106 protein-coding genes and 4 pseudogenes are annotated in these 105603 nt (G+C 68.9%); 47 read left to right on the plus strand and 63 right to left on the minus strand.

Features of this window, described 5'->3' with window-relative positions; genetic code table 11:
• The 3 genes and pseudogenes from E1267_RS01840 to E1267_RS44000 all read left to right on the plus strand — a co-directional run.
• The coding region (locus E1267_RS01840) for a SulP family inorganic anion transporter (RefSeq protein ID WP_425465059.1) at window positions 1-1487 on the plus strand (1487 nt) is incomplete at its 5' end.
• Between the two features lie 14 nt (window positions 1488-1501).
• A pseudogene (locus E1267_RS47770) lies at window positions 1502-1780 on the plus strand (FAD-dependent monooxygenase); the annotation flags it as partial.
• Between the two features lie 34 nt (window positions 1781-1814).
• Window positions 1815-1979 carry a hypothetical protein gene (locus tag E1267_RS44000; RefSeq protein ID WP_165959421.1) on the plus strand — a complete coding sequence of 55 codons (165 nt, stop codon included), beginning with the start codon at window positions 1815-1817 and terminating at the stop codon, window positions 1977-1979.
• Window positions 1980-2018: 39 nt separating this feature from the next.
• Here the strand turns inward: E1267_RS44000 and E1267_RS47775 are convergent.
• Window positions 2019-2210 (minus strand): annotated as a pseudogene (locus tag E1267_RS47775) (tautomerase family protein); the annotation flags it as partial.
• Between the two features lie 111 nt (window positions 2211-2321).
• Here E1267_RS47775 and E1267_RS47080 point away from each other — a divergent pair.
• Complete coding sequence (locus E1267_RS47080; protein WP_281283578.1) at window positions 2322-2444, plus strand: hypothetical protein; 123 nt, start codon at window positions 2322-2324, stop codon at window positions 2442-2444.
• 13 nt (window positions 2445-2457) lie between these two features.
• On the opposite strand, the gene sigJ is transcribed toward E1267_RS47080, so the two are convergent.
• Both sigJ and E1267_RS01860 read right to left on the minus strand, forming a co-directional pair.
• The gene (gene sigJ / locus E1267_RS01855) at window positions 2458-3396 is read right to left on the minus strand and encodes an RNA polymerase sigma factor SigJ (RefSeq protein ID WP_132328991.1); all 939 of its coding nucleotides are present in this window, start codon (window positions 3394-3396) and stop codon (window positions 2458-2460) included.
• Window positions 3397-3933: 537 nt separating this feature from the next.
• Window positions 3934-4548 (minus strand): TetR/AcrR family transcriptional regulator, encoded by a 615-nt coding sequence (locus E1267_RS01860; RefSeq protein WP_246063346.1) that lies wholly within the window; start codon window positions 4546-4548, stop codon window positions 3934-3936.
• A 117-nt stretch (window positions 4549-4665) separates the two neighbouring features.
• On the opposite strand from E1267_RS01860, the gene E1267_RS01865 reads away from it, so the two are divergent.
• Window positions 4666-5580: an NmrA/HSCARG family protein gene (locus tag E1267_RS01865; protein ID WP_220449300.1), complete on the plus strand. Its 915-nt coding sequence runs from the start codon at window positions 4666-4668 to the stop codon at window positions 5578-5580.
• Between the two features lie 258 nt (window positions 5581-5838).
• Here the strand turns inward: E1267_RS01865 and E1267_RS01870 are convergent, their stop codons facing one another.
• The 5 genes from E1267_RS01870 to E1267_RS01895 all read right to left on the minus strand — a co-directional run bounded on the left by E1267_RS01870 (window position 5839) and on the right by E1267_RS01895 (window position 10274).
• The gene (locus tag E1267_RS01870) at window positions 5839-6696 is read right to left on the minus strand and encodes a phosphotransferase (RefSeq protein ID WP_132328995.1); all 858 of its coding nucleotides are present in this window, start codon (window positions 6694-6696) and stop codon (window positions 5839-5841) included.
• A 622-nt stretch (window positions 6697-7318) separates the two neighbouring features.
• Complete coding sequence (locus E1267_RS01880) at window positions 7319-7726, minus strand: hypothetical protein (RefSeq protein ID WP_132328997.1); 408 nt, start codon at window positions 7724-7726, stop codon at window positions 7319-7321.
• Between the two features lie 125 nt (window positions 7727-7851).
• Window positions 7852-8517 (minus strand): response regulator transcription factor, encoded by a 666-nt coding sequence (locus E1267_RS01885; RefSeq protein ID WP_132328999.1) that lies wholly within the window; start codon window positions 8515-8517, stop codon window positions 7852-7854.
• A complete protein-coding gene (locus E1267_RS01890; protein ID WP_132329001.1) occupies window positions 8514-9662 on the minus strand; it encodes a sensor histidine kinase in 1149 nt (382 codons plus the stop codon). Before E1267_RS01890 ends, E1267_RS01885 begins: the two co-directional genes overlap by 4 nt.
• Before the next feature lie 186 nt (window positions 9663-9848).
• Window positions 9849-10274 (minus strand): hypothetical protein, encoded by a 426-nt coding sequence (locus tag E1267_RS01895; protein ID WP_132329003.1) that lies wholly within the window; start codon window positions 10272-10274, stop codon window positions 9849-9851.
• A gap of 339 nt (window positions 10275-10613) precedes the next feature.
• On the opposite strand from E1267_RS01895, the gene E1267_RS01900 reads away from it, so the two are divergent.
• From E1267_RS01900 to E1267_RS01910, 3 genes are all read left to right on the plus strand, one after another.
• Window positions 10614-10949, plus strand: a complete 336-nt coding sequence (locus E1267_RS01900; RefSeq protein ID WP_132329005.1) for a YciI family protein — start codon at window positions 10614-10616, stop codon at window positions 10947-10949.
• A complete protein-coding gene (locus tag E1267_RS01905; protein WP_132329007.1) occupies window positions 10946-12163 on the plus strand; it encodes an RNA polymerase sigma factor in 1218 nt (405 codons plus the stop codon). The genes E1267_RS01900 and E1267_RS01905 overlap by 4 nt, the downstream gene beginning before the upstream one ends.
• Window positions 12164-12275: 112 nt before the next feature.
• Window positions 12276-12779 carry an SRPBCC family protein gene (locus E1267_RS01910; RefSeq protein WP_132329009.1) on the plus strand — a complete coding sequence of 168 codons (504 nt, stop codon included), beginning with the start codon at window positions 12276-12278 and terminating at the stop codon, window positions 12777-12779.
• 321 nt (window positions 12780-13100) lie between these two features.
• On the opposite strand, the gene E1267_RS47085 is transcribed toward E1267_RS01910, so the two are convergent.
• Window positions 13101-13718: a TetR/AcrR family transcriptional regulator gene (locus E1267_RS47085; RefSeq protein ID WP_132329011.1), complete on the minus strand. Its 618-nt coding sequence runs from the start codon at window positions 13716-13718 to the stop codon at window positions 13101-13103.
• A gap of 87 nt (window positions 13719-13805) precedes the next feature.
• Between E1267_RS47085 and E1267_RS01920 the strand changes: the two genes are divergently transcribed.
• Together E1267_RS01920 and E1267_RS44005 are read left to right on the plus strand one after the other, a co-directional pair.
• Window positions 13806-15002 carry a cytochrome P450 gene (locus E1267_RS01920; RefSeq protein ID WP_132329013.1) on the plus strand — a complete coding sequence of 399 codons (1197 nt, stop codon included), beginning with the start codon at window positions 13806-13808 and terminating at the stop codon, window positions 15000-15002.
• A gap of 5 nt (window positions 15003-15007) precedes the next feature.
• Window positions 15008-15163, plus strand: coding sequence for a hypothetical protein (locus tag E1267_RS44005; RefSeq protein WP_165959422.1), 156 nt, complete (start codon window positions 15008-15010; stop codon window positions 15161-15163).
• 4 nt (window positions 15164-15167) lie between these two features.
• Here E1267_RS44005 and E1267_RS01925 read toward each other — a convergent pair whose 3' ends face one another.
• From E1267_RS01925 to E1267_RS01945, 3 genes are all read right to left on the minus strand, one after another.
• Window positions 15168-15608 carry a rhodanese-like domain-containing protein gene (locus E1267_RS01925; protein WP_132329015.1) on the minus strand — a complete coding sequence of 147 codons (441 nt, stop codon included), beginning with the start codon at window positions 15606-15608 and terminating at the stop codon, window positions 15168-15170.
• The gene (locus E1267_RS01930) at window positions 15601-15843 is read right to left on the minus strand and encodes a hypothetical protein (RefSeq protein WP_132329017.1); all 243 of its coding nucleotides are present in this window, start codon (window positions 15841-15843) and stop codon (window positions 15601-15603) included. Before E1267_RS01930 ends, E1267_RS01925 begins: the two co-directional genes overlap by 8 nt.
• 975 nt (window positions 15844-16818) lie before the next feature.
• The gene (locus E1267_RS01945) at window positions 16819-17637 is read right to left on the minus strand and encodes an NAD(P)H-binding protein (RefSeq protein ID WP_132329019.1); all 819 of its coding nucleotides are present in this window, start codon (window positions 17635-17637) and stop codon (window positions 16819-16821) included.
• Between the two features lie 253 nt (window positions 17638-17890).
• Between E1267_RS01945 and E1267_RS01950 the strand changes: the two genes are divergently transcribed.
• Together E1267_RS01950 and E1267_RS01955 are read left to right on the plus strand one after the other, a co-directional pair.
• Window positions 17891-18856, plus strand: coding sequence for a helix-turn-helix transcriptional regulator (locus E1267_RS01950; RefSeq protein WP_132329021.1), 966 nt, complete (start codon window positions 17891-17893; stop codon window positions 18854-18856).
• Between the two features lie 116 nt (window positions 18857-18972).
• Window positions 18973-19320: a YciI family protein gene (locus tag E1267_RS01955; protein WP_132329023.1), complete on the plus strand. Its 348-nt coding sequence runs from the start codon at window positions 18973-18975 to the stop codon at window positions 19318-19320.
• Between the two features lie 70 nt (window positions 19321-19390).
• Here the strand turns inward: E1267_RS01955 and E1267_RS01960 are convergent, their stop codons facing one another.
• From E1267_RS01960 to E1267_RS01975, 4 genes are read right to left on the minus strand one after another with little or no spacing between them, the layout of a single operon-like run.
• On the minus strand, window positions 19391-20011 hold the full coding sequence (locus tag E1267_RS01960; protein ID WP_132329025.1) for a response regulator: 621 nt from the start codon (window positions 20009-20011) through the stop codon (window positions 19391-19393).
• On the minus strand, window positions 20008-21216 hold the full coding sequence (locus E1267_RS01965) for a sensor histidine kinase (protein ID WP_132329027.1): 1209 nt from the start codon (window positions 21214-21216) through the stop codon (window positions 20008-20010). Before E1267_RS01965 ends, E1267_RS01960 begins: the two co-directional genes overlap by 4 nt.
• Before the next feature lie 36 nt (window positions 21217-21252).
• The gene (locus E1267_RS01970; protein ID WP_132329029.1) at window positions 21253-23070 is read right to left on the minus strand and encodes a hypothetical protein; all 1818 of its coding nucleotides are present in this window, start codon (window positions 23068-23070) and stop codon (window positions 21253-21255) included.
• Entirely contained in the window at window positions 23055-23822 is a 768-nt protein-coding gene (locus E1267_RS01975) for an ABC transporter ATP-binding protein (protein ID WP_132329031.1), read from the minus strand. The genes E1267_RS01970 and E1267_RS01975 overlap by 16 nt, the downstream gene beginning before the upstream one ends.
• Before the next feature lie 713 nt (window positions 23823-24535).
• On the opposite strand from E1267_RS01975, the gene E1267_RS01985 reads away from it, so the two are divergent.
• The 3 genes from E1267_RS01985 to E1267_RS01995 all read left to right on the plus strand — a co-directional run bounded on the left by E1267_RS01985 (window position 24536) and on the right by E1267_RS01995 (window position 26928).
• On the plus strand, window positions 24536-25198 hold the full coding sequence (locus E1267_RS01985) for a hypothetical protein (protein WP_132329033.1): 663 nt from the start codon (window positions 24536-24538) through the stop codon (window positions 25196-25198).
• Between the two features lie 516 nt (window positions 25199-25714).
• On the plus strand, window positions 25715-25951 hold the full coding sequence (locus E1267_RS01990) for a hypothetical protein (RefSeq protein WP_132329035.1): 237 nt from the start codon (window positions 25715-25717) through the stop codon (window positions 25949-25951).
• A complete protein-coding gene (locus tag E1267_RS01995; protein ID WP_220449301.1) occupies window positions 25948-26928 on the plus strand; it encodes a serine hydrolase domain-containing protein in 981 nt (326 codons plus the stop codon). Before E1267_RS01990 ends, E1267_RS01995 begins: the two co-directional genes overlap by 4 nt.
• A gap of 266 nt (window positions 26929-27194) precedes the next feature.
• On the opposite strand, the gene E1267_RS02000 is transcribed toward E1267_RS01995, so the two are convergent.
• On the minus strand, window positions 27195-27635 hold the full coding sequence (locus E1267_RS02000) for a hypothetical protein (protein WP_132329039.1): 441 nt from the start codon (window positions 27633-27635) through the stop codon (window positions 27195-27197).
• Window positions 27636-27987: 352 nt separating this feature from the next.
• Here E1267_RS02000 and E1267_RS02005 point away from each other — a divergent pair, with 352 nt between their 5' ends.
• The 5 genes from E1267_RS02005 to E1267_RS02025 all read left to right on the plus strand — a co-directional run bounded on the left by E1267_RS02005 (window position 27988) and on the right by E1267_RS02025 (window position 31749).
• Window positions 27988-28431, plus strand: a complete 444-nt coding sequence (locus tag E1267_RS02005; RefSeq protein WP_132329041.1) for a hypothetical protein — start codon at window positions 27988-27990, stop codon at window positions 28429-28431.
• 78 nt (window positions 28432-28509) lie between these two features.
• Window positions 28510-28989, plus strand: a complete 480-nt coding sequence (locus E1267_RS02010) for a hypothetical protein (RefSeq protein WP_132329043.1) — start codon at window positions 28510-28512, stop codon at window positions 28987-28989.
• A gap of 107 nt (window positions 28990-29096) precedes the next feature.
• Window positions 29097-29870 (plus strand): permuted SH3 domain-containing protein, encoded by a 774-nt coding sequence (locus E1267_RS02015; protein ID WP_132329045.1) that lies wholly within the window; start codon window positions 29097-29099, stop codon window positions 29868-29870.
• Window positions 29871-29875: 5 nt separating this feature from the next.
• The gene (locus E1267_RS02020; protein ID WP_132329047.1) at window positions 29876-30562 is read left to right on the plus strand and encodes an ABC transporter ATP-binding protein; all 687 of its coding nucleotides are present in this window, start codon (window positions 29876-29878) and stop codon (window positions 30560-30562) included.
• Window positions 30553-31749, plus strand: a complete 1197-nt coding sequence (locus E1267_RS02025; RefSeq protein ID WP_132329049.1) for an ABC transporter permease — start codon at window positions 30553-30555, stop codon at window positions 31747-31749. The genes E1267_RS02020 and E1267_RS02025 overlap by 10 nt, the downstream gene beginning before the upstream one ends.
• 24 nt (window positions 31750-31773) lie before the next feature.
• On the opposite strand, the gene E1267_RS02030 is transcribed toward E1267_RS02025, so the two are convergent.
• From E1267_RS02030 to E1267_RS02070, 8 genes are all read right to left on the minus strand, one after another.
• A complete protein-coding gene (locus tag E1267_RS02030) occupies window positions 31774-34758 on the minus strand; it encodes an AfsR/SARP family transcriptional regulator (RefSeq protein ID WP_132329051.1) in 2985 nt (994 codons plus the stop codon).
• Window positions 34759-34955: 197 nt separating this feature from the next.
• Window positions 34956-35465, minus strand: coding sequence for a helix-turn-helix domain-containing protein (locus E1267_RS02035; RefSeq protein WP_220448970.1), 510 nt, complete (start codon window positions 35463-35465; stop codon window positions 34956-34958).
• Window positions 35466-36031: 566 nt separating this feature from the next.
• Window positions 36032-36229, minus strand: a complete 198-nt coding sequence (locus tag E1267_RS02045; RefSeq protein ID WP_132329055.1) for a ferredoxin — start codon at window positions 36227-36229, stop codon at window positions 36032-36034.
• Between the two features lie 19 nt (window positions 36230-36248).
• A complete protein-coding gene (locus tag E1267_RS02050) occupies window positions 36249-37466 on the minus strand; it encodes a cytochrome P450 (RefSeq protein ID WP_132329057.1) in 1218 nt (405 codons plus the stop codon).
• A 116-nt stretch (window positions 37467-37582) separates the two neighbouring features.
• Entirely contained in the window at window positions 37583-39067 is a 1485-nt protein-coding gene (locus tag E1267_RS02055) for an MFS transporter (protein ID WP_425465060.1), read from the minus strand.
• Between the two features lie 313 nt (window positions 39068-39380).
• Complete coding sequence (locus E1267_RS02060; RefSeq protein ID WP_342774762.1) at window positions 39381-40040, minus strand: response regulator; 660 nt, start codon at window positions 40038-40040, stop codon at window positions 39381-39383.
• Window positions 40041-40131: 91 nt separating this feature from the next.
• A complete protein-coding gene (locus tag E1267_RS45475) occupies window positions 40132-41253 on the minus strand; it encodes a sensor histidine kinase (RefSeq protein WP_132329061.1) in 1122 nt (373 codons plus the stop codon).
• A gap of 10 nt (window positions 41254-41263) precedes the next feature.
• Window positions 41264-42649, minus strand: coding sequence for an alpha/beta fold hydrolase (locus E1267_RS02070; protein WP_132329063.1), 1386 nt, complete (start codon window positions 42647-42649; stop codon window positions 41264-41266).
• Window positions 42650-43006: 357 nt separating this feature from the next.
• Here E1267_RS02070 and E1267_RS02075 point away from each other — a divergent pair, with 357 nt between their 5' ends.
• Window positions 43007-44059: a methyltransferase gene (locus tag E1267_RS02075; RefSeq protein WP_220449302.1), complete on the plus strand. Its 1053-nt coding sequence runs from the start codon at window positions 43007-43009 to the stop codon at window positions 44057-44059.
• Window positions 44060-44389: 330 nt separating this feature from the next.
• Here E1267_RS02075 and E1267_RS02080 read toward each other — a convergent pair whose 3' ends face one another.
• The 5 genes from E1267_RS02080 to E1267_RS02100 form a co-directional block, all read right to left on the minus strand.
• A complete protein-coding gene (locus tag E1267_RS02080) occupies window positions 44390-45352 on the minus strand; it encodes an ABC transporter permease (RefSeq protein WP_132329065.1) in 963 nt (320 codons plus the stop codon).
• The gene (locus E1267_RS02085) at window positions 45349-46194 is read right to left on the minus strand and encodes an ABC transporter ATP-binding protein (RefSeq protein WP_132329067.1); all 846 of its coding nucleotides are present in this window, start codon (window positions 46192-46194) and stop codon (window positions 45349-45351) included. The genes E1267_RS02080 and E1267_RS02085 overlap by 4 nt, the downstream gene beginning before the upstream one ends.
• Window positions 46191-46583, minus strand: coding sequence for a GntR family transcriptional regulator (locus E1267_RS02090; protein WP_132329069.1), 393 nt, complete (start codon window positions 46581-46583; stop codon window positions 46191-46193). Before E1267_RS02090 ends, E1267_RS02085 begins: the two co-directional genes overlap by 4 nt.
• A 350-nt stretch (window positions 46584-46933) precedes the next feature.
• Window positions 46934-47077: a hypothetical protein gene (locus E1267_RS44010; protein ID WP_165959423.1), complete on the minus strand. Its 144-nt coding sequence runs from the start codon at window positions 47075-47077 to the stop codon at window positions 46934-46936.
• Window positions 47078-47179: 102 nt separating this feature from the next.
• Window positions 47180-48262 (minus strand): alpha/beta hydrolase, encoded by a 1083-nt coding sequence (locus E1267_RS02100; protein ID WP_132329071.1) that lies wholly within the window; start codon window positions 48260-48262, stop codon window positions 47180-47182.
• Window positions 48263-48371: 109 nt separating this feature from the next.
• Here E1267_RS02100 and E1267_RS02105 point away from each other — a divergent pair, with 109 nt between their 5' ends.
• Window positions 48372-49118 carry a TetR/AcrR family transcriptional regulator gene (locus E1267_RS02105; protein WP_132329073.1) on the plus strand — a complete coding sequence of 249 codons (747 nt, stop codon included), beginning with the start codon at window positions 48372-48374 and terminating at the stop codon, window positions 49116-49118.
• Between the two features lie 282 nt (window positions 49119-49400).
• On the opposite strand, the gene E1267_RS02110 is transcribed toward E1267_RS02105, so the two are convergent.
• Entirely contained in the window at window positions 49401-49832 is a 432-nt protein-coding gene (locus E1267_RS02110; protein ID WP_132329075.1) for a site-specific integrase, read from the minus strand.
• Window positions 49833-49861: 29 nt separating this feature from the next.
• On the opposite strand from E1267_RS02110, the gene E1267_RS02115 reads away from it, so the two are divergent.
• From E1267_RS02115 to E1267_RS02125, 3 genes and pseudogenes are all read left to right on the plus strand, one after another.
• Window positions 49862-50506, plus strand: a complete 645-nt coding sequence (locus E1267_RS02115; RefSeq protein ID WP_132329077.1) for a TetR/AcrR family transcriptional regulator — start codon at window positions 49862-49864, stop codon at window positions 50504-50506.
• A 4-nt stretch (window positions 50507-50510) separates the two neighbouring features.
• Window positions 50511-51332 (plus strand): class I SAM-dependent methyltransferase, encoded by an 822-nt coding sequence (locus E1267_RS02120; RefSeq protein ID WP_165959424.1) that lies wholly within the window; start codon window positions 50511-50513, stop codon window positions 51330-51332.
• 260 nt (window positions 51333-51592) lie between these two features.
• Window positions 51593-51760 (plus strand): annotated as a pseudogene (locus E1267_RS02125) (cytochrome P450); the annotation flags it as partial.
• A gap of 252 nt (window positions 51761-52012) precedes the next feature.
• Here the strand turns inward: E1267_RS02125 and E1267_RS02130 are convergent.
• The 9 genes from E1267_RS02130 to E1267_RS02170 form a co-directional block, all read right to left on the minus strand.
• Window positions 52013-53422, minus strand: a complete 1410-nt coding sequence (locus tag E1267_RS02130) for an OmpA family protein (protein WP_246063350.1) — start codon at window positions 53420-53422, stop codon at window positions 52013-52015.
• A gap of 295 nt (window positions 53423-53717) precedes the next feature.
• Complete coding sequence (locus tag E1267_RS45480; RefSeq protein WP_220449303.1) at window positions 53718-54017, minus strand: ATP-binding cassette domain-containing protein; 300 nt, start codon at window positions 54015-54017, stop codon at window positions 53718-53720.
• Window positions 54018-54112: 95 nt separating this feature from the next.
• Entirely contained in the window at window positions 54113-55315 is a 1203-nt protein-coding gene (locus E1267_RS02140) for a metal-dependent hydrolase family protein (protein ID WP_165959425.1), read from the minus strand.
• Window positions 55315-56904, minus strand: coding sequence for a dipeptide ABC transporter ATP-binding protein (locus E1267_RS02145; RefSeq protein ID WP_132329083.1), 1590 nt, complete (start codon window positions 56902-56904; stop codon window positions 55315-55317). The genes E1267_RS02140 and E1267_RS02145 overlap by 1 nt, the downstream gene beginning before the upstream one ends.
• On the minus strand, window positions 56901-57920 hold the full coding sequence (locus tag E1267_RS02150; protein ID WP_132329085.1) for an ABC transporter permease: 1020 nt from the start codon (window positions 57918-57920) through the stop codon (window positions 56901-56903). Before E1267_RS02150 ends, E1267_RS02145 begins: the two co-directional genes overlap by 4 nt.
• A gap of 21 nt (window positions 57921-57941) precedes the next feature.
• Window positions 57942-58781 (minus strand): ABC transporter permease, encoded by an 840-nt coding sequence (locus E1267_RS02155; RefSeq protein WP_132329087.1) that lies wholly within the window; start codon window positions 58779-58781, stop codon window positions 57942-57944.
• Window positions 58782-58783: 2 nt separating this feature from the next.
• On the minus strand, window positions 58784-60403 hold the full coding sequence (locus tag E1267_RS02160; RefSeq protein WP_132329089.1) for an ABC transporter substrate-binding protein: 1620 nt from the start codon (window positions 60401-60403) through the stop codon (window positions 58784-58786).
• Window positions 60400-62160, minus strand: coding sequence for a hydantoinase B/oxoprolinase family protein (locus tag E1267_RS02165; RefSeq protein ID WP_132329091.1), 1761 nt, complete (start codon window positions 62158-62160; stop codon window positions 60400-60402). Before E1267_RS02165 ends, E1267_RS02160 begins: the two co-directional genes overlap by 4 nt.
• On the minus strand, window positions 62157-64229 hold the full coding sequence (locus E1267_RS02170; RefSeq protein WP_165959426.1) for a hydantoinase/oxoprolinase family protein: 2073 nt from the start codon (window positions 64227-64229) through the stop codon (window positions 62157-62159). Before E1267_RS02170 ends, E1267_RS02165 begins: the two co-directional genes overlap by 4 nt.
• 335 nt (window positions 64230-64564) lie before the next feature.
• On the opposite strand from E1267_RS02170, the gene E1267_RS02175 reads away from it, so the two are divergent.
• The gene (locus tag E1267_RS02175) at window positions 64565-65194 is read left to right on the plus strand and encodes a GntR family transcriptional regulator (RefSeq protein ID WP_246063352.1); all 630 of its coding nucleotides are present in this window, start codon (window positions 64565-64567) and stop codon (window positions 65192-65194) included.
• A gap of 342 nt (window positions 65195-65536) precedes the next feature.
• Here the strand turns inward: E1267_RS02175 and E1267_RS02180 are convergent, their stop codons facing one another.
• A complete protein-coding gene (locus E1267_RS02180; RefSeq protein WP_132329096.1) occupies window positions 65537-65842 on the minus strand; it encodes a DUF1330 domain-containing protein in 306 nt (101 codons plus the stop codon).
• 286 nt (window positions 65843-66128) lie between these two features.
• Window positions 66129-67598: an MFS transporter gene (locus E1267_RS02185; protein ID WP_220449304.1), complete on the minus strand. Its 1470-nt coding sequence runs from the start codon at window positions 67596-67598 to the stop codon at window positions 66129-66131.
• A gap of 90 nt (window positions 67599-67688) precedes the next feature.
• On the opposite strand from E1267_RS02185, the gene E1267_RS02190 reads away from it, so the two are divergent.
• Complete coding sequence (locus tag E1267_RS02190) at window positions 67689-68258, plus strand: TetR/AcrR family transcriptional regulator (RefSeq protein WP_132329100.1); 570 nt, start codon at window positions 67689-67691, stop codon at window positions 68256-68258.
• Between the two features lie 393 nt (window positions 68259-68651).
• Here the strand turns inward: E1267_RS02190 and dgoD are convergent, their stop codons facing one another.
• The 8 genes and pseudogenes from dgoD to E1267_RS02220 all read right to left on the minus strand — a co-directional run bounded on the left by dgoD (window position 68652) and on the right by E1267_RS02220 (window position 74923).
• Window positions 68652-69797, minus strand: a complete 1146-nt coding sequence (gene dgoD, locus E1267_RS02195; protein WP_132329102.1) for a galactonate dehydratase — start codon at window positions 69795-69797, stop codon at window positions 68652-68654.
• An 11-nt stretch (window positions 69798-69808) separates the two neighbouring features.
• Window positions 69809-70057 carry an SDR family oxidoreductase gene (locus E1267_RS47090; RefSeq protein ID WP_220449305.1) on the minus strand — a complete coding sequence of 83 codons (249 nt, stop codon included), beginning with the start codon at window positions 70055-70057 and terminating at the stop codon, window positions 69809-69811.
• A complete protein-coding gene (locus tag E1267_RS47095) occupies window positions 69999-70256 on the minus strand; it encodes an SDR family oxidoreductase (protein WP_281283579.1) in 258 nt (85 codons plus the stop codon). The genes E1267_RS47090 and E1267_RS47095 overlap by 59 nt, the downstream gene beginning before the upstream one ends.
• Before the next feature lie 56 nt (window positions 70257-70312).
• Window positions 70313-70564: pseudogene (locus E1267_RS47100) on the minus strand (SDR family NAD(P)-dependent oxidoreductase); the annotation flags it as partial.
• On the minus strand, window positions 70561-71799 hold the full coding sequence (locus E1267_RS02205; RefSeq protein ID WP_132329104.1) for a cellulase-like family protein: 1239 nt from the start codon (window positions 71797-71799) through the stop codon (window positions 70561-70563). The pseudogene E1267_RS47100 and the gene E1267_RS02205, both read right to left, overlap by 4 nt.
• A 13-nt stretch (window positions 71800-71812) precedes the next feature.
• Window positions 71813-72709 carry a carbohydrate ABC transporter permease gene (locus tag E1267_RS02210; protein ID WP_220449307.1) on the minus strand — a complete coding sequence of 299 codons (897 nt, stop codon included), beginning with the start codon at window positions 72707-72709 and terminating at the stop codon, window positions 71813-71815.
• On the minus strand, window positions 72706-73587 hold the full coding sequence (locus E1267_RS02215; protein ID WP_132329106.1) for a carbohydrate ABC transporter permease: 882 nt from the start codon (window positions 73585-73587) through the stop codon (window positions 72706-72708). The genes E1267_RS02210 and E1267_RS02215 overlap by 4 nt, the downstream gene beginning before the upstream one ends.
• Before the next feature lies 1 nt (window position 73588).
• Complete coding sequence (locus tag E1267_RS02220) at window positions 73589-74923, minus strand: ABC transporter substrate-binding protein (protein ID WP_220449308.1); 1335 nt, start codon at window positions 74921-74923, stop codon at window positions 73589-73591.
• 180 nt (window positions 74924-75103) lie between these two features.
• On the opposite strand from E1267_RS02220, the gene E1267_RS02225 reads away from it, so the two are divergent.
• On the plus strand, window positions 75104-75823 hold the full coding sequence (locus E1267_RS02225; protein WP_132329108.1) for a FadR/GntR family transcriptional regulator: 720 nt from the start codon (window positions 75104-75106) through the stop codon (window positions 75821-75823).
• A gap of 246 nt (window positions 75824-76069) precedes the next feature.
• Here E1267_RS02225 and E1267_RS02235 read toward each other — a convergent pair whose 3' ends face one another.
• The 3 genes from E1267_RS02235 to E1267_RS47780 form a co-directional block, all read right to left on the minus strand.
• Window positions 76070-76261, minus strand: a complete 192-nt coding sequence (locus E1267_RS02235; RefSeq protein WP_132329110.1) for a beta/alpha barrel domain-containing protein — start codon at window positions 76259-76261, stop codon at window positions 76070-76072.
• Window positions 76258-78609: a beta-galactosidase gene (locus tag E1267_RS02240; protein WP_246063353.1), complete on the minus strand. Its 2352-nt coding sequence runs from the start codon at window positions 78607-78609 to the stop codon at window positions 76258-76260. Before E1267_RS02240 ends, E1267_RS02235 begins: the two co-directional genes overlap by 4 nt.
• A gap of 190 nt (window positions 78610-78799) precedes the next feature.
• Window positions 78800-79036 (minus strand): phosphotransferase, encoded by a 237-nt coding sequence (locus tag E1267_RS47780; RefSeq protein ID WP_425465061.1) that lies wholly within the window; start codon window positions 79034-79036, stop codon window positions 78800-78802.
• A 7-nt stretch (window positions 79037-79043) separates the two neighbouring features.
• Here E1267_RS47780 and E1267_RS02250 point away from each other — a divergent pair, with 7 nt between their 5' ends.
• The 5 genes from E1267_RS02250 to E1267_RS02275 all read left to right on the plus strand — a co-directional run bounded on the left by E1267_RS02250 (window position 79044) and on the right by E1267_RS02275 (window position 84224).
• Window positions 79044-79229 (plus strand): hypothetical protein, encoded by a 186-nt coding sequence (locus E1267_RS02250; RefSeq protein WP_132329112.1) that lies wholly within the window; start codon window positions 79044-79046, stop codon window positions 79227-79229.
• A 392-nt stretch (window positions 79230-79621) separates the two neighbouring features.
• Window positions 79622-80962 carry an MFS transporter gene (locus E1267_RS02260; RefSeq protein ID WP_246063357.1) on the plus strand — a complete coding sequence of 447 codons (1341 nt, stop codon included), beginning with the start codon at window positions 79622-79624 and terminating at the stop codon, window positions 80960-80962.
• A gap of 100 nt (window positions 80963-81062) precedes the next feature.
• Complete coding sequence (locus E1267_RS02265; protein ID WP_132329116.1) at window positions 81063-81899, plus strand: SDR family oxidoreductase; 837 nt, start codon at window positions 81063-81065, stop codon at window positions 81897-81899.
• A 757-nt stretch (window positions 81900-82656) separates the two neighbouring features.
• On the plus strand, window positions 82657-83286 hold the full coding sequence (locus E1267_RS02270) for a PepSY domain-containing protein (protein ID WP_132329118.1): 630 nt from the start codon (window positions 82657-82659) through the stop codon (window positions 83284-83286).
• Between the two features lie 644 nt (window positions 83287-83930).
• Window positions 83931-84224, plus strand: coding sequence for a hypothetical protein (locus tag E1267_RS02275; protein ID WP_132329120.1), 294 nt, complete (start codon window positions 83931-83933; stop codon window positions 84222-84224).
• 268 nt (window positions 84225-84492) lie between these two features.
• Here the strand turns inward: E1267_RS02275 and E1267_RS02280 are convergent, their stop codons facing one another.
• Window positions 84493-84978 carry a winged helix-turn-helix transcriptional regulator gene (locus tag E1267_RS02280; protein ID WP_220449309.1) on the minus strand — a complete coding sequence of 162 codons (486 nt, stop codon included), beginning with the start codon at window positions 84976-84978 and terminating at the stop codon, window positions 84493-84495.
• A 76-nt stretch (window positions 84979-85054) separates the two neighbouring features.
• On the opposite strand from E1267_RS02280, the gene E1267_RS02285 reads away from it, so the two are divergent.
• The gene (locus tag E1267_RS02285) at window positions 85055-85561 is read left to right on the plus strand and encodes a nuclear transport factor 2 family protein (protein ID WP_165959428.1); all 507 of its coding nucleotides are present in this window, start codon (window positions 85055-85057) and stop codon (window positions 85559-85561) included.
• 619 nt (window positions 85562-86180) lie between these two features.
• On the opposite strand, the gene E1267_RS44020 is transcribed toward E1267_RS02285, so the two are convergent.
• From E1267_RS44020 to E1267_RS02310, 6 genes are all read right to left on the minus strand, one after another.
• Window positions 86181-86333 (minus strand): hypothetical protein, encoded by a 153-nt coding sequence (locus E1267_RS44020; protein WP_165959429.1) that lies wholly within the window; start codon window positions 86331-86333, stop codon window positions 86181-86183.
• 198 nt (window positions 86334-86531) lie between these two features.
• On the minus strand, window positions 86532-87470 hold the full coding sequence (locus E1267_RS02290) for a TIGR03619 family F420-dependent LLM class oxidoreductase (RefSeq protein ID WP_220449310.1): 939 nt from the start codon (window positions 87468-87470) through the stop codon (window positions 86532-86534).
• 54 nt (window positions 87471-87524) lie between these two features.
• Window positions 87525-89039: an APC family permease gene (locus E1267_RS02295; protein WP_132329124.1), complete on the minus strand. Its 1515-nt coding sequence runs from the start codon at window positions 89037-89039 to the stop codon at window positions 87525-87527.
• A 27-nt stretch (window positions 89040-89066) separates the two neighbouring features.
• Complete coding sequence (locus tag E1267_RS02300; RefSeq protein ID WP_165959430.1) at window positions 89067-90785, minus strand: amidohydrolase; 1719 nt, start codon at window positions 90783-90785, stop codon at window positions 89067-89069.
• Between the two features lie 333 nt (window positions 90786-91118).
• Window positions 91119-92381: a cytochrome P450 gene (locus E1267_RS02305; protein ID WP_132329128.1), complete on the minus strand. Its 1263-nt coding sequence runs from the start codon at window positions 92379-92381 to the stop codon at window positions 91119-91121.
• Window positions 92382-92398: 17 nt separating this feature from the next.
• A complete protein-coding gene (locus E1267_RS02310; RefSeq protein WP_132329130.1) occupies window positions 92399-93751 on the minus strand; it encodes a glutamine synthetase family protein in 1353 nt (450 codons plus the stop codon).
• Between the two features lie 190 nt (window positions 93752-93941).
• On the opposite strand from E1267_RS02310, the gene E1267_RS02315 reads away from it, so the two are divergent.
• From E1267_RS02315 to E1267_RS02350, 8 genes are read left to right on the plus strand one after another with little or no spacing between them, the layout of a single operon-like run.
• Window positions 93942-94130, plus strand: coding sequence for a ferredoxin (locus E1267_RS02315; protein WP_132329132.1), 189 nt, complete (start codon window positions 93942-93944; stop codon window positions 94128-94130).
• 1 nt (window position 94131) lies between these two features.
• Complete coding sequence (locus tag E1267_RS02320; RefSeq protein ID WP_132329134.1) at window positions 94132-95328, plus strand: NAD(P)/FAD-dependent oxidoreductase; 1197 nt, start codon at window positions 94132-94134, stop codon at window positions 95326-95328.
• A gap of 14 nt (window positions 95329-95342) precedes the next feature.
• Window positions 95343-96152, plus strand: coding sequence for an acetoacetate decarboxylase family protein (locus tag E1267_RS02325; RefSeq protein ID WP_132329136.1), 810 nt, complete (start codon window positions 95343-95345; stop codon window positions 96150-96152).
• Window positions 96149-97615: an aldehyde dehydrogenase gene (locus E1267_RS02330; RefSeq protein WP_132329138.1), complete on the plus strand. Its 1467-nt coding sequence runs from the start codon at window positions 96149-96151 to the stop codon at window positions 97613-97615. Before E1267_RS02325 ends, E1267_RS02330 begins: the two co-directional genes overlap by 4 nt.
• On the plus strand, window positions 97608-98519 hold the full coding sequence (locus tag E1267_RS02335) for a 3,4-dihydroxyphenylacetate 2,3-dioxygenase (protein WP_132329140.1): 912 nt from the start codon (window positions 97608-97610) through the stop codon (window positions 98517-98519). The genes E1267_RS02330 and E1267_RS02335 overlap by 8 nt, the downstream gene beginning before the upstream one ends.
• Window positions 98512-99360, plus strand: coding sequence for a fumarylacetoacetate hydrolase family protein (locus E1267_RS02340; protein WP_132329142.1), 849 nt, complete (start codon window positions 98512-98514; stop codon window positions 99358-99360). The genes E1267_RS02335 and E1267_RS02340 overlap by 8 nt, the downstream gene beginning before the upstream one ends.
• A 36-nt stretch (window positions 99361-99396) precedes the next feature.
• Window positions 99397-100869 carry an aldehyde dehydrogenase gene (locus E1267_RS02345; protein ID WP_132329144.1) on the plus strand — a complete coding sequence of 491 codons (1473 nt, stop codon included), beginning with the start codon at window positions 99397-99399 and terminating at the stop codon, window positions 100867-100869.
• Window positions 100866-101579, plus strand: a complete 714-nt coding sequence (locus E1267_RS02350; protein WP_246063355.1) for a gamma-glutamyl-gamma-aminobutyrate hydrolase family protein — start codon at window positions 100866-100868, stop codon at window positions 101577-101579. Before E1267_RS02345 ends, E1267_RS02350 begins: the two co-directional genes overlap by 4 nt.
• Here the strand turns inward: E1267_RS02350 and E1267_RS02355 are convergent, their stop codons facing one another.
• The 3 genes from E1267_RS02355 to E1267_RS02365 form a co-directional block, all read right to left on the minus strand.
• Window positions 101580-102164, minus strand: coding sequence for a MarR family winged helix-turn-helix transcriptional regulator (locus E1267_RS02355; protein ID WP_132329146.1), 585 nt, complete (start codon window positions 102162-102164; stop codon window positions 101580-101582). It abuts the gene before it with no gap.
• 610 nt (window positions 102165-102774) lie between these two features.
• Window positions 102775-103002: a 30S ribosomal protein S18 gene (rpsR, locus tag E1267_RS02360; protein WP_132329148.1), complete on the minus strand. Its 228-nt coding sequence runs from the start codon at window positions 103000-103002 to the stop codon at window positions 102775-102777.
• A complete protein-coding gene (locus E1267_RS02365) occupies window positions 102999-104120 on the minus strand; it encodes a CobW family GTP-binding protein (RefSeq protein WP_132329150.1) in 1122 nt (373 codons plus the stop codon). The genes rpsR and E1267_RS02365 overlap by 4 nt, the downstream gene beginning before the upstream one ends.
• A 75-nt stretch (window positions 104121-104195) precedes the next feature.
• On the opposite strand from E1267_RS02365, the gene rpmG reads away from it, so the two are divergent.
• From rpmG to rpmF, 5 genes are read left to right on the plus strand one after another with little or no spacing between them, the layout of a single operon-like run.
• Window positions 104196-104360: a 50S ribosomal protein L33 gene (gene rpmG / locus E1267_RS02370; protein ID WP_132329152.1), complete on the plus strand. Its 165-nt coding sequence runs from the start codon at window positions 104196-104198 to the stop codon at window positions 104358-104360.
• Window positions 104357-104602 (plus strand): type B 50S ribosomal protein L31, encoded by a 246-nt coding sequence (locus E1267_RS02375; protein ID WP_132329154.1) that lies wholly within the window; start codon window positions 104357-104359, stop codon window positions 104600-104602. The genes rpmG and E1267_RS02375 overlap by 4 nt, the downstream gene beginning before the upstream one ends.
• Window positions 104602-104838 (plus strand): 50S ribosomal protein L28, encoded by a 237-nt coding sequence (rpmB, locus tag E1267_RS02380; RefSeq protein WP_132329156.1) that lies wholly within the window; start codon window positions 104602-104604, stop codon window positions 104836-104838. The genes E1267_RS02375 and rpmB overlap by 1 nt, the downstream gene beginning before the upstream one ends.
• On the plus strand, window positions 104838-105137 hold the full coding sequence (rpsN, locus tag E1267_RS02385; RefSeq protein ID WP_132329158.1) for a 30S ribosomal protein S14: 300 nt from the start codon (window positions 104838-104840) through the stop codon (window positions 105135-105137). Before rpmB ends, rpsN begins: the two co-directional genes overlap by 1 nt.
• Before the next feature lie 2 nt (window positions 105138-105139).
• The gene (rpmF, locus tag E1267_RS02390) at window positions 105140-105307 is read left to right on the plus strand and encodes a 50S ribosomal protein L32 (RefSeq protein ID WP_132329160.1); all 168 of its coding nucleotides are present in this window, start codon (window positions 105140-105142) and stop codon (window positions 105305-105307) included.
• Window positions 105308-105603 lie beyond the last annotated feature (296 nt).

Consider the following 105603-nt stretch of genomic DNA (forward strand, 5'->3'; position numbering starts at 1 on the left):
CCACGCCCCCGGCCGTCCGCCGGGGGCCTGGCCGCCCGGAGTGGCGCAATCCCTCGGTGGCCCGTACCGAAATTCTCTCCGGGTTGGTCGTCGCCCTGGCGCTGATCCCCGAGGCCATCTCGTTCTCCATCATCGCCGGGGTCGATCCCAGCGTCGGCTTGTTCGCCTCCTTCACCATGGCCGTGGTCATCGCCGTTGCCGGCGGCCGCCCCGCCATGATCTCCGCGGCCACCGGCGCCATCGCCCTGGTCGTCGCCCCGCTGGCACGGGAACACGGCCTCGGCTACCTGATCGCCACCGTCATTCTCGGCGGCCTCATCCAGGTCGCGCTAGGCGCCGCCGGCGTGGCCAGGCTCATGCGCTTCGTGCCGCGCAGCGTCATGGTCGGCTTCGTCAACGCCCTGGCCATCCTGATCTTCATGGCTCAGGTGCCCGAGCTCATCGACGTGCCGTGGATCGTCTACCCGCTGGTCGGCGGCGCACTGGCGCTCATGGTGTTCCTGCCCCGCCTGACCAAGGTGGTCCCGGCCCCGCTGATCTCCATCGCCGCGCTGACCGCGCTCACCCTCGGCGCCCACCTGGCCGTGCCCACCGTCGGCGACCGCGGCGCGCTGCCGTCCTCGCTGCCCGTCCCCGGCCTGCCGGACGTGCCTTTCACGCTGGACACGCTCACCCTCATCGCCCCGTACGCGATCGGCTTCGCGCTGGTCGGGCTGATGGAGTCGCTGATGACCGCCAAGCTGGTCGACGACCTCACCGACACCCGTTCCTCCAAGACCCGCGAGTCGATCGGCCAGGGCATCGCCAACATCGTCACCGGCTTCTTCGGCGGCATGGGCGGCTGCGCCATGATCGGCCAGACCATGATCAACGTGAAGAACGGCGCGCGCACCCGGCTGTCCACCTTCACCGCCGGCGTGCTGCTCATGGTGCTGTGCATCGTCTTCGGGCCGCTGGTCTCCCAGATCCCCATGGCCGCCCTGGTCGCCGTCATGATCCTGGTCTCCTTCGGCACCTTCGACTGGCACTCCGTCGCCCCGGCCACGCTCAGGCGCATGCCCGCAGGCGAGATCGGCGTTATGGTCATCACGGTCGCCGTCGTGGTCGTCACCCACAACCTGGCCATCGGCGTGGTCGTCGGCTCGCTGACCGGTCTCGTCATCTTCGCCCGCCGGGTGGCGCACCTGGCCGAGGTCTCCGCCGTCGTCGACCCCGACGGCGGCCAGGTCGTCTACGCCGTCACCGGCGAGTTGTTCTTCGCCTCCAGCAACGACCTGGTCTCCCGGTTCGACTACGCCGGCGACCCGGACAACGTGGTCATCGACCTGACCGACGCCCACATCTGGGACGCCTCCTCCGTCGCCGCCCTGGACGCCGTCGAGGCCAAGTACGCCGCGTACGGCAGGACCGTGCAGATCATCGGCCTGAACCAGCCCAGCGCCCGCATGCACGGGGCGTTGTCCGGCGAACTGTCAGGCGGCCACTGATCCCGACCTCGCGGCTGTCGTCCCGCCCGGCCGGGACGGGCGGGACGACAGCCAGGCGAACGTGGGCCGACCACACCGGCAAGACCGCCAACGCTACGCGCCGGGCCCGCGAAGCCGGGGTCACCTTCGTCCACGACACCAAGGTCGTCGCCGTCGATCAGGACGCGAACGGCGTCGCGGCCCGCGCGGTCGCCGGCAAGGACGCGGATCCGGGCGGTCCGTCGACCACGTTCCGCGCTTCCTACCTGGTCGGGACCGACGGGGTGCACAGCACCATCCGCTCAGCGCTCGGACTGCGCTGCCCCCGGCAAGTCCATTCTCCAGTCGTTGATCCTTGCCGACCTCAAGCTCGGCAGGAAACCGAATCGGCCTTTCACGGTCAACGCCGTGCCGGACGGATTCGCGCTGCTCACCGAGATGGGCGAGGACACGTACCGATTGACCGGCTGGAACCGGCACCATCAGCCGGACGACAAGGCACGGCTGAGGTAACTGCACGCGCGTACCACCCTCTGCGGGCCGGTTCTCGCGTGCCCACACCTTCTCCGCGTCGCGGTCGGTGGGCGGCGGGCGCAGTCCGTCGACCATCCACAGGTCCCGTGGCGCCTCGTCGATGTGGTACTCGCAGTGCAGCCCGCGGTCCAGGGTGTGCCGGGCGAGCAGCCGACCCAGCGCTTCGCCCATGCGCCCGCGCAGGCCGGGGTCCTCGGCGTGGCGAGCGATGTGCGGGACAGGCGGAGCCGGACGACCCGCTGGGCCGGTCGTCCGCCGGTGGCCTGAGCGACCTCATCGACGCGTTGCGGCGGCTCGACGGGGGCGGACGAGGAAGACGTGATGGTCGAGCTGTCGACCATCGTCGGCGCGATGATGTTGTCGCGGGCCTGCGCCGGCGACGACCTGTCGGACCGGATTCTCACCGCGGTCCGTGACCACCTGTTGGACGGCCCGCGGCAGTGATCTCAAGCTTCTCCTAAGGCTGCGCTGCCCATTGGCGGAGCTTGTCGGGGTTGCGTATCGCCCAGATGTGCTTGATCCGGTCGCCCACCACCTCGAACGCCAGCACCGACACGACCCGGCCGTCCTGCTGGGCGATCAGCCCGGGCTGGCCGTTGACCGTACGTTCCAGGAAGGTCATGGTGCGGAACCTGTCCTCGAGGAGGGTCAGGGAGCGCACGACCTGATCGGCGCCCCTGATCGGGTGCAGCGCGGTGCTGACCAGGCCGCCGCCGTCGCCGGTCGCGGTGACGCCGGGGTCGAGGAGGGCGATGAGGGCGTCGATGTCGCGCGCCTCCCACGCCAGTTTGAAGGTTCTGACGACCCGGGCCTGCCGGGACGGCGGTGTCGCGGGTGTGTGCGCGGTGCGGATGCGCCGGCGGGCCGAGGAGGCCAGCTGGCGGCAGGCCGCGGGGCTGCGGCCGACGATTTCGGCCACTTCGGCGAAGGAGTAGCGGAAGACGTCGTGCAGGACGAACGCGACGCGCTCGGCCGGCGTCATGGACTCGAGCACGACCAGGAAGGCCATGTTGACCGACTCGTCGAGGGTGACGCGGTCGGCCGGGTCGACGGCGATGCCGTCCGACTGCCCGCCGGACCATTCGGTGGGATCGGGGAGCGGCTCGGGAATCCATTCGCCCACGTAGGTCTCGCGGCGGGCCCGTGCCGAGGTGAGCAGGTTGAGGCAGATGCGGCCGGCGACCTTGGTCAGCCAGGCACCGGGGGAGTCGATGGCGTCCTGTTGCTGCCGGGACATGGTGTACCAGCGGGCGTAGGTCTCTTGCACGACGTCTTCGGCGTCGGACAGGGAGCCGAGGAGCCGGTAGGCGAGGTTCATGAGTTGCCGTCGTTCGCTCATGATGACGTCCAGACCCGGGTCGGGTCTGGCGCCTGCCGGTTCGGGTTGGCTGCGCATGGTGGTGTCGGCTCCCTTGGTTCGCCTGCTGTTCTTGTTCTTTTCTTATCGGTTCGACAGGACAGCGCGGTGAACTGTGAGGTCGTCACGGTCAAGGGCTGTGCGTTGTCGCACACCTGTGCCGAGCACGTCACGATGGCTCAGGGCCGGCGGTCGTGAAAGGTGACCTGTGGCGACACGGTCGTTCCCGGAGCCCGCTCAAGCGGAGGGCACAACCGGGGACCGCAGGCCGAGCCATTGCTCGGCACCCCTCGCGACAGGCGGCCAGGCGACGGGTCCGAGCTCGGTCATGGTGGGCAATCTATCGCGGGTTCGAGAGCGTGATCAGAAAGAGAGCGCCTGGGACCGAGAGGCTTCGGCGGCCTCACTGCGGCCGGACGACGATCGATTCGGCGGAGAGCGTGACCTCGATGGTGATGTGTGGATTGTCCGGCTGTGGGACCTGCAGCCCACGCTTGAACTCCGCGGTGCGGCGGAGGCCGAGCTGGGGGACAGGATCCGGCGACCGCCTGTGTCGCAGATAACTCACCTTCTGTGTCACATCTTTCGGCCCGCCGTTCCTCCTGCGGGGTGCACTCCGGTGAGCGCAAGGGTGAGCAGTCGGTCGGCCTGGGCCGCGCCGTCGGGTTCCCGCTCAACGGCCAGGCAGATGGCGTTGACAAGTTTGAGCAGGTCCGCGATCGAGACATCGGGCCGTGCGGCGTTCGCCCGGCATGCGCGGGCCAGCAAGTCCGCTCCGGCATTGGTGATCATCGTGTGGCAGGTGGCACCCAGGGTCGGATCGCCGTCGTGGGCTCCCCGCATCAGCGAGGCGGCCAGGCCCCGGTTGGACACGGCGTGCCTGGCGACGGCTCCCAGCCAGGTCGCCAACGCCTGTCCGGGGTCGGGGTCGGCGGCCAGGTCGGCGGCAGTGGCGCACAGGGCCTCGACCTTGTCCCGGAAGACGGCCTCCAGCAGTCGCTGCCGGGAGGGGAAGTGGCGGTGCAGCGTGGCCGAGCCGACGTCGGCGCGCCGGGCGATCTCCTCCAGGGACGCCTCGGCTCCGTGCTCGGCGATGGCCTCGGCGGCCACGGCCAGGATGCGGTCGTAGTTGCGGCGTGCGTCCGCGCGCATCGGGCGCGTGGGCGAGGTCGTACGACTGTCGGGCGGCATGTGTTCTCCGGCTGGCTTGCAAAACGGGGCGGCCCTCCATATCGTACTCACCCAGAACCGGAGTGCCACCCCAGTTAGGTGGGTGGCCGCCGCATGCCAACCTTCTGGAGGCACATCGTGAAGACCATCGTGGTGGTGGGGGCGACCGGCCTGCAGGGCCGGGCCGTGACAGCGCAACTGCTCGCCGACGGCTGGCAGGTACGGGCGGTGACGCGCGATCCGGACGCTGCGTCGGCCCGGGCGCTGGCGCAGGCGGGCGCCGATGTTGTCCGTGCCGAGATGGACGACCTCGCCTCGCTCGTCGCAGCGGCCGAGGGCGCCTACGGTCTGTTCAGCGTGCAGCCCACCGTCGGTTCTCCGGGCACCCCGGCGGGCTTCTCGGCCGAGGACGAGGTCCGCTGGGGCCGCAACGTCGCCGACGCGGCGCACGCCGCCGGCGTGCGCCACCTGGTCTACGCCTCGCTCGCCGGCGTCGGCCGCCACAACACCGAGAAACTGCCGCGGAACTCGATCAGCAAGTGGAGGATCGAACAGCACATCAGCCGGCTGGGCCTGCCCGCGACCTTCTTGCGCCCGGTCTCCTTCATGGAGAACTACACCGGCGCCTACCACCTGCACGACGGCACCGTGGCCACCGCGTTCGCCGCCGACACGCCGCAGCAGGTCATGGCCGTCGACGACGTCGGCGCCTTCGCCGCGCTGGCCTTTGCCCAGCCGGGCGAGTGGATCGGGCGCGCGGTCGACCTGGCCGGGGACGAACTGACCCCGCGCCAGATCGCCGCGGCCATCTCCGAAGCCGTCGGCCGGCCGCTGCCGTACGTCCAGATCCCGATCGACGCGATCGCGCAGATCGGCGAGGAGTTCGCCTTCGCCTATACCTGGCTCAACGAACGCGGCTACCGCGCCGACGTCGCCTTCACCCGCGCCCTCCACCCCGGCCTGATGAACCTGCGCACCTGGCTGCAGCGCACCGGAGCGGCCCAGATCGCCGGTTTCCTGGCCTCCCAGGAGACCACCGAGCAGAACCGATGAACGTACCAATGTAGACCGTTGCCGTGATCTTGGTTGGCCACTCGGCGCTGCACCTTGCATCCTGTCCAGGACTCGCGCCGATCGACAGGCAACGCCACGGACGGCTGATTCACTGCCGCACGGGGGGCCTCCCCACGGGCCGCGTCCCAGCGCACCCAGGGGCCTGCTGAGCCCGGCCCTGGCCTCGGCCCTGGCCTGCCCCCTAGTAGGTACACAGGGTGACGGCGAAGCCGGCCCGGGCGGCGGTGAGGGCGCCGGTCAGCGGCCGCCACCTCCGGCGTGCTCCCGGCGGTCGAGAGCGGCCTGCAGTTGGGCGAGCCACTCCCGGCCCCTTTCGCGCCCGTCGGGGAGTTGGTCGTCGCGGTCCCACCGCCAGGAGACCACGAGGGCGAGGCTGAGGATCCGGCAGTCGGCGAGCAGTTCGGAGTCGGCCCCCGGGTAATGCGCGGCGACGTCCTCCGGAGCATGCGCGAGATCGAACTCGACGGGTCCGTGGCAGGCGGTCTCCAGGTCGATGAAGAGCGGTCCGTCCGCGGTGGCGAGCAGGTTGCCGGGGTGCGGTTCTCCGTGCAGGAGCTGTTGCCGCGTGCCGCGGTCCAGAATCGCGCGGCTGATTCCGTGGAGGGTGTCGGTCAGCAGGGCGCGTTCGGCGGCGCCGAGGTCCGGGCTGACGGCGGGGTCCTCGACCACCCGGAGGGCGTCGGCGACGCGGTCGGTGAAGTGCGGTGCGGTGAGGTTGATGCGGCGCAGGCCGGCGTGCAGCCGGGCCAGGGCGTCGGCGTAGGCGGCGGACGGGTGGTTCTCGGGTGCGGTGGTGGGCTCGTAGTAGGTCCACAAGGTGACGGCGAAGCCGTCACGGACATGGACGCGGGGCTCGGCTCTCGGATCGGGACCCGCCACCGGGCTGCCGGTCCCGGCGAGGCGCCGGGCGATCTCGACCTCGTAGTCCAGGCGGTGCGTGAGGGGCGCGACCCGGGCGAGCACGCCGCTGGGCCGCAGCCGGACGGCGATCCGGTTCGAGTTGTGCAGCACAGTGGCGTCGTCGGCGCCCAGACCGTACTCGGCGGCCGTGGCGACGGCCGCGGCCACCGCCCGCGGGATCTCGGTGTCCTTCATGTGTTCGGCGCCTCTCCCTGCCTGAGCCGATGTGTACGGTGCAGGCCCTTGCGCCTGCCGAGTCTCTGATGCGAAGGCACGCGAACATCGCGATCCGGGTATCGATCGACCGAGACTGCGCTCTCGCCCCCGATCACGCGGGCTCGCAGATGCAGAGTTGAAGCGGCGTGTCCACGGCGAATGGCCGGCCGGACCAGTCGCCGAAGCGCTCGACGAGACGAAGGCCGCCGAGAGAGACGAGCAGCGGCAGCTCCTGCGGGAAAATGCTCCTGATGTCGAGCGGCGCGACGACGAAGTCGGGCTCGGAGTCGGTCGAGAGGTACCACGTCCCGCGTGTGACTTGCGCGGCCGCTCCAGCACGCTCCCGCCTTGCCGATCGGCGTCGGCCCGGTAGAAGTCGACCGCGGGCCCGCCACCCGGAAACATCAGGTCGTACAGCCTCGCGTTCGAGTAGAACGCTTCACTCATCAAGCGCCTCCTCCTTCCGGCTCATCCGCAGCCGGCCATGGTGGCCTGCTGATTCAAGCGTGTGTGCGACAGCCGCGACAACAGGTTTACCGTCATCACCGAGATCAAAAGCTTCGGGCGTCACCCGGCCCGATGGCCGGGTGACGCCGCCAGGTCACTCGACGACGATCTGGTGGATGGCCTTGGCCGGCCCGGCGGTGGTCGTCCCCGACCACAACGCGAGGTAGCTGTATCTGCCGGCGGTGGCGGGCGTGTCGGTGAACGTGTACGTGCCGTCGGCGTTCACGCTCACCGGCGGGAGCTTGACGCTTCCGCCGCTGACGTTGTCGACGTACACGCTGCGCTGCACGGTCAGCAGGCCGGTCAGCTCCATGGCCGTGCCGACGACGCCGGACTGCGGCCCGTCCAGGGTGAGGGTGGATCTCTGCCTGACCAGCACGGTGACGGAGGCACTGCTCCGGCGGTAACGGTCATCGCCGCCCCAGAACACCCGGTAGGTCACCTCACCGCTGCCCGGCGGCGTGTCCTGGAAAGTGAACGTGCCGTTCTTCTGCGTCGTCACGCCGGCGATCGGCCTTTTCGTCCCGTCGTCGCATCCGGTCGTCGATGTTCTCACCGGCATTCGCAGCGGCCTCGCCGTGTTGGGGGTCGAGTAGGAGCCGCGCAGAGGTTCGCGGACCTTCGATCTCACGCGCCGGGCCGTATCAAACCGCTCTCGTAGGCCAAAATGACGAGTTGGACCCTGTCACGCACGTCCAGTTTGGCGATGGCCCTGGTGATGTGGGTCTTGGCAGTGAGCGGACTGATGACGAGGCGCTCGGCGATCTCGCTGTTGGACAGGCCGAGCGCCACGAGCTTGACCGTCTCCAGTTCCCGGGCGGTGAGGGTGGCCAGCCGCTGCCCCGCGCTGGGCGTGGTGTCCTGCCGGTGGGCGAACTGCTCGATGACGCGGCGGGTCACCCCCGGAGACAGGAGCGCGTCTCCACCGGCGACGGCGGCGACCGCCCGGCGCAGTTCCGCGGGTTCGACCTCTTTGGTGAGGAAGCCGCTGGCTCCGGCGCGCAGGGCGGCGAAGACGTGTTCGTCGGTGTCGAACGTGGTAAGGATGATGACGCGACAGCCCAGAGCGGTCCGGTTGGTGACGATGCGACGCGTGGCGGTGATCCCATCGGTGCCCGGCATACGGATGTCCATGAGGATCACGTCGGGGCGGGTGCTCGCTGCCAGCCGTACCGCTTCGTCGCCGTCCTCGGCTTCGCCGACGACCGTGATGTCCCGGGAACGGGCCAGCAGGCTGCGGAAGCCGGCCCGTACGAGTGCCTGGTCGTCGGCGAGGAGCACCTTCATCGTCATGCCGTCGAGCCTGCCACGGGGATGTCGGCCCGCACGGCGAAGCCGCCGTCGGGGACGGGTCCTGCGGTGAGCGCGCCCCCGAGTGCGCTCACCCGCTCGCGCATGCCGGCCAGGCCATGGCCTTCAGTGACTTCGGCGCCGCCCGGGACGCCGCGGCCGTTGTCTGTGATCTCGACGGTGATCGAGCGAGGCTGGTAGCCGATCGTCACCTCGGCCTTGCTCGCTCCCGCGTGCTTGAGCGTGTTGGCGAGGGACTCCTGTACGACGCGGTAGATGGCGATGGCGGTAATGGCGGGGACGGCCGCGCGGTCGCCGTGCTCGTCGAGGGTCACTTCAAGTCCGGCGGTGCGGGCGTCGGCGATGAGAGTGTCCAAGGAGGCCAGATCCGCCTGGGGCGCGGTGTCGCTGGAATCGTCACGCAAGGTCGTGATGAGGGTACGGAGGTCGGTCATCGCCCGGTTCCTGACGTCCTTCGCCAGGCGCAGGGCGGCGGCGGCCGCTGGCGGGTCCTCCTCCAGAGCGTCGGCGGCGACATTGAGCTGCACGCCGACGACGGCCAGCGTGTGGGCGATGACGTCGTGAACCTCGTGCGAGACGCGCAGCCGTTCCTCGGCGGCGTGCGCACGGTGGTCGGTTTCGCGCAGCTGCTTGCGCCAGCGCATCGCGGCGGCGTAGGTGAGCCCCGCTGCGATGAGAATCGCCAGGAGCAGTCCTTCCCCCGCGACGTGGACCAGGTAGCGGGTCGGGTTCTTGTCCAGGATCCAGCGGGCGTCGACCGCGGAGTAGACCAGTTGGGCCAGACCGATGGCGGGCACCCAGCGCACGCGTGGTGTGGTGGCGGCGGTGAAGTAGGCGACCGCGGCCGGCCAGATCCAACCGGAGGGAGACCAATGTCCGGTGAGGTGATAGACGAAGATCCCACCGACCGACAGCAGCAGCACGGTCATCGGCCAGCGGCGTCTGACCAGCAGGAGCGCTCCGAGAAGCAACCCGAGCTGGATCGTGTCCTGCCAGGGGCCACGCACCCCGGTGGCGAGGGCTACGGCGACGAAGAAGACCAGCGTGAGGACAGCGAGCGTGATATCGGTGATCCGGGCGAGGTGCCGGACCGGCGCGGGTTCGCGTCGTGGGGAGGGCTCGGCCATGCGGAGGCCCTTTCTCCAGGGGGTGACGGGTGTAAGGCCGGGCCGGGGCGTACCGAACCGCGTCGCCCAGGTGGTCACCTGGGCGACGCCGTCGGCATGCGCGGCTTCCGCGACCGCGTGGACCGGCGGACTCGAGGACCGCGGAAGCTCTGGATCTGTTCACCAGCCCGGGGTGGGAGGTTCGGATCAGACGTGGGTGACCAGGAGGGTCACGCCCGCCTCACCGCCACAGTCGACGAAAACGGGACCGACGCCGTTACCGATCTTGGGGGCGAGGGTTGCCTTCGCCACGAATCCCTTCGGGTCGTCCTCGACGATGCGGATGTTCCGTAGCACCGGGTGCTTGCTGTCGAGCCCGGCGAGCACGGCCTTGAGCCCTTCGCCGCCGCCGCAGTGGCCGGTGATCGTCACCTCCTGGCCTCGCTTGGTGGTGGGATTGGGGCTGACCCGGACCACCGCCCTGGCACCTTTCGGCGGCTTCGGCGCGGTCATCGCAGCGCTGGCAGCTTCGCCGGCCCTGTCGGCCTGAGCACCAGCCGGCGCGCCGGCCCATCCCAGCAAACCCGCCGTCAGGCTCAGCCCGGCGACCGCAGTCATCACTTTCTTGCTCATGGCGATTCCTCCCGTACTCATCCGGCTATCTCCAGGAGAAACGCTAGGCCGGGCCGCAGCGGAGCGCGTCGTCCGTTGATCGTCACTTGACCTTGCACCGTTCGCTGTACGCACTACACCGAAGGGAGCAGGCATCCGGCATCGAGCGACCGCCCAGGGCCGAGAGCTGTCGCCGGTCTCCAGCCGCCGCCGGACCGTGACGTGCTTGCACCGCGAGTGCTCGGATCGGCCCGGCGTCGGTCTGTACGACCACCCCTGATCTCGGTGAGGGCGGCGGCCGATCATCCGCAGAGGCGCGGTGTTCGAGCTGGTCGGGGCGGGTTCGGGCATAGTGGCTTTATGAAGTACGTGTTGCTGATCTGTGACGATGAGAAGGTGTCACCCTCCATGGAGGAGATCGCGGCGGACCCGGCGTATCAGGCGTACGAGGCGGAGGTGAATCGGCGAGGAGCCATTCTCGGTGGTGCGCGGTTGCGTCCGGTGGCGGCTGCGACGACGGTCCGCGTCCGTGACGGGGAGACGCTGGTGTCCGATGGCCCGTTCGCGGAGACGAAGGACTTCATCGGCGGTATCGACATCATCGAATGCGACGATCTGGACGAGGCGATCGCGATCGCGGCACGGCACCCCTACGCGAACCGGGGTTGTGTCGAGGTCCGCCCCGTATGGGAATGAACGCGCCGGAGGCGGTTCGTGCAGCGGTCGATGCGGCCTTCCGGGAAGAGTGGGGCCAAGTGGTCGCCACGCTGATCGGGCTGACCGGGAACTGGGACCTGGCGGAGGACTGCGCACAGGACGCGTTCGCCGCTGCGCTGGCGACGTGGGGGCGTGATGGCGTTCCGGCTCGTCCGGGTGCGTGGCTGACGACGACGGCACGTCACCGGGCGACCGATCGGCTGCGGCGGGATGCAACGGGGGCGGCGAAGTTGCGGCAGCTCGCCGTGCTGGAGCGGGCTCCGACTGAGTCGTTGGCTGAGGAGATTCCTGACGAGCGGTTGCGGCTGATTTTCACGTGCTGCCATCCCGCGCTGCCGTTCCCTGCTCGGGTTGCCCTGACGCTGCGGACGCTGACGGGACTGAGTACGGGTGAGATCGCCAAGGCGTTCCTGACTGCCGAGCCGACGATGGCGCAACGCCTGGTGCGCGCCAAGCGCAAGATCGTCGAGGCCGGAATACCCTATCGGGTGCCACCGGCGGAGCTCCTGCCGCAGCGGCTGACAGCCGTCCTCGCGGTGCTGTACCTGATCTTCAACCAGGGCTACGACGAGGAAGACGGGCGCAGGGCGCTGGCCGCTGAGGGGATCCACCTCGCCCGGACGCTGGTCCGTCTGACCCCGACCGAGCCTGAGGCGCGGGGCCTGTTGGCGTTGATGTTGCTGCTCGAGGCCCGCCGTGCGAACCGCATCGACGACGGCGTACTGATCCCGCTGGAGGACCAGGACCGATCCCGGTGGGATCGCGCGCTGATCGCCGAAGGCCTTACAACGCTTGACGAAGCGTTGGCCGTGCGGCGCTGCGGGCCGTATCAGGTGCAGGCCGCGATTGCCGCCTGTCACGCGACAGCGCCCGACGCCGCGGCTACCGACTGGCCGCAGATCGCCGCCCTCTATGCGGCGCTCACGCGGATGGCGCCATCTCCCGTGGTGGAGCTCAACCGCGCCGTGGCGGTCGCGATGGCCGACGGCATCCCCGCCGGACTTGCCCTCGTCGACGAGCTCGCCGAGTCCGGCGAGCTCGATGGCTACTACCTGCTGCCGGCGACGAGGGCCGATCTTCTCCGCCGGGACGGCCGCCTCGCCGAGGCCGCGACGTTCTACGAGGAGGCGTTGAGACTGGCTCCGACCGACGCAGAACGTCGTTATCTGACGGGTCGTCTTTCCAAGCTCTGACCAGCACAAAGGCCATCGCGGCCGAATTTCTCGAAGGGTCTTCCTCGGTGATGTCGATCCCGGGCTGCCTCCTTCGTCGGTGAGGCGAAACCACCCAAGAGAGGCAAAGACAATGTCGAACACCGAGTACCTGACCGCCACCATGACCGTCGACCGGACGCCGGAGCAGGTCTTCGAGGCCATCACCAACGTCCGCGGCTGGTGGAGCGAGAACCTCATCGGCCACTCTGCCGCCCTGCACGACGAGTTCGTCTTCACCGACGACAGCGAATACGCCGGTGAAACCATCCGGGCCAAGGAGGGCCTCCGGTTCGCCCGGTTCCAGATCACCGAGTTCGAGCCCGGCCGACGGGTGGTCTGGCACGTGGTGGACTCCGACTTCATCAACGAGCCTAACGAGTGGACCGACACCAACGTCATCTTCGACATCACCACCAACGCGCAGGGCACGACGGTGCATTTCACGCACGAAGGCCTCACCGCGGCCGAATCCGCCTGCTTCGAAGCGTGCTCGCGCGCCTGGACCTTCTTCATCACCGAGAGCCTGCCGCAGCTGATCACCACCGGCGCAGGCCGGCCCATTGCGGGCTACCGCCGGTGGACCGCCGCGAGCTGAAAGACACCGAACGCATGTCTGAGCCGCTCCTGAAACGGGTGTCGAAGTGCGGCGGAACCGGACCGTACGCTCAGCCCGTTCGCGCAGGCCGGCCTCCGAGGTGGGCCGGTTGCCCACCGCTGGGCACCCGCTGCGCGTAGCCGAGTTCGACGCCTTGTTCGCCGACGCCGTGCAGGGCCTGGCGCGACCGGTGCCCAGCCGGCTGCGCCCGGATCTCGTCCTCAGCTCGCAAGCTGGTCATCCCAACGGGCAAGAACTAGGGCAGGCGTCCTTGGGTGTCCGGCGTCTGCCGGGTGCTGGCCGACGCCGACACGTCGGAGCTCAAGTAGCGGCCTCGGTGAAGGAGGGCTGGGCGGCGGCCATGACGCCGTGGACGGCTGCCGCGATGCGGTCGGCGGCCTGGTCGGGGTCGGGCTGGCCGGCGTCGAGCCAGGCGATGACTGCCTCCAGGGTGAAGGCGGGGATCAGGTTGGCGGCCCACTCCAGCCACGGCCCCGCGGGGATGCGGCGGGCGAGGTTGCGGTGGGCGACGTCGCGGGAGGCGGCGGTGATGGAGTCGATCAGCTCGCGGAAGTCGCTCTCGCGGGCGGCGTAGCGAAACAGCAGCCGGAACCCGTCGGGATCGGCGGCCGCGGCACGCACCAGCGCGGGGATGGCGTCTTCGTCGAAGTCGTCGCTTCCCGTGGCCTCGGCCAGCCGCACGCACGCCCGGTCCAGCACGGCACGGTAGAGGTCGGCCTTGGAGTCGAAGTGCCGATACAGCATCGCCCTGGTCAGGGCCGCCTCGGCGGCGATGTCGTCGAGGCCGGTGGCGACGTACCCGGCGCGGGCGAAGGCACGGGTGGCCGCGTCCAGGATCTGCTCACGCCGCTCCGCACGGCGCAGCCGCCGCACCGGCCGCGCGGCAACGGCCTGGTTGCCTTCTTCGGGATTGCTCATCAGCCCTCCACTTGTAGAAAGCAAAGTGTACATGTAACGTTATGGACGTCGAAGTGTACAAGTCTTCGTCTACTTTATGGAGAGGCCATGCCGTCCATCCCCGTTCAGCTGCCGTACGAGCAGCCAGACCGGATGCGGCCTTCGCCGCTGCTGCGGGAGCTGCAGGCCCGCAGTCCCATTCACGCCATCCGCACCGCTGTCGGCGATCCCGGCTGGCATGTGACCGGATACGAACATGTGCGCCGGCTGCTGGACGACGACCGGCTCGGCCGCGCCCACCGCGAACCCGAGAAGGCGTCACGCACCGGGGAGTCGGCACTGTTCGGCGGCCCGATGGGCGACATCGACACCGAGCAGGCCGACCACCGCAGGATGCGTTCGCTGCTGCAGCCGCACTTCTCGCCCAAGCGGATGCGTGCCCTGGCCGGCCGGGTCGAGACGCTCGCCACGCAGTTGCTGAACGAGCTGGCCGCGGCCGGTCCGCCGGCCGACCTGCACGCGGCGCTGGCACTGCCGCTGCCGATCGCGGTCATCTGCGAGCTGCTCGGCGTGCCGTATGAGGACCGGGCGCAGTTTCGCGCCTGGACACAGGCCGCCGCTGACATCACGGACCGGGCCCGCTCCGAGCAGGGGCTGGCCGAACTGTTCAGCTACGGCCGGCGGTTGGTGGCCCGCAAACGCGCCGACGGCCGGCTCGGTGACGCCCCGGACGCCGATGTGATCTCCCGGCTGGCCGCCACCGAGGGGGTCAGCGACGACGAGGCCGCGGCGATGGGCATGCTCCTGCTGTTCGCCGGACACGAGACGACGGTGACCGCGATCAGCCTGGGCGCGCTGTGGCTGCTGGCCACCCCCGGCCAGTGGCCGGCGCTGGTGGCCGACCCGTCCCGGACCGACGCCGCGGTGGAGGAGATCCTGCGCGCTCCCGGCCTGGGTGGCGGCGGCATCCCCCGCTACGCCCGAGAAGACCTGGAGGTCGCCGGTGTACACGTGCGGGAAGGTGACCTGGTGCTCCTGGACACCGGGGCGGCCAACCACGACGCGTCGGTGTTCGCCGACCCGGACCGGTTCGACCTCGACCGGCCGGCCGCGCCGCATCTGACCTTCGGCCACGGCGCCCGCTACTGCATCGGCGCGCCGCTGGCCCGGATCGAGCTGAAAGCGGTCTTCTCCCAGCTCGCCGCCCGCTTCCCCGCCCTGAAGCTGGGCTGCGCGGTCGAGGAGCTGATCTTCAACCCACACGTGCTGACCGGCGGCTTGACCGCGTTGCCGGTCACCTGGTGACCGCCATGCCCGAGACGGCACTGCGGCGGCCGATCTTCGGACGGACATATCCGGAGATCCTGTTCCCGCAGACGCGCACCCCGTTCTCCTTCCGCATCCGCGGCACCGCCCTGAACCCTCTGATCGCAACAGGCGTGCATTTCTCCAGCGTCGACGGCTGACCGCTCAGCCGGTCGGCAGGCGCGGCGTGGCCGGCGTGGCCGGGTGAGTCAGCGGCAGGCCCTCCTGCTTCCACGCCCGGAAGCCGCCGATCACGTCGGTGGCCTTGGCCAGGCCGATCGTGCGCAGCGAAGCAGCTGCCAGGGACGAGGAGTAGCCCTCGTCGCAGATCACGATCCAGGCGATGTCGTGGCCGGTTGCTTCGGGGATTCTGGCCGGGCTGGTGGGATCGAGACGCCATTCCAGATGGTTGCGTTCGATGACGATCGCGCCGGGGATCTCGCCGTCGGCCGCTCGCTGGAACTGTGGGCGGGTATCCACCAGACGGGCTCCCTCCGCGATCGCTGCGGCGGCTTCGGCGGGAGACATGCGGCGCAGCCCCGCCCGCGCCACGGCGAGCAGGCCATCGACGGTCAGCGGCCGGAGGACCTCCGCATGCTCACCCATCGAGGAACCTGGTCACTACGGGTACCAGCACCTCCGGCGGCACCAGGTGGTGCTGGCCGGGCAGCACGTGATGGCGTCCGGCGGGCAGGTGGCGGGCGATGAGCCGACGGGGATCCTGGCCCATCTGCCCGAAGGCCCGGTCGCACAGAGCCGGGGCGACCACGATGATCGGCGGGCCGTCCCCAAGCCGGTCGAACGCGATGGGAGTCCCATCCGCTGATGTCACCTTGTCCACGTGTCTCCACTGCCCAGCTCCATGGGGGAGTCGAAGCCGGAGCCCAAATTTCGACACCCTTTGGTGGAAAACTGTCGAAACCCGGTCCGCGGTTCCGGCTCCTCCAGGACAGGCAGATCATGAGCGCGGGAGGCCGTGTGCCTTCCCGACCGACGTCGGCCATCGGCCCTATCTCGAAACCGTCATCGGATGATCCGGGAAGGTACACCCTTCCCGGCGGATCCACAGGTTTCGATCACTGCTCAAGTAGAAAACGTTCAGTTCCTCGCCGGCGGCCATGGCCTGTTCAGGGTCGGGTTCGTCCATGACGAGCGTGCGGGACACTCGGTGGAAGAGGCCGCGGGCGGTATGGGGCGAGCAGTTCGCAGTCACCAGGAGGGGAACCGGTAGCGCGAACGGATCGATCCAGGTCGGAGGCCCCGGCGGACACGCCCTCGGCGATCTGGTCAGAAGGCGGGTTCTGCCTCGCGGGCGTTTCTAGGGAGAAGGAAGCCGGCCAGGAAGGTCAGTGCGATCATCCCGGCAACGATCCAGAACGTGTGGGCGACTGCGGTAGGACCAGCGCTCAGCCCGCTGAAGAACACACTCCCGAGTACGGCTGTCCCCAGTGCGCCGCCGACCTGCTGGAGGGTGGTGAGCGTGCCGGACGCCGAGCCGGTCTCGTGCGGATCGCGGGAGCGAGCTGCCAGAATCCGGCTTCCGAGCCGAGCATCGGCACCAGAGCCAAGACGCCGGCCGTCATCGTCACGGTCCCGACGTGCAGGACCTTTCGGCCGTGACGCATTGCCGGTACCGCCTAGTCAGATCACGTCCCTCGGGTAGTTCCGCTGCGCCTGCGGAGCTTTGGACGCCGTCCTCGTCCACGACCGCCGAGGACGCCGCTCCGAGCGGCCGCAGGCCCTGGTCCGGGTCCGAGGAAGCGATCACTTCTCCACCAGCGCGGCCGTGCGGCGCCCCGGGTCCGCCCCGTGCGGGTCAGCGCGCGGCGCGGAACCGTTCAGCGTGTTCCCGCGCCCACTGGGCGAAGGTTCGCGCGGGCGTGCCGGTGACGTCCTCGACGGTGGGCAGCACCACACCGCCGGCCCCGGGCGGGCTCGTGGCCAGTTGGATTCCGAACTCCACGTAGTCCTCGTCGTATCCGTAGCCGCGCAGCCGGGCCCGCTCCGCGTCCTCGCTCAGGTGCACGAAGGCGATGTCCTGCCCGGTGGCCTCGGCGATGATCCGGACGCGTTCCGCCGGGGTAAGGGCTTCGGGCCCGGTGATCGGGTAGCTCCGACCCTCGTGGCCCGCGTGGGTGAGCGCCGTGGCGGCCACGGCGGCGATGTCGGCCTCATGCACCATCGCGCTGGGGTAGGTGGCGAGCATGGACGCGGTGCTACGGGAGCGGATCTCATCGGCCCATTCGAGAGCGTTGCACATGAACTCCACCGGCTGCAGCAGTGTCCAGCCGATCACACTGGTCTCCAGTGCGCTTTCGATACTGGTGGGCGACCAGCCGCCGAGGACCGTGGCCCGCGTGATGCCGTGGTGTGCAGCGATGTCGATGATCTCAGGGCCGTTGGTCAGGTCGTGGTCGCCACCGAAGGTGATCAGGTGGATCGCGTTGATCCCTTCGAAGGCGGCTCCGAGCGTGGCGGCATCGGTGAGGTCGCCCGCCACCACCTCGACACCGGCCGGGAGGTCGGCTTTGGCAGGGGTGCGGGAAAGCGCGCGGACGTGGTGCCCGGCTTCGTGGAGTTGCGCGACGAGGTGCCGCCCGACCTGGCCGGTCGCTCCGGTGACGAGGATGCGCATGTTCGTGGTCCTTCCGTGTGGGTGTTGTCGGCCTCGACGACGTGGGCGAGGGGGTTGAAGTGCGCGAGGACCGTTGGGTCTGCCCGGCGCCGTCGTCCCGTGCGCCATGGAGAGGTCGATGCCCGGGAGCCCTCCGGGACAGGTCGGCAGTGCTGATCATGTGTCGCCGTACGCGCCGTTCCGCCTCGGTGGCCCTCATCCTCACCGATCTTGTGGCCGGTATATGTCCACAAGTGAGGCCTAGGGTGGGCTCATGTCGACCGGCACCCGCGTCCTCGAACTCCTCGGACTGCTGCAGAACCGGCGCCATTGGCCCAGCCACGAGCTCGCGCGCCGCCTCGGCGTCAGCCAGCGCACGCTCCGCCGCGACATCGGCAGCCTCCAGGAGCTCGGGTATCCGATCACCGCCACACGGGGCACCGGAGGCGGCTACCAACTCAGTCCCGGCGCCTCGCTCCCACCTCTGGTGATCAGCGAGGACGAGGCCGCCGCCATCGTCATAGGGCTCCAAGAGATCACCTCCGGCTCCTCCCCGGCGTCGGCAGACGCCGCGCTGAGCGCCATGGCCAAGATCGTCCAAGTGCTTCCCGTACGGATCCGACGCCGCATCGACAGCCTGCGCGTCGTCGCCCTCCCGGCGCGAAACCCCGAGGCAAGCGTGGTCGTCGCCGACGTCGCCTCGTTGACGACCCTCGCCCTGGCCTGCCGCGACACCGAGACGGTGGAGTTCGCTTACCGCGCCCGCACCGGTCATACCGCGGCCAGGACAGTCCACCCGCACCACATCGTCCGGGTCGAGAAACGTCTGTACCTCATCGCCTGGGACCTCGACCGGGCCGACTGGCGCACCTTCCGCGTCGACCGCATCGGTGATGTGAGCCGCACCGGCACCACGTTCGCCCTCCGCCCCCTGCCTGCCGACGATCCCGTCGGGTACGTGCGCGCCCGGATCAGGGCGATGCCCGCCAGGTATTCCGTCCGGGCTACCGTCGGGGCCCCCGCCGAGAAGGTGCGGGAGGAGATCGCGCACTACGGGACGGTGGAATCCATCGACGACACCTGGTGCCGGGTGGAGATCGCCACCGACTCCCTGGACTGGGCCACCTTCTGCATCGGAGCGCTCGAGGCCCCCGTCGTCGTCCACGGTCCACCGGAAGCCATCGCCTACATGCGCGCCTGGGGACGACGCCTCACCGCCGGCACGCAGGAGCCACCGTGAACGGGGCGGTGGGCGGCGCCGCGAAACCTCATTCATTGCCGACGTTCAGGTGTCTCTATGCCGCTCGGGCAGATATTCGAACTTGTCATCGATAATCGATCTCTCACACTGGTTCGATGCAATTCGCTCTGCTGTTGTTCGACCCCGAGGGCTGCTGGGAGTCGGTCTCGCGTGAGGAAATGGAGGCAGCGCTGGCCGAACACGCAGCCTTCGCCCAATACCTGCGCGACCAGAGCATCCCGTTCTATGCGCAGGCCGTGAACCCGGCCAAAGAGGCCAAGACGCTGCGCCCTTCCCCTCATGGGCCGGTCTCCACCGCTGGGCCGTTCGTGGCGCTGGATGAGGGCTTGGCGGGGTTTTACGTCGTCGAATGCGCCGACCTGGACGAAGCCGAGAGAATCGCCCGCCACTGTCCCATGGGCGCGGGCATCGAGATCCGGCCGGTGTGGGACGCGCCGTCCTGACCGCCACGCCATGGCAGAAGTGTCGCTCTGGCGGCAAATGTGGGCTCCGGTACGGCGGGTGGTTGGTCGACTAACTCAGCAAACCGCGCCGATACCCCTCGCCGACGGCGGCGGCGCGGTCGCGGACGCCGAGTTTGTCGTAGATGTGCAGCAGGTGGGTCTTGATGCTGGCCTCGCTGATGAAGAGTTTGGCGGCCGCCTGACGATTGGAGGCGCCATCAGCGACGAGAGCGAGGACCTGCAGTTCGCGGTCGGTAAGGGCAGCCTTCACTGGTTTGCGTACCTGGCCCATCAGGCGGCCGGCGACCGAGGGGGACAGGACCGGCTCGCCCGCGGCTGCGGCGCGGACGGCGCGCAGGAGTTCGTCGGTGGGGGCGTCTTTGAGGAGGTAGCCGGTGGCGCCGGCTTCGATGGCGGGCAGGACGTCGGAGTCGCCGTCGAAGGTGGTCAGGACGAGGGTCTTGATGTGGGGGTGGGAGTGGCGCAGGGCGGTGATGGCGGTGACGCCGTCCATTTCGGGCATGCGCAGGTCCATGAGGACGATGTCGACCTTGAGCGCTGCGGCGCGGTCGATGCCTTCGAGGCCGTTGGCGGCTTCGCCTGCGACGTGGATGTTGGGTTCGGCTTCGAAGGCGGCGCGCAGGCCGTCACGGACGATGGGGTGGTCGTCGACGATGAGGAGGCGGATCACCGTGGGTTTCCTTGGAGAGCGGGGACGGTGGCGCTGACGGCGGTGCCCTCGCCGGGCCTGCTCTCGATTTCGAGGGAGCCGCCGACGCCGCGCAGGCGTTGTCTCATACTGCTCAGGCCGAATCCTTTGCCGTTGGGGTTGTGGATGCCGGTGCCGTCGTCGCGGATGTCGAGCAGGACGACGGCGCCGGTGTAGGAGAGGGTGAGGCCGGCGCGGGTGGCGCCCGCGTGCTTGGCGATGTTGGCGAGGGCTTCCTGGGCGACGCGGAAGAGGGTGACCTCGATGGCTGGGCTGAGGGGGACGCGGTCGCCGGTCACTTCGACGTGGAGGTCGACGCCGGTGCTCTTGCTCCAGTTGCGGGCCAGGGTGGTCATGGCTTCGGGGAGGTGGGCGTCTTCGAGCTCGTGGGGCTGCAGGGCGGCGACGGAGCGGCGGGCTTCTGTGAGGCTGTTCTGGGCGAGGGTGAGCGCGAGTGCGAGGTGGGCGTCGGAGTTCTCGACGCGTTGGGCGGCGCGTAGCTGGGTGATGATGCCGGTGAGGCCTTGGGCGAGGGTGTCGTGGATTTCGCGCGCCATGCGCTGGCGTTCGTCGAGGATGCCGGCCTGGCGGGCTTGGGTGAGGAGCTGCGCGTGGAGGTCGGCGTTCTCCTCCATGGCGGTCTGAAGATCGCTGACCGCTTTCCGGTATTTGCGCTGCCGGTCCTCGATCTTGATGCCCGCGATGGAGCCGCCGCCGATGGCGACGGTCTGCACGGCGATGATCGCCAGGTAGAAGGCGATGAGCTGGATGGTGGCCTGGGTCCAGTCGAACGTCGAACCGTACAGGACGAAGGAGGTGGCCGCGACGGCGGCGAAGGTCCACTTGGAGGGAGCGAAGTTGGCGGCGAGGAAGAATCCGGAGATGCAGTAGATGAGGAAGATGGGGTCGTGGAAGGCGAGCAGCGCGGCGGTGGCCAGGACGCCGGCGAAGTGAACGGTGACGACGACCCGACGTCCGCGCAGGGCCGTGGGCAGGAGGGTATGGGCGCCGAGAATCCAGGCGAGGGCCAGGGCGGTGAGCACGAGAGTACGGGGGATCCCGCCTTCGGGCTGGTCGGGTGAGGCCAGGCTGATGACCAGGGAAGCGGCGAGAGTGAGGTAGGGCACGATCTCGACGGCGCGCTCGAAGCGTTGCTCCCAGGCCGAAGGCGGAAAGGGGTCGTGCATCCGGAGCGTGCTCCTCCTCGCGGGTATGGACAGCTTTCACCTGGTGGCGGCCGGTGAGGGCGAGCTTAGTCGCATGGGGATCAGGATGGCGTAGCCGTACATGAGCAACCCAAGGGCGATCATGAAGATGATGGTGGGCCATTGCCAGACCGGCGGCAGATGAAGGGCGAGGAACCATCCGCGGTCCTCAATGCCGAGGATCTTCATGACCATGGGCACGAGTCCTTGGGGAAACAGAGGAAGCCAGGCAATGGCGTAGCTCATCGTGACGCCGATGCGGTGCTGGATCGGCAGGTCCGCGGTGGTGGGCTTGTCAGCCTGGGGTGCCGGGCCGTGCTTCATGAGATTGAGCAGATCGATCCCGTGGCTCTCGAGCCTGCGGTAGGCGATCCTGCCGAGTCCCCAGGCGCTGAGGGCGCCGGTCAGCACACCGGTGATGATGCCGGCCCAGGGGTTGAGGAGAATGACACCGGCCGCGGGCAGGGCGGTGGCTGGGACCGCGACAAGCACGAGCCAGGCGAGGCTGGTTTCGGCGGTTTCGTCAGCGCCGGTGCTGAGCGGGTTGCCCCCGCGCTTGTGGGGGTCGGTGCCGGGGACCAGCGAGGTGACGGCGAGCAGGACGATGAGTCCGGCGCCGCCGCCGAGGAGGGCGGGGAGCAGGCCGAGTACCCATGGCCAGGCCCACGCCTGGCCGCTGACCCGAGTGCCGGCCAGGGACAGGAGCGCTGCGGCCGGGCCGACGACGAGGAGCCACGCCAACTGGCGGCCACGTACGTCGGCGCGCTCCGCGCCGGGGGTCATGAGGGTGAGCCAGAGAGCGGTCCCGTCGGCGCCGTAGAGGTTGGCCGAGGACGCGGCGGCCATCACGATCGCGATGAGTCCCGTGAAGGGGACCATGATCCAGGCGTCGAGGGCGAGGAGCAGGAGGGGGGTGACGATGGCGTAGGAGAAGGCGGTGGCGAGGAGCTGGATGCGGACGAGGTCACGCCACCAGGCGCGCAGTTCCTTGGCGGCGGCGATGCGGGCGCCGCCGGTGGTGGGGAAGGGGCGGGGCGTGCCACGGCGGGACGGCACACCCCCGCGTGCGGCCGAGACGACGCGCCGCGCCAGCAGGCCGGCCCAGGCGGCCAGGAGGAGGGCGATCACGCCGGCGTTGGCGGCGAGGACGGCGAGGGCGAGGGGCCAGGGGGCTTCGATGGCGGCCACGCCCCATCCGGAGGGCAGGACGCGAACGAGGATCTGGGACCAGGCGGCGGTGTCGGTGCCGCCCAGAGCCGCGACGGGTGCCCAGCCGTTGCTGCACAGGGCGATGGCGGTGCCGGTGACGATGCCGACGGCGGCCGCGGTGACGCGGGATCTGACGAACAGCCCGATGAGCGCCACGATGACGCGGGAGACCATCACCATGGTGATGAGCGTGGTGAGGGCTGCTGCCAGGCCGATGAGCACTCCGGCTGGGCCGAAGCGCCAGCCGTACACGGGCAGGGACAGCAGGGCGATGAGATTGACCGCGGGTGCGGGGCCCGCGGAAGCTCCGGCGAGCAGCGCCGTCGTGATCCGGCCTGGCGTGGCCGGGAGCATGGAGAAGTATTCGGGGCGCAGGGCCTCGCTGCCGCCCCCGATGAAGATGGGGCCGAAGATCCAGCCGGAGAGCCACACGGCCAGGGTGAGGGGCAGGTAGGCGGGCCACAGGACGGCGACGGCGATCGTTCCGAAGGCCAGGAGCAGCCCGCCCGAGACGCCGGCGTAGAGGTTGGCGGCATTATCGCCGCGCAGGGAGTTGCGCATGATCGCCAGCCGCATGCGGATCATGTGCTGGGCGGCGACCGGGCCGGAGGTCAGGAGGTGAGCCATGCCAGTCCCTCCGTTCCACCGGTACGGGCGCCGACGAGGTCGACGAAGGCGTCCTCCAGGCTTCCGGCGCCGCGTACATCGGCCAGCGGCCCGGCGGCCACGACGCGGCCGTCGGAGATGACGCCCACGTGGTCGCAGAGCTGCTCGACGAGGGCCATGACGTGGCTGGAGATGATCACCGAACCGCCGTTGGCGGCGAACCTGCGCAGGATGGTCCTGATCGTGGCCGCGGAGACAGGATCGACGGCCTCGAAGGGCTCGTCCAGAACAAGCAGGCGGGGCGCGTGCAGGAGGGCGACGGCCAGGCCGATCTTCTTGCGCATGCCGGTGGAGTATTCGATGACCAGGGTCCGCTCGGCGGAGCCGAGTTCGAGGATCTGGAGGAGTTCGTCGGCGCGCTCGGCGACGACGGCGGGCTGCAGGCCACGCAGCAGTCCGAGGTAGGTGAGAACCTCGCGCCCGGTAAGCCGTTCCGGCATGGCGTTGCCGTCGGGCAGCACGCCGATCAGTCCCTTGGCCTGAACGGTGTCACGCCAGACGTCGACGCCGAAGATCTCGGCGCTGCCGGCGTCGGGGCGGAGCAGGCCGACGGCCATGGCCAGGGTGGTGGTCTTGCCGGCGCCGTTGGGACCGACCAGACCGTAGAAGGATCCGGCGGGGACGGTGAGGTGGATGTCGTCGACGGCCAGGTGGTCGCCGAAGGCTTTGCGGAGTCCGATGGTGCGCAGAGCGGGCTCCCGGTGTGTTGGCATGCCTTGAGAATCGCGCGGGGACGGGGGTGGCGGATCGTCCGGCAGGAGAGCGGGATGGTGGATTCCGGCATCGACCGATCGGTTGATGCCCGAAGGGCCGCCCGCCCACCGGAACCGAAGTGCCGACTTGCCAATCGATATCGGCACTTCGCGGTTCTTGGACACCGCACACCATTGTCTACTCCAAGATCGCGCTTGGACCCGACCCCCTCACTCCTGTCTACCTGCGGGAACGGCGCAGATGGCGGCTGGTGGGGCCATCCTTGCCGACAGGCTCTTACGCGCTGACGCACCGGTCGGCCAGCAGAGCACCTTGGGCTCGGCGACAGGACGGGCACGCTCACGCGCGGCAAGAAGGCCGACATCGTCCTGCTCGACGCGCATGCGGAAGGACCTGTTCGCGTAGCGCTCAGGAGAGCTTGTCCGCCATCCTACGAATTCCGTGCCGTCCCGCCGCCGTCCTTGGCCGCAGCCTGTTTCGGCGCACGCCCCGACCTGGGGGAAGGCGCTTACCGTACAAACGGTTGCGTTGCAGGTCCACCCCCGCAGCATGGCAACGCGTGCACTGGTGGGCGACCTCACTCGCTGCGACCAGGATCCTTCTCGGCGGCCAACGGTTGCCCGCCGGTTCCTCACCCCGATCTCTCATTCTCCACGATTGCACCACGTCTTTACATGACTTATATTCAATATATGCATTATAAAATCAACTGGTGGTCACCATGACCCTCATCGGTCTGGCGGGTGTCGCAGGCATCGCATTCGTCCTGCTCGCGATCGTCCTCAACGTCCTCTACGTCCGCGCCGGACTCCCGCAGCCCACCTCCGGCCAGTCCCTTGACGCGATCACCGAGGCGCTGGCCGGCGTCGGCAAGCGGATCAACGCGCCCTCGGTCCTCGCCCCGGTCGCCTGGCTGTTCACCACGCTGTTCGCCGCCGGGCTGCTCGCGGCGCTCTGGCGAGGCGATCAGCCCGGCAGCAACGCCTGGGCTCTGGCCGGCCTCGCCGGCGTCCTCATGCAGAACGCCACCTTCATGGTGGTCGAATCGCTGCGGTTCGGGATGGTGGCGGCAGCTCGGCACCACCGCGGCTCGGTGGCCGGGCTCTGGGCCTTCTGCACCGTCCTGTTCGGGTTCAACCAGGTGTTCCTTGCCATCGCGGTGCTCGGCTTCACCGCCGCCGGAGTGAGCCTCGCGTTCATCCCCGCCTGGCACGCGTGGCTGGGCTGGGTCAGCGCGGCCCTGCTGTTCGTCTCCTCCATGGCCGCCCCGTACAACGCTGACGGCGCCAACCGGATCGCCGTGACCGGCCTGCTCGGCTGGCTCGGCTGGGCCTCCTGGATCGTCGCGTACAGCATCGCCCTGCTGAGCGGCTGAGGAAGGAACGCGAACGTGATACTCGTGACCGGGGCCACGGGCCGGACAGACAGCCGGTTCGTGCACGAACGGGCCGCGGCGGGCGCGGCGGTGCGGGCGCCCACCAGATGTCCCGACGATGTTCGGCTGCCAGGCGGAGTGACCTGTCGAGTTCCCGATGGCGGGCCGTCGACGTCGACGCGGCGGAAGCTCATCTGATCTCGCCGCGCAACTCGGCCTTGAAAAATCTTCGGCCAGCCGAGCGGCGACCTCCGCAACACGGACTTACGCACGTCCTTGCCGGTGTCGGCGGGAAGGTCCAGGGCGCGGAGCCCGGCTCGACGCCGAGCCGGCGCAGCAGTTTCCCGGTTGTGGAACGCGCCGCGGTCTCCTCCTGGCTCACCGGGTGCGCCGGGCGCACGTGGCGATCTTCTGCGGCTTGAAATGTCGGTGAGCGGTAAGAGCACCAGGTTGTCTGTTCAGCATGGCGGGTCAACCTGGGTTGACACGACATGGCGGTCAACATAGGTTGACCGCATGGACGTTGAAGAGCTGACCGGCCTGGTGGTCGCGACGGCGGACAGCAAGGACCCACTGGTGGAGGGCGCCGTGGCCCAGATCCGTGCAGAGATGGAGCGGACCGAGGCGGTGTTGGTCCGCCGCGCGCGCAACAACGATGCGACCTGGGTGGAGATCGCTGCCGCCCTGGGGATGTCCAAGCAGACGGTGCACCGCAAGTGCCGGGGCCGCCGGGTGTGCGGGGACCGGTCGTGACGGCGGTACACGGCGACGCGGGGCTCACCGCCAGGATCGAGGAGCTGCTGGGCCCCCGGCACCCTGTGGCGGCCGCCGCCCTGATCAGCCCTGCCGGGGTGACGGTGGCCAGCCGGGGCGCCGATCTGAACGCCGACTTCGAGATCGGGTCGATCTCCAAAGCGGTCACCGGGCTGCTGTACGCCGATGCGCTGGACCGCGGCGAAATCAGGCCCGAGACGACTTTGGGCGAACTGCTGCCGCTCGGCGATGTCCCGGCCGCGCAACTGACGCTGGTCTCGCTCAGCCGGCACCGGTCGGGACTGCCCGGACTGCCCAAGTCCGCCCAGCCGATGCGGCGGACCCTGGCCCTGTGGCGGCACGGCACCAACCCCTACGGCGAGGACCTGCAGCAACTGCTCGACCAGGCCCGCACCGTGCGGGTGGGCCGGCCACGGGCCCGCTATTCCAACTTCGGCTTCGAACTGCTCGGCCACGCGATCGCCGTCGCGGCCCGAACCACTTACGCCGATCTGGTGCAGCAGCGCATCGCCGGCCCGCTGCAACTGAACCGCCTCCACCTGCCCGTAACAGCCGACCAGCTCGGCCCGGACGCGCTCACCGGCACCAGCCGACGAGGCAGGCCGCGGCAACCGTGGACCGGGGAAGCGATGGGGCCGGCCGGTGGCATCCGAGCCACCATCGGTGCCATGGCCCGCCTGATCGCCGGGCTGCTGGACGGCTCCGCACCCGGGACCCACGCCCTGGACCCGATCGCCCCGTTCGGCAAGGGCGCACACATCGGCGCCGGCTGGATCACCATCACGGTCAAAGGGCGCCCGGTCACCTGGCACAACGGCGGCACCGGCGGCTTTCGCTCCTGGGCCGGACTCGACCGCGACACCGCAACGGGTGCCGTCGTCTTGTCCGCCACCTCCGCATCAGTCGATCGCCACGGACTCCTGCTGCTGACCGGGGCGACCCGCACCCCAAGCTGAGGTGCCCCGCCTCCTCCGGACAGCTTCCTGACAATCACTTCACGATGCGAGCTGCCGGCTCAGGTACTCGTTGTGGACCCAAGTGCAGTCCGGTACCCATTTGCGGAATGAAGCCTGCGCCGACCGTGGCGAGATAATCGAATCCTTCCCAGGTGCGGCCACCGCCGATCATGTGGATTCCACACACCCACGTGATCGGCGGTGGCCGTCTCATGTCCCAGCCTCAATCAGATCGAGATCCGAGATCTCGAGATGTGACTGGAGTACTAATACCGCATTTTTCCCACAAAGGTGTGGCTGCAGAGAATTCCCGTACAGATGACTCGCCTCTTGAACGAGGTGAAGAATTTCTTTCCGTTCGATGTGTTCACCGTAAGACGCTTCTTCTGGTCTTCCCTGGGGAATTCTCGCGGGGAGGCGCCCATCCACTTCCGGGTCTTCTTGGACTTGACGCCGAACCAGAGCCCTGGGGGATCGCTGCTCAGGGAGCCGGGGATCTTCGAGAACTTTGCGTCGATGGGCCCCTTGCCCTCCTTCTTTCGGATGGTTTTCGAGTTGAACCATTTGATCTTGGCATAGACCGCCCCTTTGATGTTCCTCCAGTGGGCGGCCTGTGCGGGCTGCGTGCCGAGAGTTGTCGCCAGTAGCGTCGCGAGGGCTACGGCGAGAATCGTCCTCAGGGTCGCCGCCAGAGGTCTCGTGTTCATGTTCTCCCTGCTGCCGATTTGGGTCACAGACACCGGATCGCCTCCCGACGCTAGAAGGGCGCGCTGTGCGGAGGCTGTGCTGTGACTGATGCGGCGGTGATGCCGAGGGTCACGTGCCACCTGAGGTGTGGCGCAGCGACCGCCGCACACCGCCGCGTTAGCCAGAGCACAGGCGCAGCACAGCGAGCGGTGGTTGGCTATGTGGCCTTCACTCCTGAACCGGGCGTCCGGCTCGGGAGCGGCTCTGTTTCGCGAGGCCGGGGAGGACCCGCGTGAGCGGCCAGAACCGCCGTGATCATGCAGAGGAACAAGATCCGAATCTGGTGATCCCGTAGTAACCGTGAGGAGCAGCATGATCTGTGGAAAGAAGTTGGTCGTCCTGAAGGCCATACTCGTCGTCGCCGTCGCGCAAGCACTGGCCGTCACCGTCGTCGCGCAGCCGGCGCAAGCCGCTCGCTGGAGAAATATCGACGGCAAGGTCTGGTCTTCGGCCGGCAAGTGGTACAACTCGAAAACGATCCGCAAGAAGGCGGGCAAGGGAAATATCGCTGCCAAGTTCTCCAAGCTGCCCAGCAGGGGAGCCTTCAAGAAAGGCATGTTCTTTGGAGTGAAATCAGCCAAGGGCAGGTATTGGATGAGCGGCTCGATACCAGCTTTCTACAAAGAAGGCGAGAAGCGGGTCCTCGCGACCGGGGTCAAGAACGGCAAGAAGTTCTTCACGTCCTTCAAGAGGCGAAGCCACTGCAAGGCGTCAGTATTGTGCAGGCACTCTTTCGAGGGTCAGATGCGATACTGACAAGCACGCCCGGGTGTGGTGCGAGCCGAGCACCCAGGCATTCTCGGGAAGACGAATCCGGCCGGAACGAGGGTCGTGATGAGAATCGCAGCAATGGGGCTGGCGGCGGTGCTGGTGTGGGGATCCGCTGCGTGCGCCACCGGAAGGGACAACTCCGAGTCGAATTTCCTGACGGCGACACAAGCCGATCAGGAATATCTGGCTGAAGCGAGAAGGTGGCAGTTGCCGGACGGCCTGGACTGGCCCCGGCCGCCGATACACGAAGAAAAATCGAACGTCGACGGTGCTCCCATGGTGTACGAGGCCGGATATGGCGCGGTCATGGCCACGGAATACTGGTATTGCTCATGGGGAAGGGCCCTGGTGGACGCGGAAGACGGCGAGGAGCGGTCACGGGCACTGGCCGAGGTGCTCAAGCTCCCGCAGACCGCCTACTTTCAGAACATCGAAAATCCCGACAGCGACGTCAGAATGCTGACGGCGGCCCAGGCTGGCGATTACACGCACATCGCCGCAGACCTCCAACTCAACTGCGCGGACCAAGGGAATAGACGATGAGACCGAAGGCTCGCAGGAGCCTCGTCCTTCTCCTCTGCGCGGGCGCCGTGGCGGCGGTGGCGATCGGCTGGCCCGCAGTCCAGGAACCGCGGCCAGATTCCGGGCACGTGGCAGACCTGGACACGGCGGACACGGCGGACACGGCCGAACCGGAAAGCGTGGCAGTCTCTCGCCGTGATATCAAGGCCGTGGTGGCGGTGGAGGGTTCGGTGGCTGCCGGTCCCACCTATCGGATCACGGCACCGAAGACCGGCACCGTCCACTACGGTTCCGTATTGGCGGGGTCGCATGCGGGCACGGTCAATCTCGGCAAGGGCGAGCAGCCGTTCAGGGTGGGGGATGAGGCGGCGAAGGTTCCGGTCGAGTCGATCCTGAAGAAGACACTCGTCCCGGACGGCGCACGAGTGCACAAGGGAGTGCCGGTCGTCGAGGTGGCGTACGCGGGATTCGGTCTGCGCGGAAGACTCCCCAAGGCGTCCGCGTACCGGCTGCTGAGCGGCGATATGAGCGCGACGGCGGCGATCACCGACGGTCCTGCCGGATTCGACTGCACCCTGCTGGTGGCGTCGAAGGCGCCGGCCGAGCCGGGCGAGGAGGGTCCAGAGATCCTTTGCGCGATTCCCGACGACGTCAGGGTCTATAACGGATTGTCTGGTCTCATCATCGTCGCCAGTGGACAGGTGGACGAGGCACTGGCTCTGCCCACGTCGGCGGTGTCCGGTTCGGCGGTGACGGGAGAGGTGACCGTGGTGAACGATGATGGGTCCACCGAGGTGCGGAAAGTCGGCCTTGGCGTGACCGACGGCGCCATCGTCGAGATCACCCACGGCCTATCAAAAAGCGATCGCGTCGCGGTCACGCCGCCTCGCCCGGTGCGGTGATCGATATGCGGCTCAAGGCCGAGGGGCTGGCCAAGGTCTATCCCTTGCCGTCCGGCGGCACCGTGGACATCCTCTCTGACGCGTCGCTGACCGTGGAGACCGGCGAGATAGTGGCGGTCCAGGGGGCTTCGGGCAGCGGAAAGAGCACGTTGCTGGCTCTCCTGGGACTGCTCGACACGCCGGACGCTGGTGAGATCTCCATCGACGACGCGTGTGTCAATCGCCTGCCGGATAATAGACGCTCGGATCTGCGTGCCAAAAAGCTGGGGTTCGTCTTCCAGAACTACTCGCTTCTCCCGCATCTGTCGGCGCGGGAGAACGTCGAGCTGCCACTGATGCACGGTCCCCGGATGGCTCGCTCGCAAGCCCGGGCGGCGGTGCTGGACTGCCTTGACGCCGTCGGCCTGGCAGGCCGGGCCGACGCGCGGCCGCGCCAACTCTCCGGCGGAGAGCAGCAACGCGTCGCCATCGCCCGCGCGCTGGTGCGCGGGCCCGCCGTCGTGCTGGCCGACGAGCCAACCGGAGCCCTCGACACGGGCACGGCCGACAGGGTGCTCGATCTGCTGTGCTCGGTGGCGACAGAGGCCGGAGCAGCGCTGCTGCTGGTGACCCATGATCCGAACGTTGCGAGGCGAGCCGATCGCGCGCTGTTCTTGCGGGACGGCGTGCTGGAGCGTACGTCATGCGCCTGATCCGAGACGCCCTTCGCGACATGCGAGCCCACCGGATCCGGACGGCGCTCGGCGGGCTCAGCCTCTTTCTCGCGCTGCTGTCGCTGGCGGGCACGACCGTCGTCGGCACCGTCGTCGAAGACCTGTTCGTCGCGCGGGAGGAGCAGCTCAACGGCAGAGTGCCGACTCTCGCGACCTCCCTGGACATAGGATCTGTCGGGGCCGTCCCGCTCGATGAGCTGATCTCCACGATTGCTGCCGAGATACGGGCGCGCGACGGTGAGTTCGCGATAATCCAGGAGAAGACGGTCCAGGTTTCGAGCACGCCTGGTGACGAGCTGACCCGCGAGTACGTCGACGGTACCGTCTCCTTGGTCGCGGGCCGGCTCGATCAGGTCCGGAGACTGCCGGTGCTGGAAGGCCGCTGGCTGGACTCCGATGAGCACGTATATCCCGGCGGGATAGTCGTGAACATGGCCGGCAGGGAGGTCTACGGCGGCGTCGGCGACGTCGTCCTCCTCCAGGGCAGCCCGCACGCCACGGCGTATCCGCAGCGGATCGTGGGGGTGATCAGCGACGGCGTCGGCGGTGCGATGATCTATCAAAGCCTGTCCTCGGCCGTGCATTTTCAGCCGCATGTCATCGACGCCGTGTTCTCCTCAGAGTTGCTGGTCCATCTGCCCGGCGAAACCGTACGGGAGGTGGCGGGAGCGATTCGTGACGCGTCGGCGGCGCTGGGCGTGCCGAAGGACAGCGTCCAGCCAGCGGTGAAAGGCGACCTCGACTCACTGCTGGGCAACCTGGCGATGATGGAGCTCGGCTTCGGCGTGGTCTCGGGCGTGATGCTGCTCGTCGCGATGCTCGGCCTGCTCAACATCGGCCTGGCCACCTTCCGGGAACGAGCCAGGGAGCTGAGCTTGCGCCGGGCGCTCGGCGCGACCAGGCTGCGGATTTTCGGCCTGGTCGTCGCCGGTACCACGCTTCTCAGCCTGGGCGTGGCCGTGATCGCGATCGGCGTCAGCTATCTCGCGGTCGCCTGGCTGACACCGCGGCTGATCGATCCTGCCTCCGCACTCGCGCCTCCCGGCTATCCGATGCTCGCCGCCGTGATCTCCCTGTCCGCCTCGTTCGGCGCTGGCCTGATCGGGGGCCTGGCCCCGGCGGTGGCCGCGGCTCGGACGAGCCCGACGCGGCTGCTTCGCGCATGAACACGCCGAGCGTCCGCCTGGACGTCAGGAGTCGCTGGTGGAAGCGGCGCCGAGCATGGCCGACTCCCGTCGGTAGCCCTCCGCGGCTGCCGCGTCGCCCAGTGCGTCGCTGATCCGGGCGAGTTCGCGCATGGTGGCAGCGATCCGGAGTGATGCGCGCAGGCGCTGCCAGATGGCGAGGGCGTCAAGATGGGCGCTCCGGGCGGCCCGGTGGTCACCCCGGGCGTTCCGGACCCGGCCGAGGGCGTCAAGGGCGCGGCCTTCGTCCCACAGGTGCCCATGGTCCCGCGACTCTCGGAGGTTGTCCCTCAGCACGGCCTCGGCGTCGGCAAATCGGCCCTGGACGGCGTACACGCGGGAGATGTCACCGGCGGTGCCGTTGACCCGCAGTTCGTCACCGACCCGCTGGATGATCGCCTTGCCCTGTGACAGGCACTTGACGGCTTCGCCGACGCGGCGTTGTTTCAGGTAGGCCAGGCCGATGTTCTTCGTCATCCACAATTCGGAGACAGGCGCCCCGCACTTCTGGAACGCGTCGCGTGCCTCCTCGAAGAGCGGGAGATAACCCTCCCGCACACCTGCCCTCCGTGCCGCGACGATCAGCGAGAACGCGGCAAGCCCAAGCCCGGCGAAATCCCTCTTGCACCGGGCGGTGGCCAGCGCGTCCATGTGCTTTCCCAGCGCGTGCCACTGCTGTGGCGGCTTCGGCGGCTCCGCGTGGCCGCTGAGCCGCTCTGGGATGAGCGACGCGTAGGCGGTGACCGCGCGCGATGCGTACGTGAGGGCCGCGTCGAAGTTGTCCTGGGACGACTCGGCGTCGAGTAGCAGCCCGAGCATGCAGGCGACCCCGCCGTCGTCCTCGGCCTCCTCCGCTGCCCGCAATCCGTCCCGCAGCGTATCGGTCCATTCGCCATAGGCGCCCCGCATGTCGAGATAGGTAGACATGTGCTGGGCAAGGGGCCAGGCGACCTGCGCGAGCTTCCCATCGGCGGCCTGCCGGACGACCCGGCGCAGGAGTCGCCACTCCTCGTCGAACCAGGTGAGCGGGTACGCCCGTGCGGCTTCGCGGACCTCCTCGGGCGCCTGCCAGCGGGCGGGAGGCGCCGGGTCCTCGCCGTACCAGTGCGGCATCTCGCCATCGGCGACGGAGGCCAGGTCCAGCCAGCCGTTCATGACGCGCGCGGAGACGGCGGCGCACGTCTCGGCACCGTCCGCGCGGGCAAGCTCCTCGGCGAAGAGGTGGACCAGGTCGTGGAGCGCAAAGCGAGGCCCGGTCAACCCTTGTCCGGCGGGCTCCACCAGGTGTACGTCGACGAGGTCGTCCAGGATCCGCTCCGCGAAGCCCAGCGGCCGGTCGAGCAGGGCGGCGCTGACCCAGGACGGGAACTCGTGCGAGCCCACGATCCCCAGCCACCGGAAGAGCCGCCGCTGGTCGAGGTCGAGCCTGGAGTAGCTCGCGGCGATGCTCGCGCGAACCCCGGCATCGCCGAGTTCGAGCCAGTCCAGACGTCCCCGGTCGTCGGAGAGCCTGCGCGCTATGTGCGACAACGTCCAGGTCGGCCGGGTCGTCACGCGTGCGGTGACCATGTGGATCGCCAACGGCAGGCCGTCGCACAAACGTACGATCTCCGCGGCGGCGGGCAGGGCCTCGGCCACGGCTGCGGACCCGACGGCGTCCTGCAGGAGGTCCATCGCGCTCTCCTGGTCGAGGGGCCCCACCGGCATGGTGCGTACGATGTCGCTGCAGGGAAGCCGGCGGCGGCTGGTCGCGATCACACAGCAGCCGGGACCGACCGGAAGCAGATGGCGGAGCTGGGATTCCTCGGCGATGTCATCGAGGAGGACCAGGACCCGCCGGTCGGCCAGCGTGTCGCGGAACAGCCCGCTGAGAGCGTCGAGCGTGAGGCCGCGTCCGTCGGCGGACACGCCGAGGGCCTGCAGAAACTGATGGAGCACGGACCGCAGATCCCGGGATCGCCTTCCACAGCCGCCGAGCCGGGCGTAAAGCTGACCGCCGGGGAACTCGTCACGTATCCGGTGGCCGAGGTGGGTGGCGAACTCGGTCTTGCCGACACCGCCCGGCCCGACGAGCACCAGGCATCTCGGCCCTGTCACATATTCCTCGGACGTCAGGCGGACCGCCGTGTCCATCATCTTGTCACGGCCGATCAGGCGCCGCGTCACCGGAGGTAGCTGCTGGGGCCTCCGCGCCGGCGGCCTTACCGGCGCGGTCTCCTCACCCGTCAAGATGGCGTGGTGGACCCGCTGGATCTGTTCCGAGGGGTCGATCCCCAGCTCTTCCGCCAGCCGCTCGCGGACACCCTGGAACACCGAAAGCGCCTCGGCGGTCCGCCCGGTCCTGGCGAGCACCGTCATGTACTTCGCCACGAAACCTTCCCGCAGCGGGTGGTCGCTCACAAGCGAGGCGAGCTCGGCGACCAGGTCGCGATGGTGCCCGAGGGCGAGATCCGCGTCGATCCGCTCCTCGATGGCCGCCAGCCGCCGCTCCTCCAGCCCGGCCGCGGCCTCGCGGACCGCCGGGTGCGGCAGGTCCGCGAGCGCGATGCCCCGCCACTGCCGCAAGGCGTGATGGTACAGGTCCACAGCCTGAGGCAGGTCACCGCCGGCGGCTCTGTCCCGGGCGCAAGACAGGGCGCGGTCGAACTCCTCGACGTCAAGGCATCGCCTCGGAACGATCAGCCGATATCCCGGAGCCTTGGTCTCGATGAGCGAGCCGTCCTCCCCCAGTGCCCTGCGCAATCCCGAGATCAAGCCGTGCAGCCGAGATCGGCACGTCTGTGGGGGGGACTCGCCCCAGAGCGCGTCGACCAACTCGTCCGACGAGACGACCTGACCGGCGCGCAGGAGCAGCAAAGCGAGCATCACCCGCTGCTGGAGGCCTCCGACATCGACCACCGAACCGCCACGCTCGACGGTCAGCGGGCCGAGCAACCGGAAATACAGGTCCTGCCCCGCCAGGGGCGACGTGCCGCCGACGGTCCGGGGCATCAGTGCATCACCCGCCCATCCCAACCGACTGAGGGTTCAGAACCATGCGCCTGGCCGAGGGCGAAGCGAACTCCCACCTCGTTGTCCGGACGGCAGCATTCCACCGCGTGCGCAGGCTCCCATGCGGTGTCGAGCGCCTGTTCCAGCGCCCTGCGGTCGAGCGAGTACATCGATGTTGTCGTCTCCGGGGTCAATCGTCACCCCTCCGGCAGCCCCACGGGGACGGCGTACAGGATGGCCTGAACCGGGCGCGCGCCCCCTGCCGGCGACGTACCGCTCCTCCGATAGCGCTCAAGCACAGCGAACATGTCGCGGCCGAACTCACGGAGCTGGTCCGGCGTCAGCCACAGAAGGTTGCTGGACAGCGTGGAGACGTTGCGCCACTCGTCCGGGAGTCCGTGCCGCCGATCGATGAATGTCTCGATTGTCCGGGCGTCCCTGGCGAGCATCGTCTTGGCGAACGCGTCGGCAGAGCGCGTCGCCGACGAGTCCTCATCGGGGCGGTGGACGTACGTGGCTCGCCGCATCGCCAGCCGCCACGGCCGCGCACGCCCCTTTCCTCCGCCGGTCTCCTCGACCACCCCATATTTGGCGAGCAAATGCAGATGATAGGAGCACACCTTCGGGGCCAGTCCCAGGAGTTCGGCCGCGCGGCTCGCGGTCACCTCCCCGTTCAGTTCGAGAAGGCGCAGCAGCTCCAGCCTCACCGGATGGGCGAGGGCACGCAGGGCACGCGGGTCGGTCTCTGGTTCGCTATGTGAACCACTGTTCCCGGAAGGCATGTTCCGATGCTCGGGGATGTTCCGTGGGCTGTCAACCTAGGTGCGCCTCGGCTTCAAGCAGGGGCTCGGCTGGCCTTCCCTCGGAGCGTGGAGATCGAAAAAGGGAGAGGTTTGGTCGCGGCAGCAGTCACGCGGCGGCGCTTTGATCCGGAGTTCCGGGCCTGGCAGACACCCGCGAGACCTGCGGCCGAGCGGATGAAGTGCAGGTCCACCACATCCGCAAGCGCGTCGGCCTCGGCATCCCCGGCCCACTCCCGCCCCCACCGGGCCAAGGCCATGGCCAACGAGCGGCGCAAGAGCCTCGTGCTCTGCACCGCCTGCCATGACCACATCCACAGGATTTGTTGGACAGCGGCGGCCGATCGTAGGGCAGTCGCGGCTCCTCACCGACCATGGTCAACGCGCCGGTGAATTCTTTACGGCGCAGGGTTTCGGCGGCGGCGGTCAGACCCGCCGCCGAAGCACCTACGACAACGATTCGAGATGCTGGTTCACGACGGGGTCAGCGTGATCGCCAGGGCTGGGCAGATGCGCGAGGCCTCCCAGACGTCCTCCTGTAGCCCGGGTTCCGGGCTGTCTTGCAGGAGCACGACGATGCCGTCGGCGTCGCGTTGGTCGAATACCTCAGGTGAGGCGAGTACGCATTGCCCGGAGCCGATGCAGGCGTGTTGGTCGATGGTGATCTTCATGTGTTTCTCCTTGTGTGATTCACCAGGTGACGGGTAGTTCGCGCACCCCGTAGAAGACCGCGTTCTCCTTGAACGTCAGCTGTTCCAGAGGTACGGCCAAGGCCAGCGTGGGGATGCGTCGATACAGGGTGCTGTAGACGACTTGCAGTTCCACTCGGGCGAGTGGCTGGCCCAGACACTGGTGAGCGCCGAACCCGAAGGCGACATGGTGGCGGGCCTCGCGGCGGACATCGAGGGTCTCCGGGTCGGGGAAGGCCGAGGGGTCGCGGTTAGCGATGCTTTTCACCGCGATGATGCCGTCGCCTTTGCGGATGAGCCGGCCTCCGATCTCGAGATCTTCCCGCGCGACGCGGCGGGCTTCGGTATGGGTGATGGACAGGTAGCGCAGGAGCTCTTCGGCGGCGTTGGTCACCAGCGCGGGGTCGCCGCCGTCGCGGACCGCGCTCAACTGGTCCGGGTGCGCCAGCAGTGCGGTCGTGCCCAGCGCGATCATGTTCGCGGTGGTGTCGTGCCCGGCCACCAGAAGCAGTTGACCCACCGTGGCGATCTCACGCCGGGTCATCGCGCCGGTCCGGTACTGCTCGACGGCCAGTCTGCTGAACACGTCGTCGCTCGGCTCGGCATTCTTCTTGTCCACCAGTTCCTCCAGGTAGGCGTTCAGTTCCTGGCTGGCGGCCATGGCCTGTTCAGGGTCGGGTTCGTCCATGACGAGCGTGCGGGACACTCGGTGGAAGAGGTCGCGGGCCGTATAGGGCGAGCCCAGCAGTTCGCAGATCACCAGTGAGGGAACCGGTAGCGCGAACGCCTCCACCAGGTCTACTGGATTCGGGCCGGCGAGCATCTCATCGATGAGGTCGTCGACGATCCGCTGGATCCGGGGCCGCAACGCCTCCATCCTTTTGATCGTGAAGTCCGAGGTCAGGAGCCGTCGCTGGGCGGTGTGCTCCGGCGCGTCCATCTGCATCAGCGTCTTCATGTGTGCGTCGCGTGCCTTGCTCACCGCGTTGGTGTGTGGGAAGCCGGGTTGCGTCACGTCGACGCTGACCCGCGGATCGGCGAGCAGCGCACGCACATCCGCATGGCGGGTGACCATCCACGGGGTGCTGCCATCCCACAGTCTCACTCGTGAAACCGGCGCTTCTTCGAGTCGTCGGCCCAACTCCGGCGACGGGTCGAAGGGACACCCCGTCGCGCGGGCCATCGGAAAGGTCGGCATCTCTGGTAGGGCGTCAGCCATGGAAATCTCCTCGCATCGATGCGGTCATGGGGTGATCCCGGGCGCGTCGTGAACAGGCCATCGGAAACCCGAGCCGGTCATCCCCGGGGGTGGACGTCATGTCGGTGGGTCGCGAGTTACGAGCCCTGTTGAAGCGGAGCATGGCCGGCCGGCTCGGCGGGCTCCGGGCGGCTCGAACGGTTCGCCGCGCGTGCGGTGATGGCGCCGGTCGCGCAGATGATCGCGAATCCGAACAGCACGTACCGTGCCGAGTCGAGCATCGACGGGTCGCCGAGGTTGACCAGGACTCCGGCCACGGCCGTGCCGAACGCGATCGACAGACTCGTCACGGCGGCGATCGCCGCGGCGGCCCTCCGCCCTTCCTCCGGATCCTGGGTGCTGGACATGGCGGCCACGGACAGGTGCGGGTAGGCCAGGCCGATGCCGGAACCCGCGATGAACAACACCGGCACCCAGATGAGTACCAGCCAGGTCGGCGTGTCCTCGCGTTGCAGCAGTCCCTGGAGGAGGAAGCCGGACGCCAGGAGCAGCGGGCCGATGACGCGCAAACGGCGTACCGTGCGCTGTCTGGTGGCCGATGAGCTGCCCAGCTGGGTCAATGACCAGCCGAGCGAGATGGCGGCCCCGAACAGGCCGGCCGCGAGCGGGGGCAGCCCGCCCAACTGCTGGCCGAACAGCGGGACGAACGACTCGATCGCGACACCGAAGGCCAGTAGTCCGAGCGTCAGGTAGATCCACTTCAGTGGCGAGCCGGCCTGGTAGGTCGTGCGGGGGAGGACCCGCAGCTCGCTGCGCCGTTCGTAGGCGACGAAGGCGGCCATCAGCAGCAGTGCCACCACGATGCCGCTCACCATGGCCATGATGCCGGGCAGTACTCCGGCCAGGCTGACAGCCGCGGTGGCCGCCGTGACCAGCAGCAGCGACACGGCTGGGACCGGCGCGCGCGCGTCGCTGCGTTCGCCGTGCGGTAGCACCCGGGGCACGATCGCGCAGCAGGCCGCCGCTATCGCCGCCATCGCCACGAACGCCAGGCGCCACGAGCCGAGCTGTGCGAACAGGCCGCCCAGCGCCGGGCCGACGAAGTTGCCGACGCCGTACATCGCTGACATCAGGGCGTTGCCGCGGGTCCACAGTCGGCTCGGCAGGGCCGAGCGGATGACGGCGAACCCCAGCCCGGACAGCACCCCCGCCCCGAATCCCTGGACGCCGCGGCCGGCCAGCAGTACCGGCATCGCCGGGCTCGCCGCACAGGCCAGCGAGCCCACCAGGAACACGGCGAAGCCGAGGCGGTAGGCGCCGACGTTCCCCCACCGGGCCAGGAGCCGACTGACCAGCATCGTCGCGATCACCATGGCGACGAGGTAGATCGTCATGTTCCACGCGTAGAAGCCGGCACCGCCGATGTCGGCCACCGCGGTCGGCAGCAGCGGCCAGCGCGATGGCCGCGCTCCAGAGTGCCGCCGCCGCGAAGCTGGATCCCGCGGGCTGCCCGGCCAGCAGCGCGCGCAGGGCTTCGATGACCGGTGTGAACGGGGGCGGCACTGGCGGGGGCCAATGATCGAGTGATCTGTGTTCCCTATTGATCGGCTGAGAGGCGTCACTGTTCATGGTCGCCCGGGGCGTAGCGGCTCCATGGGCTTCCGACTGGCGGATCGCTGCCGAGCGTCCCGGACCGGCGAGGATGCCGAGCTCGCTCAGGCGTGACTGGATGGTTGGTCGGCGTGGTGGTGTTCGGTCTGGCCTGCGAGTAGTCGAGCAGGAGTCCGGCGAAGGGTTCGGGGACGGGTGATGGCGGATCCCCGAGGCTTTGGAGAACTGGGCTCCGTCCGCCTGCACTCTGCCCACCGCCGAGCAGCCGCTGCGCGTGGCCGAGTTGGCATAGCAGATGCGCGGCAGGAGCACCTCGTTGAGGGGTCAGGTGTCTGAGTCGCGCGGGGCCAGTCCGTGCTCGTAGGCATAGATGACGGCGCGGACCCGAGTGGGCAGCCCGAGCTTACGCAGGAGGCTGGCGACGTGGGTCTTGGCTGTGCCCTCCTCGATGGTCAGGGCCTGGGCTATTTCCGCGTTGCTCAGCCCTCGGGCCAGTTGCCGAAGTACCTCGAGCTCACGAGTGGTGAGCCGTTGTTGCGTGTCCGTGGCGTGCACGGGCGACAGTCTCGCGAAGCGGTGGATCAGCCGGGTGGTGACCTGCGGGTCCACCAGCCCGTGCCCGCGGTGTAGCGCCCGCACCGCCTGCAGCAGCAGCTCAGGGTCGCTGTCCTTGAGCAGGAATCCCGCAGCGCCCGACTGGAGCGCTCCGAACAGGTACTCGTCGGTGTCGAAAGTGGTGAGCGCGAGCACCCTCGGTGGTGCCTCCACGTCGGCGAGTTGCCGGATCGCGGAGATCCCGTCGACATACGGCATGCGCAGGTCCATCACCACCACGTCGGGACGCCGCCACAGCGCCTGGTGCACGGCCTCGGCTCCATCGGCCGCCTCACTGACCACCTCGATGTCGGACTCGCCGTCCAGCGTCACGCGTAGTGCGTCGCGTACGGCCGGCTGGTCATCGGCGATCACCACCCGAATGATCACAGCACACTCCTCATCCAGGTCGGCCGGGCCAGCATGCGATGCACCCCATGATGCCGGACTGTCGATGTCGAACCATCCGTCATCCGGTCGCTCACGTCGGGTTCTCCGCAGCGCTGGAGGGCTGTGCCTGACCCTTCGGTGATGCCGGACCCTTCGCGATCGGCACGACGGCCTCCACCAGCCAGCCGTGCTGGGGGACCGGGCCTGCCGTGAACGTTCCCCCATGCTGGTGTACGCGTTCGCGCATGCCCCTGATGCCTCGCCCCTCCGCTCCGGCAGGGCCGCGGCCGTTGTCCGTGATCGACATCGTCACCGCGGTCCGGCTGCGCCGCACGCGCACCTCCACCTTGGTGGCACCCGAATGGCGGGCGGCGTTGGTGAGCGCCTCCTGCACGACGCGGTAGACCGTATGACCCACGCCGGGCGGCAGCGGGACACCGGGGCCGACGCGGTGGACCGATATCCGCAGGTGCGGAGTGGAGAGCCGCGCGGCCAGGTTCTCGATCTCTTCCAAGCCCGGTGTGGCGGGCGCCTCGCGCAGGGTGTCGAGCAAGGCGCGTACCTCTTTCAGCGCGGCGGAGGACAACTCGGCGATGGTGCCCAGTGCTCTGTCGGCGGTCGGCGCCTGGCCGCGCAGGGCACGGCGGATGGCGGTGGCCTGCATGTGGATCGCGGTGAGGTGGTGGCCGACGCTGTCGTGTACGTCGCGGGCGAGTACGGCGCGGTCCTCGGCCATGGCGCGCCTGGCCTCGGCGTGGTCGAGCCGCGCCGCCTGCGCGACCCGCTCACCGCGCAGCCGCAGGGCGTGGCCGACGGCGACCGGAGCCACGCCCATGATGACCAGGTCGGTGACCACGGACAGGCCCTTGTAAGCCTGCGGTATGAACAGGCCGTAGCCGATGGTCCAGACAATGGACAGGCTCATGACCAGCCATGGGCGGCGCGGCACGTGGAAGGCCGCCGCCCCGAACATGACCATGGTCACCAGCCGGCCAGGCCAGCCCGGTATCACCAGGCCGAGCAGAGCTATCGCTGCCGACAGCAGCGCCCCCGGCAGAGGGAAGCGCGCGCGCAGCGTCAAAGGCAGGGCTGCGGCGAGGCTGGCGCCCGCCAGGAGGGGCAGCCCGGGTCGCGGTGGCCCGCCGTCGAGCATGGCGAAGGCGGTGAGCACGGCCGTGGCCGCGAGCACGAGCAGCCCCTCTCTGACGTACACGTCGGCTACGCTACTTCGCCGGTCCGCAGGAGGCGCCGCGCGGCGGCATCTTGCCCGTGGTCAGGTAGCGGTGCACGTACTCGCGTACGCACGGGTGGCCGGAGAAGTAGAGGGCATGTCCTCCCACAGCCTTCAGGTAGCGGGCGCGGGGAAGCTGGTCGGCCAGTCGGCGGCCGTCGGCGGCCGGGCTGTTGTCGTCGTGTTCGCCGTTGGCGATGAGCACAGGCGGCAGGCCCGGCGCCTTGATGGGACGGGGCGCGTATGTCCTGGTCGGGGGCAGGCCCGCGCAATGGTTGGCCATCGGCCACACCATCCGCCATCCGATGTGAGGCGTATCGCGACGCAGCGTGGTCTCCAGCTTCTTGAGCTTGTCGTAGCCCGGGTAGGGCAGATCGGCGCAGAGGATGACGCGCGACAGGTTGGGGTCCGGCGCTCCTTCCACCTCGGCGAAGAACGAGGCGTCACCGGCCTGTGCCCGCGCGAGTCCGGCGGCCAGGCGCTCCCAGGTGGCCTCGTAGGTGAAGTTGGCGCGGGAGGCGATCTGGGTGTCGCTGATGCGCACCTCGGGACCGGCCTCGGGCGCGGGGATGGGCTCGCGGCGGGCCTTGTGCATTACCTTGTCCCAGACGGCCAGGGGGTCCTTGCCGTGCAGCGCGCAGGTCGTGGTGCTCTGACACCAGGCGGCGAAGCGTTCGGTGTTGCCTTCCAGGGCCTGGGCGCGCCGGCGAAGCCACTCATGCAGGTCAGGTGTGGTGTGGTCCCACACGCTGTCGAGGTACATCCGGCCGACCTTGTGGGGGAACAACTCGGCGTAGGACTGCCCGAGCACGGTGCCGTGCGAGTTGCCCACGTAGGTCAGTTTGGCCAGGCCCAGGGCCTTTCTGATCGCCTCCATGTCGTGTGCGATCTGCCAGGAGTTGAGGTTTCCCGACAGTGGCCCGGCTTCCTTGGCGCACGCTTGCCCGAACGTGCGATTCTTCGCACCGTATGCGTCGTAGGCCGACTTGCTCGGAAACACCCATTCGGTGGCGAACGGTGCGTGGATGGGGCAGTTGATGGCAGTGGACTTGCCGAACCCCCGCGGGTCGAAAATCACCACGTCGAACCATTTGGTCAGATCTGCGAAGTACTTCTTTCCTTGGCGGAGAAGCGTGATCTGCTCGCCAGGGCCACCGGTGTTGACCAACACCACGCCCTTCTTGCCGGCCTGATCCTGGGCGGGCAGCTTGGCGAGGCCGATCGTGACCTTCGGCCCTGATCCACGGGCCCAGTCGGCCGGCACCTGGATCTGCTCGCACTGCAGACCGTCTCCGCAGCCCTGCCACGACAGCGGCGTGGTCGTGACCGGGGCGATGGCGGTGACCGCGCCGATGACGAATGAGGCAATCATGTTCATGCCGGAAGGATCGCGGGGGTCGTACCGATCGCGCGTCCCCCTTTCTGTATATCTTTGCCGGGAGAGCGACGGGGATGTCCGCCTACGCCTCCCGGGTCCGCGCCTTCCTGGCCTGGCTGGACAGCGCCGACCTGGACAAGGCCGACCCACTCGCCGACCCACTCGCCGACCCGCACGGCCGCGGCTTCGCCGTGCGCGACTACAAGACCCAACCTCAAGACGGTGGCCAAGCGGAAGGCCAACACCGTCAACGCCCACCTGACCGCGCTCGACCACTTCTTCGCCCACCGCGGCATTCGCAAACTCCAGCCTAGTAAGGCTAGGCTAAGCTTAATTGAAGCTGGACGAAGGGGTGCCATGACGGACAACACCGCGGCAACCGAGGGCCTCATGAACGAGCGGGGCCGCCTCATGCAGCTCGTCTTCGGCACCATGGCTGCGCAGACCCTTCGCGCGGCCGTCGAGCTGAAGATCGTCGAGGTAATAGGCGAGGAGGAACGCACGGCCGAGGAGGTGGCACGCGACTGCGGCACGCAGCCCGTCACGACGCTCCGGCTGCTGCGCGCCCTAGCCGGTCTCGGGCTGCTGAGCGAGACCGGCACCGGCGCGTTCACCGTCGCTCCGGCCGGTCTGCTGCTGGACGAGCGCCGGTCCGACTCCCTCGCCTCGCTCATCTGGACCTTTTCCGACCCTTTCATGACCCGCGCCTGGGAGCATCTCGCCGACAGCGTCCGCACCGGCCAGACGTCCTTCGACAAGGTCTTCGGCGCCGGTTTCTTCACCCACCTCGGACGTCGGCCGGACCTGTCGGCCAGGTTCAACGCCGCGATGAGCCAGGGCAGCCGCGCCACCGCTGACGCGCTTCCCGCCCACTACGACTTCGGCCGCTTCAGCACCGTCGTGGACGTTGGCGGCGGCGACGGCACCGTCTTGGCCGCCATCCTGAAGGCTTACCCGGCGCTGCACGGCGTGCTCTACGACACCGCCGAGGGCATGGCCCAAGCCGCGGGCACCTTCGAACGGGCCGCCGTCACCGACCGGGCCGAGCAGGTGGCGGGCGACTTCTTCGTCTCCGTGCCCCCAGGAGGGGACCTCTACCTACTCAAGAGCGTTATCCACGACTGGAACGATGAGCAGTGCGCCGGCATCCTGCGGCGCTGCGCCGAACGGCTACCCGCACACGGCCGCGTCCTGATCATTGAGCCCCTGCTTCCGCCACAGGCCGGACAGGTCAAAGGCGGGCTGGCCTACCTCAGCGACCTCAACATGCTGGTCAACGTCGGTGGCAGAGAAAGGACCCCGGAGGAATTCGAGAACCTGTGCCACCTCGCGGGCCTCTCCACCCCCGTGATCACCACGCTCCCCCAGCCCCACGCGTTCGCCATGATCGAGGCAGCCGCCAAGGGTTGACCCGGCGGAGACCAGGTCGACTCGGCCGGGCCGCGACCCCACCCGCCGCCTCAGAGTCGGCCAGTACCCCTACGGCGTTCTGCAACCGCTGCTCGCCAATGACATCGATCGATCCGTCCAGGCCGCCACTACCCCGGCGGCCCGGGTCATGATCGCGCTCGCCGGAGTCCACGCCGCCCCCGAGTCCTGGACATTGCGTGCGATCGCGCCGGTAGGTGCCATGCCAGGGCCGGCGGGAGGGGGAGTGGGCAGCAGTATCCCGCAACCCGTCGCGGTGCCCCGACAGCAATCACCAGCCCGGGCCTGCCTCCGGCTGACAGAACAGGCCTGTCAGCCGGGGCGGCGGAGGGTGCGGCGCACGGCCAGGCCGCCGAGGGCCGCCGACGCGAGCGCCAGGATCCCTGCCTCGGTCCACTGGAAGCGCCAGAACCTGGACGGCGGATGGTAGTACACCGCGTACCGGTAGCCCTTGCCGAACAGGCACGCCTGCCACGCCTCGGCATTCTTGCTGCTCTGCCCCACGTCCACCCGACGCGGGCAGCCGCTGTCGGCCGGCTCGGCGACCTCCCTCCCGGACGGCTCCACCCAGGCGGCGCTCACCAGCCGGGCGTCGGGATCGTCCAGCAGCACGGTGCCGGACAGCTCGGTACGCGCCGGCTCGGCGTAGTGGTCGCTCAGCTGGAACAGCGTCAACATCGACACCGCCACACCGGCCACGACCAGCACCATCGCAGGCAGCGTACGCCGGAACAGGGTGCCGGCCGCGGTGCCGAGCACGAACGCGTATAGCCACCACGCCGCCGGCTCCACCCCGACCATGTTGAACACGCCGATGTTGCCGAACGTGGAGTCGACCCCCGTCCTGAACACCGGCCGCCACAGGCTCACCATGAGCGACAGCAGCAGCCCGCCCGCCACGACCGCTGCGCCCAGGAGCGACAGCTTGACTGCCAACCACTGCCAAACGGGCACGGACTGGGTCCAGGCCAGGCGGTGGGTGCCGCGTTCGTACTCGCGGCCGAGCAGCGGCGCGCCCCAGAACGCCCCGATCAACGCGGGCGCCACCAGCGGCATCCAGCCGAAGATCGAGTAGACCGCGTCGTAGCGCTGCCCGAGCGCCACCGCCAGGTCTCCGCACGCCACGGCGGCCCCGGGACAGCCGGGCGGGGCATGCTCGGCCACGTACCGGCTCGCCTCTACCGCCGAACCCAGCAGCAGCACCCCCAGCAGCGCCAGGAAGGCCGCCGTCACGAGGATCTGTGCCCGGTGCTGGCGCCAGGTCACCCAGATCACGCGCCCACCCCCGTCAGTCCCGGTAGCGCCGCCGACTCGGGGCTGCGCAGGTAGCCCATGACGAGCTCCTCCAGCCCGGGCCGCCGCGCCTGCCAGCGCGGATCGAGCGGCGGCGCGCCCCTGACCAGCATGCTGACCTGCCTGCCGGCACGGCTCGCGCCCACCACCTGCGCGCCCGCCGCCGATGCCGCGTCCGGCCCGGTGAGCACGAGATGCCCGTCGAGCAACTCCTCGATGCCACCACTGACCTGCAGCCGGCCCCCGTTCAGCACGACCAGCCAGTCGCAGGTTTCCTCTAGGTCGGAGACGACGTGCGAGGACAGCAGCACGGTCAGCTCCTGTCCGGCCATCTCCGCCATGATCGAGCGCATCACGTCGTGGCGGGCGAGCGGGTCGAGGTTGGCCAGCGGTTCGTCCAGCACGAGCAGGTCGGGCCGGCAGGCCAGCGCCAGCGTGACCGCCACCTGCGCCTGCTGCCCGCCGGACAGCCCGCTCACCTTCCGCTTCAGCGGGATGCCCAGCCGGGCGAGCCGGTCGGCAGCCGCGGCGTCGTCCCAGCGGGTGTTCATGCGGCGGCCGAAGGCGAGCATCTCGGCGACGGTGAAGCTCTCGTACAGCGGCTTGTCCTGTGCCACGAACGCCGCCTCGCCGGCCACGCGGACGCTTCCCAGCGCCGGCCGCAGCAGGCCTACGGCCGCGTGCATGAGCGTGGTCTTGCCCGCGCCGTTAGGCCCGACGAGCGCCGCCACGCGCCCGGTGGGCACGGACAGCGAGCAGTCGCGCAACGCCCACGTGCGGCGATAGCGGACTCCCAGCCCGGTCGCCTCCAGCGCGGGACTCATGCCACACCCTCCTTCGCGGCGTCGGCCAGGACCACGGTGAACAGCGCCCGCAGGTCCTCCTGATCGAGCCCGGCCGCGCGGGCGTCGCGCACCCATCCCTCCAGACTGCGCCGCAGCCGCGTGTGCTCGGCGAGCGTCGCACCCGCGATGCCCTGCCGGACGAACGTCCCCATCCCCGGCCGCCCCTCGACCAGCCCTTCGCGCTCCAGCTCCCGGTACGCCTTGAGCACGGTGTTGGGATTGATGGCCAGGCTCTCGACCACCTCGCGGGCGGTCGGCAACTGGTCGCCGGGCCGCAGCGTACCGAGCCGGAGCGCTTGTTTGACCTGGTGAACGAGCTGAAGGTACGTCGAAACCCCCGAGCCGCGGTCCAGGTTGAACTCGATCAACCAAAGCACCCTTTCACTATTCGAATAGTGAAAGGATGTTGGATTTGAACGCTCATTGTCAACGGCCCAGTGCTCCCGAAGCTGCGCCGAGCCGCAAAGTAGCTGAGAGTAATCGTCTTCACGCTCTGCGAGCGTCTCGGGCTTTCAAATAACGATCGTTTTCTGTAGATCATGAAATTGGCTTCGGAACCGGCCCTGGGGCCGTCAAGAACCCCTTCAACAAACCGGACCTCGGCGTACGGCTGTTCACCCGCGCTCCGCGCGGCGCCGAGCTCACCATCGACGGGCAGGCGTTCCTGCCCCACGCCCGCGAACTGCTCCGGGCCTGCGCCCGGCGCGGCAGGCAGGAGTCAGCTGCAGCAGCGGCCGGAACCCGCGCCAGCAGCTGCTCGCGCTCGGCCCGCCTCCAGGGCCGTCGCGCCGCTGTTGTCGAGCTGGTCGGTGACGGCCAGCAGCTCGCCCATCTCCTCATTTCTGAGAACACGCAGAGCCACCGTGGCCACGCAGAGCCAATTGCGTTCGCAGCGACTCGAGCAGCGGCGTCGATGTCCAGTCGCCGGGTCGAGGGGTTGGTGATGGTCAAGGGCTGTGGCGCTTCACCGGGTGATCGGTTGGCTGGTGAGCAGGGGTCGGACCTTGGTGAGCATCAGGTCGAGGAATTGGTCGGGGTGGCGGAAGGAGGCGAAGTGGCTTGCGTCCTGGATGAGGGTGAAGTCCTTGACCGGCGCGGTGACGTCGTTGAAGAACCGCCGGACCGGCTCGGGCGGGGTGATCACGTCGTGCTCGCCCTGGAAGATGAAGAACGGGATGGCGAACGTGGTGCCTTCGGCCCATTCGTCGATGGTCGCGGACTCGGGCGCGACGCGCTGGGAGAAGGTCATGGCCTTCGTGTAGGCGGGCAGTTCGCGCAGGGAGTGCAGGGGCGAGGACAGCAGGGAGCCGACCACGACGGTCTTGACGGTGTCGAAGGTGAGCGGGTCGGAGCCGACGGTGTGCTTGTTGTACTGTGACCAGTCCTCGACGCTCCAGGCCGACTTGTCCGGGCCCATCGCGGTGACGGCGGCCAGTTCCTTGCGCTTGCCGGCCGCGTCGAGCCGGTCCAGTAGCGCGCGGTAGGCGGCGTGGTCGCGGCCGCCGGCGTTGATGTTCTGGTCGGTGCCGACGTAGGCGCCGTACAGCTCCGGGTGGTTGCGGGCCAGGCGCAGCCCGACGAAGGAGCCGAAGGAGCAGGCGAGCAGCACGACTTTGTCGACGCCGAGGCGGGCGCGGATGTGCTGGGTGACCTCCAGCGCGTCGTGCTCGAGTCGCCGCAGGCTCATGTCGCCCTGTCCATCGGCGCCGCTGTGGCCGAAGGTCTTGCCGGCTCCGCGCATGTCCCACCGCACGATCGTGAAGTGCCGCTCCCAGGCGCGGGTGCGCGAGGCGAAGATCAGGTTGGTGGCGCCAGGGCCGCCGTGGAGTTCCAGGATCACCGGGTTGCGGTGGTCTTCGCCGCGGATGGAGATCCATTGGTCGATGCCGCCGATGCGGGCGAAGCCGGACTCCTCGACGCCGTACGGGCTGGTGATGCGCAGTCGTTTGGCGTGGGCGGTGCGCCTGAGCCGACGGTAGCCGAACAGGCCCGCGGCGGGGACGGCGATGACCGCGCTTGCGGTTGCGGCGACGGCGATGCTGAGCATCTGTTACTCCTCTAAACTGTTTATGTTCTAAACAAGATGTTTACGCTATATACAGTGGTGGGAGGGTGTCAACCGACGCCCGCGAACGACCTCACCAAGAGGAGCGACCATGGCCAGGGCAGCCAAGCCGCGCGAGAACAAAGACAAGAAGGCGCGCGACCTGCCGACGGGCATCGCGCTGCTGTGGGGCGAACAGGACCAACCCGCCCGCGGACCCAAGCCCAGCCTCACGCCCCAGCGCATCGCCCAGGCCGCCGTGACCCTCGCCGACGCCGAAGGGCTGGAGACCGTCTCGATGAACAGGGTCGCCGCCGAATTCGGCGTCTCGGCCATGGCCCTGTACCGCTACGTGCCCGGCAAGACCGAACTCGTCGAGTTGATGGTCGAAGCCGTCCTCTCCGAACCTCCCGACCTGTCGGCCGCCAGCTCCGGCTGGCGAGCTCGGCTTTCCACGTGGGCCCACCGCCAGTGGGCGGTCTACCAGGCCCACCCCTGGCTGCTGGCCGCCACCGCCATGCGCCGGCAGATCATGGGCCCCCACCAGCTCGCCTGGATGGACGCCGCACTTGCCGCCCTGGAACCGACCGGCCTGACCGCCGGCCAACGCCACCAGGTCTTCCTCCTGGTCGCTGGGCAGGTACGCAACCTCGCCCAGCAACGGGCCGACTTCGACGAGGACCACAACCGCGAATGGGGCCGCCTGACCAGCGAACTACTCAACCGCCACAGCGATCGCTTCCCCGCCCTGACCAAGGCGATCGCCGACGGCGCATTCACCCCCACCGAGCTCGATCCACTCGACTTCGGCCTTGATCGCATCCTCGACGGCGTCCAGGTGCTCATCGACCGCGCCTAGCGAGCACCACCCCCCTACGATCGCTGACCCGCTGACGCAGCTGCGGCGCAGGTGAACGACGGCATCCGTCGGCAGCCCGAGCCGAGCGACAAGAACTCGCGCAGACCAACGTGATTTGGGCTCATCAGCGTGACTCTTGGTCCCTGTAGCGCCAAGATCGGGTCCGATCCTCCCCGGAGGCCCACAGCGCCTGCCACGCCGCCGGCAGATCGCCGTGGTGCTCGCGTACTCGTGGCCGACCTGCAGCGACACGAACCGCTCGGGCGTCCATCTCCTGGACCGTCAGCACGGTGCGGCGCTGGGCGGGCTGCCGCGTGAGGCCTTGCCGTAGCGGACGTATAACCCGCCAAACTGCCGGAACTGGGGCATTTTCGGGGGGCGCCGCAGATCTCCCAGATCCAGCATGCGGGCCTCGTTGCGGCGCAGGCCGAACGCGTAGATGGTCTTGAGCAGGGCTGCGTCCCGCCGCGCGGTGAGGCTGCCTTTGCGACCGAGGGCCTGGGTCTGCTCGACCCGTGCGTCGACGGCGTCGAACAGGGCCTGGACCTCATCGAAGGTCAACGGGCGCCGTCCCGGCTGCCCCTCGTACTCGGCGACGTGCGCGACCCGGTTGTCCTCGGTGAAGATCTGCTGCGGTGTCACCCCGAAGCGGCGTTCGCACTTGGTGAACTCCAGCAGCCGCCGCCCCAGTGGGTACCGCTCTCCACTTGCCAAGTATTAAACATACGTTTAAATTCCTAAACATGTGTTCAGCATCGCCGGACCTGACCGCCCAGGCCAAGATCCGCAACGCGGCCATCGCACACTTCGCTCGGGACGGCTTCCAGAAGGCCAACCTGCGCGCCGTCGCAGCCACCGCCGGAGTGAGCCCCGGCCTGGTCATCCATCACTTCGGCAGTAAGGAAAGGCTCCGGAGCGTCTGTGACGACCACGTCCTGCGCATCTTGATCCAGCGGGCCGACAACGCCCGGCCCAGCGGCATGCAGGACCTCTTTCGCGAATACCTATCCAACCCGGAGGAATACCGCCTCCAGGTGCAGTACATGCTGCGTGCGATCGAGGAGGACACCCCCGCCGCAGCCACGTTCGTCGACACGCTGGTGGCGGAGTCCGAGGAGATCCTGCGGGCCGGTATCGCCGACGGCTCGATGCGACCTTCCTCGGACGTGCGGGCGCTGGCGGTGCTAACCGTGCTCAACAGCGTGGCCACGCTCACCATGCCGCCGCCCCTGGCGCGGGCGCTGGGCTACGAGCGGTTCGGCCCCGACCTGCTACGCCGCCTCGCCCTGCCCACGCTGGAGCTCTACACCCACGGGCTGTTCACCAACGACACCGCGCTGAAGGCAGCCCGGACCGCGCTGGATGAGTCACCACAGAAAAGGGACTGACACGATGGCCATCACCCTCCCCGACCTCACCCCGCTGGAGAACACGCTCTGGCTGACCCTGGCAGGCAAGGCGCTCGACTACCAGGCCAAACACCCGATCCTGCACGACAAGACCGCATACGACATCGTCAGGAAGCTCGACTACGACGCCGGGCAGTTCAAGCTCTCCGCCAGCCCCGTCGTGGGCATCGCGCACCGCTCCCTGGTCATGGACAACATCGTGCGCCAGTTCATCGCCAAAAATCCCGACGCCGTCGGGCTCGACCTGGGCGCCGGACTCGACACCCGCGTCTACCGCGTCGACCCGCCCACCACCGTCGAGTGGTACGACGTCGACCTGCCCGGCGTGGCCAAGACCAGGCAACTACTACTCCCCGAACGCCCCCACCTCCACACCATCGGCTCCGACCTCAACGACCCCCGATGGATCAGCGAAGTCCCCGCCGACCGCCCCGCCGTGATCGTCGCCGACGGCCTGATCGGGTTCCTGTCCAAGGAGGAACTGGCCACGCTCCTCGACCGCCTCATCCGCCACTTCCCCGCAGGCGAGATCTGCTTCAACGGCTACACGAGGTTCCACGTCTGGGCGGCCAAGAAGTACGCCGGCACCCAGTCCGTCGTCCCCTTCCTGAGGTCTCCCGGCTTCGACACCCCGCAGGACATCGAGCGCCTGGAACCCCGCCTGAAGCTGGTACGCGAAATTCTGCTGGGCCGCGAGCCCGAAGTAGCCGACTACCCGTGGACGACCCGCCTGGCCAACTTCCTGACCGCCTGGAGCATCTCCATCTCACGCAAGGGCACCGCCGTTCAGCACTACCGCTTCTAGGGACTCCAGAGGCACCGAGGTGACCGCCGAGGACCGGCGGCTGCTGGAGGATCGTGGGCGCTTCCTGGCGGGCGGCCCAACAGCCGGCCGTCGCCCAGGCGTTCACCGGACACCGATGGGAGGCGCCGCGGTTGCTGGCTGCGATGCCGGAGGCGGACGACTTCTACTTGGCCCTCCGTTCCCGAAGCTGGCCCCAGCCCAAAGTAGCTGAGTGAGTGATAACGATCACGGATCGTGGTCGTTCGAACTGTGACCACTCCAGTTCACGCAGGGAGCTCATGCGCCACGACCCGGCCATCAACTACGGCGACATCGAGGTTCCGCCGGCACAACCTGGTGAGTTCCTGCTGATGGACGAGCCGCGGCAGGGGCACTACCGTAAGCCGCTGGTGGGCAAGTTCACCGTACGGCGGATGCGGCTGCTCACAGCGATAAGGATCTGATGACCGGTCCTGCTGGTCGCCGGGCTCGACACCACCGCGAACATGCTGGCCCCGAGAACTTTCGCGCTGCTGCAAAATGCAAGAGGAGAAAGGTGGCGCCGGGTGGAAGCGGTCAGCCCGCATTGGCCACGTACTGCTGGACCGGACGGCATCGGCGACGCGGTCACTCTCGCCGCCGATGCCGTCCAGAGATATCCCGGCGTTCCTTCCCCAACAGGGGATGGAAGCGCGCGGCTGTCACTTCTCGATGGGGATGCCCTCCAGGAGGCCGAAGCCGCCGCCGTTGAAGGTCAGCTCCGTGGTCTCCTCGGGAGGGGCCGGGATGTAGAAGTAGCCGTACTGGGTTGACCCCGAGGCCAGCGCGGCTGGCCAGAGCCGTGAGCCCACGCGGTCCACGTAGGACTTCTCCTGGCCGTTGTACACCTGGGGGTAGATGGTTCCGGTCTTCGGTTCGAAGGCGCTGAACTCGAAGGAGCCTTCGGTGCCGAAGGGGTTGTTCCCCGGCAGGTCGTCGCCCTGGTGGGTGGTCCGGAACCGCGCCACCAGGTATGCGCCGTCCCGGTAGAACGGGTAGACCTGCAGCTTCCAGGAGTGTTCCTGGTTTCCGCTGAAGAAGTATTTCTGGTCGAAGGTGGCTTCGGCGGCGGGCTTGGCGTGGGTGAGGGAGTGGAAGCTCGCGGGCGGCGCGGCGTCGGCGGGGTTGACGGTGAGCGTTTTGGTCTCGGTCTCCGGTTCGTCCTCGGGCTCGGGTTCGGCTGCCACGTCCTTCTTGAAGGTGTAGGAGATCTCGACGCGGCGGTTCTGGGAACGGGCCCAGGCGTCGTCGTCGCCGCCTTCGGCCTCGGCAGGGTCGGTGGAGCCTTTGCCTCGCGTCTTGTACTCGTAGTCGGAGCCGAGTTCGGTTGCGAGCAGGTCGCGTACGGCGTCGGCGCGGTCCTCAGAGAGGGTCTGGTTGTAGCGGTCGGTGCCGACTCCGTCGGTGTGGCCGGTGATGGTGATGGGCGGCTTGTCAGGGTCGGCGCGCTCGCGGGTCTCCTTGATGACGTCGCCGAGGACGCCCTTGGCGTGCCTGCTCAGGTCGGCCTTGTCGAAGGCGAAGAGCACATCGGCGCGCAGCGCCACCGTTTCGCGGTCGGAGTCGGTCTCCCGGCGGCCGACCACGGTCTCCACCTGGGAGACGAGCTTGGTGATGACCGGCTCCTCGTCTGGTTCGCCGGTGGTGACCGGGACCATGACGTTCTCGCCCTTGCGCGGCCATCCCTCGGCGCGTTCCTCCGGCAGGGCCGACGGATAGTTCTGCGGTTTTCCCTGCACGACCGGGACACCGGCGAACTCGCCGATGCCGCCGGGGCCCTCGACGGTGACCCGCTGCGGGGATCCCTCCAGCGGCGGCAGGAAGGCCACCAGCGTGTAGGTGACGCCGGGCTGCCAGAGCTCCTCTTCGTAAAAGTCCCAGATGTCGGAGCCGATTTTCTCGTACGGCGTGTAGCGCAGTTGCTGGACCGGGTCCAGGACGCGGAAGAAGTGCTGGACGCTCATCGCGTTGTCATTCTTGCCGACGTCCGCGATAGGCCGGTCCGCGAGGCTGGTGTACTCGACGGTGAGCCTGGTCATGCCGTCGACCGCGGCGAGTTCGGCGATCTTCACGCGTGCGTTCTGGTGAGCGCTCCAGCTTCCGACGAACCCCTCCTTGACGAATGCGGCCGCGGGGGCGCTGCTGCTGTCAGTGCTCTGCTTTGGTTTGGGCGTCCCGGACGCGGCGGGTTCGTCGTTTCCTCCGGCGAGGCCGCATCCTCCCAGCGTCAGTGCCGCTAGGGCGGACATCACGGTCGTCGAGGTGGTGCGCCTCACAAAAACTCCACTTCATCCGGTATAGGGCTAACCGGCTACTAACGAAGACGGTGACCATACCGTTCACTGTCGGAAACTTTGACACCCAAGCCTACGTCCAGCCCGCGCACTGTCGCGGGGCATGCAGGAGGTATCGCTGGGCGAGCGGCCGCCGATCTGGACGTGGCGGCGGGTCCTGCCCGTCGTGGGCGGCGACGGACAGCGCGTGGCGCGGCCGTCGCAGGTCGACCTCCTCCAGTTCAATGACGCGCCCCGAGGTGCTCTCGTCGCAGATGGGCGACCGGGGCCGGGGCAGGAGGGCACGGGCGAGCGCCGCGCGCTGGAACTCGCCGCCGGACAGGCGGTGCGGGCGGTGCCGTTCGCCTTGAGATGCTCGGCTGGTACGAAGCACCCCAGATCCGTGCGGCTGACTGAACACTCCGGGCGTGAATGGGAAGCCGACACTACGCCAGATCGAACCTACCAAGACCTACTGTGCCGGCCGGGTCAAGGTCTGCGGATGATGCGGCCGGACTGGATGACGTATTTCGGTGGACGGGTGCCGATGATTTCGGGGTCCTCGGCGGCATCGCCCTCATAGATCACGAGGTCGGCCAGCTTGCCCGGCTCGATCGTGCCGACCCTGTCGGAGATGCGCAGGAGTTCGGCATTGACGCGTGTGGCCGACTCAATGGCGTTGGCGAGGCCGATCTCCTTGGCCATCAGGTAGATCTGGCGGGCCCTGGTGCGCTGCTCAGTACCGATGAGGTCGGCGCCGGAGCCGAGCGATACCCCCAGGTCGTGCAGCATCGTGAGGGAGCGGCGTTGTTCGGTGTGCAGGTGGTCGAGGTCGTCGAGTAGATGGTCAGGCACGCCCCAGGCGGCGGGGTCGGAGGCGAGGATCTCGTCTACCGCGAGCGTCGGCACGACGGTGGAGCCGCTGCGCTGCAACGCGGACGCGGTTTCCTCATCGATCATCGACGCGTGTTCGAAGGAGCGGACGCCGGCTTCCAGGGCGCGCAGCAGGCCGGTGTCGGTGTGGGCGTGCACGGTGACGTACGAGCCGTGGCTCTGGGCCTCGTCCTGGGCCGCGCGGATCTCCTCGACGGTGAACTGGGGTGACTCCAGCGGGTCGCCCTCGGACAGGACACCGCCAGTCACGAACATCTTGATCTGGGTGGCGCCGCGGCGGAACTGGTTGCGCACGGCGGCTCTGACCTGGTCGGGGCCCGTGCACAGGGCGTGATTGCGGACCAGGCCACCGCCAAGGCCGGGATTGTCCGGCTCGTCGGAGAACTTCGGCCGCATGTCGCCGTGCCCACCGATTTGCGAGAGGATCTGCCCGCTCGGATGTACGCGCGGGCCATTTATCAGGCCGGCCTTGATGGCCTTGAGGACACCGCCGTCGATGCCGCCGAGGTCGCGCAGGGTCGTGAAGCCCTGGTCGAGGGATTCTCGCAGGTTCCTGAAGACATAGCCCGCCTGCTCGGCCGCCGACCAGGACGCCTGGCCGTACAACGAGAGCAAGCCCACGTGCGCGTGCGCGTCGATGAAACCGGGCAGTACGGTATGCCCGTCGAGGTCGAGCACCTCGTCGGCGGGTCCTGAGCCTGTGTCGATGACGTCGTCGTGCAGCCGGAGATCGGCACGGTGGGGGTCGCGGCCGGTCGAATCGAAGACCGTCGCGCCGCGCAGTCCGATGACGCTCATCAGTTGTTCCTCCATGGGTCGGGGATCGCGCCCAGCAGTCGCTTGGTGTGGGGGTGCACCGGATTTTCGAAGAGGTCCTCCGGCGTGCCGTACTCGACGATCCGCCCTTCGAACAGCACCGCGATGCGGTCGCAGAAATATCTGGCCACTGCCAAGTCATGCACGATGAACAGGTATGCGGTGCCCAGCGCGAGTTGTTCCTCGCGTAGCAGGTCGAGCACTTGGGCGCGGACTGACACGTCGAGCGCGGAGATCGGCTCGTCCAGAACGGTCAGGGCGGGGCCGAGAATGAGCGCCCGCGCGATGGCGACCCGCTGCCGCTGGCCGCCTGACAAGTTGCGTGGCACCCGTTCCAGGTATTCCGTGCCCAGACCCATACCGTCGAGCATCGCGGCGGCGCGTGTTCGGGCAGCGGCGCGGTCGGCGAGCCCGTGGACGATCAGCGGCTGGGCCACGATGTCCTGGATCTGCATGTGCGGGTCGAGCGAGCTGAACGGATCCTGGAACACCATCTGGATGTCGCGGCGCAGCTCACGCAGGCGCTTTGATCTGGCGCGGCCGAAGTCGGCCCCGGCCAGTTCGACGGTGCCGCCCGACGGGGTCTCCAGCCGGATGATGGTCCTGGCCAGGGTGGACTTGCCCGCGCCCGACTCGCCGACGATGCCCACGGTCTCCCGCGCGTGGATCGCCAGGTCCACGTCCTCCAGCACGGTCGTCCTGCCGTACTGCTTGCGCAGGCCGGTGACGCGCACGACCGGCTCTGTCTCCACCTGGTAGTCGAACTCGGGTCCCGGCCTGCGGTCGCCGGCGCGCGGGATGCAGTCGAGCAGGTGACGGGTGTAGTCCTCGCGTGGAGCGGAGAAGAGTTGCCGTGCGGTGCCGGTCTCGACGATCTCCCCGGTCTTCATCACCACGACCTCGTCGCAGAACTCCGCGACGACGCCGAGATCGTGGGTGACCAGGATGACCGACATGCCGTGCCGGTCCGCGGTCGTCTTGAGCAGGTCGAGCACCTGGGCCTGGGTGGTCACGTCGAGCGCGGTGGTCGGCTCGTCCGCGATCAGGACGTCGGGTTGGTTGGCGATGGCGATGGCGATGAGCACTCGTTGGCGCATGCCGCCGGAAATCTCGTGCGGGTACTGCTCAAGCCGGCGTTCGGCGTCGTTCACGCCGACCTCGTTCAGCAGCGTGACGCACCGTTTCCGCACCTCGGGCCTGGGCAGCTTCTTGTCGTGCTGGACGATCACCTCGGCGATCTGCTTGCCGATCCGTTTGACCGGGTCCAGGGAGGTGAGCGGGTCCTGGAACACCAGGGAGACGACCCTGCCGCGCAGGTCATTCATCTCCTTGTCGGTCCGCTGGACCACGTCGGTGCCGAGCAGCGTGATCCGCCCGTCGGTCACCCTGCCCTCAGATGGCAGCAGCCCGAGTATCGCGCGGGCGATGGTCGATTTGCCGGAGCCTGACTCGCCGACGACGCCAAGGCGTGAGCCGCGGCGTAGCTGGAAGGAGACACCGTGCACGACCTCCGTGCCGCCGTACGCGACGCGCAGCCCGTCGACGTTCACTACTGTTGCGCTCTGTGTCATTGCGCCGCTCCGGAGGTACGCAGGCGGGCGTCGATCATGCGGTTGACCGCATCGCCCACGAGATTCCCGATGACGTAGAGGATCGCGCTCAGCAGAATAAAGCTCTGGACCAGCGCGAAGTCCTGGGACGAGATGCCCTCGGTGAGCATGGCGCCGACGCCTGGCCAGTTGAACACCGTCTCGACCAGCACGCTGCCGGTGATCATGGTGGCCAGGATCAGCCCGCACGAGCTCACGGTGGGCAGGAGACTGTTGGCCAGCACATGGCGGACGTGAGTGGGCCAGGCCGCCACGCCCTTGCTGCGTACCACCAGAATGTAGGGCTGGACCGCCGTGTCGGCCATGTTCGCCGTCAGCAGCCGCGTGAGGAACGCCCACGGCAGCAGCGCCAGCGACAGAACGGGCAGCACGAGGTGGGCGGCCGAGTCGCTGACTCCGATGATGTCGCCTTGGAGGGCGAAGTCGATCGTGTGGAAGCCGGTCACGGACGGCGGCGGCACAAGTTGCGGCGACAACCGGCCGCTCGGCCCCGGCCACCATCCGAGTTGGGCGGAGAACACGACGATGAGCACCAGCCCCACCCAAAAGGGCGGGCTGCCGAGCCCGACCAGGGCGAACAACCGCACCAGGCCACGCCGCAGCCCGGGGCGGAAGCTCGCCACACTGGCGCACACCAGCGCGCCCACGATGGCGAGCAGGAAAGCGTAGAGGGCAAGCTCGAACGTGGCGGCAAGGCGTGAGGTCAGCGCGGTGCGCACCTGTTCGCCCACCGAGAAGGAGTAGCCCCAGTCGCCCCTGACGAAGTCCCAGAGGAACAGGCCGTACTGTGCGAAGAACGGCTCGTCGAGCCCCAGACCGCGCCGGGTCGCCTCGATCGTCTCCTGGCCGGCGAGTGGCCCGGCGATCAGGCGGGCGGGGTCGCCGGGCAGCGCGCGGAGCACGACGAACGAGACGAACGACGCGAGCACGATGGTGACCACGCTGGCGGCCAGTCGTTGGCGGATGTCACGGAACACGCGGCACTCTCCTCTGGGCGGTCACGCGTCGGCCGAGCGGCGAGCCCGGATCTGGTCGGTGAGGATGTTGACCGCGATGACCAATCCGAGCAGCGCGAGGCCCGGCGCCACGCCGACCCACCACTGGCCGCTGACCGCGTGCTGGAGCCCGTCATTGATCATCGCGCCCCACTCGGCCGTGGGCGGTCTCGCGCCGACGCCGATGTAACTGAGTGCGGCCAGCGTGATCACCGCGTTGCCGAAGTTCGCGGCTACCTGGATCGTCATCGTGGTACCGAGATAGGGCACCACGTGACGCAGCGCGATACGCCAGCGAGGCAGCCCGATCGTGATCGCCGCCTCGACGAACGCTTCTGATCTGCTGCGCAGTGCTTCGCCGCGCAGTGTCACCGCGAACACCGGGATGATCGTCACGACGATCCCGATCACCGCGCTCTGGAGCCCGGTGCCGAGCGCGATGGCGATGGCCATGGTGAGCAGGAGTTGGGGGAAGGCCAGCACCGCGTTCATCGGTGCCATCAGTACGCGGTCGAGCCACCGCGCGCCCAGCCCGCAGGCCAGCGCGACGATCAGCCCGCCCACGGAGCCGAGGACGACGGAGATCGCGGCCAGCATGATCGAGATGCCCGCCCCCACGGCGACGCGGGTCAGGACGTCGCGCCCTTCGCCGTCGGTTCCCAGCAGATGCTCGGCGCTCGGTTGCTGGAGCGTGTTCGTCACGTCGGCGACGTTGGACTGGTCCTGGACGAAGATCCCGGCGATGGCGAGCGTGAGGTAGGCCGCTAGGACGATGATCGTGATGATCCTCGGCCAGGGGCGCCGACTCGCCATCGTGGGGGCGGCTGTTACGGTGACGGCCATGGTCACTTCGCCCAGGTGCGCATGTCGTACGAACTGGAGAAGTGGAACTTGCGCACTGACGTCGACAGGACGAACGGCGTGAGGCTCTGGTAGAGCGTCACGCGCGGATACGCCTCCACCCAGTTCTTGGTGAGTTGTGCGTACAACCTGTCGCGTTCGGCCTCGTCGCTCGTCTTGCGCGCTTCGTCAAGCAACGGCGTGTTCGCCCGGACGCAGATGTAACCCGTGTTGAACGTCCCCACACTGCTGCACGCCTCGTCGTACTGCAGATAGTAGCCCGCGTTGGCCAGCGCGGGGCCGTCGAAGCGGAGCGTGGCCTGGCTCTTGCCGTTGTAGACGGCGTCGTTCCAGGCGCTGGAGGTCAGCGTGCGTACCGTGATGTTGATGCCGATCTGCTTGAGCGCGCTCTGGATGACCGTCGAGAGGGCCTTCTGGTTCTGGTCCCCCGCCAGGATGTCGAGCGTCACGTTGATCGGCGTCTTGACGCCCGACTTGTCCACCAGCTTCTTGGCCTCCTCGACGTTCGCGGGGACCGGCTGTCCGTGTTCTTCGCTGTAGCCGGGCATCGAGGGCGGGATCGGCCCGTAGTACTGCTTGCCGAAGCCGTACAGGACGTTCTTGATGATGTCCTGGGCCGGTATGGCCTTGACCACGGCCTCGCGGAGGTCGCGGTTGGTCCACGGTTCCCGGTTGTTCGGCATGGTCATGACCATGGACTGGGTGTCGTCGTAGGCGACGACCTTCACGTTCTGCTTCGATTTCAGCGAGTTCAGCGCTGAGCCGCTCAGGCCGAAGGCGATGTCCGTCGTTCCGTTCTCGACGTTCAGCAACTGCGTGGAGGGCGAGGTCACCCATGTGATCTGGATCTCCTCGCTCTCCGGCGGCAGCCCCCCGTACGTCGGGTTGGCCTTCAGCACGGCCGACGTGCCCGCGGAATAGGACGAGAGCACGTACGCGCCACCGCCGGCCGCATGCGAGTCCATCCAGGCGTTGCCTTCGTTGGCCTTCACGCCGCCGTTGGCTTCGACGAGCGTCGGGTCGACGATGCCGCCGGAGGTGTCGGCGAGCGCGGCGAGCACCTGGGGGTCCGGCTGGTTCAGCTTGATCACGACCGTCTCGTGGTCGGGCGCGTCGATGTCCTTGATCAGCGGCGGGTCCGTGTAGAGATCGTTGAGAATCGACGAGCCACACTGACCCATCGTGAGCGTCCGCTCGAGCGAGAACTCGACCGCCTCGGCGTCCATCGGCGCACCGCTGGGGAACTTCCAGCCGGTTTGCAGCTTGAAGACGTAGGTCTTGCCGTCTTCTGAGGTGTCCCAGCTCTTGGCCAGGTACGGCATGATCGTGGTGTAGTCGATCTGCGTGGTGCCTTCTGGGCCGCGCTTCGCGCCGAAGTCGACGAGGCGGGCGTAGAGCGAGTTGAGCAGTTGGCGGTCTTCGCCCGTACAACTCTTGGCCGGGTCGAGCGAGGCGGGTGCGGAAGCGAAGCTGACCTGCAGCGGTGAGGTGTCGCCCACTCTCGCGGTGGGGCCGACAACACCCAGCTTGTCGGCGGTGCAGCCGGTCAGCGCCAGAGCGCAGGACCCGGCGGCGCTGATCGCGGCGATGGTGCGGAGCCTCACGAGGAGTCGCTTTCCCTGCGCTGTGCCCGCTCCCGCTCGGTCGCCCTCGCGTCGACCGACAGCAGCCCGCCCACGTCGCGGTTCAGGTGGACACCGTAGATTGTCCTGGCGGCGTCGATGCCGAGGATGTCGTTGTCCACGTCGTTCAGCACGCGCGCGGGGTCACGGTCGAGGGGATGGCCATAACCGCCGCCACCGCCGGTATGGATTCCCATGATCGTCCCGTTGGGGATGGGGAAGTCGCCGACGCGCTCGTACTGGACCACAACCTCGCCCGACGGGTATGTCAGGACCGTCTTGGTGATGTCGCCCGCTTCACCGCCGTGCAGTCCGCGGGCCAGCCCGTCCTTGGTGCACTCGAGGGCTGTCTTGATCATGCAGTCGTCCTGCAGCACGCGGATGTCGCGTTTGACGCCCATCCCGCCGCGGAACTCGCCGGGCCCGGCCGACTCGGTGTTCAAGGCGAACTCCTCGCATCTGATCGGGTAACGGCTCTCCATCACCTCGACGGGCGTGTTGAGCGTGTCACCGTCACCAGTGAAGACCAGGGTTTCGCCGTCGTGACCCTCCCACGCGCCGTGCCCGCCCATGACCGGCTCGGCGAAGACGAACCGCTTGTTGGTGGCGCTCGTGCACAAGACGTAGTCGGAGACCATCTGGTACGAGGACGCGCGGCCACGGTGCGGTGCGACCTCCGTCATCGCGTGCACGATCATCTCCGTGACGCCGGTGCCGACATATCCGTAGGAGTCGCAGGGCGACGGCGCACCCGGGTTGACCAGCGTAGCCTCCTCGGGCCACGTCACGTCGACGACCTTGAGATGCGCCTCGTTCGTCGGGCCCAGCGGGTCCAGGATGCCCTTGACCGCCTCCACGGCAGCGCTGAGCGTGGCCGCCTCGCCGATGTTGATCGGGCCGGGCGCGGAGCGGGACGTGCCGTCGAAGGTGACGGTGAGCCGGTCACCCTCCACCGCGACCTGAACCGCGACGCGCGGCCGGTAGCCGCGGTCGACTCCGTCGAAGTCGAGCTCGACCTCTCGCTCCATCCGGCCGTCGGGCAGGGCCGCGATCTCCTGGCGGAGCGCGGACTCCGTCCGCTCGAGCACGTCACCCATGATGCCGGTGACGTCCTTGGGGTCGTACCTGTCGCACAGGGCCTGCACCCGGCGCGCACCGGTCAGGCACGTCGCGATCTGCGCGTGCAGGTCGCCCATCACGATGTGCGACACCCGTACGTTCGCCTCGATGAAGTCCAGCAGGTCGACGTTGGGCTCGCCGGCGATGTGCAGGCGCTGGTTGGTGAACCTCAGACCCTCCTGGTAGATCTCCGTGGAATCCACGGTCCACCCCCCGGGGCTCATGCCGCCGATGTCGGCCCAGTGCGCCATCGTGGCGGTGAACGCCACCAATGCGCCCTCGTGGAACACCGGCATGTAGACGGCCGTGTCCGAAAGGTGCGTGCCGGTGAGGTACGGGCAGTTCGCGATCAGCACGTCCCCGTCGCGGAAGCCGTCCTTGCCCCAGCGGCGGATGCCGGAGCGCACGGTCTCTGGCAGCGAACTGACGAACACCGGCAGCCCGGGAGCGTCGGCCCACATGTCGCCGTCCGCGGAAAGGATCGTGACGCCGAAGTCCTTCACGTCGAAGATGAGCGGGTTGTAGGCGCTGCGGATGAGCGTGTCGTGCATCTCCCTGGCCGCCGAGACCAACGCGTTACGGGTGATCTCGGCCTTGACCGGGTCGGCGATGGTCTTCATCGAGCGCTTCCTTTCCCGTCACGGGCGAGTTCGAGGTTTCCGGTGTCGTCCAGCGCGATAGTCCAACCGGGCGGCACGATCACGGTGGTCGTCCACTCGTCGATCACGGCCGGGCCGTGGAGCGTCACGCCGAGCCTGAGGTCGCTGCGCTCGAACACCGGGACGTCCTCGTACCAGCCGGTGGCGGGGAACCAGATGTCACGCGATGCCACGGGGACGACCTCATCCGCAGTCGCGGGGACGGGGAACTTGGGACGTACGACGGGGGCAATGGCACGGCAGCGAAGCGTCACGACTTCGGTGAGCGCGCCGGGGTCGCCGTGGCCGTACCGCTCCTTGTGCCGCTCGGCGAACAGCCCCGGCAGGTCGCCGATGAGCTCCTCCGCATCGTGCTCGACGACGGTCGCGGCGATCGGGGTGCTGAGCGTGTGCTCCTGGCCGGCGAACCTGATCTCGGCGCTGTAGGAGCACTCGACGCCGCCGACGGGGAAGCCGTAGTCGTTCAGCGCGGCCGTCGCCTCAGCGTGCAACTCCTTCAGGTGACGTGCCAGCAGCGAGTGGTTGTCCGGCGTGATCGGGAGCGAGACGGTGACGGTCGCGTCCTCGCGGTAGTCGCTGTTGAGCATGCCCCACGCGGAGAATCCCGCGGCGGCGGGCGGCACGAGCACGGTGCCGACGCCCAGTTCCTCACAGACCCCCGCGGCAAACAGGCCACCACCACCACCGAAGGAGACCAGGACGAACTCGCGGGGGTCGAGGCCGCGTTGCGTGGTCATCTGCCTGATGGCGTTGGCCATGTTGGCCTGGGCGACCGCGACGATGCCCGCGGCGTGTTCCACCACACTGGAGTCGTCGCCGAGTGCCTCAACGATGGCGCGTTCCGCGCGTCCCTTGTCCAGGGTCATCCGGCGACCGAGGAAGCGCTCCGGGTCGAGCATCTGGAGGATCACCTGGGCGTCCGTGACCGTGGGCCGCTTGCCGCCGAGCCCGAAGCAGGCCGGGCCTGGGTGGGCGCCCGCGCTCTCAGGCCCCACCTTCAGCGTGCCGGACAGCGGGTTGATCGAGGCGATCGAGCCGCCACCCGCTCCCACCGACACAATATCGATGACCGAACCCATGATCGGCCGCTTCTCGATGATCGTCTCTGATCGCTCGACCACCTCACCGTCGCGGATGAGGGCGACATCGTAGGTGGTGCCCCCGACGTCGGCGCAGATTCCGTTGCGGTACCTGGTCGCCGCGAGCAGCGCACGCGCGCCGACGACGCCACCGGCCGGGCCGGAATTGAGCGTGTCGACCGGGCGGCGTTCGGCGGTGCTGATCGGCGTGACGCCGCCGTTGGAGCGCAGGAACGCGATCGGATTGGTCAGCCCGCCCTCGCGCGTGGCCGACTCGACCGCGCGAGCGTAGCGGGAGAAGTGCGGCTGCGTGAAGGCGTTGATGACCGTAGTGGAGGTGCGCTCGAACTCGCGCCACTCGCGTACGAGGTCGCTGGAGACGCTCACCGAGAGATCGGGGTACTGCGACCGTACGAAGTCGGCGACGAGTTGCTCGTTCTTCGGGTTCTTGTAGCTGTGCAGAAAGATGATCGCCACCGCTTCCACGCCCTGCTGGACAAGGAAGTCGACTTCGCGCCTGACCTCGGCGAGGTCCACAGGACGAAGGACGCCGCCGTCGGCGGCCAGGCGCTCGTCGATCTCGCGGCGGAGCTTCCGCTCGACCAGGGGCTCGGCGGCGGTGATCTGCAGGTCGAAGATCTCCGGCCGGCCACCGCGGCCCAGCTCAAGTACGTCTCTGAAGCCCTTGGTGGTGAGCAGCCCCGTTCTGGCGCCACGGAGCTGGACCAGCGTGTTGAGCGCGACCGTGGTGCCGTGGATGAGCAGCTCGATCTCCGACAGCGGGGCGGGCAGCCGCTCGATGCCGGTCATGAACTCGTTGACGAGGTTGCTCGCCGTCGCTGGCTGTTTTTCGACCACCACCTGCCCAGTCGCCTCGTCGAGCAGCACATAGTCGATGAACGTCCCACCAACGTCGACGGCGAGACGTCGCTTCGTCTTCGATTCGGTCATGCGTCCCTCTTCCCTTGCGCACCGACACTCGATGGGTGCAGTGTCAGATGTCGCATCTGATATAGCAGTGGACTCTAGAGGGTGTCCGGCTGTCTGAAAAGAGGATTCGTGGGATTGGTTCGTCACTACCATGTTTCGTGTGCTATGCACCATTCGACGGGAAGACGTCCGCTCAGTGATTGCAACAGATCGCCACGAACGGGTATTACAGTAAGTGCGGTGGAGGCGCAGGCATGAGCCCCGCGCATACCTCCATCCGCGCCCCATGGGAAGGTCACCACGTGTTGATCGATGAGCCGCTATCGGCTCTGCGCCCTCGGGAATCGCTGAGGGACGTGACCCTGCGGCGGCTCCAGGCGGCGATCATGTCCGGCTACCTGAAGCCGGGCACGGTGTACTCCGCACGATCGATCGGCACGCAGCTCGGAATCTCCGCGACCCCGGTACGCGAGGCGATGCTCGACCTCGTCAAGGAAGGTCTGGTCGAGGCGATACCCAACAAGGGCTTCCGCGTCGTCCAGCTCACCAGCACAGAGCTCGACGAACTGACCCAGCTACGCGAGCTCATCGAGGCCCCGACCGTCCGGCTGATCGCCAAACGGGGCATCGATGACGAGGCCGGACTCGCGGAACTGCGCCATCTCGCCGACGAACTCGAACGTACGGCGCGCGACAAGCTCCCGATCGAGTTCAGCGCTATCGACCTGCAGTTCCACCTGAAACTGCTCGCGTACGGCAACAACAAGAGCCTGGTGGACACCGTCCGCGGCCTGCGCTTGCGCTCCCGCCTGTACGGCATCCCCCAACTGGCCGACCGTGGCGAACTCGCCTCCACCGCCCACGAACACACCGAACTTCTGGACCTGATCTGCGCAGGCGACGCCGACGGCGCCGAAGCCCTGATGCGCCGCCACATCAGGCACGTACGCGGAGTATGGGCCACCGGCGACAGCACCGACGAGTAGCCGCCGGGGCCGGGGCGCCACACTGGCAGAAGATGCAACGACGCCCGAGCGTTGGCTCGGGCGTCGTTGGTGCTGGGGCGGGTTCAGTTGGTGAGGCGGTGTCTTCGATCCCGGCTATCGAGAAGTCCAGTGCGGCCGACGCCTTGTCGACTCTGGGCACTGCATCGCTCTGACCTGCATGTGCAGCTGATGCATGCAGAAGAGTGCTGCGGACGGTCTTCGGATCCGGCCTCGGGGAGCGATGGAACAGTGGTTGGCGTTGAGCATTGGCCGACGTCATGGACGCCGTTGACGGCGGGCGTTCCCGCCTGTCACCCGTTCAGCGACGGCTGGGCCCGCCGGTCAGTCGACGCCTTCGATGATGCGGAAGTCGCGCTCGAAGCCGTCGGGGAGGGCCGCCAGCGCCTTCTGGTATGCCTCGCTCTCGTACGCCGCGACGGCCTGTTCAAAGCTGTCGAACTCGATCAGAACGACGCGTTGCGTGGTTCCGGCCTCGCGGGCGACGACTCGACCGCCACGGGACGGGATCCTGGACAGGACGCGCCCGCCCCCAGCCTGGACAGCCGGACCGGCCAGCTTGTCGTAGGCGGTCAGACTCTCAGGGCCGGAAATGGCGGGGTAGACACTGACCCAGTAGCCCTTAGCCATGGAAATCTCCTGTGTTGGGCCGGACACGTCCGACTTCGAATTGACACTCAGATCGATCTATCCTGGCGACGGGTACTGCGGTCAGTTGAATCGTCATATGCGCAGGTTAGGGCTTGAAGCGGCCAGGATCCGCGCCTTGTAGGACTTGGTGAACGTCCGCCGCCTGGGCCGGGCCGGGTGCTCATCGGTCACCCGACCATCCTGCCCCGTCAAGGCGCTCTGATCGGCGAGGGTCATCGTCACTGTCTCGATCGTCCTGTCTCGACCTGCTTCACATCAAACGGACTCATCTGTCCCATGTATCACAGCAGTCCGACAGTGAGGGAGACGTGAGCCGACTGGGAGGAGCCGTCAGCGGCCGCTCACTGACTGCTTGGCCTCCTGACTGTTCGGCCCGGGCACCCCTCGGCGTCCGGGCCGCGGTCAGCCACAGGCCGGTGAACATGGAGCAGGCCAGCGTCACGGCACCCGCCGCGAGAAAGGCGTTGTTGAGGCCGGATTCGAAGGAGGCGCCGCCGGACTCCTGCATGTGGACGATCGCCCCGAGCACCGCCACGCCGAGCACCGCGCCGATCTGCCGGGTGGTGCTGCTGACGCCCGAGGCGAGGCCGCCCTCCTGCGGGCTGACGGCCTGGATGGCGGCCCCGGTCAGCGGCGACATGGTGAGGGCGAACCCGATGCCGGCGACCGCCAACCGCCACCACACGTTCCCGTAGCCGGTATCGGCGTGGACGAAGCCCAGCGCCAGCAGCCCCAACCCGGCCAGGGCCAGGCCGATGCTGACGACGACGCGGAAGCCGTACCTGGCCGCGAGCCGGCCCGCGTACGGGCTGACGATCACCATGGCCAGCGAGACGGGCAGGGTCCGCAGTCCGGCGACCAGGATCGAAGTGTCCTGGACGTAGACGAAGAACTGGGAGAAGAAGAACGACGACCCCATCAGCGCGAACCCGACCACGACCATCGCCGTGTTGGACACCGTGAACAGCCGCTGACGGAACAGCCGGAGCGGCAGCATCGGCGTCGGCACACGAGCCTCGACCACGACAAACGCGGCCAGGAGCACCAGTCCGGCGGTGAAGCTGCCCAGGATCAGCGGCGAGGTCCAGCCTCGGGAACCGCCCTCGATCAGGCCGTAGGTCACAGCGCCCACGCCCGCGGCGGACAGGACCGTGCCGGGGACGTCGATCGGCGGCGCGCCCGGGTTGCGGGACTCCTTCAGCACGCGCAGCCCGGCCAGCAGCAGGACCGCCCCGATGGGCACGTTGACCAGGAAGATGGCGGGCCAGCCGAAGGACTCCACCAGCATCCCGCCCACCAGTGGTCCGGCGGCCAGGCCGAGGCCGCTGAATCCGGCCCACAACCCGATCGCCCTGACGCGCTCTCCCGGGACGGGATACGCGGCGGTGAGCAGCGCCAGTGAGGCGGGGCTCAGCGCCGCGGCCCCGACGCCCTGCAGCACCCGCCCGGCGATCAGCCAGCCGATCGAGGGTGCGAGCGCACACACCACCGACGCGGCCGTGAGCACCACCACCCCGGCCAGGAACACCCGCCTGCGGCCGAACCGGTCGGCGAAGACGCCGCCCGACAGCAGCAGCATGGCCACCAGCAGCACGTAGGCGTCGACGATCCACTGCAGGCCGGTCAGCCCGGTGTGGAGCCGCTGCTGCATGTCGGGCAGGGCGGCGCCGACGATCGTGTTGTCGAGCAGCACCATGAACTGACCTGCGCAGGTCAGGGCGAGCAATGCTTTCACGTACATCCCTTCTAAAAGCAGTTCATGACTGCGTTAACGTAGAGCCTTGAAGGCTCTAACGCAAGTCTCCACTGCGTTAAGGTGGTGGGTATGGATGAGCAGGGGCGGGCCAGGCGGCCCGGCGGGCGCAGCGCTCGGGTCCGCGCGTCAGTGCACCAGGCCGTTACCGAGCTGGTCAGGGAGCGCGGCTACGGAAACTTCACAGTCGGCGACATCGCGGCCCGCGCGGGCGTGGCCGACACCAGCCTCTACCGCCGGTGGGGCAACCTCCAGGCCCTGCTCGGCGATGTGCTGCTGACCCGGCTCAACGCGCAGTCGCCGATGCCTGACACCGGCAGCCTGGCCGGCGACCTGCGGACGCACGCCGCCAGCGTGGCCCGCGAGGTCACCGGCCCCGACGGTCTGGCGCTGGTGCGGCTGACCCTCGCGCTGTCAGGCGAGGGTCAGCAGGGCCTTCAGGCACGCGATGAGCTCCTGGCCGACCGCACCAGGCAGTTGCAGGCCGTGCTCGACCGCGCCCGCGACCGCGGCGAGGACCCGCCTGACGTACTGGAGGTGCTGGACCATCTCCTGGCGCCGATCTACATGCGCGTCCTGTTCGGCGCGGGCCCGCTCACCCCTGACTACCTCGACGGGCTGGTCGATCGGTTGCTCGCCTGATCCAGCCCGTCGCGCTGCGGAACAGTCGCTGCCTATCGACCGCCGTCGGCGAGCTACGTCCCATTTGTAGCTGGGGTCGGTTTCTGGGCGGCCGTCCCAAGCGGGTGCTGTTCGGCCTGGTCGCCAACCGGGCACTGGCCCCGTCCTCCAAGCTCTTTCGACGAGGTCGCAAACCTGCTCAACCTTGAGGCCGCCCTGTTGCTCTTCGACACCACCAGCACCACGCCTCCTCGGCCCTGCTGAGGACCGCTGTGGCATAGAACCGGCTCCACGCTTTCAGGGGATTGACAGCCGTCGGCGGGGACGTCGCCGTCGAGGACACCACGTTCTTCGACTACGGAAGCCCCCATCGGGCTCTCACCAGCCTGACGGGCTTCCGGACCTGGTAACCCGTCACCACTCGGCGAAGGAGCCGTCAGCGTGCCGCCACAGCGGGCTACGCCAGCGGTGCCCCTGCCGCGCCATCCGCTCCACCTCGGCTTCGTCGATCTCGATGCCGAGCCCAGGGCGGGTGGAGCGGGTGGCGTACCCGCCGGGGAAGGTCAGCGGGGCGGGATCGAGGAGATAGTCCAGAACGTCGTTGCCCTGGTTGTAGTGGATGCCGACGCTCTGCTCCTGGATGAGGAAGTTGGGGATGGTGAAGGCCAGTTGCAGGCTGGAGGCCAGTGAGATGGGGCCGAGCGGGCAGTGCGGGGCCATGGTCACGTCGTAGGTCTCGGCCATCGCAGCGATCCGGCGGACCTCCGAAATTCCGCCGGCGTGGCTCACGTCAGGTTGGGCCACCGCGATGCCGTGCCCGATGACATCGCGAAAGTCCCACCGCGAGAACAACCGCTCACCGGTCGCGAGCGGGATGGACGTGCTCGTGGCGAGCGCGGCCAGGTTACGTGAGTGCTCGGGCAGCACCGCCTCCTCCACGAACAGCGGCAGGTACGGCTCCAGCATCGGCAGCAGCCGCCGGGCCATGGCGGTGGAGGCCCGGCCGTGCAGGTCCACCACCAGGTCGTGGTGCTCGCCGATGGCCTCGCGCACGGCGGCGACGCGCTGGACGACCTCCATGGTGCGGGCCGGGGTGTCGATGGCGGTCAGCTCGGCGGAGCCGTTCATCTTGACGGCGGTGAAACCTGCCTCGATCTGAGCCACGGCAAGCTCGGCCACCTCGGCGGGCCGGTCGCCGCCGATCCAGGCGTACATGCGGACTTTCTCGCGTACCGGGCCGCCCAGCAACTGGTGCACGGGCAGCCCGGCGGCCTTGCCGGCGATGTCCCACAGCGCCTGGTCGATCCCGGCGACCGCGCTGGACAGCACCGGACCGCCCCGGTAGAAGCCGCCCTTGGTGAGGACCTGCCAGTGGTCCTCGATGCGCAGCGGGTCCTCGCCGATCAGGTAGTCGGCCAGTTCGGCGACGGCGGCCCGGACGGTTTCGGCCCGGCCTTCGACGACCGGCTCGCCCCAGCCGGTGATGCCCTCGTCGGTGCGGATGCGCAGGAACAGCCAACGGGGTGGGACGAGGAAGGTGTCCATGGAGACGATCTTCATGGGGCTCCGTTCTAGGAGGAAGTGGTGGAGATGCTCCAGCCGCCGTCGACGTTGGGGCAGGCGCCGGTGATGAAGGAGGCCACCGGAGCGGCGAGGAAGGCGACGGCTGCGGCCACCTCGTCGGGGGTGCCGAAGCGGCCCGCCGGGGTTTCGGCGATGCTGGCGGCCCGGCCCTGCTCGTCGATGCCGTCCCGGCGGGGCTCATGATCGGGCCGGGGACGATCGCGTTGACGCGCACCTGAGGGCGTACTCGACGGCAAGCTGCCGGGTCAGCGACTGCAGACCGCCCTTGGCGGCGGCGTACGGCGCGCAACCGGGGATGCCGGTCTGCGCGTGCACGGAGGAGGTGATGACCAGCGCCTCGGAGCTTTCGGCCAGCAGCGGGCAGAACGTGCGCGCCGCCAGGTGGGCAGCCCTGAGCGAGACGTCGATCTGCAGGTCCCAGTCGGTCTCGGGCATCCGGTGCACCGGCCGGGCAGGCACCACCCGGCCGGGGCCGGGCCGTTGGCGTGCAGCACGTCCAGCCGACCGACCCGATCACGCAACTCCTCCAGGACGGCGGCCCAGTCACGGGCGGAGGAGACGTCCAGGTGCACGAACGCGGCCCGCTCGCCGATCGCGGCGGCCACATCGCGGCCCCGCTCGTCGGCGATGTCGGCCAGCAGCACCCGTGCCCCCTCGGCGGCCGGACGGCGGGCGGTGGCCGCGCCGATGCCCGAGGCGGCGCCGGTGACCAGGGCCGTCCTGGCCTCGAAGCGGCCGTTCATCGCTGCCCCGCGAACAGTGCGTTGGCGGTGACCTGCAGGTCCACATCAGCCCACATCGGATGGTGCGGGGCCGCGTTCGAGCAGACCACGGTGCCCCGCGCGCCGACCCGCCGGGCATGCTGAACCGCGTCCAGGCACATTCCGGCTCCTACGGGCCCCTCCTCGAAGGTGCCGTGCAGCGGGGTGTAGCCGATCCAGCCCTCGCCGAACACCAGGGGCAGATCCCGGGCGGCGGACCAGTCGGCGGCCACCTCGATCCAGATGCGCAGCGTCTCGGCCATGCCATAGCCGTACACCGCGTGCCGGTCGTACAGCCAGCGGTCGAACCGGGCCGGATCGCACCAGTCGTGGAGGTACACCTCGCGGCCCGGCACCACTGTGGCCGCGCTGCGCCACTGCTGCTCAGGATGCCAGTCCTGCAGGTCGGGGGCGTCCGGGCGCAGCAGTTCCCGCCGGGCGCGCTCCTGCGGGAACGGCACGGTGGTGTCGCGCAGCGCGAAGGCGTCGATCAGTTCGTCCAGGACCCCGTAGACGTAGGGGTGGAAGACGGCGACGTCGATGTTGGCCGGGATGCCGCGCATCTCGGCGTGCGGCACGCGGGCGTAGTTCACCGTCGCGGGAGTGTCCGGATGCCGGGCCTTGAACGCGTCGACGGCCTTCTCCAGGTACGGCCGCAGGCCGAGCACCGGGGACTCACCGGGCGCGAGCGCTTCGGTGAGCCAGGTGAACTGGATCTCGTTGTGCAGCTCGACGAACGCGATCTGTTCGGCCAGACCGTGCCCGGCCACGAAGTCCACCAGGTCGGCGAGGGCCTCGGCCAGCGCGTTCGCGCGCCGCTCAGCCGGCACCGCGCGCAACGCCTCATACCAGGCGGGGTCGGTCAGGAAGCTGGAGCTCTGCTGATACTCCCATGAGGAGACGATCACCCGGCAGCCGTGCCGCCGGGCGGCCTGGAACAGCGCCAGCAGATGTGCGCGGCCGTCCAGAGTCGTGCTTTCGCGGACGTCGTACCAGCGGGTGCCGAGGCCGTAACCGCGGCCGAAGGGGGCGAAAGTCAGCGCGGAGGTGTCCAGCCCGGATCCGAACAGCAGGTACGGCATGGCGCAGATGCGCACGGTGTTGTACCCGCGCGCCACCGCCTCGGTGAAGGCACGATCCAGGTCATCGAACGGCTCTTCGGGGCCGGTCCTGGTGTACCAGGTGAAGTCCCAGAGTGTGATGGTCAATGTGGTCAAGAGGTCGGCTCCCTCAGGATTTGACGGCGCCCGCGGTCAGGCCGTCGAGCAGCTGTTTGCGCAGCAGGATGAACATGATCAGGCTGGGTATGGCGGCCAGCACGCTGCCGGCCAGCACCAGGTCGACCTGATGGGCCTCGGCGGCGTACAGCGACTGGATGCCCAACGGCAGCGTGTACTGGGCCGGGTCGGAGACCACGATGAGCGGCCAGAAGAAGCTGTTGTAGCTGTTGAGGAAGCTCCATACGGCCAGCGCGCCCAACGCGGGACGCAGCAGCGGCAGCACCACGCGGGTGAACAACCCGAACTCCGAGGCGCCGTCGATGCGGGCGGCCTCCAGCACCGAGTCAGGCACGGCCTGCTCGGCATACTGGCGCATCATGAAGATCCCGAACGCGGGGGCCACCCACGGCACGATCAGGCTGAAGTAGACGTTGGTGACGCCGGCCTTGATGAGCATGACGAACAGCGGCACGACGATCACCGCGAACGGCACGGCCATGGAGCTGAACATCACGTCGAACAGCAGCCGCTTGCCGCGGAAGCGGTATTTGGCGAAGGCGAACCCCGCCAACGCGCACACGAACACCGACACCGCGGTGGACACCACGGCCACGATGGTGCTGGTCGCGAACCAGCCCCAGAACGGCTGCGTCTCCAGCAGGCGGGTGTAGTTCTCCAGCGTGAACGGCGACGGCAGCGGCTGCGGCGGGTAGGTGAAGATGTCGCCGCGATGCTTGAACGACGAGCTGAGCGCCCACAGCAGCGGCAGCACGAACATCACCACGAGGGCGATCAGCAGCACATACACCAGCCGGGGCCGGCGGTCGGCCGGGCTCTTGGAGCGGGGCGCGGCGCTCCGGCGGGCGCCCGGCTCAGCCGGGGCGCGCTTGGTCTGGAGGGCGCTCACTTCTCCCTCCCCACTCCGAAGGCCGCGTTGGCGGCGCGCCCGATGAAGAAGACGATGACGAACATCACGACGCCGGCCGCGGCCGCGTAGCCGAGCTGCTGGCGGGTGAACGCCTCGCGGTAGATGAACATCGCCACCGACAGCGTTGCCTCGCCCGGCCCGCCCTTGGTCAGCAGCATGGGCTCCTCCAGGATCTGCGCGGTGCCGACCATGACGGTGACCGCGACGAACGCGGTGACGGGCTTGAGCATGGGGAGGGTGACGTTGCGGAAGCTGCGGACCCGGCCCGCGCCGTCGATCGCGGCGGCCTCGTACAACTCGCGCGGGATGTTCTTCAGTCCGGCCAGGAAGAAGATCGTCAGGTAGCCGGTCCAGCGCCACAGCACCAGCAGCATCACGCTGACCTTGGCCCAGGAGGGCTCCCCGAGCCAGTCGATGCCGCCCCAGCCGAAGAAGCCCCGGAGCGCGGCGTTGAACAGGCCGTATTCGCGGTCGTAGAACAGCGTGAAGACCAGCGCGATGATGATCGGTGACAGCACGACGGGGATGAAGAACGTCAGCCGGAAGAAGTCGCGGCCGCGCAAGCCTCGCGCGTTGAGCCCTTGGGCGATCAGCAGTGCAGCCGGCACCACCACGCACACCGAGAACAGCACGTACAGCACGGTGTTGACGACCGCGGACAGGAAGCTGGCATCGCCGAACAGCCGGGTGTAGTTGTCCAGCCCGACCCACAGCGGAGTGCCGAGTCCGGCCCAGTCGGTCAGGCTCAGGTAGCCGCCGATGCCGATGGGGGTGATCAAGAACAGCGCGTACAGCAGGTAGAACGGGGAGATGAAGGCGTAAGGCGCCAGGGTCCGCCGCCTCGCAACGGACGGCACGTCAGTTGCCCTTCTTGCTGTTGTAGGCGGCTGTCGCCTCCTTGATCGCCTCAGCGGGCTTCTTCTTGCCCTGCAGCGCCTCCAGCATGGGGCCGCCCAGCGCTTCGATCAGCACGTTGAGCTGGGAATGCTGGTAGAAGACCGGGCTGTCTTCCGAGGCGGGGGTGTAGACGTCGAACAGGCGCTGCCCGCCCAGATACTCGTCCTCGACGTCGAGGAAATCCTTGTCCTGGTACAGCGACTTGAGGGTGGGCAGGAAGCCGCCCTGCTGAAAGCGCAGCAGCTGCCCTTCCTTGGTCAGGTACGTCTGCTTGAGGAGCTCGGTGGCGGCCGCGGTGTTGGGCTTGTCCTTGAGCACGGCGAAGCCGGTGCCGCCGAGGTTGGAGGCGATGTGGCCGCCGCCCGCGAAGCGCGGCAGTGTGCGGATCCGCCACTTGCCCTTCTGCTCGGGTACGTTGGTCTGCAGGCCGTAGACGTTGTACCAGTTCGGCATCACGGCGGCGATGAGCTTGTTGTTCTTGAGCGCGGCGGTGTTCGGCGCGCCGTACGGGTCGGGCAGGGCCAGCAGGAAGCCGCTGGCCACGCCCTTGGCCATGAAGTCGAGCACCTCGACGGCCTCGGGGGAGTGCAGGATGAGGTTGCCGCTCTGGTCGAAGTAGCCGCCGCCACGCTGCAGCAGTAACTGCAGGAACGCGTTCGTGATGGAGGTGTTGTCGCCCGTGGCGACCGTGCCGAGCGACTGGCCGGTCTTCTTATGCAGGCGGGCGCCGATCTCCGCCAGCTCCTCCCAGGTGCCGACGTCTTCCGGAATGTCGTTCTTCTTGAATTCGTCCTCGCGGTAGTACATGACGCTGAGACAGGTGTCGGACTCCAGGGCGTACAGCTTGCCGTCGATGCTGTACGGGGAGGTGCGCAGCAGGTCGTCCTTGACCGGGGCGACGAGGCTGTCCAGGTCGAGCAGGAGCTGCTTGCCGATACCGCCGGTCATGACCCGAGGAAAGACACTGATCACGATCCCGATCATGTCGGGGGTCCCCGTGCCGGCCGCACCCTGTGAGACCATCTTGGTTACCAGGGCCTCGCTGTCGGCCTGGGTGGCTTTCACGGTGTAGTCGAAGGCGCCGTTCGGCGCATCACTGAGCCGCTTGGCCGACTCCGTGAAGGTCTTCACATAGCCAGGGTCGTGCGTCCAGAAGTTGATCGTCACGGCGCCCGACGTGACCGCCGGGCCGCGGTCAGCGCCGCCGCCGCAGGCGCTGAGCACCGGCGCGGCAAGCAGACCACCGCCGATCAGACCGGTTCGACGCAGGAAGGTCCGCCGCGTCACGTCGCTCATCGTCGACTCCTTCGTTGGGGGTTCGATGTGCCCCGATACGGGACTTGACGAGCAGGATGCCCCCGCACCTCATTAAAGTCAACAATAAATACGATTACTTTTTACACTAGTATGCTTAGGTGTTACGAAGGCGATCTATGGGGGCGGTGGCCGAGAGTGCGGGCGTGGCATGATTCCGCCATGACGGAGATCGGAAGAGCCGGTGCGCACGACCGGGTTGTCAGCAGCCTGGGCGCGGCCATCGTCAATGGCGACATCCCACCTGACGATGATCTTGACGTGGCGGCGCTGCAGGAGCGTTTCTCTGTGAGCAGGACCGCCGTGCGTGAGGCACTGCGCGTGCTGGCCGCCAAGGGCCTCGTCGGAGCCCGGCCCAGGCGAGGTACCTTCGTGGCGCCGCGTGAGCACTGGGCGCTCCTGGATGCCGACGTGCTGCGCTGGCGCTTCGCCGATCGAGTGGACGAGACGTTCCTGGACGAGCTGGGCGAGGTACGGCTGACCGTCGAGCCGGCTGTGGCGCGCATGGCGGCGCTGCGCCGCACCGATCGCGACCTGGCCGATCTGGAAGACGCCCTGGCCGCCATGCGGACGGCGGTGGGCAGACCGGCCGTCGATCACGTAGAGGCCGACCTGGCCTTCCATCACGCCCTGCTGCGTGCCGCACACAACGAACTGATGGCGCAGATGTCCACCGCGATCGAGGCGGGGCTGCGGTTGCGTGACCAGTTCGTGCACGCGACACTCACCAGCGAATCCACCGACAAGCACGCCGAGGTGCTACTCGCCGTGCGCAAGCAGCGGCCGAAGGCGGCCGAGACCGCGATGCGAGCGCTCATCGAGCGCTCCATCGCGGACGTCGACCTGGCCAAGAAGGTGCACGGAGAGCAGGCCGGACGCTGAACGGCGGCAAGGCCGGACACCCAAGGCAGGCCGTCAGCGGGCCACACCGTCACCGGCCGCCAGCAGGGTCCAGCTCGCGCCGTCGCGGCAGCCCCTCCCAGTCGCCCCACGTCGCCACAGCGAACGCACCGCACGTCACGGCGCGCTCGCAACGGTCGCCTCCGCGCCGGCGTACGCCAGCGGCGGCGCTGGCGTCCACGGCCTGGCGCGGCGAGGCCGCGTCGAGCACGGTGCCTGCCCCGACCGCTACTCCCTGATCCCACCCCCGGCCGCCCACCGGATGGCCTCGGCCGCGCCGGGCGTCGCCATGGTGATCTCCATCGCGCGGACGCCGGTGTCGGCGAGGGTCTCCAGCGCGGAGTTGAGGTGGCGGGAGTCATCAGCTCTGACGATGGCGATGACGGGTAGAGCGGCCGGCGCCTCGTCCAGTGTCGTCATCGCTCCTCCTCGATGAGCACAGTGCGGGGCACCGGGGTGAGGGTGACCGAGCGCAGTTCCAGGACGGAGCCGCCGGGACAGGCGGTGGGCCGTACCAGGGGGGAGATGAAGACGGGGGCGTCCTCGCTCAGCGGCAGCAGCCTCAACTCGATTCCGTGCTCCAGGAACTCCTCGCGGAAGCGGCGCAGCCCGATCTCCCAGGCCGGGCCGTACCAGAACTGGTCGGCCACCAGGCGGCCGCCGATGTAGGCGCGGCCCACATCGCCGATCCAGTCCAACCGCAGCAGCACCTCCTCCTCATCCGTGAAAACCTCTCGAGGAATGGTGATGCGGTACACGGCGGCCTGATCGAAGTCCGCGTCGGTGGGCGCGGAGGCACGTCCGGACGCAGGATCGATCACCGGTCGCCGTACCGGACCAGCCTGCTTGACCTCCTCCACCTTCGCATCGAGCACCCGACCGGCAGAGGCAGGCGCCGGCAGCAGGCCGAACACGCCATCGGTCCGGGTCGCGGAGGCAGGAGCGGGGAAGACCCGTACGTCCGAGGAGCCCTGGCCGTAGACCACCAGGCGGCTTTCCTCGATCACTACAGGCCGCTCGCTCAGCACCAGCCGGTGAGCCCCCCAAAGCTGTCCCATGGCTGCGGTCAGGGCGCGGGCGGCGTCCAGTACCAGGACTGCCGCACGGGCGCCGGATGCGTCGCGCATCCGCATCAGGCATCCGGGGCCCGGCGCGAGATCAGTGATCAGGAGACGGTCGCCATCGTGCTCCACCGTCGCGGGCCCCTCGACGTCGGTGACGGTGGCGGCATCGAAGACGAGCTCCACCGGGATGTCGGCGCTCTGGCAGAAGACGTGTACCGGCTCGCCGGCGTCCAGCACCCCCATGGGCTGTGCGGTAGCGCTCAGCAGCATGCTGCCGCCGACCGGGCGAGCGAGCGGCCAGACGAAATACGCCCCAGATGGCACCGTCACCGGCTGACGCGGTACGACGAGTTCGCGACCGTCCAGCTCAACCGTGAACTGCACCTCCTCGTGGGCGGGGAGTGTCTCGACCGGTTGGTGGTTGTTCACGAACAAGAATCCCGAACGGCCGTCGGAGCGTACGCACCAGCGCAGCGTCTTGCGGTCGGAGGTGTCGTCGGGGGCGTCCGGCGGCATCACCAGCGCCATGGTGGCCAGGTCCGGTCCGTCGCAGGCCAACCACAGATGCTGCAGCCGCAGATGGTGGAAGGAGTCGCGGAACTGACCGTACTCGCCGATTGGTGCCTGGAAGTCGTAGTTGATCACCGGGCAGTCGTTGGGGTAGCCGGTGGCGTGCGACTCCTGAAGCGTGGACAGCGCGCCGATCTTCTGGGACGCCCCGTGGTACATGTAGTAGCCCTGCCATACCGACCCGCTGCCCAGCTTCACCAGCCCCAGCGCGACGATGTCGGGGGCCTCGATGATCGGCCGGCGGTGGTAGGAGGTGTACATTCCGCTGCCCAGCTCGCAGGTGGCGAACGGATAGCGGGCCAGGTGACGCTCGTCCGAGCCGGTCACCTCGGTGGTGCGCAGGTCCGCGCCGATGGAGTCGTCGTCCCGGCCAGGGCCGAAGAAGTAGTGGGCGCGGCTCTGCTGCGGCCATCCGTCATGGGCGGTGTCCCACGCGGCCTCCGGGTACCCGCCGAACAACGGGATCACCTCGTCCGGAGGCAACTGCGCGCGCCCCCACCCGGTGGCCGTCCACAGCGGCGCGTCGATGCCCGCGGCCTGGGCGATGCGCTTCAGCGTGACGAGATGGTCCGGCTGGTCGTACAGTTCGTTCTCCACCTGCACCGCCACCACGGGACCGCCATGTTTGCGGGTCAGGCCGGCGAGCTGGCTGCCGATCTGCTCGAACAGCGGCCGGACCAGCTCAATGTAGCGGGGATCGTCGGTCCGCGGCACGCAGCCAGCCTCCAGCACCCAGTCCGGGAAACCGCCGTTGCGCGACTCCCCGTGCCCCCACGGCCCGATCCGCACCACCACATCGAGCCCCAGTTCGGCACAGGTGGTCACGAAACGGCGCAGGTCGCGGTCGCCGCTCCAGTCGAAAACGCCGCGCCGCTCCTCGTGCAGGTTCCAGAAGACGTAGGTGGCGACGACGGTCACCCCACCCGCTCGCACCTTCAGCAGCTCTTCCCGCCACTCGGCCGCCGGGTAGCGGCCGTAGTGGAACTCGCCCATGATCGGAAACCACGGTTCTCCCCTCCGGCTCAAGTACCGGGAGTTCACGGTGATCGCGTCGGGCACGTGGGGCAGATCACCCAGCCGCAGATGGCCCTCCACAGGCAGGGGAATCTGGCTCGGGATGGCGAGTCGTCGCACAGCTGCACCTTTCCTTCAGGCCACACAGTGGGTGCACAGTACTATGACTATGAAAAAAAATACTACTAGTCGTGTGGCTGGTGGCCGGTGCCGGGGTGGTCCGCAGAGTGGAACGGCCGGGCCCGTGGTACTGGTCAGGTGTGCGGCGCTGCCTGACGCAGGCCCGATGAAGTCAGCAACCGCACGAACGTCACGTTGCGGTCCCCGGTGCGGCCCACCATCCGCGCCTCGACCACGCCGGCTCCATGCTGACGATCTTCATGAGGTCCCGTTCTAGGACCGCCGGGTCGGAGCAGAGGGCGTAGGTCTCGGGGACCGGGACGCCGGTGGCGGCGAGCGCGGTCATCACCGTGTACTCGCGGCGCATGTCGTGCGCGGTGTGCTGCACGTGTCCCAGCGGAGGGCACCGCACGATCCACCACGACACGTCGTCGGTGACCTCGTATGTCAGGTTCGACCGCCTGGGAGACCTCGATCTGGGTCACGAGCTCGGCGAGGACTCGCGGATCGCCCTCCTGGACATCGACACGTCCGGCGTCGAGGAGCTGGCGGGCGAGCTGGGGGCTGGAGCGCTCGCGGTCCAAGTGGACCTGTCCCAGGACGAGTCCCTCGTCCGATGATCACAGCGTGGAAGGCCGCCCACCCTTCGGTCAGCGGCCACCAGGGCAAATACCAGATGCGCGAGATCGTTAACGCGCTGCTGTACTCGCACCGCCCTGGCCGATCAGGGCTTCAAGAGCAGCGTGGGCGCCCATTGGGAGCTTCGTGGGCGCGGCGTCGTCCGAGCCAAGCGACCGCAGGAACTCCTGCGTGTCGCGCCGCATACAGGCCGGTCGGCGCTTTGGGGGATTGTGGTACGTTCTTGATCGTAAGGTGCAGCGCTTCTTGGTGAGCGTGTCGGGACATCCGGCCAGCACGACAGCCTCAGTAAGGCTGTCTGGTCTCTCAGCGGAGAGCGTGCTTCGCCGTGTCCAAAATCTTTTCCCCGCGTGCATGGGCAGTCTTCTTGCTCGTGGTCGCCGCCGATGTGCTCGACTTGCTCAGCACCACGGTGACGAATGTGGCGGCCCCCACCATCGTGAGGGAACTCGGCGCCTCATCGTCCCTGGTTCCCTGGCTCGGCGCGAGCTACACGCTCGCGATGGGCTCCCTGATGATTGTCGGCGGCCGACTGGGAGACCGGTTCGGTTGCCGACGGCTGTTCCTCATCGGGTTGGCCGGATTCACCCTGTGCTCACTCACGGCCGCCGTGGCCACCACGTCGTTCGTCCTCGTGGCTTCCCGTACCGGCCAGGGCGTGTTCGGCGGCCTGCTGATCCCTCAGGGATTCATTCTGCTGATGCGGGTGATCCCCCGTGAGTCGATGGGCACGGTGTTCGGCCTGTTCGGCCCCTTGATCGCGGTGTCTTCGATCAGCGGGCCCGTGGTCGCCGGACTGCTGATCGAGGCCGATCCGTTCGGCCTGTCCTGGCGATCGGTCTTCCTCCTCGACGTTCTGCTCGGCGTCCTGATACTCGTGGTGGGTCGGAAGGCGATCCCGCCCTTCGACAGCGACGCCTCGATCCGTATCCGTCCTGGTGCGGCCTTGACCCTGATGGCGGGCCTCGGACTGCTGCTCGCCGGACTGATCGATGGCGGCGCAAGCGAGTGGACGGACCGCGCCGTCACCGCGACTACGGCCGGCACCGTCGTGCTGGCCGCGTTCGGATGGCAGCAGGCGCGCACCAGGCGCCCCCTGCTGGAACGATCACTGTTCACCAACCGCGGCTTCGTGGCCGGTCTGGTCTTCGGCGCGCTGTTCTTCAGCACCGTCACGGGCACCATGTACGTGACGACGCTCTACCTGCAGCAACGTCTGAGCCTGAGCCCGTTCCACGCCGCCCTGGTCACCGCACCGGTATCCGTCGGGATCATCGCCGCCTCCTTCACGGCCAGAAGCCGCGTCGTCTCCCACGGTCGCGGTGTGATTTCGATCGGCGTGCTGCTGTTCGCCTTGGGCATCATTGGCATGACCATCGTGATTGGCGTAGAGCGCCACCCGGTGCCGCTGATCTCCGTTCCCCTGTTCGTGGCCGGGCTCGGTATGGGCTGTTGCTTTGGTGCGGTGTTCGCGGTCGCCCTTGGCGATGTGAATCCCGCCCAGGCCGGCAGCGCCAGCGGAGTCCTCAACGCGGTGCAGCAGATCGTCAACGCAGCCGGCTCCGCCGTCGTGTCGACCGTCTACCTCGCCACCGCCACGCCGAGCGGTCCGTCCAGCGGCGTTCTGCCGTGCCTACTGCTCACCTTGGCTATCACCGTGGCCTGTGCGATGAGCATCCCGCTTCTTCCCCGCCGCGGTGCCCACCTCCACTGAGCCTCACACGGCGCTGAAAGGCCAACGCCGGACCGGGGGTCCTCCCCATGCCTCCCTCGGCCGATCCGAACCCCATCCATACCATCCCAAGGAGTTTTCCATGATTCTTGTCACCGGAGGCCGCGGCGCGGTCGCCACCCAGCTGCTCACCCTGCTGCAGCGGGCCGGTCACCCCGTGCGCGTCGCCTCCAGCAACCCCGGCGAACTCCACGTCCCCGAGGGCGCCGCAGCCGTCACCTGCAACCTCAGGAACCCGGTCACCTTCCCGGCCGCTCTCTGCGGGGTCAGCGAGGTCTTCTTGTACGCCGAGGCGTCGCACATCGCCGAGTTCATCGACGCCGCCGCTACAGCGGGCGTCGAGCACGTGGTCCTGCTGTCTTCCGCCGGCGTCCTGGAACCCAACGCGGCCGACGACCCGCTGGCCAAATCTCATCTCGACGTCGAGACCGCCCTGCTGAGCTCGCCGCTCACCACCACGTTCCTGCGCCCCGGCTCCTTCGCCGCCAACGCGGGAGCCTGGGCCTGGCCGATCAAGGCCGGCCGCCCGGTGAGCCTGCCCTACCCGGGCTCCTACACTGACCCCATCGACGAACGGGACATCGCCGAGGCGGCCTTCACGGTGCTCACCGACCCACGCCACCAAGGGCGGCACCTCCACCTGACCGGCCCGCAAACCCTTACCTTCAGCGAACAGATCGACCAACTCTCCGAGACCATCGGCCGGTCGATCATCGTCAACCACGTCACCCGCGAGGCATGGAAGCAGGAAATGGCCCATTACATTCCTGGGCCCTACGCGGACGCCCTGCTCGACTGCTGGCACGCCTATGACGGCCGCCCGGTGCCTCTCACCGATACCGTCGAACAAGTCACCGGCCACCCTGCGCGCACGTTCGCCACCTGGGCCCGGGACCACGCCAGCGACTTCGTCGAGTAACCTCCAGCAGCACGCCCGCTCCCTGCGAGCCGATCATGCGGCCGCGGGTACCGCCACTCCAGCCGGCGGGTACACGCGAGAAGCGTTGACTTGGGCTAACGCCTCTCGCGTGTACCCGGCTTTCACGACAGGCATAGTTGACGGCCGAGGCCCGGCAGCGACGAACGTGACCGCAGGGCCGGACCTCCGGCACGGTGATGGTGGAACCGCCGCGCGTTCGGCCGCCTGGCCTTCGCCGCCGCAGCCCTCACCACGCCCAGCACCGGTGGCCTGGGACACAGAGACCAGCGTGCGCCAGTTCCGCCACCGCGTACGCCGCGAGCTTCGCATGCCCGCATAGAGCCACGGCCACGCCCGCAAACACGTCTCCGACTCCTCGGGCCGGAAGGACCATGCGTCCATGAGCGAAGGCAAGCGACTGCGACGGCAGGCATGGTCGCGCTCGACCGCGTCACACCGGACGGCGGAGCATCGGGCTTGGCACCAGTCGTGTACGGCGTGGATGTCGATCAGGTCGCGGCACTGCCGGAACAGCTCCGAGACCGTCAGGGTGTCGCCGGGTGTGCGGCGGCTGCGACCTTGGCGAAGGCTGGCCGCTCCAGGGCGGGACCTTGGAGGTGGTCGCCGGGTGGGGTCCCCGCGAGTCCGCGCCTTGACCGGTATAACCTGGGGATGTCCGGCAGGTTGGTGCCGCCAGGACCGCGCGGCGATGCCTTCGGCCGATCCAGGAGGAGCGCGGTCGGAAGAGGTAATCGTTATGGCCGTTCCTCGCAGCCTCGCCCGCCCCGGTGGCCGCAGGGCCGCGGCCGCGGCGCTGTTCCTGCCCACCGCCCTGACGCTGTCCGCCTGCACCGGCGACAGAGCGGCCGCGCCGGACGACTCGCCGACGCCCGCAGAGACGGCGCAGGCGGAGACGACGTCGCCTACTGCGACCGCCGAGAGCTCTCCTGGGGAGGAGGCGCCCGGTGCGACGGTGACGCTCCAGGATGCCGAGCGGACCGCGCTGGACGCGGTCGGTGAGGGGCGCGTGACGTGGTCCGGTCCGGAGGACGACCGCGGTGCCGCCTGGGAGATCGAGGTGACCCGGGACGACGGCTCCGAGGTCGACGTGCTCGTCGCGGCCGACGGACGGGTCGTCAAGCAGGTCGAACGCCTGGTCAGCCCGCGGGCCACCCCCGAGGCGGAGATTCTGCCCACGCCGGCGGACCCGTCCCGCGTCACTCAGTCGGAGGCCGAGGAGATCGCGCTGGCCTGGGTCGGTGAGGGGCGCGTGACGTGGTCCGGTCCGGAGGACGACCGCGGTGCCGCCTGGGAGATCGAGGTGACCCGGGACGACGGCTCCGAGGTCGACGTGCTCGTCGCGGCCGACGGACGGGTCGTGTCTTGACGTCGCCCGCCGACGTGCCGCCTCAGGCGAGTTCCAGGTGCGGACGATTGTGCCTCCCAGCGTCACGTGCAGTTGGCCGCAACTGGGCTCGCGGGGTGGACTGCGCGCAAAGAACGACCGCCGAAGCGTCCAGCTAAGTTGCTCGCGGGTACCGCCAGGGTTGTCCGCAGGTTCCCCAACCCCGGACTCCCCGGAAGAAAAGGATCGTCAGCGTGGGGCGCGACGCCGCGTGGCGCGGGGTGGTGGGGCGGGTCGCCGGTTCCGGGCAGCCTCCACTGATCGACGCCGCCTTGAACCGCAGGCCGCGTCCTCACGCGGGGGGCGGCGGGGGCCCGCCCGCGCGCACCGGCGTCGTCCAGGACGGTCCTGGGCGTTGCGGACGGTGCACCGAAACCGCCTGCATGATCATGCAGGCGGAATGCATAACTGGGCGTCAAACCGCCATAAACGGGCACGGTGCAAGGGGCGCACGCAGTGCCGTCGACAGCCCCTCGGGCCCTCGGTCTCCTTCCAGCCCGCCGTCTCCAGCATGGCGACGCTGTCCATGCCTCCAGGGAGTTGCCCCCACGAGAGTCCCTCAGGCGGAGCAAAGGATCAGGGGGGTAAGGATGCGCCGTTCCCACTTGCCGACGACCACGCCATCGATGACCTTCTTCTTGCGCCGGAACATCATGCGGGTCCTCCAGCGTGGTCAGCGTCGAACGATCGATCGGTTCCTCGCCGGATACGGCGGCCCCGTCCGGCCGCTCTGCGGGTACTACCTGCACCGTGACGGTGGTGCCGTACACGCGGGCGGCCCCGAACAGGGTGTTGATCACCTCGGTGGCGTGCTCGGCGCGCGAGCTGCTGAGCCGATTCCGCCATGCCCACGCGTCCTGATCCCAGTTCATGACCAGCTTGATCATCGCCACCTGGCGCTGGAACTCCGCCGATCCTGATGGAGATGCTCGCACCCGAGGTGACCCTTGCCGAGGACGGCGAGCAGGTACGCGACATCTATGTCGTCAGCAACCCCGGCAAGCTCGCCTCCATCCCGGACAAATCCACGGGGTGAGATGTCACATCTCGCTCCTGGAAAGACTCAAGGGGCTGACAGGACGAGTTGATGGGAGCGATGACATGGCGAAGGTGATCGGTGCGGGCGTTGCTACCAGTGACCGAGTCGGACGTCACACTCTGGGACGCGGATTGGCAACCGTCGTAGAGCTAGACCTCTTGGGCCCCCGCCAGGACCCAGGTGCCCGGTCCGGGCGCGGCTCCCGGTCCGGGCAGCACACTCACCGAGTCGGCGTCCACCGAGCCGCCGCAGTGTGGGCAGGTGACCACCGGGCTGAACGGCCGCCCGCACGAGTGCACCAGCAGCGCGGGCGGTCCGCCCGGCGGGGTGGCCCATCGGTCCCCCCATGCCATCAGGGTCATCAGCGCGGGCACGATGTCGCGACCGGCCTCGGTCAGGTGGTACTCGTGGCGCACGGGTCGCTCCTGGTAGACGACCTTCTCCACCACACCCGCCGCAGTCAGGCGCCCCAACCGCTGGGCGAGCAGGTTGCGCGAGATGCCGAGGTCCCTGGCGAGGTCGTCGAACCTGCGCAGCCCAAGATAGAGGTCGCGCAGAATCAGCGGCGACCACGGCTCAGCGACCACACCGGCTGCCTGGGCGATGGAGCAGTGCATCTCGGCGAAACGGTTCATAACCCTCAGCCTAGTCAGTTGCTTTTCTGAATCTACCCTCTTAAGTTCAGAATCCGTACTCACTGTGGAGGTTGTCATGCCCGTTGCCCGAGCCGAGTCGACCAGCCTGCGTTACCGCGAGGCGGGCGAGGCCAAGGACCTCGACGCGCTGATCGCCACCCTCGCTCCCGACGTGGTCTTTCACTCTCCCCTCAGCGCCCGCGCACGGTTCGCCGGACACCGGCAGATGCGCGAGCTGTTCGGCGTCGCCCTGAACGTTCTGGGCGGCCTGCGCTACCACACCGACGTCGGCGACGAGCGGACCCGCATGCTCGCCTCCTCCGCCCATCTGAACGGCCAGGAACTGGAGGAGAGCACACTGCTGCGCCTGAACGACGAGGCCCTCATAGCCGAGATCACGATGTGGATACGGCCGCTGCCCGCACTGACGGCCGTGATGGCGGCACTGGGCCCGGGACTGGCCCAGGCCGCCGGCAAGCCGGTGCTCTCGGCGCTGGTCGGGGCAGCGGTCAAGCCGCTCATCCTGATGACCCGCGTTGGCGACCGCACGCTGGTCCCCCTACTGGACAAGCCCTCCGGCTGACGACGGTCCACTCCAGAGCGCACTGCTCATTTGCGTGATCTGCCCGCCGAGCACGGGCGGTGATTCGCGTCTACGACAGGTTCCGATCCTGCCCGACGACAGGGTCTTCCAGTACCTGATGCGGCACGTGATCACCGAGGCCGCCGCCCGCGGGCAGGCGGACCTTGAAGAGTGGTCAGCGTGGACTCCACCCCGGCCAGCAAGGTGCGGCTGAAGGCGGCCCAACCGAGCCGCTCTCAAGGCAGGCCGACCGGCAGGGTCCACTGTCCTTGTCCTGCCCCCGGCCAGGCCGCCGACAGCCCGCAGTTTCACGCGGCCTGCGAGCTGGCGCTCGGGCCAGCCATCCGGTGATGGTCTTGGGCGCGGCGCCGGCCACGGCTGCGGCGCCGGCGATGTCCACCCGCACATCGTCCTCCAGGGGCGGCAGGCCCAGCAGGGCGCCGGCCGCGGGCGCTCGCCGCGGGCCAGGGCCTGGCACAGGGCGGCCAGGTGCTCGTGCAGGTCGACGGTCTCGACCGGGCTGGTGCTGTTCGAGGTGGTCATCGGCGCCTCCAGCGTCTGCAGCTCGTGTTCCTTCGGGCACGGGAAAGGCCCCCGCCGGGTTCGGCGAGGGCCTCGTTCACCGCACCCTGGTGGCCGCGATGGCCAGGTCGGCGTGCAGACCGGCGGCCTGGCGAGCCGCCGGCGCCACGGTGTCGCGGTAGGCGGCCACGCCGTCGGCCAGAGCATCGTCGTGGCACTGACGCGCCAGCGCGATCATCTCCTCGGCCACGGCCCCTACCTCGTCGAGCTCTCTACACCGCTCCGAGGACGCGACCCATCAACCTTGCGCTCGCGCACACCAGTGGCATCTGGACCTGCGCCCCGGCCACTCCGCAACAAGAGGATGAGTCGGCTCATGCCGACTCATCCATCAAGATCTCTCAGGACACTCACGGTTCGAGTTATATCGTTCGCCAGAACCATTTCATCATCGCATTGTCGATTCGATGCGGCGCATCACCTCGCGGCAGAAGGCAGTCACCCCGTTGGGGTCGTCGGTGAACTGGGAGGGCTTGATGCAGAAGGTGGTGAAGCCCAGGGACATCTGCTCGGGGATGGATTCGAGGGCCTGGGCCAAGTCGCCGCAGGACCGGTCGTCGGGGAAGACCGCCCGGATGCCGCCGACCATCTCGAGCTCGGCAAGATCGCGTCCGGCGGCGGTCATGGCCTCGGCGAGGCGGCGCATCTCGTCCGGGGTCGGGCGGCCGAGGGGGTTGAAGGCATGGCCGTGCCGCACGATGCGGCGCACCATCCCGTCGTGCATGCCGGCTCCGCCGAAGCACAGCCGGGGACCTTCCGGCCGGTATGCCTTGGGTTCGAAGTAGACGTCTTCGAAAGAGAAGAACTCGCCCTTGTAGGAGGCGGGCGACGGGTCCCACAGGCGACGCCAGACCTCCAGGTGCTCGTCGAGCATGCGTCCGCGCCGGGAGAACGGCACACCCAGCGCGGTGTACTCGTCCCGGCTCCAGCTGACGTTCGGCAGCACGGTCAGCCGGCCTTCCGACAGGAGGTCCAGGGTGCCCAGCTCGCGGGCGAGCAGGAGCGGATGGCGGAGCGGAGCGATCACCGCGGACGCGGCCAGCCCCACCCGCTCGGTGACGGAGGCGATCGAGGCGAGCATGAGCAGGGAGTTCGGCCAGGGCATGCACGGGTCCTGGTTGCCGGGCAGCGCGTAGTCCCGGGGATTGCCCATGACGCCGTTGGCGCAGGCATCCGGGCCCAGCACGATGTGCTCACTGATCATCACCGAGTCGAATCCGGCGTCCTCCGCCTCGCGCGCCCAGCGGATCACCAGGGGTAGGTCGACCTTGCCGCCGGTCATCGTCCAGTTCTCGGAAAGGACAAGTTGCATGCGGGGACCAGCCATCTGGATGTCCTTTCATGACAGGGGGCGGTTCCTGCGAGCCGCCCCCTTCGGGTTTCACCGCACCAGGTCGGATATGGCCTGGCTGTTCTCTCTGTCGCGCCGTACGGCGCCCACCGCCGTTCCCGCGGCGAGGACGAAGAAGGGCAGGGCGACCAGGAACCAGCCGAGCCCGGACAGGCCCCACGACTGGGTGGTGGGATCGACGCCCTCCGTGGCGGTGCCGGCCAGCAGGCCGAAGCGTGACACCAGCAGGTACATCCCGAACACGAGGCCGGCGATGGCGGCGATGGGAGCGACCAGCGTGCTCCACCCGCTTCCGCCGCCCTCCCGGCGGAAGTAGGCGATCACAGCGATCGAGACCAGGATCTCGACCAGCACGATCGCCAGCACCGCGAGGGCGCTGAACCAGGTGAACAGATGCACGACGGGGTCCAGGCCGGCGACGAGGAACAGCACAATGACGACCAGTGAGATCACGGAGATGGCGGCCGTGCCCAGCGCCGGGGCGCCGCGCCCGTTCACCCGGCCGAGCGCGCCGGGCAGCACCCCGGCCCGCGCCATCGAGAAGACGTAGCGGGCAGCGCTGTTCTGGAAGGCGAGGATGCCGGCGAAGAGGCTGGAGAGGACCAGCCAGCTCATTAGCGTCGCCAGCCAGCCGCCGACGTACTCCTCGGCGACCGCGAACAGAACTGCGGCGGGGTCGGCCAGCGGCGTGCCGTCCACCGTCGAGATCTCCACGACCCGATCGACGACCCCGGCGGAGCCGAGGCCACTGACCACCGCCCACGAGGTGAAGGCGAACAGCAGCGCGATCAGGGCGACCGAGAAGTACGTGGCGAGCGGGACCGCCCGCTTAGGGTCCCTGGTCTCCTCGCCGTAGATGGCGGTCGCCTCGAAGCCGATGTACGAGGCGAAGGCGAAGGTGAGCGCGATGCCGGCCGAGCCGGCGAACCCGCCGGCGAAGATGCTCGACGGCGAGAACGACGAGCCGGGCGACAGGCCGTCCGGGCCTCCGCCGCTGAGCAGCACCGCCGCCGCCACCAGGGCGAGTGACAGGACCTCGAGCACCATGAGCACGCCGAGGACCTTGGCGCCGACGTCCACGCTCAGCGCCGACAGGCCGGTCACCGCCGCCCAGGCGATCAGCGCCCACACCCACCAAGCCAGGTCGATGCCCAGTGTGGCGTTCATCTGGCCGGTCATGACGGCACCGAAGAAACCGAAGACGGCCAGCTGGATCGTGAGGTAGGCGAGCAGCGACACATAGGCCGATCCCACGCCCGGCGCGACCCCGAGACCGCGTCCGACGTACGCGAAGAAGGCGCCGGTGTTCGTGACCCGGTGGCTCATGGCGGAGTAGCCGACGCTGAAGACCAGCAGGATGAGCCCGACCACCAGGTAGGCACCGGGTGCTCCGGCGCCGCTGCCCAGGACGATCGCCATCGGGACCGCCCCCGTCATGCCGACCAGGGGCGCGGCCGCGGCTACGACGAAGAAGACGACGCCCGCGATCCCGAGCCGGTTCCGTGCCAGGTGACCCTCATCGGCCACCGGTTCCTTGTTCTCCATACCAGACCCTCTCTGCGGGACGGTGCGTCAGTGACGTTGGCAGCAGCAGAGACCGGCCTGCATGCAGGCGGCGCCGTAGGCGTTACGCCGCTCGATCGCCGCGGGCGTCATGGCCTCGACCACGGCGGCGTCGGAGCTGGTCCCGTCGTAGACCACGGTGCCGTCCAGGACGGTGGCCGCGATGGGCATGTCGACGATCGTGTGCGGGTCGCCGTCCAGGACGTCGCCGGCCAAGACGCACACGTCGCCGGCCATGCCGACCGCGAGCGTGCCCTTCCAGCGCTCGGCGCGGTCCTGCCAGGCGGAGGTCCTGGTGTAGCTGACCAGCGCCTCCTCGACGCTGATGCGCTCCGCCTCACCGGCGACGCCGCCGAAGCGGCCCTCGCGCAGCACCGCCGACTGCACACCCTGCCGCCAGCTCGGCGGGGTCACCGGCGCGTCCGACGCGCTGGTCACCTTCACGCCCAGGTCGAGGGCGGTCCGGTAAGGCCACTGGTAGTCGGTGCGCTCGGGGCCGAGGTTGGCGTCCAGCGTCCGGCCCAGCAGGTACTTGATCGTCGCGTTCATGTTGGCGCCGATGCCGTTGCGGGCCATCGTGCGTAGCGTGCCGACCGGCGTCAGGTCCCCGTGGATCACGTAGTGACGCGGGTCGTGGAAGCGCCGGTTGCCGCGCATGGCGGCCAGGTAGGCAGAGACGACGGCGTCGATCCCGGCGTCGCCCGTGGCGTGCGTGCCCACCTGCAGGCGCGAGTCGTGGACAAGCTTGATCATTTCATGGATGTTGGCGACCGCCTCCTCGATCGTGGCGCCGGCGATGACCGGTGCGCCGTTGCGGCCGTCCACGTAGGGCTCGTGCAGCCAGGCGGTCTGGGCCGCGGTCGGCACCCCGTCGATGATGAGCTTGCAGCCGGCGACCCGCAGCAGTCGTGGATCGACCCCCCGCGGCTGCTGGAACGCGGCCAGCGTGTCGCGTACCTCCTCGGGGGACCGGCCGCCGGTGATCAGCACGGTCATCCGCATGGCGAGCGCGCCCTCCAAGGACATGCGCCGGTAGAGGTCCAACTGGGAGTAGCCGATTCCGGGGTCGGTCATGCTGGTGATGCCCTGGGCGTGCAGCAGCCTGATCCCGGTCTTGATCGCGTTCTCGGTCTCCTCCGGGGTGAACGGCGGGACGATGGCCTGGACCAGGCCCTGCGCGCCCTCGCGCAGCACGCCGGTGGGCTCGCCCGCATCGTCCTTCTCGATGACGCCGCCGGGCGGCGGCACGGTGTCCCGGTCGATGCCGGCCAAGTGGAGCACCTTGGAGTTCACCGCGAGCATGTGCCCGGAGAAGTCGCGCAGGATGACCGGATGGTCCCCCGAGACAGGGTCGAGATCCGTCCTGCGGGGCGCGCGCGGCAACCGGTTCTCGTTCCAGCCGCCACCGCGGATCCAGGAGCCGGGGCTGGTCGCCCCGGCGGCGGCCGCGGCGACCAGGCCGACCAGCTCCTCGAGCGTCGCAGTGTCCACGTTGATGTTGAACGGCGGGAGGTCGAAGCCCAGCCCGTTCAGGTGGACGTGCGAGTCGTTGATGCCGGGGAGCACAGTGCCGCCGCCGGCGTCGACGGACTGCGTACGCCGGCCGGACAGCTTCAGCATGTCCCTGTCGTTACCGACCCCGATCACCACCCCGCCGCGGATGGCCACGGCCTGGGCGATGCGCATGCGCCGGTCCATGACCACGACGCGTCCGTTGTGGATGATCAAGTCCGCGGGTCCCTTGCCCGGTCCATGGGCGAGGGCGGGAGAGGCGGGCAGCGCTCCGGCCAACGCCGCGCCGGCCGACACCGCGGCAGCGTCTCTGAAGAATTTACGACGGTTCACAGGGGAACTCATGGGGGGTCCCTTCGAAGGGGGCTCGACTCGGGCCGGAGCGGAAGACGACTCGCTCGGCGCGTGCCCAAAAGAATGTTCGGGCCTAAACGACCTGTCAAGATGTTTGGGCCGAAACGAATTCCTGGGTTTCTGCCAGGATGAGCCGCTGCGAGGGCAGCTCGGATCCCGCTCACGGCGTGCGGGAGCGGTCGTGATGCCGATCGGTCAGGCCAGGGTGACGTCCACGGGGAGTCGCTTGATGCCGTTGACGAAGTTGGAGCGGACGCGCGGCACCTCGCCGGCGAGGCGGATGTCGGCGAGGCGGGGGATGAGCTCCTCGAACATGATGCGGATCTCGGTGCGGGCCAGCAGATTTCCCAGGCACAGGTGCGGGCTGCCCTTGCCGAAGGTGAGGTGGTCGTTCTTGGTACGGGTGACGTCGAAGCGATACGGATCCACGAAGGCGCCCTCGTCCCGGTTGCCCGCGGCGAACCACATCACGACCTTGTCGCCCTCCTTGATCCGCTTGCCGCCGAGTTCCACGTCCCGGGTGGCCGTACGGCGGAAGTGATAGACCGGCGAGGCCCAGCGCAGGAACTCCTCGACCGCGCCGGGGATCAGCGAGGGGTCGCAGCGCAGCAGGTCGAGCTGATCAGGGTTCTCGATCAGAGCCAGCATGGTGTGCGTGATGGCGTGCCGGGTGGTCTCGTTGCCGGCGACCACGAGCAGGAGGAAGTAGTTGTCGAAGTCCTGGTCCGACAGGGGGATGCCGTCGCGTGGGGTCTCGTTGACGAGCCTGGAGACCAGGTCGGTGCCGGCGCCGTCGCGGCGCCGGCCGGCCAGGGCCCGGCCGTACTCGAAGACCTCGAGGGTGGCGGGGGAGCGGAAGGGCAGATGTTTGTACTGCTCGCTCTCCTCGCTGCCCAGCAGCACATCGGCGTAGTCGGGGTCGGTGTTGCCGATGATGCGGTTTCCCCAGTCGATGAGCTGCTTGGTGTCGTCCTCGGGCACGTCGAGCAGGCGGGCCAGCACGTTGATGGGGAAGTCCGCGGAGACCTCGGCGACGAAGTCGAAGGAGCCCTTGGCGAAGGCGGCGTCCAGGGTGGTGGCGGTCAGGCCGCGCAGGAAGTCGGCGTACTCGCCGATGACGGAGGCGCCGAACTGGCGCTGCAGCAGCCCGCGCAGGGCGCGGTGGCGCACGCCGTCGAGCTCCAGGATGGAGGCGCGGCGCTTGATCTGGTCGTCGTCGACCTCTTCCAGGTTGACGAACTTGGTGGAGGTGAACGTCTCGGGATCGCGGTCGACGCGAGCGATGTCCTCATGCCGGGTGAGGGCCCAGAATCCGGCGTTGGGCGCGGGCTCCGGCTGCCAGCGCACGGGGTCTTCCAGGTGCAGGGTGCGGAACATGCGCCACGGTGTCACGCCGTCGGTGAACCTGCCGGGATCGGCGAGATCGACCTCGTCCAGGGGCAGGGGGTCGGGGATCATGTCGGTTCTCCTCGGCGTCACAGGTGGAAGGCGTATTCGGTGAACTCCCAGTCGGTGACGTGCCGATGGAAGCGCTCGAGCTCGTTGCGTTTGTAGGCGAGGTAGGAGGCGGCGAAGCCCTTGCCGAGCAGGTCGATCAGCTCGCCGTCGGTCTCGAAGGCGTCCAGCGCGTCGGCGAGTGTCATCGGCAGGATCGCGGCGCGGGAGGTGTCGTAGCCATAGCCCTCCAGCGGGGCCGGTGGCTCCTGCCCATCGCGTATGCCCAGCAGCGCGGCGGCGAGGGTGCCGGCCAGCAGCAGGTACGGGTTGGCGCTGGGGTCGCCGAGCCGGAGTTCGAAGCGGGTGCCGGGGCCGCGTTCGGGTGGGATGCGCAGCATGGCGCTGCGGTTGTCCAGGCCCCAGTCGATCAGCCAGGGCGCCAGGGTGTCGGGGCCGAAGCGCTTGTAGGAGTTGATGGTCGGGTTGGCCAGCGCCGCCAGTGCCGAGGCGTGCGCCAGGACACCCGCGATGGCGTGGCGGGCGGTGGTCGACAGCCCGTGCGGCGCGGAGGGGTCGTCGAAGATGTTCGGGCCGTCCTCGCCGGCGGTGCAGGACAGGTGGAGATGGAAGCCGGAGCCGCCTTCGTCGTTGAACGGCTTGGCCATGAAGGTGGCCATGCGTCCTTCGGCGCGGGCCAGTTCCTTGACCGCCGCCTTGAACAGGAAGGTCCGGTCGGCGGCGTCCAGGGCGCTGGAGTGCACGAGGTTGATCTCGAACTGGCCGCTGCTGAACTCGTGGTTGCCCATGCTCACGCCCAGGCCGAGATCGCGCAGGTGGCGCAGCGTGCGCAGGAGGTGCGCGTCGGGGTCGCCGCGCCGTCCCGCCGTGTAGACGTTGCCGGGGGTTTCGGCGTAGCGCCGCCAGCCGTTCGGCGCGGTGGGGCTGGGTTCGCACAGGAAGTACTCCAGCTCGGGGCCGACCACGGGGACGAGTCCCTGTTCGGTGTACCGGTTGAGCACGGCCCGCAGCAGGTCGCGCGGCGATTCGGGAACCAGGCCTCCGTCGGACGGATCGACGACCTCGCCAAGACACCAGGCGACGCCCGGCTCCCAGGGCAGTGGCCTGAGCGTGCTCAGGTCCGGCCGGACCGAGATGTCGGGCAGCCCCCGGTCCAGGCCGCCCTCGACCGGGACCACATCTCCCTGGGGGCTGGTGTGGTAGACGGCGCGGCAGAAGGCCAGACCGTGCTCGCAGGCTCCGCTCAGCTGATCCACCAGGACGTCCCGGGCGCGATCGGTGCCGATGAGGTCGGGGTAGACCACCCGGACCACGTCGATGTCCCCGGCGGTCAGCCGTGCCAGGTGTTCGTGGACGGGAATCGTTTCGCTCATCGGCGTCCCCTCGGGCGGGCGGTGGAGGCACGGCAAGATGGCCTCTAGCTTCGTTTGAAGTCAAACGATATGGTGGGGCAGCCCGCCCCGCAAGGGGTCGACCGCACCATTTTCCGCACTCACGCCTCTTGACCTGGCGTGGGCGTCTATCTATGTTGTTTGGATCCAAACGAGTTAGGAGGTGTGGCCCATGAAGGTCGTCGTCGACACGAACAAGTGCCAGGACCACGGGCAGTGCGTTTTCGCCGCTCCTGACGTCTTCCGGCTCGACGAAGCCGGGCGCCTGGCGTACGTCTCCGGCCCGGACGAGTCACTGCGCGCCGATGTCGAGGACGCCGCCGACGTCTGCCCACTGCAGGCCATCACCCTTGAGGACTGACGTGTCGCGGAATGTGATCGTGGCCGGAGCCTCGATGGGGGGCCTGCGCGCCGCCGAGCAGCTGCGCGCGGCCGGCTATACCGGTCTGATCACGGTGGTTGGAGAGGAGCCGCGGATGCCCTACAACCGGCCGCCCCTGTCCAAGGAGGTGCTGGCAGGCAGGCAGTCCTTCGACTCGCTGGCGTTCCGGCCGCGGGCCAGCGTCGCCGACGTGAAGTGGGTTCTCGGCACGGCGGTGGTCTCCGCCGATGTCGGCCGGCGCGTTGTCGGACTGGCCGACGGCTCGGAGCTCACCTTCGACGGCCTGGTCGTCGCGACCGGCGTACGACCGCGGCGACTGCGCTGCCCCGGCCTTGCCGCCCGCCGCCGCACGCTGCGCACCCTGGCCGACGCCCGGGTCCTGCGCGCCGAGCTGACCCGCCCGGGTGTGCGGGTCGTCGTGGCCGGCGCGGGGTTCATCGGGTGCGAGGTCGCCGCCACGGCCGTCGCGCTCGGCGCCGCCGAGGTGACCGTGGTCGACCCCGAGCCGCTGCCCATGCTGCGCCCCTTGGGCGAGCTGACGGCGCGCGAACTGCTGCGCAGGCACGAGTGGCATGGCGTGCGCTTCGCCCTCGGTACCGCCGTGACCGCCTTCGACGACCGCGGCGTCGTCCTGGCCGACGGGCGCCGGCTGAACGCCGACGTGGTGGTCGAAGCGGTGGGATCTGTGCCCAACACCGACTGGCTTGCGGGCAACGGGCTGGACCTCGACGACGGCGTGCGCACCGACGGGCTGCTGCGGGCGGGCGGCCTGCCGTATCTGGTGGCGGTCGGTGACGTGGCCCGGTTCCCCAACGCTCGCTACGACGGTGTCCCGCGCCGGGTCGAGCACTGGTCGATTGCAGGCGACAGCGCCAAGCGGGCCGCCAGAACGTTGGCCGCGCACCTCGCCGGCACCGAGCCCGATCCCGAGCCGTTCGCGCCGCTGCCCAGTTTCTGGAGTGACCACCACGACTTCCGCCTGCAGTGCTTCGGCGCCCCCGCACTCGGTCTCGACGACGTCCGCGTGCTGGAGGGCGAGGCGGCCGGTGACTTCGTCGTCGGCTACCACCGCGGCGGGCGGCTGGTCGGGGTCGTCGCCCTGGGCGGCCCCGCCGTCACCGCCGCGGCCGCCCGCCACCGATCCGCCCTGCTCAAGCAGCCGGCTTTCACCGCCTAAGGAATCGCACCGCTATGACTACAGGGTTCTGGTACCCGCGGACGGCCACCGGCCGGTCCTCGCTGATCCCCGCACCGCCGTGGCACTACTCCGGCGACATGCTCACCGTCGAATACCGGACCGACCCGGCCCGGGTCCGTGAGCTGCTGCCCGAGCCGCTGGAGCTCGCCCCCGAGGACCCAGGCGCCGTCGCGCTCATCTGGGCGGACTGGCAGTCCTGCGCGGCCTCCGGCGAAGAACTGCTCGACCCGGTACGTGCCCAGTACAAGGAGGCGTTCGCGGTCGTGCGCTGCTCCTACCTGGGGCGCACGTACTCACGCTGCGTCTACATCTGGGTGGACAAGGACTTCGCCGTCGCGCGCGGCGTCCATCAGGGCTATCCCAAGAAGCTCGGCTCCATCCACCTGACGCGGCCCCACCCGTACGGTCCCGCGCCGCGGATCGAGGCGGGCGCGCGGTTCGGCGCGACGCTCGCCGCCGCCGATCGCAGGCTGGCCCACGCCGTCGTGACGCTGCGCGAGCCGACGCAGCACAACGGCTTTGTCAACGGCCACCCGATGGCGCACCACCGCAGGTTGCCCGCCATCGGGAAGGACGGCGGGCTCGCCCTCGACGAGTTGATCGAGTCGGGAGCCGCCGCCTTCGAAGGTGGCACACCCTGGCGCGCTGACGCCGAGTTGGAGCTGTTCGAGGCCCCCACCGAGGAACTGGCCAGGCTGGAGATCCGCGAGCCCATCGCCGCCTACTACCGCCAGGTCGGCGTCGTCTGGGACGGCGGCAGACTCCTCGATCCGGCCCCGCAGATCGCGAAGGACGAGTCATGAGCCATGTCGCGACCGTGGCCGGGGTGCCCGTCGACACCCGGCACTGGATCGGCGGCGCCCGCGTCGCCTCCGCCACGACCTTCACCGATGAGTCGCCCATCGATGGCCGTACCCTCGCCGAGGTCGCCCGTGGCGAGCGGACGGAGGCCGAGGCGGCCGTCGCCGCGGCCCAGGCGGCGTTCCCCGGCTGGGCGGCCACGCCGGCTGCCGAGCGGGCGCGCCTGCTCCGCGGGATCGCCGAGGGCGTGGAGAAGCGCCTGGAGGAGCTGGCGATCGTCGAGACCACCGACAACGGCGCGCTGCTGCGCTCCCACCGCCGCGGCGTGATGCCGCGAGTGGCGCACAACCTCCGCTTCTTCGCCGACCGGCTGGAAGACATCGGGCACGAGGACTTCGCCACCCGTGGTCACAGCAACCACGTCTCCTGGGACCCCGCAGGGCCGTGCGTCCTGATCACCCCCTGGAACGCGCCGCTCATGCTGGCCACCTGGAAGGTCGCCCCCGCGCTCGCCGCGGGCAACACGGTGGTCCTCAAGCCGTCCGAGTGGTCGCCGCTCACCGCCTCGCTGCTGGCCGACATCGCGGCCGTGGCCGGGCTGCCCGCCGGCGTCCTCAACGTCGTGCAGGGGTACGGCGCGGAGGTGGGCGCCGCGCTGGTGGCCCATCCCGGCGTGCGCCGGATCAGCTTCACCGGCTCCGTTCCGACGGCCAAGAACATCGCGCGATCCGCCGCCGGCAATCTCATCCCGGCCAGCTTCGAGCTGGGCGGCAAGTCGCCGCTCCTGGTATTCGCCGATGCCGACCTCGATCTGGCCGTGGACCTGGCGGTGGAGCAGTACGACAACGCCGGTCAGGTCTGTCTGGCCGCGACGCGGCTGCTCGTGGAAACCTCCATCGCAGAGGAATTCACCCGACGCCTCGTCGCCAAGGCGGCCAAGCTGCGGCAGGGCGACCCGCGTGCCGAGGTCACCGACATCGGCCCCAACATCCATACCCGGCAGATCGAGAAGATCGACGGGTTCGTGCGACGGGCGGTGGCCGCCGGAGCGCGCGCCGTCGTCGGCGGCGGCCCCAACACCGACCTCGGCGGCCTCTACTACCGGCCGACGCTGCTCACCGACGTGGCGCAGGACAGCGAGATCGTCCAGGAGGAGGTCTTCGGCCCGGTGCTGACCCTGCAGACCTTCGACACCGAGGAGGAGGCCGTCAGGCTGGCCAACGACACCCGGTTCGGGCTGGCCGCCACCCTCGCCACCGGCGACCGCGACCGTGCCCGGCGGGTGAGCGAACGCCTGGTCGCCGGCACGGTCTGGATCAACTGCTTCTTCGTTCGCGATCTGCGGGCGCCCTTCGGCGGCTCCCGGGAGTCCGGCGTCGGCCGCGAGGGCGGCGACTGGAGCTTCGACTTCTACTGCGACCTGAAGAACACCGTGACCGCACCGGAGGGATGGAACCATGGGTGAGATCGTCGGGGCGGGCCTGCTCGCGCACGTCCCCACCATCGTCCTCCCCGAGCAGACGCGCCTGGAGCTGAACGAGGGCAAGGAGATCACCCTCGTCACCGGGCTGCGCGAGCTGCGCAGGGAAGTTTTCGAGACCCTCGACTACGACACCGTCGTCGTGCTCGACTCGCACTGGGCCACCACCGTGGAGTTCGTGGTCACCGCGCAGCAGCGCCGCGCCGGGCTGTTCACCTCGGAGGAACTGCCGCGCGGCATGTGCCGCATGTCCTACGACTTCCCCGGCGACCCCGAACTGGCCCACAACGTGGCCGCCTTCGCCGACAAGCACGGCACCTGGATCACCCCGATCGACGACCAGTATCTGCCGATCTACTACGCCACCATCAACTTGTGGAAATTCCTCGGAGAGGGACTGCCGGACAAGCGGTGGGTGACGATCGGTGTGTGCCAGACCGGCGACATGGAGGACCACCTTCGCCTGGGCCGAGCTCTGGCCGACGGCATCGCGGCCACGCCTGGCCGCAAGGTGCTGCTCATCGCCTCCGGCGCGTTGTCCCACACCTTCTGGCCGCTACGCGAGCTGCGCGACCACGAGGCCGGCGACCCGCGCCACATCTTCACCCCCGAGGCTCGGGCGGCCGACCTGGAGCGCATCGCCTGGTTCCAGCAGGGCCGTCACGACCGGGTGCTGGAGACCATGCCCGAGTTCTGGACGTACAAGCCCGAGGCCCGCTTCTTCCACTACCTCATGATGATCGGCGCCCTCGGCGAGCAGGCGTGCACGGCGCCCGCCCGCCAGTACGGCGAGTACGAGAACTCCATCGGCACCGGCCAGGCCCACCTCTGGTTCGACCGTCCATCGCGCGGCTGGACCGCGCCTCGACAGGAGAACGACCATGCCTGAACACCGCCGCGTCCTCCTCAACGGCGCCGTCGTCGAGACCGTGCGCGAGGGTGACGAACTCCTCGCTGGCGACGGCCGGCGCGTCAGGGCCGACGACGCGGTCCATCTGCCGCCGGTCACCCCCACGAAGATCATCGCGGTGCACCTCAACCACCGCAGCCGGGTCGAGGAGTTCCAGATCAAGCTTTCGGCCACGCCGACGTACTTCCACAAGCCCACGTCCTCGCTCAACGCCCACCGGGGCGAGGTCGTGCGTCCCGAGGGCTGTAAGTGGCTCAACTACGAGGGCGAGGTGGCGATCGTCATCGGCCGCACCTGCCGCAACGTCCTCCCGACGGAAGCGGGGGAGTACATCGCCGGATACACCGTGGCCAACGACTTCGGCCTGCACGATTTCCGTGACACCGACGCGGGGTCCATGCTGCGGGTCAAGGGTTCCGACACCTTGTGCCCGCTCGGCCCCGGCGTGGTCACCGGATGGGACTTCCGCGGCAAGTACCTGCGCACCTACGTCAACGGCACTCTGGCCCAGGACGGCTCCACCGACGAGATGGAGTGGGACATGCACTACCTCGTCGCCGACATCGCCCGCACCATCACCCTCTATCCGGGAGACGTGCTGCTGTCCGGCACTCCCGCCAACTCCCGCCCCGTGCGACCGGGTGACCTGGTCGAGGTCGAGGTCGAAGGACTGGGACGGCTCGCCAACCGCGTCGTCAGCGGCCCGGCCGCGATCCGTACCGACCTCGGCGCCCAGCCCACCGAGTCGGAGGAGGTCCTCTCCACCGCCCTCGGCGGTGACTGGGAGTTCCGCGGCATCCGCTCTCCCCGGCGCGGCTGATCCCTCTCATCCCCACGGAGCAGGAAGGGCAATGAAATGATCTCCGAGGACTGGGTCGCCCGCGCCGAGCGGTTGGCCCTGCCTGCCCAGCACCACATCGACGGTGGCGACGAGCCCGGTGGGGGCACGACCTTCAAGGTCGTCTCGCCCCGCGACGGGCAGGTACTGACGGAGGTCGCCGACGCCGGGCAGGCCGAGGTCGACGCCGCCGTCGCGGCCGCGCGCCGCGCCTTCGACCACGGGCCGTGGCCGCGTCTGGCGCCCGCGGAACGTGGCCGCGCGCTGCTCAGGCTCGCCGACCTGATCGAGGAGCGGCGTGCGGACCTGGCGCTGACCATCAGCCTGGAGATGGGCAAACCCATCAAGGACGCCTACGGCATCGAGCTGCGCGCCGCCATCTCCACCTTCCGCTGGTACGGCCAGCTCGCAGACAAGCTCACCGATGAGTCCCCGCACACAGCTCCCGACGCCCTCGCACTCGTCACCCGAGAGCCCGCAGGCGTGGTGGGCGCTGTCGTGCCGTGGAACTTTCCACTCACCATCGCCTCGTGGAAGGTCGCCCCAGCCCTGGCGGCCGGTTGCACGGTCGTGCTCAAACCGTCGGAGTGTTCGCCGCTCTCGGCGCTGACGCTCGGGCTGCTGGCCACCCAGGCCGGCCTGCCGCCCGGCGTGTTAAACGTCGTCGCCGCAGGCGGCCCGGCCGCCGGACGGGCACTCGGCCTGCACCCCGACGTGGACGTGCTCGCGTTCACCGGCTCCACGGCCGTCGGCCGTCACTTCATGCGCTACTCCGCCGACTCCAATCTCAAACGGGTCTGGCTGGAGCTCGGCGGCAAATCCCCGAACATCATCCTGCCTGATGCCCCCGACCTGGACCGGGCCGCGGCCACCGCCGCCTGGGGCATCTTCTTCAACCAGGGCGAGATGTGCACGGCGCCCTCCCGCCTGCTCGTCCACTCCTCCATCGCCGACCGCGTGACCGAGGCCCTCGTCACCCGGGCGCGCGAGCTGCGCGTGGGCGACCCCCTGGATCCCGCGACCGAGATGGGACCGCTGGTCGGTGAGGCCCACCTCGGACGGGTGCTCGGCCACGTCAAGTCCGGCATCGAGGAGGGAGCCAGGCTGCTGACGGGTGGAGCGCGTCGGCAGACCGGCAGCTACCTGGAACCCACCGTGTTCGATCACGTCGTTCTCGGCATGCGGCTGGCCCGCGAGGAGATCTTCGGGCCTGTGCTGTCCGTGCTCACCTTCGATGACCTGGACGAGGCCGTCACGCTCGCCAATGCCACCGAGTACGGCCTGGCCGCCGGACTGTGGACGGGCGACCTGTCCACCGCCCATCAGGTCTCCCGCGCCCTGCGCGCAGGGACGGTCTGGGTGAACTGTTACGAGGAAGGCGACCTGACCGTGCCGTTCGGCGGTATGAAGCAGTCCGGCAGCGGCCGGGACAAATCTGCCCATGCCCTGGAGAAGTACACCGAGCTCAAGACCACGTGGATCCAGCTGTGAGACCGCTGATCGCCATGCCCGCCCGCTTCTCCGCCTCGGCGTCGGCGCTGCGCCACCACGCGGAGGTGAACGCCCGCGCGCTGGTCGAGGCCGTGTGGAGAGCGGGAGGCGAGCCCGTCTCGCTGCATCCGCACGCCCCCGGCGGCGTCGCCGACCCGGACGAGGTCGCCGGCCGCCTGGCCCGCTTCGACGCCGTCCTGCTGCCCGGAGGCGGCGACATCGCCCCCCACCGTTACGGCGCGGGCACAGCCCACCGGAGCGTCTACGACGTGGACGACGAGCAGGACGGTTTCGACCTGGAGGTGGCTCGCCAGGTCCTGGCCGCAGGGCTGCCGCTGCTGGCCGTCTGCCGCGGGCTGCACGTCCTCAACACTGTGCTCGGCGGCACTCTGGAGCAGGACATGGGCGGCATCGGCCTGGATCATCGCCACGTGGTGCACCCCGTCGCCGTGCTGCCCGGATCGCTCCTGGAGCGGACGACGGGAGCGCAGAAGGCGAGCGTGTCCTGCTACCACCACCAGCGGGTGTCGAAGATGGGACAAGGGCTGGTCGTCACGGCGGAGGCCGCCGACGGGACAATCGAGGCAATCGAAGGGCCCGCCCTGGCCTCCTGGCTCGTCGCCGTGCAGTGGCATCCAGAGGACAACGCCCGCGAGGCGAACACCCAGCAAGCGATCTTCGACGCCTTCGTCCGCGCGGCCCGCCCCTGATCAGCCCTCCCGTGTGGCCTGCCGGCGGCGTCCGCTGCGGCGGGGGGCGGGCTTGGCGCCGTCCAGTAACGCCAGCCGGCGCTCCTCGCCGTTCTCCTCCACCTGCAGGACGACCTGGCGCAGTCCGGTCGCCAGGGCGCGGCAGGCGTCGTCGTCGAGGCGGGACGTGACGAACGACTCCTCCGCGTTGAAGTCGGGAAACACTCGCCTCATGAGCTCCTCACCCTCGCCGGTGAGGCTGAGGAGCAGCAGCCTGCCGTCGGAGGGATGTTCGGAGCGCCGGACCAGCCCACGCAATTCCAGCGTGCGGATCACACCGGTCAAGGTGCCCTTAGAGATGCCGGCCTCCTCGGCCACATGCCGGCTCTCCGACTCGCCCCAGATCCAGATCACCCACAGCACCACGAACGCGGTCCACGTGAGGTCGCTGCTTCTCAGGACCGCGTTCTCCAGGTGCTGACGGACCGCCGCGGCGGCTCGGTAGATGTTGGCCACCACCGCCATGCGCTCGTGGCTGACCGGCGTGCCGCCGAGCTTCGCCTCGACCAGCTTCTCCGCCTCGGTGATGGACCGTTGCCCGGGCACGTGCGGCCCTCCCTACGCCAGGAACCGAAAAACCGTTCGGGCTCAAAGTATAGGTGCAGGCCCCCGCCGTTCGGTCATCATTCCTCCTATGACTCTGCCGGGGTGCCCGGCGACGCCGCCACCGTGGCGGCTTGGATGCGCGGGGCGGCGGGTGACATCCACGCCAGGACGAGCGCGGTCGTGACGGCGCCAAGCGCGGTGATGATGGGGATGGCAGGGCCGATCTCATCGGTCCGAGGTGGAGGCGGTCGGCGACGAGGCCGAGGGACAGGACCGGGGCGAGGTAGAGGGGAAGCATCAGCGACACTGCGGCCCGCGCGCCGCCTCCGGCGGGGCCCAGGACCATGGAGACGCCTTGCGCCGCGCCGACCAGGTCGGTGGCGCGGGTGCGTTCGGCCTCCGTGGCGGCGACGGTGATGACCAGGCCCAACTGGGTCTCCGTCAGCGTCAGCTCGCGGGCGAGTGGCGCCAGGACCGGGGTCAGTAGTCGTTGTGCCGAGAACACCACCAAGACGGCGATGAGCAGCGGGATCAACGATTTTCGCACGGAGGAGCCCTTCTCCGAGACGGCGGTGGCCGTCAGGTCGTGGAGATGTCCGTGGCGGCCCGGTCATGCGCTGGGCCGGGAGGCGTAGGGGAGCAGGGCCATCTCGCGGGCGGTCTTGATGGCCTGGGCGATGCGGCGCTGTTGCTGGACGGTGACGCCGGTGACGCGGCGGCTGCGGATCTTGCCGCGGTCGGAGATGAACTTGCGCAGCAGCGCGGTGTCTTTGTAGTCGATGCGGTCTACGTTGAGCAGCGGGTCGGGCTTCTTGCGCGGGGCGCGGCGGGGCTTCACGCGATCTCCTTGAGGTCGAGGATGAGGGCGAACGGGTCGTCGTGGCCTAGGCGTTCGCCCTCGGCCAGCAAGCAGGAGTCGAGCAGGCCGTGCAGGCGCTCGACGTCGAGGTCGGGGCCGGTGAAGACCAGGTGCTGGACACGGTCACCGTGCTCGGGATCCCACTCGAGGGCAGCCGCCGCGCGGCGGGCTGGGGAGACGAGGTCCCAGGCGGCTTCGGGCAGGGCGGCCAGCCACGGTCCGGCGTCCTCGACCGAGACGATCCCGGCGACGGCGTCCCACGCGAGCAACCGCCCGGGCCGGGTGGCCAGCCAGAACCGGCCGCGTGAGCGTACGGACTCGGTGACCAGCTCGTCCACGGCCTCGAAGAAGCGGCCGGGATGCAGCGGACGGCGGTTGCGCCAGACCGTCGTGACGATCTCCTCCGTCCGGGCGTCGGCGGGGAGCCGGGCGGTGCTGGGATCCACACGTTCGGCCAGCTCGGCCGTGCACAGGGCCGGGCCGGTGACCATCGGCAGGGCCGCCACGCCGTGCACCGGGGTGAGCGGGGCGAGGTGGGTGAGCACCCGCCGCGACAGCTCGTGGTCGTCCTCGTCCCCGCCGTGCAGCACCAGGCCGGTGGCGTACTCGAGCTGGCGGGCCAGGACCTCGGCCAGGTAGCGCTGGTCGCCCGCGGCCGCGGGTTTGCCGACCTCACCGAGAGGTTCGCCGCGCGTGATGTCGTCGGGCATGGCCTCGGCGTCCAGGGCGGTGAGCACGGCGGTGAGCAGCAGGGTCTCGCGGGCTTCGTCGCAGTCGATGGCCTCGGCCACCGAGCGCGGCTCGACCGTGTCCCACAGGTCCACGATCAGCAGGGTCGCGGTGGGTGCCAGCAGGACGAGCTGGGGGAGCAGATCCTCGCGGACGGTGCAGGTGACGCAGCCGTGGGCGAGGTGGACGTCGGCCGTGTCCAGGACGCGGCCGGCGTCGCGGACGGTGCGCCGAACGCGCCCATGGGTGATGTCGCCGAGGTCGTGGTGGATGGCGACGGAGCCCGGATGCCGGGCCAGCAGTTCGTCGACGGTGGCGGTGCGAGCCGCGTCATGCAGGCCTGCGACGAGGACGACAGGGATTGGCACCGAGCCTCCAGTTGGCGAAACGAAAACCATTATCGTTATCCTGGCACAGTATCGCACGACCGATTAGGAGCCGCTTTGGCCAGAAATGAGGTGCGCCCCGTGATCAAACTCAAGTCCACGGCCGGCACCGGCTACACCTACGTGACGACGAAGAACCGGCGCAACCACCCGCACCGGCTCGCCCTGCGCAAGTACGACCCCAGGATCCGCCAGCACGTGCTGTTCAGGGAGGAGCGATGAAGAAGGGCATCCACCCCGACTACCGCCCGGTGGTCTTCCGCGATCCCGGCGCGGGCTTCGCTTTCCTCACCCGTTCGACGATCAGCAGCGACAAGACGATCGAGTGGACCGACGGAAAGACGTACCCGGTGGTGGACGTCGACGTGTCGTCGGCGAGCCACCCGTTCTACACCGGCCGCAACCGCGTCCTCGACACCGCCGGCCGGGTCGAGCGGTTCAACCAGCGTTACGGAAGGACCTGATGTCCGCGCACTGCCAGCTCACCGGCGTCAAGCCGGTCTTCGGCAACAACGTCTCCCACTCCCACCGCCGCACCCGGCGCCGCTGGAACCCCAACATCCAGCAGCGCCGCTACTGGCTGCCCAGCGAGGACCGCTTCGTCCGGCTCACGCTCAGCGCCCGCGCGATCAAGACGGTCGACAAGATCGGTGTCGAGGCGGCCGTCGCGCGCATCCGCGCCAGGGGAGAGAAGATCTGATGGCCAAGAAAAGCAAGATCGCCGCCAACGAGCGACGCAAGGCCGTCGTCGCCCGCTACGCCGAACGGCGCGCCGAGCTGAAGGAGATCATCCGCACCGGCACATCCCAGGAGCGTGCGGACGCCGCGCGCCAGCTGGCCCGCCAGCCGCGCGACGCCAGCGCCACCCGCATCCGCAACCGCGACTCCGTCGACGGCCGGCCCCGCGGTCATCTGACCAGGTTCGGGCTCTCCCGCGTGCGCTTCCGCGAGATGGCGCACCGCGGCGAACTGCCCGGCATCACGAAGGCGAGCTGGTAGCCATGGCCGTACCCAAGCGCAAGACCTCGCGCAGCAACACCCGGCACCGCCGCAGCCAGTGGAAAGCCGCCGCCCCCGACCTCGTCCCGATCACCGTCAACGGCAGGGAACTGCTCGTCCCGCGCCGTCTCATCCGCGCCTACCAGCGCGGACTGATCACCATCGACTGAGGCCACCGGGTCACCGGACGGCCCGCCGGGCCGTCCGGTGACCCGGTGGCAAGCAGCGTGCTGAACCAGGGTTTGCGGGAGTCGGCTGGGAGTCGCCCACGGTCGTGAACCAAGCCCGTCCGCCGCGGCGGGCCAGGATCGTCGCGGCACGATCGTGAGTGGCGGCGTCGCAGTCGTAGGAGCCGACCCGGACAATTACGAGAGATCGAAGGGGGCGGGGGAGTGGCCTTCCCAGATCCGGCGGGAGGCCTCTTCGGGGTAGGGCAGAGTCTTCGACTCGGCGTCCAGGACGCGGG

It is taken from the genome of Nonomuraea longispora, from assembly GCF_004348345.1.
GTDB classification, from domain to species: domain Bacteria; phylum Actinomycetota; class Actinomycetes; order Streptosporangiales; family Streptosporangiaceae; genus Nonomuraea; species Nonomuraea longispora.

Coding starts and splice junctions, on each gene's coding strand:
- E1267_RS47080 (WP_281283578.1), top strand. CDS start 2,322: ATGGTCGAGCTGTCGACCATCGTCGGCGCGATGATGTTGTCGCGGGCC.
- sigJ (WP_132328991.1), bottom strand. CDS start 3,396: ATGCGCAGCCAACCCGAACCGGCAGGCGCCAGACCCGACCCGGGTCTG.
- E1267_RS01860 (WP_246063346.1), bottom strand. CDS start 4,548: ATGCCGCCCGACAGTCGTACGACCTCGCCCACGCGCCCGATGCGCGCG.
- E1267_RS01870 (WP_132328995.1), bottom strand. CDS start 6,696: ATGAAGGACACCGAGATCCCGCGGGCGGTGGCCGCGGCCGTCGCCACG.
- E1267_RS01885 (WP_132328999.1), bottom strand. CDS start 8,517: ATGACGATGAAGGTGCTCCTCGCCGACGACCAGGCACTCGTACGGGCC.
- E1267_RS01890 (WP_132329001.1), bottom strand. CDS start 9,662: ATGGCCGAGCCCTCCCCACGACGCGAACCCGCGCCGGTCCGGCACCTC.
- E1267_RS01895 (WP_132329003.1), bottom strand. CDS start 10,274: ATGAGCAAGAAAGTGATGACTGCGGTCGCCGGGCTGAGCCTGACGGCG.
- E1267_RS01900 (WP_132329005.1), top strand. CDS start 10,614: ATGAAGTACGTGTTGCTGATCTGTGACGATGAGAAGGTGTCACCCTCC.
- E1267_RS01905 (WP_132329007.1), top strand. CDS start 10,946: ATGAACGCGCCGGAGGCGGTTCGTGCAGCGGTCGATGCGGCCTTCCGG.
- E1267_RS01910 (WP_132329009.1), top strand. CDS start 12,276: ATGTCGAACACCGAGTACCTGACCGCCACCATGACCGTCGACCGGACG.
- E1267_RS47085 (WP_132329011.1), bottom strand. CDS start 13,718: ATGAGCAATCCCGAAGAAGGCAACCAGGCCGTTGCCGCGCGGCCGGTG.
- E1267_RS01920 (WP_132329013.1), top strand. CDS start 13,806: ATGCCGTCCATCCCCGTTCAGCTGCCGTACGAGCAGCCAGACCGGATG.
- E1267_RS44005 (WP_165959422.1), top strand. CDS start 15,008: ATGCCCGAGACGGCACTGCGGCGGCCGATCTTCGGACGGACATATCCG.
- E1267_RS01925 (WP_132329015.1), bottom strand. CDS start 15,608: ATGGGTGAGCATGCGGAGGTCCTCCGGCCGCTGACCGTCGATGGCCTG.
- E1267_RS01945 (WP_132329019.1), bottom strand. CDS start 17,637: ATGCGCATCCTCGTCACCGGAGCGACCGGCCAGGTCGGGCGGCACCTC.
- E1267_RS01950 (WP_132329021.1), top strand. CDS start 17,891: ATGTCGACCGGCACCCGCGTCCTCGAACTCCTCGGACTGCTGCAGAAC.
- E1267_RS01955 (WP_132329023.1), top strand. CDS start 18,973: ATGCAATTCGCTCTGCTGTTGTTCGACCCCGAGGGCTGCTGGGAGTCG.
- E1267_RS01965 (WP_132329027.1), bottom strand. CDS start 21,216: ATGCACGACCCCTTTCCGCCTTCGGCCTGGGAGCAACGCTTCGAGCGC.
- E1267_RS01970 (WP_132329029.1), bottom strand. CDS start 23,070: ATGGCTCACCTCCTGACCTCCGGCCCGGTCGCCGCCCAGCACATGATC.
- E1267_RS01975 (WP_132329031.1), bottom strand. CDS start 23,822: ATGCCAACACACCGGGAGCCCGCTCTGCGCACCATCGGACTCCGCAAA.
- E1267_RS01990 (WP_132329035.1), top strand. CDS start 25,715: ATGGACGTTGAAGAGCTGACCGGCCTGGTGGTCGCGACGGCGGACAGC.
- E1267_RS02000 (WP_132329039.1), bottom strand. CDS start 27,635: ATGAACACGAGACCTCTGGCGGCGACCCTGAGGACGATTCTCGCCGTA.
- E1267_RS02005 (WP_132329041.1), top strand. CDS start 27,988: ATGATCTGTGGAAAGAAGTTGGTCGTCCTGAAGGCCATACTCGTCGTC.
- E1267_RS02010 (WP_132329043.1), top strand. CDS start 28,510: ATGAGAATCGCAGCAATGGGGCTGGCGGCGGTGCTGGTGTGGGGATCC.
- E1267_RS02020 (WP_132329047.1), top strand. CDS start 29,876: ATGCGGCTCAAGGCCGAGGGGCTGGCCAAGGTCTATCCCTTGCCGTCC.
- E1267_RS02025 (WP_132329049.1), top strand. CDS start 30,553: ATGCGCCTGATCCGAGACGCCCTTCGCGACATGCGAGCCCACCGGATC.
- E1267_RS02030 (WP_132329051.1), bottom strand. CDS start 34,758: ATGCCCCGGACCGTCGGCGGCACGTCGCCCCTGGCGGGGCAGGACCTG.
- E1267_RS02045 (WP_132329055.1), bottom strand. CDS start 36,229: ATGAAGATCACCATCGACCAACACGCCTGCATCGGCTCCGGGCAATGC.
- E1267_RS02050 (WP_132329057.1), bottom strand. CDS start 37,466: ATGGCTGACGCCCTACCAGAGATGCCGACCTTTCCGATGGCCCGCGCG.
- E1267_RS02070 (WP_132329063.1), bottom strand. CDS start 42,649: ATGAACATGATTGCCTCATTCGTCATCGGCGCGGTCACCGCCATCGCC.
- E1267_RS02075 (WP_220449302.1), top strand. CDS start 43,007: ATGACGGACAACACCGCGGCAACCGAGGGCCTCATGAACGAGCGGGGC.
- E1267_RS02085 (WP_132329067.1), bottom strand. CDS start 46,194: ATGAGTCCCGCGCTGGAGGCGACCGGGCTGGGAGTCCGCTATCGCCGC.
- E1267_RS02100 (WP_132329071.1), bottom strand. CDS start 48,262: ATGCTCAGCATCGCCGTCGCCGCAACCGCAAGCGCGGTCATCGCCGTC.
- E1267_RS02105 (WP_132329073.1), top strand. CDS start 48,372: ATGGCCAGGGCAGCCAAGCCGCGCGAGAACAAAGACAAGAAGGCGCGC.
- E1267_RS02115 (WP_132329077.1), top strand. CDS start 49,862: ATGTGTTCAGCATCGCCGGACCTGACCGCCCAGGCCAAGATCCGCAAC.
- E1267_RS02120 (WP_165959424.1), top strand. CDS start 50,511: ATGGCCATCACCCTCCCCGACCTCACCCCGCTGGAGAACACGCTCTGG.
- E1267_RS02140 (WP_165959425.1), bottom strand. CDS start 55,315: ATGAGCGTCATCGGACTGCGCGGCGCGACGGTCTTCGATTCGACCGGC.
- E1267_RS02145 (WP_132329083.1), bottom strand. CDS start 56,904: ATGACACAGAGCGCAACAGTAGTGAACGTCGACGGGCTGCGCGTCGCG.
- E1267_RS02155 (WP_132329087.1), bottom strand. CDS start 58,781: ATGGCCGTCACCGTAACAGCCGCCCCCACGATGGCGAGTCGGCGCCCC.
- E1267_RS02165 (WP_132329091.1), bottom strand. CDS start 62,160: ATGAAGACCATCGCCGACCCGGTCAAGGCCGAGATCACCCGTAACGCG.
- E1267_RS02170 (WP_165959426.1), bottom strand. CDS start 64,229: ATGACCGAATCGAAGACGAAGCGACGTCTCGCCGTCGACGTTGGTGGG.
- E1267_RS02180 (WP_132329096.1), bottom strand. CDS start 65,842: ATGGCTAAGGGCTACTGGGTCAGTGTCTACCCCGCCATTTCCGGCCCT.
- E1267_RS02190 (WP_132329100.1), top strand. CDS start 67,689: ATGGATGAGCAGGGGCGGGCCAGGCGGCCCGGCGGGCGCAGCGCTCGG.
- dgoD (WP_132329102.1), bottom strand. CDS start 69,797: ATGAAGATCGTCTCCATGGACACCTTCCTCGTCCCACCCCGTTGGCTG.
- E1267_RS47095 (WP_281283579.1), bottom strand. CDS start 70,256: ATGCCCGAGACCGACTGGGACCTGCAGATCGACGTCTCGCTCAGGGCT.
- E1267_RS02220 (WP_220449308.1), bottom strand. CDS start 74,923: ATGAGCGACGTGACGCGGCGGACCTTCCTGCGTCGAACCGGTCTGATC.
- E1267_RS02225 (WP_132329108.1), top strand. CDS start 75,104: ATGACGGAGATCGGAAGAGCCGGTGCGCACGACCGGGTTGTCAGCAGC.
- E1267_RS02235 (WP_132329110.1), bottom strand. CDS start 76,261: ATGACGACACTGGACGAGGCGCCGGCCGCTCTACCCGTCATCGCCATC.
- E1267_RS02265 (WP_132329116.1), top strand. CDS start 81,063: ATGATTCTTGTCACCGGAGGCCGCGGCGCGGTCGCCACCCAGCTGCTC.
- E1267_RS02270 (WP_132329118.1), top strand. CDS start 82,657: ATGGCCGTTCCTCGCAGCCTCGCCCGCCCCGGTGGCCGCAGGGCCGCG.
- E1267_RS02275 (WP_132329120.1), top strand. CDS start 83,931: ATGACCTTCTTCTTGCGCCGGAACATCATGCGGGTCCTCCAGCGTGGT.
- E1267_RS02280 (WP_220449309.1), bottom strand. CDS start 84,978: ATGAACCGTTTCGCCGAGATGCACTGCTCCATCGCCCAGGCAGCCGGT.
- E1267_RS02285 (WP_165959428.1), top strand. CDS start 85,055: ATGCCCGTTGCCCGAGCCGAGTCGACCAGCCTGCGTTACCGCGAGGCG.
- E1267_RS02290 (WP_220449310.1), bottom strand. CDS start 87,470: ATGGCTGGTCCCCGCATGCAACTTGTCCTTTCCGAGAACTGGACGATG.
- E1267_RS02295 (WP_132329124.1), bottom strand. CDS start 89,039: ATGGAGAACAAGGAACCGGTGGCCGATGAGGGTCACCTGGCACGGAAC.
- E1267_RS02305 (WP_132329128.1), bottom strand. CDS start 92,381: ATGATCCCCGACCCCCTGCCCCTGGACGAGGTCGATCTCGCCGATCCC.
- E1267_RS02310 (WP_132329130.1), bottom strand. CDS start 93,751: ATGAGCGAAACGATTCCCGTCCACGAACACCTGGCACGGCTGACCGCC.
- E1267_RS02315 (WP_132329132.1), top strand. CDS start 93,942: ATGAAGGTCGTCGTCGACACGAACAAGTGCCAGGACCACGGGCAGTGC.
- E1267_RS02325 (WP_132329136.1), top strand. CDS start 95,343: ATGACTACAGGGTTCTGGTACCCGCGGACGGCCACCGGCCGGTCCTCG.
- E1267_RS02330 (WP_132329138.1), top strand. CDS start 96,149: ATGAGCCATGTCGCGACCGTGGCCGGGGTGCCCGTCGACACCCGGCAC.
- E1267_RS02335 (WP_132329140.1), top strand. CDS start 97,608: ATGGGTGAGATCGTCGGGGCGGGCCTGCTCGCGCACGTCCCCACCATC.
- E1267_RS02340 (WP_132329142.1), top strand. CDS start 98,512: ATGCCTGAACACCGCCGCGTCCTCCTCAACGGCGCCGTCGTCGAGACC.
- E1267_RS02345 (WP_132329144.1), top strand. CDS start 99,397: ATGATCTCCGAGGACTGGGTCGCCCGCGCCGAGCGGTTGGCCCTGCCT.
- E1267_RS02375 (WP_132329154.1), top strand. CDS start 104,357: ATGAAGAAGGGCATCCACCCCGACTACCGCCCGGTGGTCTTCCGCGAT.
- rpmB (WP_132329156.1), top strand. CDS start 104,602: ATGTCCGCGCACTGCCAGCTCACCGGCGTCAAGCCGGTCTTCGGCAAC.
- rpsN (WP_132329158.1), top strand. CDS start 104,838: ATGGCCAAGAAAAGCAAGATCGCCGCCAACGAGCGACGCAAGGCCGTC.
- rpmF (WP_132329160.1), top strand. CDS start 105,140: ATGGCCGTACCCAAGCGCAAGACCTCGCGCAGCAACACCCGGCACCGC.